Consider the following 84187-nt stretch of genomic DNA (forward strand, 5'->3'; position numbering starts at 1 on the left):
CGTCGAGTTCGACGGCGTACCAGCCATGGCCCGCCTCTGCCCAGAAATCCCGGAACGCGCCGGGGTGTTCGACATCGAGGTGCTGAAAGACGAGGACGTTCATCGGCGCTCCTGAGGTTGGAGGTCGGCAGTGCGTGACGCAGCGTCCGCGCATGTCCGGGAAGTGCATATCATCCGGCCATCCGGCGAAAGGACGTCCTGCGACACCTGCCCGAAAAGCGTTATGAGGTTGATTAACATATTGCCATGCACCCTAAGCAAGGCCTCAGGATACGCAAGCGCAGGATCGCCGCCCCCGGCACCGCGTCCGGCGGAGACCGGCTTTCTTTTCGGTTCGACCGGCGCGTGTCCAGGTCTGCGGCGGCGACAGTTGTCAAACGTAGCGCGACCTTCGCGAGCCATCAGGCAGTCTTTCCAAAAAGCGCTGAGCGGCAGCAATAGCCAGGAACCGGGTGAGTGCAGCATAGGATTTTGAACCATGGTCATCTGTTGCGAGTTCCGGTGGCTTTGCCCCCATCCTGGGCAGTGCTGTCGCGAGGCAGGGGCTTTCGGACGAAAGGTGGTGCGGGGTTGGACGCTCGACTGCGAGACCGCCGCTGAACTGCGGACCGCACGCCAGGTCGTGGCGGGTCACATGGACCTTTTTTCCCGGAACGGAAGTGGCCCAGATCGAGCGCATCGCAAACGGCCATTGCAGGTTGCGATGCGAGACCTGTCATTCCGGAAAAGAAGCCGAAGAAGCAGCTGACCGTGGCTGGCAACTGCAGGGAAGCGATCCGGAAGGCAACCCGAACTACAGGATCTATCGGCACGGCCGTGGGCACAGGCAGCGAGTAGCCCAAGCAAACATGCAGAGCGGTCGCTTTCAATGCACCGCATGCGGGGAGGGCTGGGCCACCGCGCAAAGCAACCTCTATGCCATTCGTATGGAGCTTCCGACTGGACTGAAGGTGGTCAAGCTCGGCTTCTCGCGCGACCCGCAGTCGCGGCTGCGTCACCAGCTCCTGCTTCAACCCGGAATCCAGGCAGAGCTTCTGCAGACCGTCCCGCAACCAACTCGCCATACCGCGCTGTGTTGCGAAAAGGCCCTGCACCGGGCGCTGAAGAAGTCTCATCCCGACGCGATCATCCCACACGCGCACTTCCAGGACTGGCGATCAGTCAAGACCGAGGTCTACGGGATCGAGATCGAGCCGCTCATCCTGAAGCGCCTCAACGAAATCCGTTAAGAAGAGCGGCGCCCGTGCACTTGGTTCCGGGACAGCTCTGCCTGACACCGGAAACTCCGCGGTGGCCCAGCCCCTTCTCCCGGAAGCAAAGCCCGCACGCTATAGTGCGCGGAGGGCCCCGGCGTGCGCCGCCACACCCACATCCCGGACAGCGCCAACTCTTCCCGCCGGATTCATCCCAAGACCCATTCCGGATCGCGCGCCTGTGCCGGGCGCCATGCTCCGTACAGTACGGAGACGCCAATGACCCAACCTTCCTCCCAATCTCCCCTTCCCAAGAAAACTGGCGCGAAGCGCCCGCAGTGGTGGGCCTTCGCCCAGGACTGCATCGCGCGATTGCGCGCAACCGAAACCAACATCGTCGACCTTGAACGATGCGCCGCCGCTGGCAACGCTCTGATGGCGTATGACGGCGGCGACAGCCCGAAACCGCCTGCGCGCCGCGCGGCCTCCGGGATGCAGTCGGCCGCCGTGACCATGGGCCGCGTCAGCAGTGCGTCCCATCTACCACCAGAGGAGTGGCACGCCATCGCGGCAGACGGCGGCGATCCCTTCGCCACCGCGGCGAACGGCACCACCCGCGCCGCAATCCCGCTTCCCCTGCGCGACGTGATCCTCGTCGCGCGCCTCGCCGCAACCTTCCAGAATGCGGAGGGCTGGGAGGCGTGCCTCCAACCCGGAGCGTTGACGGTCGTGGTGGGACTCGAACCCACCCTCTCCCTCGGAAAGTTGCTGACTGGCGACATGCTGCCGAATGGCTGGTCGACCCAAAGCCGGGCGCCTAGGTCCGCGCCGCACCCGGTGCTCCAGCTGCCCGACCGGCCGGTCATGGAAAAGGAACTGGAGCGCTTGCTTCACCATCCGGCGCCAATCCTGCTGCCAGTCGGGCGGCAGGAGCACCTGCCAGCTTCCTTCGGCACCGGCGAGACACGCGCGCGCGTTCTGGTCCTGGAAAAGGTGAATGCCGATATTCTCCTCTTTGCCCTGGGCGTCAGCCACAGCGCGACCGGAAGGATCGATGAGGAAAGCGTGCGGGCAATGTTGCCCGACGACGAGAGCCTGGCCAGTTTGGAGGCGGGAAATCTGGCTATGGCGTGCCGCGCGCCTGCAGCTCAAGGGGTTGCCAAACGGATCTCGTTGATGACCAAGGCGGCGCCCCCCGGCGTGGTCGCGCGAGAGCGCTCCGGCCCAGCGATCATCGACGGCGCTACCCCTGCTCACGAGGCTGTCCGAAACATCGTGGCGGATCTCGCGGCATGGCAGGCTGGCGAATTGGACTGGAGCGAAATGTCACGCTCCCTTCTGATCCATGGCGCCCCAGGCACAGGCAAGACCTATCTTGCCCGGCAGTTGGCTGAGGCGGCCGGCATCGCTCTGGTCGAGGGCAGCTTCGCCGACTGGCAGGCCCGAGGATATCTCGGACATATGCTTGCCGCGATGATCAAGTGCTTCGACGAGGCGGCGGTTAAAGCGCCCTGCGTGCTCTTTGTTGATGAAATCGACGCGGTCGGGTCGAGCTTCGGCGGCGATCAGCGTGGGATGAGCTACCGGGTTCAGGTTGTGAACGGCTTCCTTCAGCAGATCGACCGTCTGGTCCGCACACCGGGCGTGATCCTGATCGGGGCCTGCAACCAGATCAGCAGACTCGATCCTGCGATCACGCGCCCTGGCCGCTTTGACCAGACCGTGCGAATGCCACTACCGTTGATCGCGGACATCAGCCGGATCCTAGGCAAAGTGCTGGCGGACAAGCTGTCCGAAAGCGAGATCGACACCCTGGCCCGCGCCGCAGTCGGCAAGACCCCCGCCGAACTTGATGCCGCATTGCGCGCCGCCACGGCCGTCGTCATCCGACCTGCTGCGCCGGCTACCTCAGGATCGATCAGCCCAACCCGGAACTGCTCCGCCGTATCGCCGTCCACGAAGCCGGTCACGCGCTTGCAGCCGAACTGCTGGTGCCGGGATCTGTCGTAAAACTCAGCCTCTCCGATCGCGACGGCCGGACCGAGCGCCGTTCGACGTTCGCCGAATTTACGGTCGAGGAAATCGAGACCGAACTGCTGATCCTCATGAGCGGTCGCGCAGCCGAGAGGCTGCTGCTGGGCGATATCTCTGGCGGCGCTGGTGGAGATAGGGAAAGCGATCTTGCCTTGGCAACCAGCTTGGTCCTGCAAATGGACCGGGAGCTTGGCCTTGGCTGTAACGGCGACGGCTGGCTGGGGCCCTCCGAGATGCAAAGGCTGACCGAGCAGGAGAAGCAGAGGGTCCGTGCAAAACTGGGGCAGGCGGAACGCAAGGCATATGCACTGCTCGGATCGAGAAAGGACACTCTTGTGAATATCTCGAACGACCTGGTGCAGCGGCGCGAAATGAACGCCTCAGCCCTGGCACAGTGGTTTGAGGGAACGCCGTCCGACGTCGTGTCTCATACGCCGGTGGACACGGCATGGCAGACCCGGCTCGCAAGACCTTGGGCACCCGTAGTCTCTTGGCTCAGCGAAGGTCCACGTGATTCCGCAAAATTCTCTTTGGGAAAATCCGTGCCAAACTTGAGTGCCCGAAAGCAACGGAGGCAAGATCGCCCTCTTGCCCCCGTGGAGAGGGAATTCTCCACAATGTCAGGGCGCAATCCACATATTTCCAAGCAGTTTCCAGACATGACATGTCCCGTCAGGCGCTCGTCATCGACTAAACTTTCAGGACGCCTTCACACAGGACAACCGCCAGAAAGGGAGGGAACACATGTCCAGACGCACCCCCTTTTGGCCGTCAAGGAAGCAACCGCGGCGCGGATATTGGATATGCGCACGAACGAGTTCAGGAACCTCGTCCAAATCGGCGCGCTGCCGCAGCCCATCGACCTCGCTGGGCAGGTGCTGCGGTGGCGGGTGTCTGGCCTGGAAGCCATCCTGACTGGCACCGTTCCCGACGAAAGCTTCGAAAGTTGAAGAAGCTGGAGCTTCCCTATCTGGACACCATCACCGTGAAGGGGCGTACCTACCACTACTTCGGGAAAGGCAAGACAAGGGTACGTCTCAAGGCGGCGCCCGGCAGCGACGCCTTCCTGCGGGCATACTGGCATCTGCGTCGTGGGCAATCGTCTGCGGCGTCCCGGACGACTTGGGACCCACTGATCGCCAGCTGCTACCAGAGCTCGAAGTACAAGCGCCTCAGCAAGGGGACCGCAGCCAACTACAGACGGCATTGCGAAGCGATCCGTGAGAAGAATGGAGCAAGGGATGTACGTTCCTTCCGGCGCAAACACGCAATCGAGGCGCGCGATGCCTTGCAGGATACCTGGTCGAAGGCCAACGAGCGCGTGGCCGTCCTCTCGATCCTCATGCGCCACGCCGTTAACCTCGAATGGATCGACCGCAACCCAATCGTGGATGTCGAGAAGCTGACGGGCGGCGAAAATGAGCCATGGCCCGAGGACAAACTTATGAGCCATGGCCCGAGGACAAACTGCTCGCCTTCGAAGCAGTATGCGAAGAGCACAGCGTCGAACCCATCATCTATGATCTGGCGATCGGCACCGGCCAGAGGCTTGGTGACTGCATCTCGATGAAATGGGACGACTTCGATGGCGAGTATATGAAAGTGGTTCAGGAGAAGACCTCAGCCAAGATCCAAGTGTACTGCCCGACGCGCCTTCAGCGTTTCCTGGAAACCGTTCCCCGGAACGGAACCTATATTCTTGCGAAGAACCGCACTCAGCACATGGGAAAACGTCAGGTGCAGAAAAGGGTTGAGGATATTCGGAAAGCGATCGGCGTTTTGTCGGGCCAAGGCCGCCTGGTGCCGCATGGCTGGCGGTACACGGCGGCGACCCAGCTGGCCGACGCGGGTGTCGACATGCGCGACATCCAGGCCGTAACCGGCCACAAGACACTCTCGATGGTTCAGAAATATACCGCCCAGGCGAACCAAAAAGCAGCCTCCCGAAGGGCCCAGACGGCACGGGAACAGAGCAGAAACGAAACAGGAAAGCGCTAACAAACTGCCAAACTCGCCTGATCAATTGGGCGGCGGCATTACCGCAACAGACATTTTCTCTTTGAAATCAAAATGGTGCGGGTGAAGGGACTCGAACCCCCACGCCTTGCGGCGCCAGAACCTAAATCTGGTGCGTCTACCAGTTCCGCCACACCCGCACAGCAGCACCGAAAAGCCCCGATGCAAACCGCCGCCTTTCGATCCGCGCCCTTCTAGCAAAGCCCCCGGAAGCTGGCGAGCGGAAAAACCGCCCGTAAGGGCCGCTTCGACCCGCGGGCTCCGGCCGTAAGGCTGCCCCGAAGGGAAGCCCTGCGGCTCGCCAAAGGCGCTTTCGCCCGAAAGCCAATGGATTCGCCCGCGCGCCTCTTTCTTCTTGGCGAAAATACCCAATTTCTACCGCCCGAAGGGCGAGCACAGGAAAGCGTGCGCCGCAGGCGCTCTGCCGGATCGGCCTACAGATCGAGGGCGCGGAACACCGCGGGCAAGGCGTCGGGCAGATCCTCGGCGATCAGACCCGGACCGACCCGGCGCGCGGCGTCGGCATGAAGCCAGGCGGCCTCAGCTGCGGCCTCGAACGCCGGGCGGCCCCGGGCCAGCAGGCCGGTCACGAGCCCGGCCAGCACGTCGCCCGATCCCGCCGTCGCGAGCCAGGGCGCGGCACGGTCGTAAAGCGCCGCGTGGATCGCGGCCCGGCCATCCGGGGCCGCGATCGCGGTATCGGCGCCCTTCAACAGCACCACCGCCCCCGACCGCGCGGACGCCGCCCGGACCGCCTCGATCCGCGAAAAGGCAGGGCCGCGCGCGGGGCGCGCCGCGAGCCGCTCGGCGAGATCGGGGAAAAGCCGGGCGAACTCGCCGCCATGGGGCGTCAGAACGCAGTGTCCATGCAGGGCCGCGACGGGCTCGACCGTCTTCGCCAACAGGCGAAGCGCATCGGCGTCGAGCACGGCGGGGCGTCCGCTGGCAAGCGCCGCCGCAAGCAGCGCCGCCTCGCGCGGGCCGGTCCCCATCCCCGGGCCGAGGCACAGCGCCGAGAACCGCGGATCGTCCAGCAAGGCTGTCAGATCCTCCGGGCCATCGACCGCACGCAGCATCACCGCCGTCAGATGGCAGGCGCATTCGAGCTGCGCCGCCCCGGGCGCGGCCAGGGTCACAAGCCCGGCCCCCACCCGCAGCGCCCCGCGCGCCGCCAGACGCGCGGCGCCGGTCCGTCCCGGCCCGCCCGCCAGCACCAGCGCGTGGCCGTGGCTGTATTTATGCCCGCCGATGGCCGCCGCCTTGCCGATGACGCGCCCGGGGGCCTCGGCCAGCGCGACCGCGCCGGGACAGGGCCCGGTCTGGTCGAGCCCGATATCGGCGATGGCGATCCGGCCGCAAAACGCGCTTCCTTCAGCGGTGAACTGGCCGATCCGGGCGCGGTGGAACGTCACGGTCAGCGCCGCCGGCAGCACGCCGCCAAGATCGCGCCCGCTATCGGTGCAAAGCCCGCTTGGCATGTCGACCGCCAGCGTCCGGCCGCCCGCCGCGCGGAAGACGTCCAGCGCAGCGGCGGTTTGCCCCGCAATGGCCCCGATCCCCCGGCAGCAACCGCTGCCGAAAAGCGCATCAACCGCCAGATCGGCATCGCCGGAAGACACCAGCCCGGCCACCGTCTCGTCATCCCAGGGCCGCACCCGGCCCATCGAGGCCCAGCTGTCATGGTTGCGGCGCGCGTCTGGCGGCAGCCGGTCGGGGGCTCCGAACAGGAACAGCTCGATCCGCCAGCCACGCTCGGCCAGCAGGCGGGCCACCACGAAGCCGTCGCCGCCGTTGTTGCCGGGTCCGCACAGCACCAGCGCGGCCTTCGGCCCTGCCTCGAGATCGGGCCATTCGGCCAGGGCCGCCGCGACCACGCCCTCGCCCGCGCGCTCCATCAGCGTCGCGCCATCTGCATCGCCACGCGCCATCGCGTCGGCCTCGATGGCGCGCATTTGGGCAGAGGTCAGAAGCTCGGCCATCGAAACCCTCAAAATTCGTTTCCAAAGCGCTCATTTAGCAGGCATGTCGCCCACTTCCCGGGCAGCGCCCCAAGATTCCATGAACGCCCAACTTGCGCGTCAGCCTAGCCAATTGTGCGCCTCGGGGGAAAGTGGTCTGTCGGGCGTCGAACCATACCAAGAGGGAGTCGCGCGCCGTGAAGAAGATCGAGGCGATCATCAAACCCTTCAAGCTCGACGAGGTCAAAGAGGCGCTGCAGGAAGCCGGCGTTCAGGGTCTTTCGGTGATCGAGGTGAAGGGGTTCGGCCGCCAGAAGGGCCATACCGAGCTGTACCGCGGCGCCGAATATGTCGTCGATTTCCTGCCCAAGGTGAAGATCGAGATCGTCCTTCCCGACGATCAGGTCGAGGCCGCCATCGAGGCCATCGTCAACGCCGCCAAGACCGAGAAGATCGGCGACGGCAAGATCTTCGTCTCGCCTGTCGAGCAGGCGATCCGCATCCGCACCGGCGAGACCGGCGAGGACGCCCTTTAAGACACCCGTAACGCATGCGCCGGGTCCGCCCGGCCAGGACGCGACCAAACCTAAGTACAGAGGGGAAGAAGGTCACATGAGCAAAGACACGGTTCTCAAGACCATCAAGGACGAGGACGTCGAATACGTCGACATCCGCTTTACCGATCCGCGCGGCAAGCTGCAGCACGTGACGGTGATGGCCGACCTGGTGGACGAGGATTTCCTGGACGAAGGCTTCATGTTCGACGGCTCGTCGATCGCCGGCTGGAAGTCGATCGAAGCCTCCGACATGAAGCTGATGCCCGACCCGGACAGCGCCTATATCGACCCGTTCTATGCCGAGAAGACGCTTTGCGTGCATTGCTCGGTGGTCGAGCCCGATACCGGCGAAGCCTATGACCGCGATCCGCGCGGCACCGCCGAGAAGGCCGAAGCCTATCTGAAATCCTCGGGCATCGGCGATGTGGCCTATTTCGGGCCCGAAGCTGAATTCTTCATCTTCGACGACGTGCGCTATGCCGTGACCCCGAACAAGGTCGCCTATGCCATCGACGTCGAGCATGCCGCCTGGAACACCGACACCGAATACGAGTCGGGCAACCTCGGCCACCGTCCGACCTACAAGGGCGGCTACTTCCCGGTGAACCCGTCGGACGAAGGCCAGGACATCCGGTCGGAAATGCTGTCCACGATGAAGCGGATCGGCATGAAGGTCGACAAACACCACCACGAGGTGGCGACCTGCCAGCACGAGCTGGGCATGATCTTCGACAGCCTGAAGAAACAGGCCGACAACCTGCAGAAATACAAGTACGTCATCCACAACGTGGCGCTGGCCTACGGCAAGACGGCGACCTTCATGCCGAAGCCGATGGCGGGCGACAACGGCTCGGGCATGCACTGCAACATGTCGATCTGGAAAGACGGCAAGCCGCTGTTTGCCGGCGACAAATATGCCGATCTGAGCCAGGAAGCGCTGTGGTACATCGGCGGCCTGCTGAAGCACGCCAAGACGCTGAACGCCTTCACCAACCCCTCGACCAACTCCTACAAGCGGCTGATCCCGGGCTTCGAAGCCCCGGTGCTGCGCGCCTATTCGGCCCGCAACCGCTCGGGCTGCATCCGTATCCCGTGGACCGAGTCGCCCAAGGCCAAACGCGTCGAGGCCCGCTTCCCCGATCCGGCGGCGAACCCCTATCTTGCCTTCTCGGCCCTGCTGATGGCCGGTCTCGACGGGATCAAGAACAAGATCGATCCGGGCGAGGCGATGGACAAGAACCTCTACGACCTGCCGCCCGAGGAACTGGAAGGCATTCCCACCGTTTGCGCCTCGCTGCGTGAAGCGCTGGAAAGCCTTGCCAAGGACCACGACTTCCTGCTGGCGGGCGACGTCTTCACCAAGAGCCAGATCGAAGGCTACATGGAGCTCAAGTGGGAAGAGGTTTACGCCTTCGAACACACGCCCCACCCGATGGAATACAAGCTGTACTACAGCTGCTGATCGGGTCCTTCGGACCGAGTTTCGGAAAGGGCGCCTTCGGGCGCCCTTTTTGCGTCCCCTCAGGGATCAGGCCGGGCGTGCCGGATCATAGCCGATCGGATGCGCCTCAAGCGCCGCGCGTTGGGCAGGGCTCAGGCTCTCAATCGCCACGACATAGGTGTGGATCGAGAATACCACCGCCCCGGTTCGCGGCAGCCGGACCAGCATCTGGCGCTCGCTTCGAAGATAGGGGGCGGGACCGGCCACCTTGGCACGCGGCGCGGCCTCGGGGCGGGGCTGGAAGAGCGCGGGGTCGATGTAGAAATGTGCATTGGCCCGCCAGAGCGGCCGCCCGGGCGCAAGCCCCGCACACAGCCGTTCGACCCGGGCGGCCAGCATCCCGTCATATTGCGGCACCGGGCCATGCACCGCGCCCAACGGACGGCCGATCTTTTCGGCCAGCAGCCAGCTTGCCGGAAAGCAGAGAATGGCGCCGGTCAGAACCGGTCCCTCGGGGCCCGGCTGCAGCAGACAGAAATCCTCCTGCACCAACCGCCCCAGCCGGACAAGCGGCGGACCCTCAAGCGGCACCCGCACCCCGTCGGGGCGCAGGACCTCCGCGGCGCCGATGACGGTTCCGGGACGCCGGGCCAGATCGGCCAGCACGAGATCGTAAAGCTCCCAGGCGGCGTCTTCGGCCTCGGGGCGCATCGCATGCACCGCATCGCGATGGGTCGCGATCAGCCGGTCGCGCTCGGCCATCTGGGCGGCATGGGCCTCGTCGCGGATCAGCCAGAGATCCGGATCGAGCGGCTGGATGCCCGGCAGGCGCCGCATCGCGAGCTCGGCCCAAGGGGTGTAGGGAAGCGTTGTCTGAAGGATCGGCACAGCTTGGATCATCGGCCGATCAGAGCCCGCGCCGGGTATCGCGGCAAGCCCTGTCCTTGGGACCCTGGCAAAGCCCGGGGGTGAAAATGAAAAGGGCGCGGCCCGCAGGCCACGCCCCTTCCGAAATGCCGTATCTTCGGGCGCTCAGTCGCGGCCGATCAGCCGCCAGACCGCCGGAACCGCCAGCGCGGCCAGCGCCAGTTTCAGCGCATCGCCCAGCAGGAAGGGCGTCAGGCCCCAGGCCAGGATCGGCTGGTCCCAGCCATAAAGCTGGCCGAGCCAGATCAGCCCCGGCACGTAGAGCACCACGTTGCCGACGAGCATCGCCACGGCCATCCGGCCCATCGAGCGGTCCCAGCCGGCGCGGGCGAAGGTGCCAAGCGCCAGGGTGGCCAGCACGTAGCCGACCAGATAGCCGCCGGTCGAGCCCATCATATAGGTCAGCCCCGACAGCTCGGCCGAGGACCCGGCGAAGACGTCGAAGCCCAGCGCGCCGACACCCATGTAGCCGAGGATGGTGATCAGACCCAGCCGCGGCCCGTAGGCGGCGCCCAGCGTCAGCACCGCGAAGGTGGTCATGGTCATCGGCACCGGGATCATCGGCACCTTGATATGGGCCGCCAGCGCCAGGATCGCGATCCCGGCCACGACCAGAGCCGCGTCCCGCGCCACGCGCAGCGCGCCGTTCCGGGGCATGATGTTGTCGACAAGGACCTTTTCGGTCAGGGCATACGCCATTACGGTCACTCCCGTTGCATCCGTTGCGACCCGTATTGCCCGAGCGTCGCTTCCGGCGCAAGACCCGGCGGGACGCGACGACGGCCCCCGGCTAAGATTCGGGCCGGTATTCGCTTTCCATCGCATAATTCTTGCGCGGGCCATGCACCTCCCAGCGGCTCGACCAGCAGGGCCATGCGGCGAAATCGTAGCGGACGCGGTAAAGATCGGGCGCGCAGTCGTGCCGCGCCTCGGGGCGGTCGCCCGGACCCAGCGCATGAAAGAAGCGACCATCTTCGAAGAAGACCTCGATCCCCGCGGCGCCCGCGCGCCAGAGATAGCGCCGGGTCGCGACCGCCGGGGCCTGACCGGGTAGTTCGAGCCGCCCGGTTTCGTCATAGACAAGCCCCGCATCATCGCGCGCGAAGACCGCCCGGCCCGTCAGCCGCAGCACCTGCCCGCTCAGCCGGTCGTCGATCCGGCGCGTCAGCCGCCAGGCTCCCTCGAAATCCCCAAATTCCGGCACCCTGCCCCCGCTTCTTGCCGCGCCTGAGCGCAGGCGGTATCAGACCGCGAACCCACGTCCAAGCGAAGGCTGCGCCCATGATCCCCCGCTATGCCCGCCCCGAGATGACCGCCATCTGGGACCCCGCCACCAAGTTCCGCATCTGGTACGAGATCGAGGCCCATGCCTGCGATGCCCAGGCTGCGCTGGGGGTGATCCCGAAAGAGAATGCCGAAGCCGTCTGGAAGGCCAAGGACGTGGTCTTCGACGTCGACCGGATCGACGAGATCGAGGCCGTCACCAAGCATGACGTCATCGCCTTCCTGACCCATCTGGCCGAACATGTGGGCTCGGACCAGGCGCGCTTCGTGCATCAGGGCATGACCTCGTCGGACGTGCTCGACACCTGCCTCAACGTCCAGCTGATGCGCGCGGCCGACCTGCTGATCGCGGACATGGACAAGCTGCTGGCCGCGCTCAAGCGCCGCGCCTTCGAACACAAGGATACGGTGCGGATCGGGCGGTCCCACGGCATCCATGCCGAGCCCACCACCATGGGCCTGACCTTCGCCCGCTTCTATGCCGAGATGGAGCGCGGCAAGCGCCGCCTGCTGGCCGCCCGCGAGGAAATCGCGACCGGCGCGATCTCGGGCGCGGTCGGCACCTTCGCCAATATCGACCCCTCGGTCGAAGAGCATGTCTGCAAGCAGATGGGCCTTGTCCCCGAGACGATCTCGACCCAGGTCATTCCGCGCGACCGCCACGCCATGTTCTTCGCGACGCTGGGCGTCATCGCCTCGTCGATCGAGAATGTCGCCATCGAGATCCGCCACATGCAGCGGACCGAGGTGCTGGAGGCCGAGGAGTTCTTCTCGAAGGGCCAGAAAGGCAGCTCGGCGATGCCGCACAAGCGCAACCCGGTCCTGACCGAGAACCTGACGGGGCTCGCGCGGCTGGTGCGCATGACCGTGGTCCCCGCGATGGAGAACGTGGCGCTCTGGCATGAACGCGACATCTCGCACAGCTCGGTCGAGCGCGGTATCGCGCCCGATGCGACCGTGACGCTCGATTTCGCGCTGAACCGGCTTGCGGGCGTGATCGACAAGCTAGTGATCTACCCCGAGAACATGCTGGCCAACATGAACAAGTTCAAAGGGCTGGTGATGTCCCAGCGGGTGCTTCTGGCGCTGACCCAGGCCGGTGTCAGTCGCGAGGATGCCTATCGGCTGGTGCAGCGCAACGCGATGAAGGTCTGGGAACAGGGCAAGGACTTCAAGGAAGAGCTTCTGGCCGATGCCGAGGTCACGGCGGCGCTGAGTCCCGCCGAGATCGAGGAGAAATTCGACCTCGGCTATCACACCAAGCATGTCGACACCCTGTTCAAGCGGGTCTTCGGCGAAAGCTGAGCCCGGCCGCGCGGCGCGTTTCCGGGCGGGAACGCGCCTGCTGATATTTCCGTGAACGCCTGGCCAAGCGATTCGGTGCTATCCTCCCTCCACCTTCAGGAGGGAGATGCACCATGACCACCAGGACGATCCTTGCAGCGGCGGCGCTTGCGCTCGTGCCCGCGCTCGCCTCGGCCGAATGCGGCTGGGAAAAGCGCATCAACGCCAATACCTGCGGCGAAGGGCAGACCTTCGACACGGCCACGGGCACCTGCGTGGACCAGAGCACCAGCTGATCCGGCCCTTGTGCGGCGCCCGGCCGACCCGGTGCGCCGCCCTTTTCTGCGAAACCACCGCAGTTCCGACAAATTTCGCTCACGCTGACGGTCTCCGATAACCCCGGCTTAACACCCGGGGATTAACCCTCTTCCCCAAGAAGACGGAGACCCACGTGCAGAGTTTCGGAGCCCCTATCGCCTCTCCCGGCCTGACATCGCGCCAGAAGGCCGCGATCATCGTTCGCCTTGTGCTGAACGAAGGGATCGACCTTCCGCTGCATTCGCTACCCGCGACAGTGCAGACCGATCTCGCCGACGAGATCGCGAAAATGCGCTATATCGACGGCAACACGCTCCAGGTCGTGATCGAGGAATTCCTGATCGAGCTGGAACAGTTCGGCCTCGCCTTCCCCGGCGGAATCGACGAGGCGATGCGTCTGCTCGGCGATCATCTCAGCCCCGAGGCCGCGGCCGCGATCCGCGCCCGCTTCGGCACCGAACGGGGCGGCGACCCCTGGGCGACGCTGGCCGGGCTCGACCCGACCCGGCTGACCGAGATCCTGCTGGCCGAAAGCCCCGAGGTCGCGGCGGTGGCCCTGTCGAAGCTGCCCAGCCAGATCGCCGCGACGATCCTTGGCAAGATGCCCGGGCCCGAGGCCCGGCGCATCGCCTTCGCGATCTCGCGCACCGCCGAGGTGCCCCCAGCCGCGGTGGTGCGAATCGGCCGCGCCCTCGCCGACCGGATCAATTCCGCCCCCGAACCGGCCTTCGATCTCGCGCCGGAAACCCGGATGGGCGCAATCCTCGACGTGGCGCCCGCCGCCACGCGCGACGACGTTCTGGAAGGCCTGCGCGAAACCGATGCGGAACTGGCCGAAAGGGTCCGTCAGGCGGTCTTCACCTTCGCCGACATTCCCGACCGTCTGGACGAACGCGACGTGCCGGCGCTGACCCGGGCGATCGAACAGGCCAAGCTCATCACCGCGATGGCGGGTGCCGACGGCAAGACCGGACCGGCGGTCGAGTTCATCCTCAACAACATGTCCCAGCGGATGGCCGGCCAGATTCGCGACGAAATCAACGATCGCGGCACCCCCGCCGCCGACGAGACCGAGGCCGCCATGGCCGACGTCATCGCCGCGATCCGCGGCATGGAGGCTGCGGGCGAAATCAAGCTCAGGAAGTCCAGCAAGGCCGCCTGATACCCGGCGGACAAGGCCGAACCGATGGGAGGGGCCAGACCGGCGCTGGCGCCCGGCGGCCCCTGCCCCCCTAGCAGGCCGCTGAAAAAGGTCTCAGCCGCGCCCCTGTCGGCTCGCTCGTCAGGCTCTAACGCGCTGGATTTTCATCAGCTCAACGAGAGAGCTCAAAAATGACGCCCCTTGGCATCGAAAAGGCGATGGTCGGAGTTTCTCAGCAGCCTGCCAGGTCCGGCCAGACGGCATCGCGACCGAGGGCGGTCTTCAGGGACCGGCACGGTCATATGCGCGGATCATGGGTCCAAACACCCAAACACGCTCCGCTCTTTCGGCTTGGCCTGCGAGAGCGCGCCAGAAGGGCTGAACGGCCGCAACCGGCCCTGTGGGACGCCCGGAAAGCTGGGATGTGAATGGTCCGATAGGTCCGATCGCTGAGCCCGCCTTTCGAGGCCGCGCCACGGGGACGGTTTCACAGGACCTCGGCCAGATCTCCTTCCGGCGGGGGGCTGGTCGCCAAGATCGGCCCGTCAGCTCGTCGGGTCCATGAGCGCGGCCCCGGGACGTTGCACCCCGGCAACCGATCTGCAGGATCTGGCCCGAACGGAATGCCATGGCGGAGATGGCCGATGAAATTGACCCGACGGGCCTGCCCTCTGGGCACGGCCTAGACGCCGCGCCCCCGCGACCGATCCAACCGAACCTCCCCGGATGGCTTGACCCCGGGAGACCCGGCAATGAACGAGATCGTCTCTCTGGTCCGCCCTGCCACTCCGACCAACCGCGCCGTCTAGTGCGGCCAAGCCGCGGATCGCGGGCGGCGCAGCCTGCCTCGCCGGTCCCACATCCGACTCGACGATCCGCACGGGCGGCCCCTTCGGGCGACGCAGCAACGTTCCAGGACCGGCGGCCGCCGAAGACCCCGAACCGTCCCGCCTCGCGCACAACCTGGCCGAAAGAGCCGGTGCTTGTGGCAGGGGCGCGGGGCGACTATGTCTGCCAGCGCGGCGGGCCGACCTTGACGGGCGGCGGCATCGGGGCCGCATCAGGCATCGCGGCCCCGGCAAGCGGGCAAAGGCACGAAAGGAAACCGGTCCGATGGGCAAGCGGGACAGGCGCGCACGGCGGCTTGGCGACTGGCTGACGGACCGCGTCGCGCGGCTGCTGATCGGCACGGCGCTGGCCCTGCCCTATGAGCGCCGCGTGCCCTTCGGCGGGTGGGTCACGCGGCGGCTGATCGCGCCCGTTGCGGGCTATCGCGCCCGGGCCGAGGCCAATCTGACGCTGGTCTACCCCGGGATGCCCGCCGACGAGCGGCGTCGCATCGCCGATGCCGTGGCCGACAATGCCGGACGCACCCTGATCGAGAACTACTCGACCCGCGCCTTCCTCGCGCGCATGGCGGAGGCCGAGCCGCAGGGGCCGGGACTCGCGGCGCTCGAGGCAGCCCGCGCGGCCGGGCGCCCCGCGATTCTGGTCACCGGCCATTTCGGCAATTACGAAGCGGCCCGGGCGGCGCTGGTCGCGCGCGGCTACGAGATCGGCGGGCTCTACCGGCCGATGGCGAACCCGTTCTTCAACGCCCATTACGTCCGCACGATGGAGGCCTTCGGCGGCCCGGTCTTTCCGCAGGGACGGCGCGGCACTGCGGGGTTCGTGCGGCATCTGCGCAGCGGCGGAATGCTTGTGCTGCTGACCGACCAGCATGCCCGCCGGGGAGCCGAGCTGCACTTCATGGGCCAGCCTGCACTGACGGCCCTGTCCGCCGCCGAACTTGCGCTGCGCTACGGCGCCGATCTGATCCCCTTCTACGCCACGCGCCGCCCCGACGGGCTGAGCTTCGATATCGAGATCGAGGCCCCGGTGCCGCCCTCGACCCCGCGCGAGATGATGCAGGCGTTGAACGACAGCCTCGAGGCGCGCGTCCGCCGCCACCCCGAGCAATGGTTCTGGATTCATCGCCGCTGGAAGGTCCGCTGACCGCGCCCGCCCTGGGGAAGCGTCAGCCGGAGAGCCTCAGCGCAGGCGCGCTGCCGCCAGGATCTCGCCCGGTCCGGGGCGCTGCAGGATGGCCACGACCGGTTCGTCTCCGGCGGCCTCGATGCTCATCGACAGCGGGTCGGCGCCGTTCCAGCGCGCCACCGGCGTCCAGGCGTCGACGATATTGGTATAGCGCAGCGACTTGCCCGCATTCTCGCCGTGCTCGATATCGACCATCTGCTCGGGCCGGTAGCGCACGATCTGCAGCACCGCATCTTCGCCGAAAGCTTCGGTCGAGACCGCCGACACCGTCACCGTGTCGCCCTGCCGGGCCAGGCTGAGCGAGACCGGGCTTTCGGTCACGGCATGCGCCTCGATCAGATGGGCCAGGTCCATCGGCCGGTAGCCGACCACGTGATCCTCGCCCTCGACCACCATCTGCGGCGTGTAGATCGACCGCTTGCCCGCGGCATGGGCATAGGCCTTCTGGCGCCGGGTGAAGGCCGGATCGGCGAAGACATCCTTCCAGCCGATATAGTCCCAGTAGTCCACATGCAGCGCCAGAGCGATCACGTCGTCGCGCTTGGCCAGCTCGGCCATCAGCGCATCGGCGGGCGGGCAGGATGAACAGCCTTGCGAGGTAAAGAGCTCGACCACCACCGGGCTCGAATCCGACCGGGCGGGACCGGCAAAGGAAACACACCCCGCCAACAGGACCGTAAGGACTGCGCGCATCAGACTCGCCTTGATTTCCCCTTCGCCCGATCTTCGTACCCAAGCGCCCGGACACCTGCCAATCAAGGATTCGGGAGGGGGCCGTGCGGATCGGCCGCGCAGGACCGGAGTTTGGCTGGACATTTCTGTGCACAACGGTATACAAATCTTGCCGCACCCTCTTGATCGCCCCCGGGGGATCGGGCAAGAGCGTGCAGGTAATTTCGTGAACCGCGCGACACCCTGATGGAGAACGATCTTTCATGCCGATCACCGTTGGACAGGACACAGCCAAGACCCGCAAGACGCTGAGCGTCGGACGCGCCAGCTATGCCTATTACTCGATCCCCGCGGCCGAGGCGGCCGGGCTCGGTGATTTCGGGCGTCTTCCCGCCGCGCTGAAGGTGGTGCTTGAGAACCTGCTGCGCTTCGAGGACGGCAAGACCGTCACCGTCGACGACATCAAGGCCTTTTCGGACTGGGCCGCGAATGGCGGCAAGGCCGCCCGCGAGATCGCCTATCGCCCGGCCCGAGTGTTGATGCAGGACTTCACCGGCGTTCCGGCCGTGGTCGACCTGGCCGCGATGCGCGACGGCATTCTGGGCCTTGGCGGCGATGCGCAGAAGATCAACCCGCTGAACCCGGTCGATCTGGTCATCGACCACTCGGTGATGATCGATGAATTCGGCAACCCGCGCGCGTTCCAGATGAATGTCGACCGCGAATACGAACGCAACATCGAACGCTACACCTTCCTCAAATGGGGCCAGAAGGCGTTCAACAACTTCCGCGTGGTGCCGCCCGGCACCGGCATCTGCCACCAGGTGAACCTGGAATACCTGGCCCAGACGGTCTGGACCGATACCGATCAGGACGGCGCCGAAGTGGCCTATCCCGATACGCTCGTTGGCACCGACAGCCACACCACCATGGTCAACGGGCTGGGCGTTCTGGGCTGGGGCGTCGGCGGGATCGAGGCCGAGGCCGCGATGCTGGGCCAGCCGGTCTCGATGCTGATCCCCGAGGTCGTGGGCTTCAAGCTGACCGGCAGCATGGTCGAGGGCACCACCGCCACCGATCTGGTGCTGAAGGTCGTGCAGATGCTGCGCCAGAAGGGCGTCGTCGGCAAGTTCGTCGAATTCTACGGCGAGGGGCTCGATCATCTGCCGCTGGCCGACCGCTCGACCATCGCCAACATGGCGCCCGAATACGGCGCCACCTGCGGCTTCTTCCCGGTCGATGAGGAAACCCTGCGCTATCTGACCCAGACCGGCCGCGACAAGGACCGTATCGCGCTGGTCGAGGCCTATGCCAAGGCCAATGGCATGTGGCGCGATGCCGATTACGACCCGGTCTATACCGACACGCTGCATCTCGACATGGGCACGGTCGTGCCCGCGATCTCGGGGCCGAAACGGCCGCAGGATCACACCCCGCTGACCAATGCCGCGCAGTCCTTCTTCAACGTCGTGTCGGATTATCGCGGCATCGACGAAAGCGAGGAAGCGCGCGACATGCTGGCCGAGGCCCCCGCGCCCGATCTCGATGCCGATCCGCGCAAGAGCGCAAAGGTCGAGGGGCAGGAGTACGAGCTGCGCGACGGCTCGGTGGTGATCGCCTCGATCACCTCCTGCACCAACACCTCGAACCCCTATGTGATGATCGGCGCCGGGCTCGTGGCGCGCAAGGCGCGCGAACTGGGCCTGACCCGCAAGCCCTGGGTCAAGACCTCGCTTGCCCCCGGCTCGCAGGTCGTCAGCGAATATCTCGAGGCGGCCGGGCTGCAGGAAGACCTGGACGCGATCGGCTTCAACCTCGTGGGCTATGGCTGCACCACCTGCATCGGCAATTCGGGGCCGCTGGCCGAGGAGATCTCGAAGGCGATCAACGACAATGACCTGATCGCGACCTCGGTGCTGTCGGGCAACCGCAACTTCGAGGGCCGGATCAGCCCCGATGTGCGCGCCAACTACCTGGCCTCGCCGCCGCTGGTCGTGGCCTATGCCATCGCGGGCGACATGAACATCGACCTGACCCGCGATCCCATCGCCCAGGACAAGGACGGCAAGGACGTCTTCCTGAAGGACATCTGGCCGAACCAGGCCGAAATCGCCGAACTGGTCGAGAAGACCGTGACCCGCGACGCTTTCCAGTCGAAATATGCCGACGTCTTCAAGGGAGACGAGAAATGGCAGGCGGTCGAGACCACCGACAGCGAGACCTATGACTGGCCGGCGAGCTCGACCTATGTCCAGAACCCGCCCTACTTCCAGGGCATGGGCACCGAACCCGGCGAGATCACCGATATCGAGAATGCCCGTCCGCTGGCGATCCTGGGCGACATGGTCACGACCGACCACATCAGCCCTGCCGGGTCGTTCAAGGACACGACGCCTGCCGGCAAGTACCTGATCGAGCGTCAGGTGCCGGTGCGCGAATTCAACTCCTACGGCTCGCGTCGCGGCAACCACGAAGTCATGATGCGCGGCACCTTCGCCAATATCCGGATCCGCAACGAGATGCTCTCGGGCGTCGAGGGCGGCTATACCAAGGGTCCGGACGGTAACGAGACCTCGATCTTCGAGGCGGCGATGGCCTGGCAGGAGAAAGGCGTGCCTCTGGTGGTGATCGGCGGCATCGAATATGGTGCCGGGTCCTCGCGCGACTGGGCGGCCAAGGGCACGGCGCTTCTGGGGGTCAAGGCGGTGATCGCCGAAAGCTTCGAACGCATCCACCGCTCGAATCTGGTGGGAATGGGGGTGATTCCCTTCGAGTTCACCGACGGCGACACCCGCAAGACGCTGGGTCTGACCGGCGAGGAACGCTTCTCGATCAAGGGTCTCGCGGGCGATCTGAAACCGCAGGCCCACGTGCCCTGCACCATCGTCTATGCCGATGGGACCGAAAAGACCGTGACGCTCAAATGCCGGATCGATACCGCCATCGAGAAGGAATATGTCGAGCATGGCGGCGTGCTGCACTACGTTCTGCGCAACCTCGCCAAGGCCGGGTGATCCGCCAAGCCGTTGAAAACAAATCGCCCCGGGCCGAAACCCGGGGCGATGTCATTTTCTGAAACAAAAGTTTTTGTTCTGGCAACCCGGTTCCGCTTTGCGCTGGATCAAGTTTGGACTATGATAAGTCCATATTGAGGACGATTTTTGACAGATATTTCACAAGACCTTTTCAGGGGGGAATTGGGGGACCGTCACAAGACGACAACGGCCTTGATTGCGTGAGACAGGTTGGCGGCTTCGCCGACCGTGGCCACCGCGGCTATTGAGCCGCACCTATTCATCCGACCTGTGCGCTGACGGCCAAACGGCCGTCAGTTCCTGTTGAGGCGCCGGGCTGCGACCTTCGCCCCCGCGCAGGCAGGACACTGCCCCCCTTTCCAGGACAGTCCCCCGGTCAATCTGCGATCCATACGACGATTTCTCCGCGCACGCGAACACCCAAACGCATCGCCGTTCCTTCGTCCACGCCCCGATCGCCGGGCTCTCCCGAATCCAGTCGTCCTTGAGATTGCCAGTGACCTGCTCCCCTCGGAGTCCGCGTTTATGGGTGAACTCTGTTCAGGGTTTGGTCCTCCTTCGACCTTTGGTATCACTCCACGGGGTGAGCCCGTCGAGGCCCGTGTTGGGGGCGGTGACGGTTGTAGTCGTCTCTCCACGCCGTGATCAGGCCGCGGGCATGGCGCAGGTTCCCGCAGGGTCAACCCAATGGGCGCGGAGGCCAGCGTTTCTTTCGTCGGCAACACCGACCACACTGTTCCGTTCATGCGCAAGAACAGCGACCTCTTCGAAGCGCTGCCCAGCCAGTTCCACGATTCCGCCTTCAACGACCGCCTGCACGCCTGCCTGCCGGGCTGCGAGATCGACGTCATCCGCGGTGAAATGTTCACCAAAGGCTAAGGCTCATCCGGACCGGACGAAGCCGGTCGAGGCGTTCGCGGACCTCCTCTGGTTCCCGACGGGTAGCAGGAAGACCGAAGCCTATCTCGGTGTGGCGGCCTTCGCCATGGCCATGCGCCGCTTGAAAAATGATCTAGGCGGCCTCGACGCTTCACGCGGTCTCGCTGTCATCATGCGCTACACACTGCGCCTTCTGACGCTACAACAATTCCCGCGGGCCACGACGCTGCTCTGCGCGATGGAGGTCAGCCGTCGTGCAGACGACAAGATCTGGGGCACGGAACCATTCATACTCGGCCTCTGGGTCGGCAATCGTGTCACGCCGGGCGCTACCGAGGCGTCACACAAGGCTGTCGAGGCCATTCGAAACAACGACCGCAACAAGTCAGGCATTGCATCACCAGCGCAGCTTACGATCTGTCCTTGGTGAGGTTCGGAGAGTGCAGGCGGGCGCGACATAGAGGTCGACAGGATTGCGGGCCGGACATTGATTCACTGCGGCGATAAGCTCGGCAACTGCGGTTTCTCGAATGCCAAATCCAGCGGGTATACGCGACGCTTGCGCCGCTGCTGGCCTTGATGACGCCGACCGGGCCGTTCTAGGGTCCAGACTCATTGAGTTTCACAGCCAGAACAAGACGGTCGCGGCGAGCATGATCGCAGAGAAGAAGGTCTCCGGGCACCGGTCATATCGAGTTGCGACGCGCCGCCAATCCTTCAGGCGGCCGAACATGATCTCGATGCGGTTGCGGCGCTTGTAGCGCCGCTTGTCGTATTTCACGGCCTTCTTGCGGGACTTCCGGCCGGGGATGCAAACCTTTATCCCCTTGTCGTTCAACGCTTCTCTGAACCAATCGGCGTCATAACCTCGATCGGCGAGCAGCCAGCCTGCTTTCGGAAGGTCGCCCAGCAGCGCCGCCGCGCCGGTGTAATCGCTGACCTGACCGGCCGACATGAAGAACCTGATCGGCAGCCCTTTCGCATCGGCAACGGCGTGCAACTTGGTGTTCATGCCACCTTTGGTGCGCCCGCTCTGGCGTCCGCGCCCCCCTTTTTACCCCAAGGCTTGATGCCGTGCGGTGCGCCTTGAGATATGTCGCGTCGATCATGATCGTCTTTTGCTCTGCACTCTCGGCGGCTAGGCCCACCATGATCCTGGCGAAGACCCCATTGTCGCTCCAGCGCTTCCAACGGTTGTAAAGGGTCTTTGCCCGGCCGTATTCCTTTGGTGCGTCGCACCACCGTAACCCATTGCGATTGATGAAGATTATGCCGCTGAGAACGCGACGATCGTCGACGCGGGGCTTGCCATGCCTCTTGGGAAAAAACGGTTTGAGACGCTCCATCTGCGCATCAGTCAGCCAGTAAAGATTGCTCATCGATCAGGTCTCCTTGCGGAGCCTGAATCACGCCAAAAGCCTGAAATCAATGGGTCTGGAGCCTAACAGGTAAGAACCTTCCTTGTGGGGGTGAAAAGACGCAGGCTTCACGTACCAGTGAACATCCAAGCACGAAACCCTTGTGGGCACCCCAAATCTACCGCGCGAAAACTGTCACTAGATCGGCAATAGATTTCCCTGAGCGGGAAAATATTCAGTGATTTCAAGAGCATATGGCGGAGAGACAGGGATTCGAACCCTGGAGACGGTTTCCCGCCTACACACTTTCCAGGCGTGCGCCTTCGACCACTCGGCCACCTCTCCGTGACAGGCTGTCTACCCTCGGCCGGGGGCGCGATGCAAGAGGAGTTTGGCTGCTCTCGCCCCCCCTGCCCCGCGACCCTCCGGCACGGGACCGGGCGGGATCCTGCCGGGCAGGACGCTAGGCGTCCAGAAGTACCGTCACCCGCCGGTTCTGACGGCCCTTCTTCTCGATCTTGCCAAGGCGGACCGGGCCGATCTCGCCGGTGCGGGCGACATGGGTGCCGCCGCAGGGCTGCAGGTCGACCCGGTCCTTGCCCGTGCCGATGCGGACAAGGCGGACACGACCCGTGCCACGCGGCGGGGCCACTGACATCGTCTTCACCAGCCCCGGATCGGCGTCGAGCTCGGCCTCCGTGATCCACTCCTCGCCGACCGGCAGGTCGCGGGCGATCAGCGCGTTCAACGCCGCCTCGAGCGCCTCCCTGTCCTCGGGCGCCTCGGGCATGTCGAAATCGAGCCGCCCCTTGTCGGCGCCGATGGCGCCGCCCGAGACCGGCAGCGGAATGACCACCGACAGCAGATGCAGCGCGGTGTGGACGCGCATATGCCCGTGGCGGCGGTCCCAGTCGAGATGCTGGACGACCTCGGTGCCGACCGGCGGCAGGGTGGCGCCCTCAGGGGCCAGCAACAGCGCCGCTCCTGCCTCGCCCTTGACGGTGTCGGCCACGGTCATCTCGCCGCCTTCCCAGACCAGCCGCCCGGTATCGCCGGGCTGGCCGCCGCCGCGCGGATAGAACAGCGGCGCCGACAGCACCACGCCGCCCTCGGCATGGGCCACGACCGTCGCGGGCGCCTCTCTGAGATAGGGGTCCTTGCGGTAAAGCGGGTCGGTCATCGGGGTCCATCTCCTCCATCGGCGTCGGCGTCGCCGCCGAGATCGGCAAGCGGCTCGGGCTGGGGTTCGGCGCTCTGGCGCGGCAGGAACGGGCCCGGCGATTGCGGCGCGGGCCGTTCGCGCAGGGTTTCGGGGTTTCTCAGCCAGATGTCGCGCTGGGCGAAGGGGATCTCGATGCCTTCCTCCGCAAAGCGGCGGGCAATCTCATGGTTCAGTTCGGTTCGCACAGAAAGCCCGTAGTTGATGTCGCGCAGAATGACCCGAAGCTCGAATTCCAGCGCATCGGCGCCGAAGCCCTGGAACACCACCAGCGGCGCCGGGTTCACCATCACCAGCGGATGGCTTTCGCCGATTTCCATGAGGATCTTCTCGACCTTGCGGGTGTCGCTGCCATAGGCGACGCCGACCTTGAGGATCACCCGCCCGGTCAGGTTCTGCCGGGTCCAGTTCGTCACCTGCCCGGCGATCAGATCGGCATTGGGCACGATCACGTCGGTGCGGTCGAAGGTCTGGATCCGGGTCGAGCGGACCGAGATGTCCTTGACGATCCCCATCACGCCGCCGACCTCGATCCAGTCGCCCTGGCTGACAGGCCGCTCGATCAGCAGGATGATACCCGAGACGAAGTTCTGAACGATGGTCTGAAGCCCGAAGCCGATACCGACAGACAGCGCACCGGCGACGATCGCAAGCGAGCTGAGGTCGATGCCCGCGGTCGTCACCGACACCACCCCGGCCAGGAAGATCCCGACATAGCCCACGCCCGAGATCAGCGCGGTCTGCCCGCCCGGGTCGATCTTTGTCTTCGGCAGCACGGTCGAGCGCAGCATGCCCTGCACCAGCCGGGTCAGCGCGTAGCCCAGGGCGAAGACCACGACGAAGGTCAGGAAGCTCGTCGGCGAGATCCGGGTGCCGCCGATGCTGTAGCCGGCGGTGAAGCGCGCCCAGAGCTCGGTCAGGTCGGCGATGCGCGCGCCCCAGATCAGGGCCAGCACCGGCATGGACAGCAGCACGAGCATCATCCCGATCAGCACCGGGATCAGATCGCCGCCATTCTCGGGGTCCTCGACATCGCGGCCCATCAGGATGGCATAGATATCGGTCACGAAGCGCTGCAGCAGCAGCAGGAAGCCCACCAGCGCCAGCGTCAGGATCGAGGGATAGACGAAGAAATCGCCCGCCTCGGCATAGCCCACCGCCCCCAGGAGCGGTCCGATCAGCCCGGCCCCGATGGCCGCGCGGCCGAAGAAGGCGGCGACGCGGTTGCGATAGGGCCGCTCTTCGGGGCTTTCGGCGCCGTCGGCCCGGGAATGCGCCAGCAGAAGCTGGCCCATCCGCGACAGCATCAGCCCGGCCAGCAGCAGGATCGGAAAGCTCAGGACCGCGACCGCCTCGGCGGGATAGTTCTCGACCTTGGTCACTTCCTGGGCCAGCATCGCCAGCGCCAGGATCAGCCCGATGATCCAGGAATTGAACCGGCCCTCGGCGCGCCGCTCGGGCGGCAGGGTCAGGATGGCGCGGCTGACGCCCAGCTGGGCGAAGACGCGGCCGCCCAGCCAGCCCGCGGTGAAGATCGTGAAGCCGAGGATCGGCAGGATCTGCGCCACCCGCTCGGTGCGAAGCCCCAGCATCGCCGAGGATTTCAGCGCCCCCGCCAGCAGCACGACCCCCAGCGTCGGCACCACGATCTGCCCGAGCGACGCGATGCCGGAAAAGAGCGTCCGCCCCCGGCCCCGGCCGCGCTGGGCCAGAAACACCGACAGCATCTCCATCCAGCGGCGGCCCCGCACCGTCAGGAGGCCGGCCAGGGCCAGAAACAGCAGCGTCACCGGCAGCGCGCTTTGCATGGTCGCGCGCGCATTGGGGTTTTCCCAGTTCGACGACAGCTCGTTGCCGACCTCGACAAGGGTGCCGCGGATCGCGGTCAGACCGGCGGCCCAGTTGACCGGGTTCACTGGCGAGGGGCCCAGTTGCAGCAGCTGATCGGCTTGCCGTTCGCGGATGATCTGGTCGATCTCGCGGATCAGGCCGTCGGCCCGGCTGTAGGCCTCGACCGCCTTCAGGCTCGGGGCCTGCGCCTCGTTCAGCTGCTTGGTCAGCTCGGCGCGGCGCTTGGCGATTTCCTGCGGCTCGGTCTCGCCCTCGGCGGGCGGATCGCCCAGCGCCGAGATCTGGTCGCGCAGGGTCTTGACCCGGGCCGAGTTGATGTTCTGCGCATCGAGAAACCGCGTGCGCCAGTCGACCAGTTCGCCGCGCAGCGTGTCGAAAGCGGCCGTCGAGGCCTTGCCCTCGGCCAGGACCTTCTCGGCGCGCGAGGCGACCTTGTTCCACTCGGCGTAATCGGGGCCCTCCTGCTGGGCCTGGGCCTGGGCCAGCGCCGGTGTGGGGAGTGCGGTCGGCAAAACGGCTGTGGCCAGCACGGCCAGCAGCGCAACAAGGAAACGAAACTTCATCCGGCGAACACCTCCGGCATCGACCGTTTGGGGCTGTCCATCCAGGACGGCACGGGCAGGCCCTTCCCGCGCAGGAAGGCGGGATCGAAGAGCCGCGACTGATAGCGCGTGCCGGAATCGCACAGCATGGTGACAATCCTGTGGCCGGGGCCCATCTCGCGGGCCATCCGCATGGCGCCCGCGACGTTGACCCCCGACGAGCCGCCAAGGCACAGCCCCTCCTGCGCCAGCAGGTCGAACACCACGCCCAGCGCCTCGTCGTCGCCGATGCGGCAGCAGAAATCGGGCGTGAAGCCTTCCAGATTGGCGGTGATCCGGCCCTGCCCGATGCCCTCGGTGATCGAAGAGCCCTCGGAGGTCATCTCGCCCGTGGTGTAAAAGCTGTAAAGCGCCGCCCCATGGGGGTCGGCCAGGCCGATCTTCACGCCCCTGGGCTGCAGCGCCATCGCTGTGCCCGCCAGCGTGCCGCCCGAACCGACCGCGCAGATGAACCCGTCGACCCGGCCGCCGGTCTGGTCCCAGATCTCGGGGCCGGTGCCCTCGGAATGGGCCTGGCGGTTGGCGGTATTGTCGAACTGATTGGCCCAGATCGCGCCATTGGGTTCGGTCTTCGCCAGCGCCTCGGCCAGACGGCCCGAATAGCGCACGTAGTTATCGGGGTCGCGATAGGGTTTCGCGGGCACCTCGACCAGCTCGGCACCGGCCAGGCGCAGCATGTCCTTCTTCTCGCGGCTTTGCGTCTCAGGGATCACGATCACCGTGCGGAACCCCATCGAGGCGCCGACCAGCGCCAGCCCGATGCCGGTATTGCCCGCCGTGCCCTCGACGATGGTGCCGCCCGGCGCCAGAGCGCCGCGCGCCACCGCATCGCGGATGATCCACAAGGCGGCGCGGTCCTTGACCGACTGACCCGGATTGAGGAACTCGGCCTTGCCGAGGATCTCGCAGCCGGTTGCCTCCGATGGCCCTTTCAGGCGCACCAGAGGCGTATTGCCGACCAGATCGGCCAGATCGCTCCGTATCGCCGCCATGTGCGTCTCCCTCTGCCTGCCGGTTTCGCCATTGCTACCGGCGCCCCGGAGGGAACTCAAGCCGGGGGCCGGAAGGCCTCACGGTGACGTGCAAGCCAGAGAAGCGACAGGATGAGCGGGGCATTGCCGATCTCGCCGGTATCGACCAGATCCATCGCCCGCGCAAAAGGCACCACATGGGCACGGATGTCCTCGCCCTCGGCCGGGACCCCGCCCAGACCGCCCGCCTCGGCCCCAAGATCGGCCTCGCCCACGAACGAGTAGATGTATTCGGCCTTCGCGCCCGGCGAGGTGTAATAGCCAAAACAGCGGTGCAGCGCCCCGATCGTCAGCCCCGCCTCTTCGAGCGCCTCGCGGCGCACCGTCTCTTCGGGGGTTTCGCCCGGGTCGATCAGACCGGCGATGGCCTCGACCGACCAGACCTGGCTGTCGCCCCGCGCGTAAGGCCCCGCGCGCACCTGTTCGATCAGCAAGACCGCATCGCGGGCCGGGTCATAGGGCAGCACGGTCGCGGCGTCCCCCGTCAGGAAGGCCGCGCGCACCATCTCGTCGCTCATCCGCCCGTCGAAGCGGGTGTGCCGGAAGGTGTATTCCTCGACCGCGAAGAAATTCGCATAGGGCTGGGCGCGGGCGGTCTCGACGATATCGCCCGGGCCGGTCGGCTTGCGCAGGGTGGCAGGCCCCGGCTGGCGGGCGCGCAGCGTCGAGGCGGCGCGGGCCAGGATCATCCGATAGCGCCGCGCATTCACCTCGGGCGGGCGGTCTGGATAGCCCAGCATCACCTCGCCCGCGGCTTCGGTCACCAGATCGCCCCAGCGCGCGCGCCAGGCCTCGATATCCCAGGCCGCGCCGGGCACGAGCCCCGCGCGGTCATGGGCATAGACCCCGGCCTTGATCGGCCCGTCGGCGGTCTCGACCGTGACCTCCTGACAGTCGAAGCCATAACCGCCCTCGTAATAATCGAGCCGCGCGCGGTCTTCCGCCGTCAGCCCGTCGACCAGCAGCCCCTCGGCCTGCCTGCCGGGCTCGGGCAGGATCAGCGGAAAGCTTTCGCCCTCGGCCAGCCGCACGGCATGATCCGCGAGCCGCGCGGGATGCCTCGTCAGAGTGTCGGCCGGGCGGTCCAGCACCCGCGCCAAAAGCGGCAGATGGCACAGCGTGCCGTAAAAGAACATGCGTTCCATGTTCGCGTCCTTCAGGTCCAGAAATGTGAGACGGCTTCGACTGCCAGCCCGGCCAGAACGCCGCCGACCAGCAGCACGCCCATCGCCGCGGGCGAGGTGAAAAGCTGCAGCCCGTAGTCGGCCGCCAGCCCGATCCAGCCCAAGACCGCCGCAACCGGATCGCCAAAGCGCATCTCGACGGTGCGGGCATAGGCCCGGGCCCCGGCATGGATCAAGAGCGCGTAGAAGACCAGCACCACGGTCGTGCGCAGTCCCGCCGTGACCGCCAGCCCATAGCCCTGCCCCGCGAGCCGGCCCATGACGAACCAGCCCGCCAGCGCCCCCACCGCCGCGTTGACCGTAAAGAAATGGCCCAGATCCATGCCCTCGGGAAAGCTCGGCACCAGCGCGACGGAGGCGGCCCAGGCCAGCCCTCCGTACAGAAGGAATGCGACAAGCTTGGCGGCGGTGGGCATGGATCAGGCGGGCATTCGTCAGGTGGGCCGTGCAACGGTCAGTTGAGTCACGTCGCAGTTTCCGCTCTGGAAGGTGGCCGCGCAAGAGGCGAGGTAGAGGTTCCACATGCGCCGGAACCGCGCGTCGAACCCAAGCCGCGCGACATCGTCCCAGCGCTCGTTGAAGGTCTCGTGCCAGCGCCGGAGCGTCAGCGCATAGCTGTCGCCGAATTCCATCGAGCGCCGGATTTCCAGCCCGGCCGCGCTGGCCTGGGCGCGCAGCACGCCGGGGCTGGGCAGCATGCCGCCCGGGAAGATGTATTTCTGAATGAAATCGACGCCCTTGCGGTAAATCTCGTAGCGGCGCTCCTGCACGGTGATGACCTGCAGCGTCGCCTGCCCGCCGGGCTTGAGGCAGTCGGTCACCTGGCGGAAATAGGTCGGCCAGTATTTCTCGCCCACCGCCTCGAACATCTCGATCGAGGCGATGCCGTCATAGCGCCCGGTCTCGTCGCGGTAATCCTGCAGCTTGATCTCGACGCGGTCGGAAAGCCCGGCCTTGGCGATCCGCGCCACCGCATAGTCGTGCTGTTCGCGGCTGATGGTCAGCCCGGTGACCTTCAGCCCCCGCTGTCCGGCGGCATATTCGGCAAAACCGCCCCAGCCGCAGCCGATCTCCAGCACATGATCGCCCGGCGCCACGCCCATCTGGTCGACCATGGCAGCGTATTTCAGCTCCTGCGCGGCCTCGAGGCTTTCCTGCCCGGTGCGGAACAGCGCCGAGGAATAGGTCATCGTCTCGTCGAGCCAGAGCCCGTAGAAGTCGTTGCCGAGGTCGTAATGGTGCGAGATGTTCTTGCGCGCCTGGGTCTTCGAGTTTCTTTGCAGCCAGAAGCGCAACCGCTCATAGGCGCGGATCAGCCCGAGGCCGGGGAACCCGTCGAAGAGTTCGTCGTTATCCGCATGAACGAGATCCATGAAGGCCATCAGATCGGGCGTGGACCAGCCGCCCTCTACATAGGCTTCGCAAAAGCCCAGATCGCCCTCGCGGATCAGCCGGGCGAAGACATCCGGGTCGTGGATGTCCAGCTCGGCCACCGGGCCCGGAGCGCGCGCCTCGGCGCGAAAGCGCCGCCCGTCGGGCAGCACGAAGTCGAGCCGCCCGTGGCCCATGCGGCCTGCGATGTCGAAAACCTGTGCAAAATAGCGCGGCAGGTCGGCCTGCCCCCTGGTACTCGTCAGGACGGTCATCCTGGCTCCCTCGTTCCCTTATGGATTTTTCTGGTTCTGTCCTGCGATTGTGCAGATCGCGCGCCCCACCGCAACGGCCTAGCCCCCCCGCGCCTCATAGGCCGCCAGCGCGCGGCGGCGCCCGGCCTCGGGCGTGACGGCCGGGGCGGGATAGGCATCGCCCGGCAAAAGCCCCCAGGCGCGCGGCACCGCCTCGAAATAGGCCAGCGCGCGGGGGTCGGGGCTCTGGCGCCCCTCGGCGATCCAGGCATCGCGATAGGCGCCGTCGGGGTCGAATTTCTCGGCCTGTGTGATGGGGTTGAAGATCCGGAAATAGGGCGCGGCATCGGGCCCCGAGCCCGCCACCCATTGCCAGCCCATGGCATTCGAGGCCGGGTCCCAGTCGATCAGATGCTCGGCAAACCAGTCCAGGCCCACCCGCCAATGGATCATCAGGTTCTTGGTCAGCCAGGAGGCCGCGATCATCCGCGCGCGATTGTGCATGGTGCCGGTCACATACATCTCGCGCATCGCGGCATCGACGAAGGGAATGCCGGTCCGGCCCCGCTTCCAGGCCGTGGCCTCGGGACTGTCGCCCTCCGTCGACCAGGCGAAACCGTCCCAGCCCTCGCGCCAGTTCCGCTCGGCGATATGCGGGCTGTGCCACATCAGATGCCAGGCGAATTCGCGCCAGACCAGCTCCTTGAGGAAGGTCTCGGCCCCGGCCTTGCCCGCGTCCATCGCATTGAGCCCGGCATGCCAGCAGGCACGCGCGGAAATCTCGCCGCAGGTCAGATGCGCCGACAGCCCCGAGGTGGCGTCGGCTGCGGGCCAGGCGCGCCGCTCGGCGTAATCGGCGATCTTGCGGGCCGCGAACTCGTCCAGCCGCTCCTGCGCCGCGGCCTCGCCGACCGGGGCGAACCGCGCCAGCACCGCCGCGCCCCGGCGGAGCGCCGCGCCCATCCGCCAGGTCCCGATCTCGTCGGAGGCGGGCCAGGTATCGGGCCGGGGGATCATGCCCGGCGCGGGGGCGGGCTCCGGAACCGCGCGGTCGCGCACCGCCTTCCAGTAAGGCGTGTAGACCTTGTAGAACCCGCCCTGCCCGGTCTCGACCGTCCAGGGCTCGAACAGCAGATGCCCGGCGCAGGACCGCGCCTCGACGCCGTCTTCGGCCAGAGCCGCCTTGACCGCCTTGTCGCGGGCGACCGAGGCCGGGTCATAGGCGCGGCTCCAGACCACGGCGGCGGCTCCGGTCCCGGCAATCACCCCGCGCAGCACGTCAAGCGCGGGACCGCGCCGCAGGATCAGTCGCGAGCCGCGCGCCGACAGCGCCTGCCCCAGGCATGCGACGCCCTCGCCCAGCCGCCATTTCGCCGCCGCGCCCAGCGCCTCGACCGTTTCGTCATGGATGAAAAGCGGCACGACCGGGCGGCCGGACGCAATGGCACCGGCAAGCGCTGCGTTGTCGCCGAGACGGAGGTCGCGGCGGACCCACCAGATCACGGGCACTTGGTCTGACATCCGGTTTCGTCACATTCCTGATCGGACCCCGCGCAGCAGCGCGGGCCGATAGCCCCATGAAGAGGCCCCTGCCCTCGCACGGGCCCTAGAGTTCCGAATCTAGCGCTTCGATCAGGCGGTCAACCTCCTCGGGCAGGGTGTAGTGCAGCAGGCTCAACCGCAGCACCCCCCGCGCCGGGTCGATCCCCATCGCCTCCAGCACCCGGCGCGCGTAGAAATCGCCGCCGCCCGCCAGAATGCCCCGCCCGGCCAACCGCTCGGCCGCCTCGGCCCCCGGCCGGTCGAGCGCGATCGACACGGTCGGCAACCGCGCAGGCCCCGCCTGCACGGGCCCCAGAACGCGCCACTCGGGGCGGGTCGAGAGATAGTCCAGCAAGGGCTCGAGCACGGCGGTTTCCTGCATCCGGATCATGCCCGCGACAATCCCCGCCCGGGCATGCGCATCGCGCCCGCCCCGGACATGGTGGTCGTAAAGCGCGTCGATATAATCCGAGATCCCGGCCACCGCCGCCACCTGGGCATGATCGGGACCGGCCGGATCGAACCGGCGCAACACGTCCTCGGCATTGAACCAATGGCCCTGATTGGGCAGCTGATAGGCCAGCTCGCGGCGGATCAGCATCACGCCCTGATGCGGCCCGTAGGTCTTGTAGGTCGAGAAAAGGTAGATGTCGGCGCCCAGCGCCGGGATGTCGGGCAGCCCGTGCGGGGCGAAGCTGACCCCGTCGACGCAGGTGAAGGCGCCCGCCCGCCGCACCATCGCGGTGATGCGGGCCACGTCGTTGACCTCGCCCAGAATGTTGGAGGCATGCGGGAAGCAGACCAGCCGCACCGTCTCGTCCAGCAAAGGCTCAAGCGCGTCGGGGTCGAGATGCCCGGTCTCGGGATCGACCTTCCATTCCCTGACCTCGATGCCGCGCGCCGCAAGCCGCCGCCAGACGCCCGAATTGGCCTCGTGATCCTGATCGGTAACGACGATGGCCTGGCCCGGCTCGATCCAGGCGCCGAAGGCCTGGGCCAGCACATAGGTATTGGCGCTGGTCGAAGGACCGAAATGCAACTCGTCCCGGCCGACGCCCAGATGTGCGGCCAGCCGGGTGCGGGCCTCGTCCATCTCCTCGCCCGCCCGGCGCGATGCAGGGAAGGCGCCGTAGGGCTGAACCTTGCGCTCCTGGTAAAAGCGGTGCAGGCGCCAGATCACATAGCGACAGGCATAGGATCCGCCGGCATTCTCGCAGAACACCTTGTCGCGCAACTCCTTGTACCGGAAGGCCGGAAACTGGTTGCGAACAAATTCGGTATCAAGCGCAACCATTCCCCACCCGGACGCTGCGTGGCCATTCCAACCTGTCTAATCGGCCAAGTGCGGCCACGCAACGCCTTGAAATCCGGAGACTACACCCTAGCCCCAGCCCGAATCACCCTAATGGGCCTCGGCCTGCAGACCTCGGAAGATGGCAAAGCACATCATCAGCAGCACCAGCGTGAACGGAAGCCCGGTCGAGATCACCATCGCCTGCAGCGCCGACAGCCCGCCGCCGACCAGCAGCACGATGGCCACCGCGCCCTCGAAGGTGCACCAGAACACCCGCTGAGGCAGCGGCGCGTCGATCTTGCCGCCTGCGGTGATGGTGTCGATGACCAGCGAACCCGAATCCGACGAGGTGACGAAGAAGACGATCACCAGCACGATGCCGATCACCGAGGTGACCGAGGCCCAGGGCAGCGCCTCGAGCAAAGCGAACAGCGACATCGGCGGGTTGTAGCTGTCGATCACCTGCGCCTTGACCGCGCTGTTCACCGGGTCGGACAGCACCTGGTCGATGGCCGCGCCGCCGAAGACTGCCATCCACAGCACGCAGACGAGGCTGGGGATCAGCAGCACGCAGACCACGAATTCGCGCACCGTGCGGCCGCGGCTGACCCGGGCGATGAACATGCCGACGAAGGGCGACCAGGAAATCCACCAGGCCCAGTAGAACGCCGTCCAGCCCTGCATGTAATCGGTATCCTCGCGCCCGAACGGGTTCGAGAGCGCCGGCAGATCCTTGACATAGGCCAGCATGCCTTCGCCGAAATCGGCAAGGATGGTGCCGGTCGGCCCGGCCACCAGCACGAAGACCAGCAGCAGAGCGGCCACGACCATGTTGATTTCCGACAGCACCTTCACCCCGCCGTCGAGCCCGCGCAGCACCGAAATCAGCGCGATCGCCGTGATCCCGGTGATCAGGAGGATCTGCACCGTCAGATCCTCGGGCACGCCGAAGACATGGCTGAGCCCGGCATTGGCCTGCTGCGCGCCGAAGCCCAGCGAGGTCGCCAGCCCGAAAAGCGTGGCAAAGACCGCGATGATGTCGATGACATGGCCGGTCCAGCCCCAGATCCGTTCGCCGAAGATCGGGTAGAAGGCCGACCGGATCGTCAGCGGCAGCCCCTTGTTATAGGTGAACAGCGCCAGCGCCAGCGCCACCACCGCATAGATCGCCCAGGGGTGCAGCCCCCAGTGATAGATCGTCGCCGCCAGCCCCATCTCGCGCGCGGCATCGACATTGCCGGGGATCAGGCTGCCATCCTCGGCAAAAGGCGAGGGCGTGCCCAGCGGCTGGGAAATCGCCATGTGATAGACCGGCTCGAGCACCCCGAAGAACATCAGCCCGATGCCCATCCCGGCCGCGAAGAGCATCGCGAACCAGCCCGAATAGCTGTAATCGGGCGTCGCGTCGACGCCGCCGAGCCGGACCCGGCCCACCGGCAGCACGATCAGCGCCAGACAGAACAGCACGAAGACATTCCCCGCGCTGAGGAAGAGCCAGTCGAAGGTCGAGGTCAGGAACGGCCTCAGCCAGCCGAAGACCGCCTCGGCCTGGCCCGGCAAGGCCAACGCGTAGAACACGAAGGCCACGATCGAGAGGCCGGACACCAGAAAGACCGGGTTGTGAATGTCAAAGCCGAACGGACCCAGACTTCCTTCGATATTGTCCTGACCGATCTCATAATCGGTCTCGATCAGGTCCACGTCGCCCTCGGGCGCCGGAATTCCCTGATCGGTCAGGTCCTGGGACGTCTGATCGGTCATGTTTTTCCCTCATGGCTATGGCGGTCGGCTTTGGTCGCGACCTGTTTCTTCTTCGCTTTCTCGTTCGGGGCCGCCGGACCGAAGCCCGGCACGATGGGGCCTAGGGGCGCACCAGCAGGACCGAAGCCTTGGCATGGCTTGCCAGCTTGCCCCCGTGCGACGGGAAGACATGCTCGACCCATCCGGGCACATGGCTCGCCATCACCACCAGATCGGCGCCCGTCTCCTCGAGCGCCCGAACCAGCGCCTCGTCGAGTTCGGCCGCCGGGTCCGGGCTGATCATCAGTCGCGATGACACCCGGTGACCGTGCCGCTCGGCCTCGGCCGCGGCAAAGGCATCGAGCTTTTCGCGATACGCCTCGGGCGATTGCGCGACCTCGCCCGGCTGCGGCGCGGCCACGGCGACATAGGTCACGCCGATGCCGTAATGCCGCGCCAGATCTCCGGCCACCTCACAGGCGCGCGTCAGCCGGTCGGCATGGGCAAGATCGACCGGCACCAGGATCTGCTTGAACATCGTGCCCTCCTTGCAGTTCGTCATATCTTCCTACGGAGCCGCCCGGACGCAGGACCTGCCCCGGATGGGCTGGGACATCTGTCGTGCCAGGACCGGCCGCGCCGGGAACGCCCTTGGAAAGGCGGCGCTTTCTCGCATCGAACCTTAGGACGTTTTCTTCGAAAGACCAAGCGCGGGGATGAAGGCGCCCGCGGGCAGCTTCAGCCACCCTCAAATCCGGCCCCACTTGATTCATTTAATTTCAATGCCTTGAAAGGATTTTCGCGTCGTCATCCCGGACAGGTGACAGCCCCGTCGGCGCTTCACCTCTCAAAGCAAAGGGCGCGGTGTTCGCCCCCGCGCGCCCATCTCCGCTGCTTGCGGCCAGAGCCTGCCCGGCGCCGTTCCGGCTCAGGCCAGTTCACCCCCGCTCCGGCTCAGGCGTTGACGTCGACCACGACGCGCCCCTGCACTTGCCCCTTCAGGATGTCGGCCCCAAGCCCGGGCAGATCCTCCAGCGTCGCGCTGCGGATCATGCCCTTCAGCCGGTCCATCGGCAGGTCCGACGCGATCCGCTGCCAGGCACGCAGCCTGGCCTCGTAGGGCTGCATCACGCTGTCGATGCCCAGGAGGTTGACGCCGCGCAGGATGAAGGGCGTAATCAGCGCGCCCTCGATGGCCGCGCCGCCCGCAAGGCCCACAGCCGCCACCGAGGCGCCGTATCTCATCTGCTTCAGCACCCGGCCCAGCATCGCGCCCGCCACCGGATCGACGCAGCCCGCCCAGATCTCGCTTTCCAAGGGCTTCCGCGTCACCTCGGACAGGTCCTCGCGCGGCACGATCCGGCTGGCCCCGAGATCGCGCAGATAGTCCTCGGACCCGGGGCGGCCGGTGACCGCCGCCACCTCATGGCCCAGATGCGCCAGCACCGCCGTCGCCACCGAGCCCACGCCCCCCGAGGCGCCGGTGACCAGAACTGGGCCATCGCCGGGCTTCAACCCCTGGTCCTCCAGCGCGATCACCGCCAGCATCGCGGCCATGCCTGCCGTGCCGACCGCCATCGCCGTCCGGGTCGACAGCCCGTCGGGCAGCGGCACCAGCCAGTCGGCCTTGACCCGCGCCCGCTGGGCATAGCCGCCCCAATGCACCTCGCCCACGCGCCAGCCGGTCAGCACCACCCGGTCGCCGGGCTTGTAGCGCGGATCGGCGCTTTGCTGGACCACGCCCGCGAAGTCGATGCCCGGCACATGCGGCCAGCTGCGCACCAGCCCGCCGCCCGATCCCAGACAAAGCCCGTCCTTGTAGTTCAGCGTCGAATATTCGACCGCGACCGTGACATCGCCCTCGGGCAGCCGGTCCTCCGACAGATCCTGCACCGCGGCACGGGTCTTGCCCTCCGCATCCTTCTCGACGACCAGCGCTCTGAACATAACTGCTTTCCCTCTTTCCGTCCCCGGGTGTCCCTACCCGATCAGGTCCGGCATCAGAAACAGATCGGTCGGCGCGGTCAACACCCCGGCGGCGGTCAGCATCGCGTGGATCTGGCCGCGGTGATGGGTCTGGTGGTTGAACATGTGAACGACGCAGACCGCGCGCGGCACCACCATCTCGCGCCCCGCGGCCCCCGAATACCAGGCCAGATCGCCCGCAAGACTGGCCTCGGTCAGGCCCTGCGCCCAGCGGCTGATGCGGGCATCGGTGATCTGCCGCTTGGAGCGATATTCCGACCAGTCGGCAACAAAATGGGCGCTGTCGGACAGCCCCACATGGGGCGCCTCCCAGCCGTCGAGCCGCGACATCCAGATGTGATCGGCCCAGAGAAGATGCGCCATCGTGCCCTGGATCGACCCCCAGAAGGCACCGCGCCCGGCCTTGCGGGCGGCCTCGTCCATCCCGGCCACCTCTTCCATCATCGCGCGGTTCTGCCAGCGATTGTATCGTGCCATCAGCCGGCACCAGCCCGCCGTGACCATTGCCTGTCCCATCGGTCCCCGTCCTCTTGCCTGGCCCCCTTTTGGCAGACCCGCGACGCGGAGGCGAGTCCCGCCAATGGTCTTGAGCGGAGCCCGGCGCACCGCTAGCGTGACCTTGCACCCACTCCCAACGCGAGGGACCTCCATGACCGTTCGCCTGATTCTTGCCAGCACCGCGGCCCTGATTGCCGGGTCGGCCGCCTGGGCCACCGACGCCGATCTGCTCGTGTTCGACTATCCCGGCTTCGAGAACGCGGCCTTCCACACCAAGTACAAGGACAAGTACGGGGACAACCCGACCTTCACCTTCTTCGGCGACGAGGAAGAAGCGTTCCAGAAGCTGCGCTCTGGCTTCCGGACCGATGTCAGCCATGTCTGCGCGGGCTCGGTCACGAAATGGGTCGAATCCGGCATTCTCGAACCCTGGGACACCTCGAAAATCCCGGCCTGGGGCGATCTGAACGCCAACCTCAAGGGCACCGACGTGGCCGATACCGGCGCCGAGGTCTATTTCGTGCCGACCGATTTCGGCTCGACCGGGATCGCCTATAACACCGAAGAGGTGCCGGCCGAGGACGTGGCCTCGCTCCAGGTCTTCAAGGACCCGAAATACGAAGGCCGCGTGACCCTGCCCGACAATGTCGACGACACCTTCGCGCTGGCCTATCTGGCGACCGGCACCACCAACTGGACCCATGCGACGGATGCCCAGTTCGACGCGGCCGTCGAATGGCTGCGCGAGGTGCATCCGAACCTGCGCACCTACTGGACCGACCCGGCCGAGCTGGCGCAGCTTCTGGCCTCGGGCGAGGTGCTGGTGTCCTGGGCCTGGAACGAGACCCTGCCCACGATGGCCGAACAGGACTTCCCCATCGGCTTCCAACGCGAGGCCAAGGAGGGCTCGTCGCTCTGGCTGTGCGGCTATGTCGATCTGAAGGACGGCCCCGGTTCGGAGGAGAAAGCCTATGACTTCCTGAACGCCATGCTCGACCCCGCCGCGACCCAGGCGCTTCTGGATGCGGGCTATGGCCAGTCGAACGACAAGGCAATGGCCGAGATCGGCGACGAGGCGCTGACCGCCGTCGGGCTCGGCCCGATCGACGTGCCGGTTTTGGCGCAACTGCCGATGCCGGGCGAGCTGCGCGAAAAGCAGTCGGCGGCCTTCGAGAAGATCAAGGCGGGCTTCTAGGGCCCGGCGCCGCCGAGGCGGAAGCGAAAACCGGGGCGGCGCTCCTGCCGGGGCGCCGCCCTTTCCGTTGACGCGCAGGCCCTGCACCCCGGGCATGGCCGGTGAGCAGCGTTGTCCTGAGGTCCGCCGACCCAGTTCTTTTTTTGCGGATCAGGGCGGCTTGACGTTCCGGATCGCCGCGTGTCGCGAAACACGCGTGTTTCCGCGGCAGACGCACAACGAACAGGCGACCTTCAAAACGAATCGGATTAGTGTTAACAAGACCTTGCGGCCTTGCGTCGCGCGTCGGGCCGCCACAGCTTTGGGGCGCAATTCATGAGGTGACGAGATGACCAGATTTGCCCCGAGCGCCGCCTTCGTCCTTGCCCTTCTTGCCGGTCCCGCAGCCCTTGCCGCGCCGGGTTTCGGGCCGCTGATCGACCCTCCAGGTCTGGTCGAGGCGCAGGCCACGGTCGCGCCGCTTGTACTCGATATCCGCAGCGGCCCCGATGGCGCCGCCCCGGTCTTCGAGGCCGGCCATATCCCCGGCGCGGTCTCGGCGCCCTACGGGCTGTTCCGCGGCCCGGCCGACAATCCGGGCGCGCTGATCCCCGAGGACCGGCTGACCGAGGTGCTGCGCAGTCTCGGCGTGACCCGGGACCGACCCACCGTGGTCGTGCATCAGGGCAGCGACCCGTCCGATTTCGGCGCGGCCGCGCGGGTCTACTGGACGCTGAAATCGAGCGGGGTCAGCCCGCTTGCGATCCTGAATGGCGGCATGACCGCCTGGAGCGCATCCGGCCTGCCGGTCGAGACCGGCCCGGCGCTGCGCCCCGCGCCCAGCGATATCGAGGTGAGCTTCAGTCACGACTGGCTGGCCACCACCGAGGATGTCGAGGCCATCGTCGCGGGCGACGCCCCCGGCGACCTGATCGATGCGCGGCCCCAATCCTTCTGGGCGGGCAATGCCAAGCATCCGGCGGCGACCCGGCCCGGCACCCTGCCGCAATCGCGCTATTTCACCCATTCGGGCTGGTTCGGCAGCGACGCGCCCGCGCTGATCAAGCCCGATCTGGTCCCGGATCTCGCCGCCGCCAACGGCTTTGCCCAGGGCGACCGGCTGGTGTCGTTCTGCAATACCGGGCACTGGGCCGCGACGAACTGGTTCGCGCTCAGCGAACTGGCCGGGATCGAGGGGGTCAGGCTTTACCCCGAGTCGATGGTCGGCTGGACCCGGTCGGGGCATGAGACCGCGAACCTGCCCGGCCCGCTTCGCAATCTGTGGAACCGCGTGACCGGACGCTATTGACCCCATGACCGACAGCAGCCAGACGATGACCGCGTCTTCCCGTATCCTTCCCCGAACCGCCGGTCTCGGCCTCTGCGCACTGGCGGTTCTGACCGTGGCCGCGATGGCCGGGCCGCGCTCGGGCGCGCTGCTGATGATCGGGCTCGGCTTCGGGCTGGTGCTCGAGGGGCTGCGCTTCGGCTTTACCGGCCCCTGGCGGCGGATGATCCTGCAGCGCGACGCCTCAGGGCTGGTGGCGCAGATGGTCTGCCTGGCGCTGGTCGCGACCGCGGCCTTCCCGATGCTGGCCAGCCATCCGGGCGAGCTTGTGGGCGCCCATGCCCCTGTCGGCTTTGCGATGGTCGGCGGCGCCTTCGTCTTCGGCGCCTGCATGCAGATCGTGCTGGGCTGCGGATCGGGCACACTGGTGAATGCCGGATCGGGCAATCTTGTCAGCGCGGTCGCCCTGCCCTTCTTCTGCCTCGGCAGCTTCTTCGGCGCCTATCACCTGGTCTGGTGGACCGAGCTTGGCGCGCTGCCGGTCGCCGCGCTGACCGGCACCGAGGGGCTGGCGCTGACGCTGGTGCTGCTGGCCTCGGTCGCGGGGCTTGCGATGGCGCTGGCCGATCCGGGCAAGCGCGCGATCCCGGCCCGCTACTGGCTGGCGGCGGTGCTGCTGGCCGGGCTGGCGATCCTGCATCTGGCGGTCGCGGGCCAGCCCTGGGGCGTGGTCTACGGTCTGGGGCTGTGGGTCGCGAAGGGCGCGACGGCGCTCGGCGCCGATCTGTCGGGCTCGGCCTTCTGGTCGGCCCCCGGCAATGTCGAGCGGCTGCGCGAAAGCGTGCTGACAGACGTCACCTCGCTGACCGATCTGGGGCTGATCGCGGGGGCCGCTCTGGCCGCGTTCTGGCGCGACGGGCTGACCGGGCGGATCGCCGATCACCCGGCGCGGGCCTGGGTCGCGGTGGTGATCGCGGGGTTCCTCTTGGGCTATTCCTCGCGGCTTGCCTTCGGCTGCAATATCGGCGCCTTCTTCTCGGGGATCTCGACCGGCAGCCTGCATGGCTGGGCCTGGTTCGCGGCCGCCTTCACCGGGTCCTGGTACGGCATCCAGCTTCGCCCCCTGCTGGGGCTCGAGGCGCGCAGATGACCCGGCGCCCGGTCGTTCTGACCCTTCTGGCCGCAGTGGCGGGGTTTCTCGCCATCGACCTCGCGCGGTCCGCCCCGCTTGATCCCTACCTTGCCCCGGCGCTTTTCGCGCTTGGCTCGGGTCAGGCGGCGGGCGGCGCCCATTGCGCGGCCCTGCCCGCGCGCTGACCCCCCTTGAAGCGCGCGCCTCCCCGGCCTATCTTTGGACCGTCCCGCAAGGGACTATGGCGATAAACGCGCCCGTAATAAGCGGATCGGACCCGGGGGCGGTACCCGGCGGCTCCACCAAATATCCCACATTGGCGGGATCCTGGGGCCGAAACAGGATCGACGGACGTCTAAAGGGGTTAGCTTTTGCCCGGTGAGCTACCACCGTTATCGGTGCAAGCATGATAGTTGCCAATGACAACCGTGCTCCGGTGGCGCTGGCTGCGTAAGCAGTCCGCAAAACCAAATCTTAAGCCCTTGCGTCTAGCAACGTAAGGCGGGGTTCGCAGGTACCTGGCAACAGAAACCTGCACTTCCCCCCAGTGTCGAATGATGCATCTCGGGCAAGCCCGCCGCACTACCAGCCGCCGGTGAGCGCCCGCCGCAAAAGCCCCGCCCGGCGCACGACTTCCGCCTCGTCCAGCCCGCCGCCCAAGACGCGGTCGGGTCGGGCCGCGGCTCGCCTCAGGACCCCTTCGGTGCGCCAGGCCGTCCGCGCCGCCGGAACCGCACGCGCCGGAAGCCCGGTTGCACGCGCAGCGGCCAGCCGCGCAAGCCCCGACCGGGCCAGATCGGCAATGGCCTCCGGCCGATCATCCGGCAAGGGCCACCGTCCCCGCGCCAGAAGCGCGGGCACCGCCAGAAACCAGCCCGCAAGCCCCATGGCCAGGCCCAGATCGGCCAGCACCGCCTGCCCGTCTTCGGCGCCCAGTGCCCGGGCGGCCGCCCCCATCAGCCGGCCGGAGGTGGCCGCCAGATGCGCCTCGAGGGCGGCGCCATCGGCGAAGGGCTCGCGATAGGCGTCCCAACGCCGCGCCTCGACCAGCGGCACCAGATCGCGGGCGGCCTCGGGCGACAGCACCTCGGCCAGCGGCGTCGCCACCTCGTGGCGGCGCACTGGGCCGCCGCCCGCGATTTCCTCCAGCGCGTCCAGCCACCATTGCAGCCGCATCTCGGCGATCAGCGGCTCTTCTGTCACCCAGGGCGCGCGCGCCACCTCGACATTGAAGGCATAAAGCGGCAGAAGCCGCGCCCGCGCCGCGACCGGTGCCGCCATCACCGCCAGAAAGCGGTCGGGATCGCCCTTGCGGACGATCTAGGCGCAGGCCTCAAGCGTCATGGCCGCCCGCGTCGTAATCGGGCGCGCCGTCGCGCACCAGTTTCCAGATCACCGCGTCCAGCAGCGCCTCGAACGAGGCATCGACGATATTGGGCGACACCCCCACGGTGGACCAGCGCCGCCCCGCCCCGTCCTCGCTGTCGATGATGACCCGGGTCACGGCCTCGGTGCCGCCATTGGTGATGCGCACCTTGAAATCGACGAGCCGCATGTCGTCGATGAACGCCTGATAGGGCCCCAGATCCTTGGCCAGCGCCCGCCACAGCGCGTTGACCGGCCCGCGATCGTTGCCCTCGGCATCGAGGCTTTCCGACACCGACAGCTTGCGTTCGCCATCGACATCCAGAACCACGACCGCCTCGGACAGGGTCACCACCCGGGCGGGGTCGAGCCGACGCCGTTCGACCGTCACCCGGTAACGCTTGATCCGGAAGAAGGCGGGCAGCCGGTCCAGCACCCGGCGCGCGATCAGCTCGAAGCTCGCCTGCGCGGTGTCGTAGGAATAGCCCTGCCCCTCGCGCGCCTTCACCTCGTCGAGGATCCCGGCCAGCCGGGGGTCGTCCTTCGCCACCTCAAGCCCGGCCTCGGCCAGACGGCGGCGCAGGTTCGACTGCCCGGCCTGGTTCGACATCGGGATGACGCGGCTATTGCCGGTCGCTTGCGGCGCGACATGTTCGTAGGTCGTGGGGTCCTTCAGGATCGCGCTGGCATGCAGCCCCGCCTTGTGCGCGAAAGCCGAGGACCCGACATAGGGCGCGCTTTTCTGCGGCACCCGGTTCAGGATGTCGTCCAGCAGCCGCGAGGCCCGGGTGATCCCCGCCAGCGCCTCGGGCGTGATCCCCGTCTCGAACCGGCTGGCATAGGGCTCTTTCAGCAAGAGCGTCGGGATCAGCGTCGTCAGGTTCGCGTTGCCGCAGCGCTCGCCCAGCCCGTTCAGCGTGCCCTGCACCTGCCGCGCGCCCGCGTCGATGGCCGCAAGACTGCCCGCGACCGCGTTGCCGGTGTCGTCATGGGTGTGAATGCCCAGCCGGTCGCCCGGAATGCCCGCCGCGATCACCTCGGCGGTGATCCGGCCGATCTCGGGCGGCAGGGTGCCGCCATTGGTGTCGCACAGAACGATCCAGCGCGCCCCCGCCTCCAGCGCGGCGCGGCAGCAGTCCAGCGCATAGCCGGGATTGACCTTGAAGCCGTCGAAGAAATGTTCGGCATCGAACAGCGCCTCGCGGCCTTGCGCGACCAGATGGGCGACCGATTTCGCGATATTCTCGATATTCTCGTCCAGCCCGATCCCCAGCGCCGTGGTGACGTGGAAATCGTGGGTCTTGCCGACCAGACAGACGGCCTCGGTGCCCGCGTTCAGAACGCCCGCCAGCACCTCGTCGTTTTCCGCCGACCGCCCGGCCCGCTTGGTCATGCCGAAGGCGGTGAAAGTCGCGCGGGTCTCGGGCCGCGCCTCGAAGAAGGCGCTGTCGGTCGGGTTCGCGCCGGGCCAGCCGCCCTCGATATAGTCGACCCCCAACTCGTCCAGCACATGGGCGATGCGGATCTTCTCGTCGGTCGAGAACTGAACGCCCTGCGTCTGCTGCCCGTCGCGAAGCGTGGTGTCGTAAAGATAGAGGCGGTCTTTCATGCGTCCGCTCCCGCACGGAAAAGAAGGGCAGCGCCCGAGCTTGGGAGGGTGCAGCCATGGTCGGATCGGGGCGAACCGCCGATGCGATCCTGGACGACGCTTCGGTGCGAAACGGTGAAGATGCGCCCTCCCGGGGGGAGGGTCGGGCGCGGCCCGGCGTGCCGCCGGGCGAAACCGCCAAGCCGTTGCGCGCTCATTCCAGCGCCTCCAGCCTGGCCGGATCAAAGCCCGCCCCCGGCACCAGCTCGACACCTGCCTTGCTCATCCGGACCTCGACGCCGGCCCCGATCAGCAGCGCCTTCAGCCGGTCGACCTCTGCGAAATCCTTGCTTTCCATCGCCGCCGCCCGGGCCGTCGCCAACCGCTCGGTCCAGCCGCCAAGAAGCACGTCCGTCACCGCGCGTTCAACGGCAGCGCGGCGTGATGGCCGTTCGGTATCGATGTCTTTGAACCCGAGGAAGCGAAGGGTTGCGAACAAATTCCGGGCCTCGTCGGAGTCCGCTTTGGTCTTGGCGCTGTCCAGACGCTGTCCCATCTCGATTGCCCGATGGAGCGCCTTGGGCGTATTCAGATCGTCGGCGAGGGCCTCGATGACACCTGCGTCGACGCGCCCGGCTATCTCCGCTTCATCCATCGGCGCCACAAGAAGATGCCATTCGAGACGCCGCCATTTCACAAGATGGCCTTTGGCCTCTTTTCGTTTCTGCTCGGTCCAGTCCATCGGCTTTCGATAATGGGTCCCCAGAAACACGAACCGAATGATCTCCCCCACGATACCCTGATCGAGCAGATCCCGCACCGTGAAGAAGTTGCCGAGGCTCTTCGACATCTTCTTGCCCTCGACCTGCAGCATCTCGTTATGCAGCCAGATCGTCGCGAAACCGCCTTCGGGATGGGCGCAGCAGCTTTGCGCGATCTCGTTCTCGTGGTGGGGAAACTGCAGATCGATCCCGCCGCCATGGATGTCGAAGCTCGGCCCCAAAAGCTCATAGGACATGGCCGAGCATTCGATATGCCAGCCCGGCCGCCCGCGGCCCCAGGGGCTATCCCAGCCGGGCAGATCGTCGTCCGAGGGCTTCCACAGCACGAAATCCATCGGGTCTTCCTTGAAGGGCGCGACCTCGACCCGCGCGCCCGCGATCATGTCATCGACCGACCGGCCCGACAGCGCGCCATAATCCTTGTAGGACCGCACCCGGAACAGCACATGGCCCTCGGCGGCATAGGCGTGGTCCTTGGCGATCAGATCCTCGATCATTTCTTTCATCTGCTCGATGAACTCGGTCGCGCGGGGCTCCTGGCTGGGCTTCAACGCCCCAAGTTCTTCCATGTCGGCATGGTACCAGCCGATGGTCTCTTCGGTGCGCTCGCGGATCAGCTCTTCCAGCGGGCGCGGATCACCCGCCTGCTTGCGCGCCAGCGCCGCGGCGTTGATCTTGTCGTCGACATCGGTGAAGTTCCGCACATAGGTGACGTGATCGGCCCCGTAAACATGGCGAAGCAGCCGGTAAAGCACGTCGAAGGCGACCACGGGCCGGGCATTGCCCAGATGCGCACGGTCATAGACCGTGGGGCCGCAGACATACATCCGCACGTTCGCGGGGTCGAGCGGCTCAAGCCTCTGCTTCTGGCGGGTCCGGGTGTTGTAAAGCTGAATGTCGGTCATGCGGTCCAGATCCTTCGCGCGCGTCCCGCGGCGGGTTCTGGCACATATCCTGTCTGAGGGAAATACGACGCCCGGCCCGCCCGAGGGATGTCAGCGGGTAATGCAGCAAATGGGGTTGCGGACGGTCGTCATGCGGGTGTCTTATCAGCGCGGCAGGGTCCTGCCAAGCCTGCGATCCCTGTCCCGACGCCCGGAACCCCGCCCCATGTCCGACCCGACACCTGACCCGACGCCCGACCAGACGCCCGACCAGACGCCTGCCCCGATGACCGAAGACCAGATCCTGGCCTTTTGCGACGGCCTGCCCGGGGCCGCGCGCAGCCAGCCCTTCGGCCCCGGAACCGAAGTCTGGAAGGTCGGCGACAAGATCTTTGCGCTGATGGCGCCGGGGTCGGGCCGGGTCTCGCTGAAATGCGCCGATCCGGGCTTTGCCGAAATGCTGATCTCGGTCGGCCGGGCGGGGAAAGCGCCCTATCTGCCGCGCGGCGGCTGGATCGCGCTCGAAACCGCCAGCCAAGACCCCGAAGAAATGGCCCACCGCCTGCGCGAAAGTTACGACACCGTGCGCGCGAGCCTGCCGCGCCGGGTGCAGGCGACGCTCGACTGACCCCGCCCTCCCCCGCTGAGGCACCCCGCCTCCTTGCCCGCCACGCCGTCCCGGGCCTATCCCGGTCCCGAACAGAGGGGACAGGCCATGAATCACGACGATCTCGCCTATTGGTCGAAACGCGCCGCCGACTGGGCGCAGGCCTATCACGCAGGGCTCCGCGACCGGCCGGTCCGGGGCCAGACCGCCCCCGGCGAAACGGCCGCGAACCTGCCCGCCGCGCCGCCCGAGGCCCCGGAACCGGTCGAGACGATCTTCGCCGATTTCGAGGCGCTGGTGCCGGGCGCGATGACCCACTGGCAGCATCCCCGCTTCTTCGCCTATTTCCCGTCGAACGCCTCGCCCGCCTCGATGCTGGCCGAGCAGCTGGCCAATGCCATGGCCGCGCAATGCATGCTGTGGCAGACCTCGCCCGCCGCGACCGAGATCGAACAGGTGATGGTCGGCTGGCTGCGTCAGGCGCTTGGGCTTTCGGACCGCTTCACCGGCACGATCCATGACAGCGCCACCACCGCGACGCTTTCGGCGGTGCTGACGATGCGCGAACGCGCGCTGGGCTGGGCGGGCAACAGCGAGGGTCTGGCCGGGCAGCCGAGGCTGCGGATCTATGCCAGCGCCCAGACCCACAGCTCGGTCGACAAGGCGGTTCGGATCGCCGGGATCGGGCAGGAGAATCTCGTCAAGGTCGCGACCGATGCCGATTTCGCCATGGACCCGGCCGCGCTCGACGCCGCGATCCGCGCCGATCTCATGGCCGGGCGGGTCCCGGCGGGGGTCATTCTGTGTGTCGGCGCCACCGGCATCGGCGCGACCGACCCCATCGCCGCCTGCGCGGCCGTGGCCCGGGCGCACGGGCTTTATATCCATGTCGATGCCGCCTGGGCCGGCTCGGCGATGATCTGCCCCGAATTCCGGGACCTGTGGGAGGGGATCGAGACGGTCGACTCGCTTGTCTTCAACCCGCACAAGTGGCTGGGCGTCCAGTTCGACTGTTCGGTGCAGTTCCTGGCCGACCCGGCGCCGCAGGTCCGGACCCTGGGCCTGCGCCCCGACTACCTGCAGACGCTCGGCCAGTCGGAGGTGACGGATTTCAACGAATGGACTGTGCCTCTGGGGCGCCGCTTCCGGGCGCTGAAGCTGTGGTTCACGCTGCGCGCCTACGGGCTCGAGGGACTGCGCACTCGGATCAGGAACCATGTCTCCTGGGCGGCCGAGGCGCGCGACTCCATCGCGGCGCTGCCGGGGATCGAGATCGTGACCGAACCGCGCCTGTCGCTGTTCACCTTCGCCCTGAACGACGAAGCCGCCACCGCCGACCTGCTCACGCGGGTCAACGATGACGGCCGTATCTATCTGACCCAGACACGCCACGAGGGACGGCTGGTGATCCGGGTTCAGGTCGGGCCGTTCGACTGCACCCGCGAGGACGTTCTGACGATCCCGCGGGTGCTGGCCGATCTGACCCGGTGACCGGTCAGAACCGGTAGGACACGCGGACCGCCGCGGTGGTCGCGTCGGCGCCCACGCCCGAGCTGCCGAATTCGTCGAAGTCGTGATACAGCACTTCGGCGCCCAGCACCCAGTTCGGGGTCATCTGGTAATCGACGCCGAGACCGACCAGATAGCCGGTTTCGCTGCCGATCGAGGTGTCGGTGGGCGCGATACCCGCGGTCGCGTAGGCCAGGGTACGGCCGAAATCGTAGCCGTACTGGCCCTTGATCCGCCACACCGAGTCGACCTCTTCCGAGCCGAAGTTCAGATCGGGTTCACCATATTCGACCTCGACACCGGCGACGGTCTTGCCGAAGTCCCAGCGATAGCCCGCCATGATGCCAAGGGCATCGCTGTCATCGTCCGGGGCCCCGCTATCGGTCGACACGTCGATATAGCCGTAGCTCAGACCAACATAGGCGCCGCCCCAGTCGCCATCGGGCGCGGCAGCCGGCACGGCGGGCACGATCACGGGTTCGGCCGGAGCCGGGGCATAGCTGCCCGCCATCGCCGGGGCGGCCATCGCCGCGGACAGACCCAATGCGATCGCGGCGGGTGCAAAATAGGATGTCATTGTCTTCTCCTTGCCTCTCGTTTGTTCTCCGCCTCCAGGGAGGAGGGGCGGTGTGTACGATTCTGGTGCGGAACCGGGAGCCATCCCGCACCTCATAACAAAATCCTCATGCCCGCCCCTGAAAAGAGCTAAGCACGGGGATGTGAGCCGTAGCGCCGCCGGTTGCACCGATCCGGCAGATACTGGCCGGTCCTTGCCCCTCGCTGAGCAAAGTCCTGCGCATCTGACGCAAGCGAAACGCCCGCCCCCGTGAAGGGCACCCCGACGGCCGCCCTTCAGCCAGAGAACGCCTCCCTTCCCCAAAAGTTCCCTTTGGCCGCCCGGGCCCGCGGCTTCACCAGCCCGGACCGGCGCCGCGCGGCGCGGATCCTGCTTGAGGCGCGACCCATGTGCGCCGCTCGCCGGATCGAGACGGACCTGGAAATACCTCCCAAGGTGCGTTTCCCGTCGAACGGTCATGACCGGTTCGCGAATGGACGGAGCGTCCAGCCGCTCGAAACACCCCAAGGTGCCGCCGACACATCCGGCGCGACTCAGGCGACCGGAACCCGGATCGAGCGGCATGACAGCGCGCCGGGCAAGCCGATGCCGAACGAACGGACTGGCGCAGAGAACCAACGGTCCGATGCGGAAAGACCGCGCAACCACTCGACGGTCCGGAACCCGGCCCGGACTTGCGTCGGGACCGTGCCGGGATCGACGTTCTTGCTGCCGGTCATGCGCCCGTCCCCGCGGCCCCGGACGACCAGAGCGCGGCCGACTGCGCGCGGGCTCTGACTGCCGTGATCGCCCGCCGCTCTGCGCATCTGCAATGGTTCCCGAGATCGAGAGAGCAAGACAGCCGCGATTCTGCCGACCATGTGTCATTTCGGCAAAGCGCGTCGAGACCGGATCGTAGCAGCAGGTTGCCAGGGCATTCCAACGGCATTGTGACCGGGCATCTGCACCAGGTCTTCTGCCCCCCGGGCCCGCGCAGCCGACGTGCTGGACGTCAGAAAGCTCCGACAGGGTCAGTGAACCCGTGAGCACTTTGCAGAAACGCCATAAGCCATTGAGAAGATGGTGGGTGATAAGAGATTCGAACTCCTGACATCTTCGATGTGAACGAAGCGCTCTACCACTGAGCTAATCACCCGTGGCGCGCTTGTTATCCGTCCGTGCCGAGCTTTGCAAGAGGGTCGGGGCGAAATGGCCAGGGCTTTTTTCGGATACCGCCATTGCCGCCGCCCCACAGGCCTGATGCGAAAAGACGCGCCCTTTGGGGCGCGTCCTGGGTCTTGTCCCGAGGCATCGGTCAGGTCCGCGTCAGTGCGCGACCTGCCCCGCCGCCTCGCCGCCCGAGGCCTTGGCGGCGGCGGCCGCTGCGGCCTCCTCGGCGGCTTCGTCCCATTCGATGGGCTCGGGTTCGCGCACCAAGGCCTGTTTCAGAACCTCGCGGACATGAGAGACGGGGATGATCGTCAGCCCCTCCTTCACGTTGTCGGGGATCTCGCGCAGGTCCTTCTCGTTCTCTTCCGGGATCAGCACCGTCTTGATCCCGCCGCGCAGCGCCGCCAGCAGTTTCTCTTTCAGCCCGCCGATGGCCAGCACATTGCCGCGCAGCGTCACCTCGCCGGTCATCGCGATATCCTTGCGGACCGGGATCTGGGTCAGCACCGAAACGATCGAGGTCACCATCGCCACCCCGGCCGAGGGGCCGTCCTTGGGCGTCGCGCCCTCGGGCACGTGGACGTGGATGTCGATCTTGTCGAAGCGCGGCGGCTTGAAGCCGATCTCGGGCGCGATCGAGCGGACATAGCTCGAGGCGGCGTCGATCGATTCCTTCATCACATCGCCCAGCTTGCCGGTGGTCTTCATCCGGCCCTTGCCCGGCAGCTTGAGCGCCTCGATGGACAGAAGATCGCCCCCGACCGAGGTCCAGGCCAGACCCGTCACGACGCCGATCTGGTCTTCCTTCTCGGCCAGCCCGTAGCGGTACTTCTTGACCCCCAGATAGTCCTCGACGACATCCGGCCCGATAGTGACCTTGTCGGTCTCTTTCTTGATCAGCTTGGTCACGGCCTTCCGGCCCAGCTTGGCGATCTCGCGCTCGAGGTTCCGCACCCCCGCCTCGCGGGTATAGCGGCGGATGATCTCGGTCAGCGCCTCGGGCGTCAGCTCGAATTCCTTGGCCTTCAGCCCGTGGTTCTTCATCTGCTTGGGCACCAGGTGACGTTCGGCGATCTCGCGCTTTTCGTCCTCGGTGTAGCCCGCGAGGCTGATGATCTCCATCCGGTCCAGAAGCGGGCCCGGCATGTTGTAGCTGTTGGCCGTGGTCAGGAACATCACGTTCGAGAGGTCGTATTCGACCTCGAGATAGTGATCGACGAAGGTCGCGTTCTGTTCCGGGTCCAGCACTTCCAGCATGGCCGAGGCCGGGTCGCCACGGAAATCCTGCCCCATCTTGTCGATTTCATCGAGCAGGATCAGCGGGTTGGTGGTCTTGGCCTTCTTCATCGCCTGGATGATCTTGCCGGGCATCGAGCCGATATAGGTCCGGCGGTGGCCGCGGATCTCGGATTCGTCGCGCACGCCGCCCAGGCTGATGCGGATGAATTCGCGTCCCGTCGCCCGCGCGACCGACTTGCCAAGCGAGGTCTTGCCGACGCCAGGCGGGCCGACGAGGCAGAGGATCGGGCCTTTCAGCTTCTGGCTGCGCTGCTGCACCGCCAGATATTCGACGATCCGTTCCTTGACCTTCTCAAGCCCGTAATGGTCGTTGTCCAGAACCTTCTCGGCCGCGGTCAGGTCCTTCTTGACCCGCGATTTCACGCCCCAGGGCAGCGACAGGATCCAGTCGAGATAGTTGCGCACGACCGTCGCCTCGGCCGACATCGGGGACATCGACTTCAGCTTCTTGACCTCGGCCGCGACCTTCTCGGAGGCTTCCTTCGACAGCTTGGTGCCGGCGATCCGTTCTTCCAGCTCGGCGATCTCGTTCTGGCCATCGTCGCCATCGCCCAGCTCGCGCTGGATCGCCTTCATCTGCTCGTTCAGGTAGTATTCGCGCTGGGTGCGCTCCATCTGCGACTTGACGCGGGTCTTGATCTTCTTCTCGACCTGCAGGACCGACATCTCGCCCTGCATCAGGCCATAGACCTTCTCCAGCCGCTCGGCGACGGTCAGCGTTTCCAGAAGCTCCTGCTTCTGCGCGACCTCGACGCCCAGATGGCCCGCGACCAGATCGGCCAGCTTGGCCGGTTCGCGGGTGTCCGCCACCGCCGACAGCGCCTCTTCGGGGATGTTCTTCTTGACCTTGGCATAGCGCTCGAACTCGGCGCCGACCGAGCGCAGCAGCGCCTCGACCACCTCCTCGTCGCCCAGGTCCTCGGACAGCGGCTCGCAACTCGCCTCGAAGAAGGAGGGATTGTCGAGATAGCCGGTGGTGCGCACCCGCGTCTTGCCCTCGACCAGCACCTTGACGGTGCCGTCGGGCAGCTTGAGCAGTTGCAGCACGTTGGCCAGCACGCCGGTCCGGTAGATGCCCTCGGTCGAGGGTTCGTCCACCGCCGGGTCGATCTGTGCCGACAGAAGGATCTGCTTGTCGTCCTGCATCACCTCTTCGAGCGCACGGACGGATTTCTCGCGGCCGACGAAGAGCGGCACGATCATGTGGGGGAAGACCACGATATCGCGCAGCGGAAGGACGGGATAGGAAGAGCTGATATGCTCGGGCATGAGGTATCCTTAGGTTCGCTGGACGGCTACCGGCCCCGATCATCGGCAGCGCATGGCCGTCCCCGGTCTGCTGTCATTATCTGGGGCAATTGGTCGCCAATTCAACATGCCCGCCATGTTCCGGGGTCCAGAATGCCCGCCCGGCGCACCCGGCGCAAGCGCCGAGACGGACCCCGTCCGGGCAAAGCCCCGCCAGGGTAAACCCGCCGTCAACGGCGCGCCCGTCTAGAGCGGGTCGATATCGCCTTCGGCGCGCCCGGCATGGAACTCTGCCTGCCAAGCCGCAAACCGGCCCTCGGCGATAGCCGCGCGCATGCCCGCCATCAGCTCCTGGAAATAATGCAGGTTGTGCCAGGTCAGCAGCATCGACGAGAGGATTTCCTGCGCCCGGAACACATGATGCAGATAGGCGCGCGAATAGTTGCGGCAGGCCGGGCAGGAACAGTGTTCGTCCAGCGGGCGCGGATCGTCGGCATGGCGGGCGTTCTTGATGTTGACGACGCCGCGCCGGGTAAAGGCCTGCCCCGTGCGCCCCGAGCGCGAGGGCAGCACGCAATCCATCATGTCGATGCCGCGCGCGACCGCGCCGACAATGTCGTCGGGCTTGCCGACGCCCATCAGATAGCGCGGCCGGCCCTCGGGCAAAAATCCGGTGGCATAGTCGAGGACGCCGAACATCGCCTCCTGCCCCTCGCCAACCGCGAGCCCGCCCACCGCATAGCCGTCGAAGCCGATGGCCGTCAGCGCCCGGGCCGATTCCTCGCGCAGCTCGCGGGTGACGCCGCCCTGCATGATCCCGAACAGCGCATGGCCCGGACGGTCGCCGAAGGCCGCCTTCGACCGCTCGGCCCAGCGCATCGACAGCCGCATCGCGCGCGCGACCTCGGCCTCCGAGGCCGGGAGCGCCGGGCATTCGTCGAAACACATCACGATGTCGGACCCCAAGAGGCGCTGGATCTCCATGCTGCGCTCGGGGCTCAGCATGTGGGTCGAGCCATCGATATGCGACCGGAAGGCGACCCCGTCCTCCGACATTTTCCTCAGCCCCGACAGGCTCATGACCTGAAAGCCGCCGGAATCGGTGAGGATGGGCTTGTCCCAATGCATGAAGGCGTGCAACCCTCCAAGGCGCGCCACCCGCTCGGCCCCGGGCCGCAGCATCAGGTGATAGGTATTGCCCAGCAGGATGTCGGCGCCGGTCGCCGCCACGCTTTCGGGCAGCATCGCCTTGACCGTGCCGGCGGTGCCGACAGGCATGAAGGCGGGGGTGCGGATCGTGCCGCGCGGGGTTGCGATGGCGCCGGTGCGCGCGGCACCGTCGGTAGCGTGAAGGGTGAAACCGAATGTCGTCATGGACGTTCGCATATCAGCCCGGCGCGGCCGGGGACAGAGGCTCCGGCGCGCCGCTTCAGACGAAAATCTCCGGCCCCGGGACGATGCGCCGCTTGTGCCCCCGGAGCGGGCTTCGCTAACAGGGCGCGACAGGTCCGGCCTCGGGACAGGACACCGGACAGCACTTGGGAAGGAAACGGGCCGCGCGCCCGGCCACCGCACAGGACGATCCGCATGACCGAGCACACCGAACTGGCGCTCCCGGGCTTTCGCCTTGGCTGGGAAGAATGGATCTCGCTGCCCGAGCTGGGGTTGCCCGCGATGAAGGCCAAGGTCGATACCGGGGCCAAGACCTCGGCGCTGCATGCCTTCGACATCGAGCCCTTCGGGCCCGCCTCGCGGCCCAAGGTCCGCTTTGCGGTGCATCCGATCCCCGGGCGCGAGGATCTGTCGATCCCCTGCTCGGCCACCGTCGTCGACCGCCGCGAGGTGACCTCGTCGAACGGCGACTCGGAATGGCGCTATGTCATCGCCGCCGACATCGTGGTGGGCGAGCGGCGCTGGCCGATCGAGCTGACCCTGACCCACCGGGGCGGCATGGCCTACCGGATGCTGCTGGGCCGGCAGGCGCTGGGCGAGGACGTCCTGGTCAGCCCGGTCGATAGTTTCTGCCAGCCGATCCTGTCCTATGACGTCTATCACAGCCAGCGGGTGCGCGAGGTCGCGCCCGCGCGGGTGCTGCGCGTCGCCGTGCTGAGCCGCGAGCCGCACAACTATTCGACCGCGCGGCTGGTGGCCGAGGGCGAGGCGCGCGGCCATGTGGTCGAGGTGATCGACACCGCGCGCTGCTACATGGCGCTCGACGCGCTGGCGCCCGAGGTGCATTACGACGGTGCCCGCCTGCCCCGCTACGACGCGATCATTCCCCGGATCGGCGCCTCGGTCACCGCCTACGGCACCGCCGTGATCCGCCAGTTCGAGACCATCGGCACCTATTGCGTCAACGGATCCGAAGGCATCACGGCCAGCCGCGACAAGCTGCATGCCCATCAGATCCTCGCCCGCCACCGGATCGGCATGCCCACGACCGCCTTTGCCGCCTCGCCCAAGGATACCGGCAACCTGATCTCGCTGGTGGGCGGCGCGCCGCTGATCGTCAAGCTTCTGGAATCGACGCAGGGCAAGGGCGTGGTACTGGCCGAAACCACCAACGCGGCCGAATCGGTGATCTCGGCCTTTCGCGGGCTCAAGGCCTCGTTTCTCGTCCAGCGCTTCATCAAGGAAGCCGCCGGCGAGGACATCCGCTGTCTTGTCGTCGGATCGAAGGTCGTGGCGGCGATGAAACGGACCGGCGCCGAGGGCGATTTCCGGTCGAACCTGCATCAGGGCGGCTATGCGGTGCCGGTCAAGATCACCCCGCAGGAACGCGAGACCGCGGTGCGCGCGGCCCGCGCCTTCAAGCTGAACCTCGCCGGGGTCGACGTTCTGCGCGCCCATGACGGGCCCAAGGTGCTGGAGGTCAATTCCTCGCCCGGGCTCGAGGGAATCGAGAAGGCCTCGGCCAAGAACATCGCGGGCATGCTGTACGACGAGATCGAAAAGCGGGTGCGCCCGCTGCCGGTTCCCAAGGGACGGCGGCGGCGCTGACGCTCAGCGCTCGGTCAGTTTCAGCTCGATCCGGCGGTTCTGGGCGCGCGCCTCGGGGCTGTCGCCCGACGCCACGGGCTGGTACTGGCCGAAGCCCGCCGCCGCCAGCCGGTCGGGCGGAAAGCCCAGATCCTCGGTCATGTAGCGCACCACCGACAGGGCGCGGGCCTGGCTCAGTTCCCAGTTGTCGGCGAAATCGGCCCCCTTCGCCAGCGGCACGTCATCGGTATGGCCGTCGACCCGCAGGATCCAGTCGATATCTGGCGGGATCTCGCCCGCGACCTCGCGCAGGATCGACACCACATTGGCGATCTGCGCCTCGCCATCGTCCGACAGATCCGCCTTGCCGGTCTCGAACAGCACCTCTGACGAAAACACGAAGCGGTCGCCCACGATCCTGACGCCCTCGCGCCCGGCCAGGAGCGTGCGCATCCGCCCGAAGAATTCCGACCGGTAGCCTTCCAGCGTCTTCTTCTCGGCGGCAAGCCGCGCGGCCTCTTCCTCGGCCTTGCGCCGCGCAGCCTCTTCCAGCTCGGCCCGGGCGCGCTGTTCGGACGCCGCCTGCGCCAGCGCCGCGTTCAGCTTGCTGCCCAGCGTCTCGATCTGGACCCGCGCCGCGGCATCGCGATCCTCGGCCGCGTCCAGCAACCCCTGCAACTCGCCCAACTGGCCGCGCAGCGCCGCCATCTGCCGGTTCAGAAGCTCGACCTGCCGCTGGCTTTCGGCCGATTTGGCCTCTTCCTTGTCGAGCGCCTCGTTCGCCACCGCCAGCAACGCCGCGCGCCGGTCGGCCTCGGTCAGCGCGCCTTCGGCCCTGGTCGCGGCCTGATCGCGCGCCTTTTCGGCCGCCGCCAGCAGGGTCAGCGTGTCCTCGGCGCGCTTGCGCGCCTCTTCCAGCGCCAAGCTCATGGCGGTCAATTCATCCTCGGACCCGGCCAGCTTTTCGCGCAGCGCCGCGGCCGCCGCCGCCTCGGCCAGACGGTCCTTTTCGGCCTGCGACAGCGCGGCCTCGGTGCTTTCGACCTCATCCGCCAGCGCCGCGCGCGCCGCTTCGGTTTCGGCGTTCCGGGCGCGCAGATCGGCGATCAGCGCTTCCAGCGCCTCGCGCCGGGCGGCGGCCAGCCGCGCAGCCTCGGTCTGGGCGTCGACTTCCTGCCGGGTCGAGGCCAGTGCCGCCTCCAGCCGGTCGCGGGTGCCCTCAAGCTCGGTCACCTCGCCCGCCAGCGCATCGCCGCGCGCCTGCGCCGCGTCGCGTTCGGTCAAAAGCTGGGCCACACGCGCCTCGACATCGTCGATCCGGATCCGCGCGGCGGCCAGATCGGCCTCGCCCACCGAGACCCGGTCGCGCAGCGTCGCGATCAGCGCCGCCTGCGCCTCGGCATCGGTCCGCGCCGTGCTGAGTGCCGCGCCCAGTTCGCCCACCTGCTCCTCCAGCCCCGAGGCGCGCTGGCGTTCCATGCCCAGCGCATCGGCCAGCGCCGACAGTTCGGCATTCAGCTCGGTCAGTTCGCTTTTCTGCCCGGTGATGGTCTCGCGCAGCATCTCCTGCACCAGCATGAAGATCGACAGCACGAACATCAGGACCAGCAGCAGCGCCGTCATCGCATCGACGAAGCCCGGCCAGATCGTGGCCTGGAACCGTCCGCCGCTGCGCCGGGTCAGGGCCATCTCAGCCCCACCGCTCGTCCCCGGGCGCCAGCCGCGACAGCACCCGACCCAGCGCCGCCAGGTCGCCGCGCAGATCGGTCACCGTCTCCTGCCGCCCGGCCGAAATCTCTTCGAGAATGCGCAGAAGTTGCACGTCGATCGACCGCAGCCGCATCCGCGCCTCGGCATCGGCCAGCGCGCCCTCTTCGCCCATCCGCGCCTCGATGGCGGCGGTGGCGCGGCCCTGCGCATCGGCCACCCGCGACAGCGCGTCCGTCACCGCGCGGGTGTCGTCAAGCTGCCGTTCCATCGCCGCGCCCAGCGTATTGACCGCCTCGGCCAGCGTGCCGACCCGGCTTTCCAGCGCCACCCGCTCGCCCTCGGATTCGGCGAAAAGCGTGTGCAGCCCCTCCATCTGCTCGGCCAGCTGGTCGAGGGTGGCAGCCAGAAGACCGACCTCGGCGCTGACCTCGCCCTCGCCGTCGCCGGACGAGAACCCGAGCCGGGTGATCGACGACAGCCATTCCTCGAGTTCCTGATAGAACCGGTTCTGGCCATGCCCGGCGAACAGCTCGAGCAGCCCCACCACCAGCGAGCCCGCGAGCCCCAGAAGCGACGAGGCGAAGGCCGTGCCCATGCCGCCCAGCTGGCTTTCGAGCCCGGTCATCAGCCGCCCGAACACCTCGACGCCGCCCTCGCCCTCGCGGGGCGCCAGCGACCGGATGGTGTCCACCACCGCAGGAACCACCGTGGCAAGCCCGTAGAAGGTGCCCAGAAGCCCGAGGAAAATCAGAAGGTTGGTCAGATAACGGGTGATGTCGCGCTGTTCCTCGATCCGGGTCGCGACGGAATCCAGGATGGTGCGAGCCGAGCCCGTGTTGATCTGCATCCGCTTGTCGCGGCGCTTGCGCAGCAATGCCGCCAGCGGCGCCAGCAGCCGCGGCGCGCGGGTCAGGTTGTGCCCCGGAATGCCCGAGGCGAAATCCTCGATCCAGCGCACCGAGGCGCCCAGCTGGATCACCTGCAGAAAGCAGGTCGCGACCCCGATCAGAAAGACAAAGAAGATGGCCCCGTTCAGATAGGGGCTGGCCATGAAGACCGGCGCCACCTGAGGGTAGGCCAGATAGGCTCCCGTCGCGAACAGCACGCAGGAACTGGTCATCAACACAACCTGCCGCAGCGGTCTGGAAAACTGCGGCTCGGCCTCGCGGGGAGTCTTGTCCATGGGATTGGGTTCTGGCCCGGTCATTCCTGGGGCAGAGACTAGGCGAAGCCGGGCGGCCCCACAACAATCAATCCGTTTGCAACGCCCTGACCCGCTGGGCGAGCCAGTCGAGATCGGGGTCCGACAGGCCCAGTTCGGCCAGATGCGCCACCGTGTTGAACAGGTACTCGTCGTTCGGTCCCATCCCGCCCCGCGCGCGGGCGATGATGCGCGCCTGTTCCTCCAGCGGCAGCCCGCCGCAATACTGCACGTGATCGGGGTCGATCACATAGGCCACCACTCGCAAGGGCGCGGGCACCGTCCCGTCCGGGCTCGCCTCGGGCGTCACCTCAAGCTCGACCTCGAAATAGGCCGACGAGATCAGTTCGCGCTCGCGCAGCGCGGCCAGCGTCGCGTCCTCGGTCCCCGGCGCGGCCCGCAGCGCCACGCCATGGCAAGAGGCCCCCGGCGCGGCATCCAGCGCCAGCACCAGCCCCGGCTCGGCCTCGGTGCCGCGATGGTGGATCGAGCGCATGCAGAAGCTGCGATGCCAGCCGTCAAGCCGCGCGAGCCGCCGCTCGGCCACCTCGAAGCCCGGCTTCCACAGAAGCGATCCATAGCCGAAAACCCACAAGCCGTCCTGCATCGTCTGGTCCTTTCCCGTCGCCCCCTGTTACCCTCATCGGGGCATGGGACGAAAGGGGGCCCCGGCGATGAGGTTTCTTCTGTCTCTGGCGCTGCTGGCGGCGCTGGTCTGGTCGGGCTACTGGGCGCTGGCCGCGCGCGGGATCGAACGGGGTCTTGCAGCCTGGCTCGATGCCCGCCGCGCCGAGGGCTGGGTGGCCGATGCGGGCCGCATCTCGGTGACCGGCTTCCCCACCCGTTTCGACACCCGTCTCGCGCCTCTGGATCTGGCCGATCCGGCCACCGGGCTCGCCTGGTCGATGCCCGGCTTCGGATTTTCCGCGCGCAGCCACCGGCCGCAACACGTCACCGTCCGCTGGCCCGAGACCCAGCGGATCGCGACACCCGCCGAGCGGATCGAGGTCACCGCCGAAGCGATGACCGGCGCGCTGGCCTTCCGCCCGGGCCTCGCGCTGGAGCTTGCCTCGGCGCGGCTTTCGGTCGGCGCCTTCGGGCTGGTGTCGGATGCGGGCTGGCGCGCCTCGATGGATGGCGCCGAGATCGAGACCGCCGCGCTCGACGACCGCCCCGGCGCCCAACGGCTGCGGCTCAGGGCCAGCGGCATGCGCCCGCCCGAGGGGCTTGTCGCGACGCTCGACCCCGCGGGGCTCCTGCCGCCAGTCTTCGACCGGATCGCGCTCGAGGCCGTGGCGGTCTTCGACGCGCCCTGGGACCGGCACGCGGTCGAGGACCGGCGCCCGCAGCTGCAACAGGTCGAGATCGGACGGCTCGACGCGCAATGGGGCGATCTGGCGCTGAAGGCGGCCGGGCGCTTCGATGTCGATGCCGAGGGCCAGCCCTCGGGAACGATCACGCTGCGGGCCACCAACTGGCGCGAGATGATCGCGCTTGCGCGCGGCTCGGGGCGGCTTTCCGCGCCGCTGGCGGACCGGCTGGACGCGGCGCTGGGACTGCTGGCGGGGCTGTCGGGGCGGCCCGACATGCTGGACGTGCCGCTGCGCCTTGCGCTGGGGCAGGTCTGGCTCGGCCCGGTGCCGCTGGGACCTGCGCCGAATTTGCGGCTGCGCTAGACGGCGCCGGACGCCTCAGCGGCAATAGGACCCGCTGCGATAGCGCGCGGTATCGACATGGATGTGATCCTTGTGGAACCCGTCCGAGCCGGGACCAAGCACCGTGCCGAAGGGACCGCAGGCCGCGCGATGGATGCGTTTCAGGATCTTGCCCTGCGAGGCGTCGTTCCAGCCCCGGGCCACCGTCATCGACACGCCGTTGCGCAAGGTCACCGCGCCGATATCGACGGCATGGCCGCGCCCGTGTTCGGACACCTTGGCGCCCTTCTGGTTGTTGCGCGGACGGCAGGCGTAATGGGCAAAGACCTTCAGCGAGGCAACGCCCCCGCCCAGACGGCCCACGGCGGGCTTGATGCCGTCGCTGACCCAGACCCGCAGCGCGCGGGCGGTGTCGCAATCGATGGTGGCGGCCTGGCTGAGCGCCACGCCGTCGACCGCCGTCACCCGCACCGGCCGGTCGACCCCGCAGCCCGCGATCCGGCCGGGGATCGGCGCGATCATCTGGCCGGTGATCGCCGGATCGCCGCAGACGACACCGCCGCGCGGGGTCAGGATGGCCGAGGGTTGGGTGCGGATGCCCGCCGCCGACAGCGACGCCACCTGATAGGGCGTTCTCGGACGCGGCTCTGGCCGGGCGGACCGCTCGAGGGTCATATCGGCCGTGACCTCGCGCACGCGGACGGGCGCCCCCGCGACGGTCGGCCGGGGATGCGGGCGCAGCGCAAGGCCCGGGCCGGCCACAGGCGCGGCCCCGGCACCCGGCGGTGCGGCATCGTCCTCGGGACGCATCTGCGGCCGGGCCGCCAGAAGGGCGGCCACCGGCGCCTCGGCCGGGACGACCGTCTGGCTGGCAACCGGGCGCGGCTTCGGGCGCGGTGCACTGTCGAGCGTGGCGGCGCTTCCCGTTCCGGCGATCAGAACCAGCGCAAGACCGAGGCCCGCCCGCCGCATCAGCTGCGAGCCTTGGTGCCGCGGCCGAAATCGGGCGCGTCGGTATCCTGCCCGGCCTCGATGATGCCGCGGCGGATGGCGCGCGTCCGGGTGAAATAGTCGAACAGCTCGTCGCCCTGCCCGGTCCGGATCGCCCGTTGCAGCGCGAACAGTTCTTCGGTGAAGCGGCCGAGGATTTCCAGCGTCGCTTCCTTGTTGGTCAGGAACACATCGCGCCACATGGTCGGGTCCGAGGCCGCGATCCGGGTGAAATCGCGAAAGCCCGCGGCCGAATACTTGATGACCTCGCTGTCGGTCACCCGGCGCAGGTCGTCGGCGACGCCCACCATGGTATAGGCGATGAGGTGCGGCACATGCGAGGTCACCGCCAGCACCAGATCGTGGTGGTCGGGGTCCATTTCCTCGACATTGGCGCCCATGCCTTCCCAGAGCCGCTTCAGCCGCTCGGTCGCGGCGGGGTCTGTGCCGGGCACCGGCACGATCAGGCTCCAGCGATTGTCGAACAGTTCGGCAAAGCCCGAGCGCGGCCCCGAATGCTCGGTCCCGGCCAGCGGGTGCGCGGGGATGAAGTGAACCCCCTCGGGCACATGCGGCGCGACCGCCTCGATCACCGAACGCTTGACAGACCCCACGTCGGTCAAGGTGGCACCGGGCGCCAGATGCGGCGCGATCTCGGCCGCAACCGCGCCCATCGCGCCAACCGGCACCGCGAGAACCACCAGATCGGCGCCGTCGACCGCCTCGGCCGCAGTCTCGACCACGCGGTCGACCAGCCCGATCTCGGCGGCAACGGCGCGGGTTTCGGCCGAGCGGGCGGTGCCGACGATCTCGCCCGCCAGCCCCGCCCGGCGCATCGCCAACGCCATCGAGCCCGCGATCAGGCCCAGCCCGATCAGCGCGACCCGATCGTAGATGGGGCTCACCGAGCCCCCTCCTTGAAGGCCCGCACGGCATGGGCCACCCGGCGGCAGGCCGCCTCGTCGCCCACGGTGATGCGCAGCGCATGGGGCAGCTTGTAGCCCCCGACCCGGCGCACGATCAGCCCCTGCGACTTGAGATAGGCATCGCAGGCCTCGGCCTCGGCCGCGTCGGCAAAGCGCGGCAGCACGAAGTTGGCGAAGGTCGGATCGGTTGGTACGCCCGCCTCGGTCAGCGCCCCGGCCAGCCAGGCCGCAAGCCGGGTGTTCTCGGCCCGGCAGCGCGTCACGAACGCCTGATCGCGCACCGCCGCCTCGGCGGTCTCAAGCTGCGCCTGGCCGAGGTTGAAGGGGCTGCGGACCCGGTTCAGCACACCGATCACCTCGGGCGCGGCATAGGCCCAGCCGACCCGCAGCCCGCCAAGGCCGTAGATCTTCGAGAAGGTCCGGGTCATCACCACGTTATGGTGCCGGTCGACCAGCGCACGGCCGCCATCGAAGCCCTCGACATATTCGGCATAGGCCGCGTCAAGCACCAGCACCACGCGCTCGGGCAGGTTTTCGGCCAGCCGCCGGGTCTCGGCCTCGGGGATCATGGTGCCGGTGGGATTGCCCGGATTGGCCAGGAACACGATCCGGGTCCGGTCGGTCACCCCGGCAAGGATCGCGTCGACATCGACGGTGCGCTCGACCTCGTCGACCTCGACCGGGGTCGCCCCCGCCGCCAGCGCCGAGATCCGGTACATGGCAAAGCCGTGCCGGGTATGGATCACCTCGTCGCCGGGACCGGCATAGGCCTGACACAGAAAGGCGATGATCTCGTCCGAGCCGACACCGCAGATCACCCGCTCGGGGTCGAGATCGTGCTGTTCGCCGATGGCGGCGCGCAGCTCGGCATGGTCGGTCGAGGGATAGCGATGCAGGCTGTGCACGCAGCGCGAGAAGGCGGCTTTCGTCTTCTCGGAGGTGCCGAACGGGTTCTCGTTCGACGACAGCTTGACGACATCGCTCATCCCCTCGATCTTCGACTGCCCGCCCTGGTAAAGGGCGATCTCGAGAATTCCGGGTTGGGGGGGGATCCTGGTCATTTTCGTTGTCTCCTTGGCGCGCATCCGTAGCCCACGGCCGGGGCCAAGGCCAGCACGAAAAGCCCCCGCCCGGGCCGTTCGGCGGACCGCGTGACCGGCGTGGCCGCGCCGTCCCGGCTCAGTGCTTCTTGGCGCGCGCCGAGAGCCAGTCCATCGCCGCCAGCAGCACGCCCGACAGCACGAAAACCATATGGATCAGCACCAGCCAGAACAGTTCTGTATTGCCATAGACCGCATCGGCCTTGGCCTGCCCGATCTCCATGAAGCGTTTCAGCAGGTGAATCCCGGAAATCGCCACGATCGAGGCGATCAGCTTCATCTTGAGGCCCGAGAAATCGACCGTGCCCATCCAGTCGGGCCGGTCGTTATGGGCGCCGATATCCAGCTTCGAGACGAAATTCTCGTAGCCCGAGAACAGCACGATCAGCAGCAGGTTGGCCGCCAGCGTCAGGTCGATCAGCGTCAGCACCGCCAGGATCGCGGTCTCGCTGGACATGGTCAGCACCTGTGGCGCGTAATAGGCGATCTCGCGCATGAAGACGACGACCAGCATCGCCAGCGACACCACAAGGCCCAGATACATCGGCGCCATCAGCCAGCGCGACGCGAAAAGCCCGCGTTCGAAAGCCTGCTCGACGGAAGGTTTTTCGGCCATGATCGGAACTCCCAGGGACCCTCTGCGCGCGGCCCATAGCGCGCCGCCCGGATTCGGGCAAGCGGGCGAACCGGCGCGGCGACAGGTGTGCCGCCGGACGGGCGCCCGAGACCGCAGCGCCGGCAATGGAAAGGGCCCGCCCTGCGCGCAGCAGGACGGGCCCCAGATCTTGCGTGTCGGCGCGGAACCTTAGTTCTGCGCGTAGAATTCGATGACGAGGTGGGGTTCCATCACCACCGGATAGGGCACATCGCCCAGCCCCGGGATCCGCACGAAGGTGGCGGTCATCTTGGAATGGTCGGCCTCGATGTAGTCGGGCACGTCGCGCTCGGACAGCTGGGTCGCTTCGAGCAGCGCGGCCATCTGCTTGGACTTCTCGCGGACCTCGACCACGTCGCCTTCCTTGACCCGGTAGGACGGGATGTTGACGCGCTGGCCGTTCACCGTCACGTGGCCGTGGTTCACGAACTGGCGGGCGGCGAAGATGGTCGGCACGAACTTGGCGCGGTAGACGACGGTGTCCAGACGGCGTTCCAGCAGACCGACCAGCAGCTCGCCGGTGTCACCGCGCTGACGCTCGGCCTCGGCGAAGATGCGGCGGAACTGTTTCTCGGTCATGTCGCCGTAGTAGCCTTTCAGCTTCTGCTTGGCGCGCAGCTGGATACCGAAGTCGGACAGCTTGCCCTTGCGGCGCTGGCCGTGCTGGCCGGGGCCGTATTCGCGGCGGTTGACCGGGGACTTGGCGCGGCCCCAGATGTTTTCGCCCATGCGGCGGTCGATCTTGTACTTGGCAGACGTGCGTTTGGTCACGGCTGATCTCCTTCAAACGGGCGCCGCCCGACGGGCGGCAATGAAGGGCGTTGTCCTCTGGACCCGTTCCGGAACGGCCCGAACCCTGACAGGCATCCCCTTGCGGGGGCCACCAACACCAATGAAAATCCCGGCCGCGAGAGGCCGGAATGGCGCGCTTATACAGGGGCGGCCGCCGCTGTCAAGCGCCCAGCGCCCGGATCGCCGCCTCGGCCGCCATCATCCCCATCCGCCGGAAGCTCTGGTCGCCGCGCGCCGCCGCATGGGGCGAGACCAGCGCATTCGGCAGCATGAAAAGCGGGTCCGAGGGCCGCGCCGGTTCGGTCTCGAACACATCGAGCCCGATGCCGCCCAGCCGGGGCGCGGCCGCCACCAGCGCCGCCTCGTCGACGACGCCGCCCCGCCCGGTATTGATCAGGATCGCCCCCTCAGGGAGTACCGCCAGCTCGGCCGCGCCGATCAGCCCGCGCGTGCCCTCGTTCAGCGGCAGATGCAGGCTGAGGATCTGCGCGGCGGGCAGTGCCGCCCGCAGATCGCGCACCACCGGCACGCCCGCGTCTTCGGCGCTCAGCCGCCGGTGCCACAGCGTGACCTCGATCCCGAAGGCCTGCGCCAGCTGCGCGACCCGCTGGCCGATCGGCCCGAAGCCCGCGATCAGCATCCGCCGGCCCGAAAGCTCGACCGGCGCCAGCTGCTCGACGCCGGCAAAGCCCGCCCGCGCGACCCGGTCCATCGCCACCGCCTGCCGCGCCAGCGCCAGAAGCAGCATCATCGTATGCTCGGCCACCGCATTGGCATTGGCCCCGGGGGTGTTGAAGACCGGAATCCCCCGGCCTTCTGCCTCGGCCACCGGGATGTTGTCGGTGCCGACCCCGTGCTTGCAGATCGCCTGCAGCGCGGGCGCCCCGGCGATCATCGCGGGGCTCAGCCGGAGGGTGCGCACGATCCAGGCGCGCGCGGCCGCCAGCCCGGCGGCGGGGTCGCTGTCCTGCCAGCCGCAGGATACACTCAGCCCCGCCGAGGCCAGCAGCGCCAGCGCGTCGGGATGGATCGGTTCGGTCACATGCACATCGGCCATCGAGGCCCTATGCGCCGCCGCCGCGCCGAATGCAATCGCCCCGGCCCCGAGCCGCGCTATAGTCGGGCCATGAGCGTTCTGAGTGTCACCGAGCAAGGGCTGTACTGCCCCGCGGGCGATTTTTACATCGACCCCTGGGCGCCGGTCGACCGGGCGCTGATCACCCATGGTCATTCCGACCATGCCCGCCCCGGCCACCGCCGCTATCTGGCAACCGACACCGCCGCCCCGGTGATCCGCCACCGGCTGGGCGCCATCGCGCTCGACACGATCCGCTACGCCGAGACCCGCCGGATCGGCGCGGCGATGGTCTCGTTCCACCCGGCGGGCCATGTGCCGGGCTCGGCCCAGATCCGGGTCGAGGTGGCGGGCGAGGTCTGGGTCGTCTCGGGCGATTACAAGCCCGAGCCCGACGGGCTGTCCGAGCCGTTCGAGCCGGTACCCTGCCATACCTTCATCAGCGAATGCACCTTCGGGCTGCCGGTCTTCCGCTGGCGCCCGCAAGCGCAGGTGATGGCCGAGATCCGCGACTGGTGGGCGGAAAACGCAGCTCAGGGCCGGGCCAGCCTTCTGGGCGCCTATGCGCTTGGCAAGGCGCAGCGGCTGCTGGTGGGGCTTGGCGACAGCGGGGAACCGATCCTGACCCATGGCGCCATCGAGGCCACCTGCCGGGTGATGCGCGCGCAAGGTATCGCCCTGCCCGACACGGTGCCGGTCACGCCCGAGACCGATCCGCGCGCCCATCCCGGCGCGCTGGTGCTGGCCCCGCCCTCGGCCCTTGGCAGCACCTGGGCGCGGCGCTTCGGTCAGGCCTCGACCGGGCTTGCCTCGGGCTGGATGGCGCTGCGCGGCGTGCGGCGGCGGCGCGCGGCCGACCGGGGCTTCGTGCTGTCCGATCATGCCGACTGGGACGGGCTCAACGCCGCGATCCGCGCGACGGGGGCCGAGCGGGTTCTGGTCACCCATGGCTATACCGGCCCGTTCCGGCGCTGGTTGGCCGAGCGGGGCTATGACGCGGGCATCGTCGCCACCGCCTGGGAGGGCGAAACGACCGAGGGCGACGCGGAATGAAGCGCTTCGCCGCCCTCTATACCGCTCTTGACCGGACCACCCGCACCACCGCCAAGGTCGAGGCACTCGCCGCCTATCTGGCCGAGGCGCCCGAGCCCGACCGGCTCTGGACAGTGGCGCTTCTGTCGGGACGCCGCCCGCGCCGGGCGGTGACCGCGACGCGGCTGCGGGAATGGGCGGCCGAACGGGCGGGGCTGCCGCTTTGGCTGTTCGAGGACTGCTATCCGGTGGTGGGCGATCTGGCCGAAACCATCGCGCTGGTCCTGCCCCCGCCCGCGCAGGACAGCGACCTCAGCCTGTCGGCCCGGATGACCGACATCCTTGCCATGGCCGCGATGGACGAGCCCGCCCGCAAGGCCGCGATCCTGGACGCCTGGGACAGCCTCGGCGGGACCGAACGGTTCCTCTACACCAAACTGCTGACCGGCGGGTTTCGCGTCGGCGTCAGCCAGACCCTGATGACCCGCGCGCTGGCCCGCGCCACCGGGCAGGACGAGGCCGAGCTGGCGCACCGGCTGATGGGCGACTGGACCCCCGCAACGACAAGCTGGCAGGCCCTGATCGAGGCGCCCGACCCGGCGGCGGCGCTGTCGCGCCCCTATCCCTTCTACCTGGCCTATCAGATCGAGGGCCCGCCCGAGGCGTTGGGCGTGCCCGCCGACTGGATCGCCGAATACAAGTGGGACGGCATCCGCGGCCAGCTGATCGCACGCGGCGGGGTGCATTTCCTGTGGTCGCGCGGCGAGGACCTGATCACGGACCGCTTCCCCGAACTGGCCGTCGCCCGCGATTTCCTGCCCCTTGGCACCGTGCTCGACGGCGAGATCCTGGCCTGGAAGGATGGCCGTCCCCTGCCCTTCGCTGCGCTCCAGACCCGGATCGGGCGGAAGACCGTGTCGAAACGGCTGCTGGCCGAGACCCCGGCCGCGTTTCTTGCCTATGACCTGCTGGAAGACGGCGGCACCGATATCCGCACCTGCCCGCTGGCCGAACGCCGCACGCGGCTGGAAGAGATCATCGCAGGGGTGCCGCCCGGCGGGCCGCTGCGCCTGTCCCCGGTTCTACCCTTCGACGACTGGCAGGATCTCGCCCGGACCCGGGGCGCGGCTCGTGCGGCCGAGGCCGAAGGCGTGATGCTGAAACGCGCGGACGCGCCCTATCTGGCCGGGCGCCGGAAAGGCGACTGGTGGAAATGGAAGCTCGACCCGCTAACCGTCGATGCAGTGATGATCTATGCCCAGGCGGGGCACGGGCGGCGCGCGACGCTTTACACTGATTTCACCTTCGCGGTCTGGGACGGCGAGGCGCTGGTGCCGGTGACCAAGGCCTATTCCGGGCTGACCGATGCCGAATTCCGCGAAATCACCGCCTGGGTGCGCAGGAATACCCTGCAACGCTTCGGCCCGGTGCGGCAGGTTACGCCCGAACTGGTCTTCGAGATCGCCTTCGAGGGCATCCGGGCCAGCCCCCGGCACAAGTCGGGCCTTGCCCTGCGCTTTCCCCGGATGGCGCGCTGGCGGCGCGACAAGCCCGCGGCCGAGGCCAATACGCTGGACGATCTGAAGGCCCTGCTGGAGGCGCCGGACCCGGACGCAGGCTCTGAAGGACAGCCCGGCGCTTGAACCGCCGCCCCCCGGCACTCTATCTCTGGATCGAGACAACAAATGAGGATCGCCCATGCGCATCGCCCCGCCCACCCCCGTCTTCGACGCCAATGCCAGCGCCGGCGGCGCGCTGGGCGATCTGCCGGAATGGGATCTGTCCGATCTCTACGCCGCGCCCGACGCCCCTGAAATCGCCCGCGACATGGACTGGCTTGAACAGGAATGCACAGCCTTCGCGACCGATTACGAGGGCAAGCTGGCCGGGCTCGACGCCGCCGGGATGCTGGCCTGCGTCAATCGCTACGAGGCCATCGACCGCGTGGCCGGGCGGATCATGTCCTTTGCGGGGCTGCGCTATTACCAGAACACCATGGATGCGGGCCGCGCCAAGTTCCTGTCGGATTGCCAGGACCGGATCACCGCCGCGACGACGCCGCTTGTCTTCTTCTCGCTCGAATTCAACCGGATCGACGACAGCGCCTATGAGGCCGTGATCACGGCCGACCCGGCCCTTGCCCGCTACAAGCCCGTTTTCGACCGGATGCGGGCGATGCGGCCCTATCAGCTGTCGGACGAACTGGAAAAATTCCTGCACGACCAGTCGGTGGTGGGCGCGAGCGCCTGGAACAAGCTGTTCGACGAAACCGTCGCCGGGCTGGGCTTCGAGGTCGGCGACGAGGCGCTGGGGATCGAGGGTACGCTGAACCTGCTGACCGATCCCGACCGCACGAAACGCGAGGCGGCGGCGCGCGCGCTGGCCGAGGTCTTCGGCGCCAATATCAAGCTCTTTGCCCGGGTGCATAACACGCTGGCCAAGGAGAAGGAGATCGAGAACCGCTGGCGCAAGATGCCGACGCCCCAGACCGGGCGGCACCTGTCGAACCATGTCGAACCCGAAGTGGTCGAGGCGCTGCGCAATGCCGTGGTCGCGGCCTATCCCAAGCTCTCGCACCGCTATTACGCGCTGAAGGCGAAATGGCTGGGGCTCGACAAGCTGCAGGTCTGGGACCGCAACGCGCCGCTGCCGATCGAGGACCCCAAGACCGTCGGCTGGGACGCCGCCAAGGCCACCGTGATGGAGGCCTATTCCGAATTCTCGCCGAAGATGGCCGAGATCGCGCAGCCCTTCTTCGACAAGGGCTGGATCGATGCGGGCGTCAAGCCCGGCAAGGCCCCCGGCGCCTTCGCCCATCCGACCGTGACCGACGTCCACCCCTATGTGATGCTGAACTATCTGGGCAAGCCGCGCGACGTGATGACGCTGGCGCATGAGCTGGGGCACGGCGTCCATCAGGTGCTGGCCGCCGGTCAGGGCGAGCTGCTGGCCTCGACGCCGCTGACGCTGGCCGAGACGGCATCGGTCTTCGGCGAGATGCTCACCTTCCGCAAGCTGCTGGCGGGCGCCACGACTCCGGCGCAGAAAAAGACGCTGCTGGCGGGCAAGGTCGAGGACATGATCAACACGGTCGTGCGCCAGATCGCCTTCTACGATTTCGAATGCAAGCTGCACGAGGCGCGGCGCGGCGGCGAACTGATGCCCGAGGACATCAACGAGATCTGGATGAGCGTGCAGGGCGAAAGCCTTGGGCCCGTCTTCGAGTTCATGCCGGGCTACGAGACCTTCTGGGCCTATGTCCCGCACTTCGTCCATTCGCCCTTCTACGTCTATGCCTATGCCTTTGGCGACGGGCTGGTGAACGCGCTTTACGCGGTCTACGAGGAAAGCGGTCCGGGATTCCAGGACAAGTATTTCGACATGCTGAAGGCGGGCGGGTCCAAGCACCACAAGGAGCTGCTGGCGCCCTTCGGGCTCGATGCCTCGGACCCGGCCTTCTGGGACAAGGGCCTGTCGATGATCTCGGGCTTCATCGACGAGCTGGAGGCGATGGAGGACTGATCCCCCGCCGCACTGCCGGGCGGCGCAATCTCTGCGCCACCCGGCCCGATCAAGCCCTGGACCGGCTTATTTCCAGTCGGTCCAAGGGAAGGGCTTGGCTTCGCTCGTCACCGTCAGGTAGCGCGCGGCAATCGCCATCCAGTTGGCCAGCTTGTCGCCGAATTCGGCGATCCTCTCGCTCTCTTCCTTGGCAAAGAGAAGCCAGCCGAATTGCAGCACGGCCGCGATGATCAGGATCATCTGCGCGGCATAGAAGAGGGCCAGCATCAACAGCATCCAGCCCCCCCGGATCAGCGCGGGACGGTAGCCCGTTTCCTGGGCGCCCGATGCCCGCGCGCCGTCGTTGAGCGTCGAGTTGGTATCGGTCATAGGTCCAGCCTCCGCTGCGACCGCATTCCCGGGATACCCCACGCATCCCGTCTCAGAACACGATCACATCCTCGAAATGGCGAGGCAGGTCCGCCGCTGCAACCCCCACGATGTCCTTGTTCAGATCGACGGCAAGCGCGCGCTCAAGCGGGCCCTCGATCCGGTTGCGCAATTCGCCCAGCATCTGCGGCGGCGCGGTCATCACGAAGCGGTCGTAATCCCCCCGCGCCCACACCTCGGCCGTGACGCTCAGCACGTCCGTCGCGAAACTTTCGCGGTTCTGGGTCCGGGGGCTTGTGGTCGGCTCCAGCGCGTGGCGCCCGGCCGCCGGTCCGCCCTGGTCGCGGCCGCGCCCGTCGGCATATTCGATTTCGCGCGTCTTCTGGAAATGGCTGACCTCCCTCAGCCCCTTGCCGGGACCCAGATTGACCAGCAGTCGGGCCTCGCGCTCGTTGGCGACGAGAACCAGTGTCTTGAACGGTTTCATGGCCTCCCCTCCCTTGCCGTAGACATCCTTACAACAAGACAGGCGCGGCGGTTGTTCCGTCAAGCGGAGAACGGGGCCCTGCCCCGCCCGCTCAGCCCGGGCTCATGCCGCGCATCTTCTCGGACCTGCGGCGCAGGATTTCGACCGCGGTCAGCAGCCCGATCGAGATCACCACGAGGATCGTCGCGACCGCGAGGATGGTCGGGCTGATCTGCTCGCGCAGGCCGGTGAACATCTGCCAGGGCAGCGTCTGCTGGTTGGCCGAGCCGACGAACAGCACCACCACCACCTCGTCGAAGGAGGTGATGAAGGCGAAAAGCCCGCCCGAGACGACGCCCGGCAGGATCAGCGGCATCTGCACCTTGAAGAAGGTCGTGACCGGGTTCGCGCCAAGGCTGGCCGAGGCGCGCGTCAGCGACTTGTCGAAGCCCACCAGCGTCGCGGTCACGGTGATGATGACGAAGGGAATGCCCAGCGCCGCATGGGCCAGCACCACGCCCAGATACGTGCCCTGCAGCCCGATCCGGGAATAGAAGAAATACATCCCCGCCGCCGAGATGATCAGCGGCACGATCATCGGAGAGATCATGATCGCCATGATCGCCCGCCGGAACGGCACATGCTCCTGACTGAGCCCGACCGCCGCCAGCGTCCCGAGCCCGACCGCCAGAAGCGTGGCGGCGGGCGCGATCTTGACCGAGTTCCACAGCGCATGCTGCCAGGCATTGCTGGTGAAGAACTCCTGGTAGTGCTTGAGCGAATAGCCCTCGGGGTCGAGCGCCAGCATCTTCGGCGTGAAGGTGAAGAAATTCTCGGCGTTGAAGCTGAGCGGGATGATCACGAGGATCGGCGCGATCAGGAAGAAGAAGATCAGCCCGCAGATCGCGTAGAAGGCATAATGCCAGATCCGCTGTCCGGTCGTGGCATAGGGGGGAAGGTCCATTTGCGACATCTGCGTTACCCCAGGCTCACGTTGTCGATGCCCACGAGCTTGTCATAGGCCCAGTAAAGGATCAGCACGACCGCCAGCAGGATCGAGCCCAGAGCGGCCGCGAGGCCCCAGTTGAGCGAGCTGGAGATATGATAGGCGATCCGGTTCGAGATGAAGGTGCCCGAGGTGCCGCCGACCAGTTCCGGCGTGATGTAATAGCCGATGGCCAGGATGAAGACGAGGATGCAGCCCGCGCCGATCCCCGGCACCGATTGCGGGAAGTAAACCCGCCAGAACGCGGTCCAGTTGGTGGCACCAAGGCTCTTTGCGGCCCGCACGTAGGAGGGCGGGATGGTCTTCATCACCGAGTAAAGCGGCAGGATCATGAAGGGCAGCAGGATATGCGTCATCGCGATGATGGTGCCGGTCTGGTTGTTGATCAGGATCAGCCGCCCGCTGTTCGACACGATCCCCAGCCAGACGAGGATGTCGTTGATCACGCCCTGCTGCTGCAGCAACACCTTCCAGGCCGAGGTCCTGACCAGAAGCGAGGTCCAGAACGGCAAGAGCACAAGGATCATCAGCAGGTTCGAGGTCCTGAGCGGCAGGTTCGACAGCAGATAGGCGATCGGATAGCCCAGAAGCACGCAGGACCCCATGATCATCAGGCTCATGAACAGCGTCCGCTCGAACAGCATGATGTAGATCTGCCGGTCCTCGGGCTGGGCCGCGACCCCGTCCGGCGTCAGTTGCAGATCGACGGCGTTCAGGAAATAGCCCGGCGTATAGGCAGACGAGAAGGTCTTGATGGTGCCCCAGACCCCCGGATCGCCCCAGTCCTTGTCGGCCTCGAGATAGAGATCGGCAAGGTTGACCGTCTCGAACCCCTCGACCGCGTCATGGGCGGCATCCAGCATCGCCTCGGCCTCGGGGCCGAGCTGGGCGATGGCGCCCGGTCCGACGTGCAGAAGATCGCGGTAAAGCGCCAGATAGACCGGCGCCCAGGGATCCTCGGCGGCCGGATCGTCGCCATCCTCGACCTGCGCGATGCGGGCGAATTCGCCATAGGCGCTGGCGGTCTCGGGCAGCACGTCCGCCACTCCGTCGCGCAGCCGGAACAGCGGCTGGGCCTGGGTGAACTTGCGCCGCGCGGCCTTGGCGGCCTCGCCCGCCGCGGTCCAGGCCCGGTATTCGGCGACCCAGTCCGGGTCGGCCATCAGCGCGATCCAGGTGGCGGGCTCTTCCCAGGCGGGATCGACGGCGGCGAACTGGTCGCGATAGGTCTCGCCGAAATCATCGACCCGGCGGCCCGCCTTGCGGAACAGCGACGAAACCCCGGTATATTCATAGTTCAGCCGCGTCCCCAGCCGGGTGTGCAGCTTGCGCTCGCTGGCGGCGGTCAGGTCGTAGGTGAAGGCCGCCAGCACCGCCTCGGAGGGCATGGTGCCGCTGTCGGGGTCGTAATCCTGGATCGCACGGGCGGTGCGCGGCAGGGTCTCGGCCACGATCTGGTTCTCGACCGACCGGAACAGCATGTCGGCGATGGGCGCGATGAAGGTCACGAGGATGAAGATCAGCAGCGGCGCGATCAGCATCAGCGCGCGCAGCTTCTGTGCCCTCAGCGCGCGGCGCAGGCTGCGCTTGAGCGGCAGGCCGTCGGCGGCCAGGACCGGGCCCGTGTCCGTGCCTGCGGGGGCGGTGGCAGTTTCCGTCATGCCACGCCCTCGACCAGAACGATGTCGCTGAAGGCGGTGGCGTGGCGGATGCGCGCGACCTCCTGGTATTCGGGCGAATGGAAGGCGCGTTTCGCGGTTTCGAAATCGGGGAACTCGATCACCACATGGCGGTCCTTCATCGGGCCTTCGGGCGCTTCCGAGGCGCCGCCGCGGACGATGAACCGCCCGCCGAAGCCTTCGAGAATCGGCGTGTCGCGGTCGACATACTCGCGGTAGGCCTCCGGATCGGTCACGGTGATATGGGCGATGATATACCCCTTGGGCATCTCGCGCGTCCCCCTGGTCTTGTGCTGGGGCCGAGGCGCGCGCCGCCTGGGGCGCGCGCCGTGGCCGGGATGTCGGGGGCGGCGCGCCTCCCGAAGGGCACGCCGCCTTGCGGTCTTAGCGGGCGAGCCAGGCCTGGAACTTGGCCTCGACGTCGTCCTGGTTGTCGGCCCACCATTCGATGTTGTTCACCAGATAGTTCTTCTGGTTCGCGGGGTTGGTGGGCATGAACGGCGCCATCTCGATGCCCAGCTCGGCATGGGTCGACACCAGCGGCTGCGACGAGGCGCGCGACGGGCCGTAGGAGATATACTTGGCCTGATCGGCCAGGCGCTGGGTGTCGGTCGCGAAATGCAGGAAGTGCATCACCCGGTTCAGCCGGTCCTCGGGCAGATCGGCGGGGATGATCCAGCCGTCATAGTCGAAGACCTGCCAGTCCCACAGCATCTTCACGGGTTGCTTCTGTTCCACGATCAGGCTGAACAGGCGGCCATTGTAGGTCGAGCCCATGACCACCTCGCCATCGGCCAGGCGCTGGGGCGTTTCGGCGCCGGCCGACCACCAGATCACGTCATCCTTGATGGTGTCGAGCTTGGCCAGCGCGCGGTCGACGCCCTCGGGCGTGTCGAGCACATCGTAAAGGTCGTCCTTCTCGACGCCGTCGCACAGCAACGCCCATTCGAGGTTCTTCTTCGGGCGCTTTTCGAGGCTGCGCTTGCCCGGGAAGGTCTCTGTATCGAACAGCGCGCAGAGCCCCTCGGGCTCCTTGCCGTTCCAGGCCGCGACATCGGTACGGTAGCCGAAGGTGGTCGAGAACACGATCTGCGGCACGAAACAGTCATTGATGACGCTGTCGCCGAAATCCTTGGTCGCCGGGGTGCCGTCGGGCGCGGCCGCCAGCATCTCGTCAAGATCCACTTCCATCGCCAGGCCCTCGTCGCAGAGCCGCTGGCTGTCGGGGCCCTCGACATCGACCAGATCCCAGGTGATGTTGCCCGCCTCGTTCATGGCGCGCAGCTTGGCCACCGCCTCGTTCGAGCTTTCGTCCCAGGTGAAGCCGGTGCCGGTCATCTCGGCATAGGGCTCGGAATAGGCCTTCTGCTGGCTGGTTTGGTAGGCGCCGCCCCAGGAGACGACAGTGAGGCCGTCGGCACAGCCCTCGCAGGGCGGCAGGTCCTCGGCAAGGGCAAACCCGGCGGGCAGTGCCGCCAGAGCGGTTGCGGAAAGAAGATGTCGGATCGTCATTGCGATCTCCCTGCTGACTTGGCCCGGATCCGTGTTGCTCCGGCCATCGCCCCCGGGCGAGGCGCGACCGGAAGCTGTCAGGGCGCGTCCAGCGCGCGGCAATCCTCGGGCAGCCAGCCGATCTCGATATGTTCGCCGGGCCTCAGCCGACGCTGGTCGGGGGCGTTGCGGGTCTTGATGACAAAATCGTCGTTGCCCGCGACCCGAAGCCGGGTCCGGTAAATGTCGCCCATATAGATGAATTCCAGCACCTCGGCATGGATCAGATGCGCCCCGGGCGCGAGCCGGCGCTTGTCGATCTCGACCCGCTCGGGCCGGATCGAGACCAGCGTGCGGTCGCCGCGGTTCCTGACGTTGACCGGGATCGCGTCGATCACCTCGCCATCGTCCAGCTCGACCAGCGCGGTGCCGTTGATCTCCTTGACGCGGCCAAGCAGCGTGTTGTTCTCGCCGATGAACTGGGCGACGAAACTGTTCACGGGCTTTTCGTAAAGCTCGTCGGGCCGGGCCAGCTGCTGGATGCGGCCGTCGTTGAAGACCGCGACCCGGTCGGACATGGTCAGCGCCTCGGTCTGGTCATGGGTCACATAGACCGTGGTGATCCCCAGATTATGCGCGAGCCGCGTGATCTCGAACTGCATGTGCTCACGCAGCTGCTTGTCGAGCGCGCCCAGCGGCTCGTCCATCAGGACCAGCTCGGGCTCGAAGACCAGCGCGCGCGCCAGCGCGATCCGCTGTTGCTGACCGCCCGACAGCTGCGCCGGGCGGCGGCCGCCGAAGGCGCCCATCTGCACCATCTCCAGCGCCCGCTGCACCTTCGCCTCGCGGTCCGCGCGGCCGATCTTGCGCACCTCCAGCGGGAAGGCCAGGTTCTCGGCCACCGTCATGTGCGGGAAAAGCGCGTAGTTCTGGAACACCATGCCGATCCCGCGCTTGTGCGGCGGGATGTTGTTGATCGGCTTGCCGTCCAGAAGGATGTCGCCATGGGTCGCGGTCTCGAACCCGGCCAGCATCATCAGACAGGTGGTCTTGCCCGACCCCGAGGGCCCGAGCATGGTCAGGAACTCGCCCTTGCCGATGGAGAGATTGAGGTCTTTGACGACGAGAGTTTCCCCGTCATAGCTCTTCTGCACGCGGTCGAAGACCACGAAACCGTCGCTTGTTCCGGTCAACCGGTATCCCCTGTCTTCTGGCGCCCCCTTTTTGGGGCCGCTCTTCTTGTCGGCTCTGCGTCCGTTGCCCAAAAAGGTATCATCTGAACCCGTAAGTGCAACGCAGAACTTGAAGGCTGCGTGAAACGATCCGGCCCGTCCCCATCCCGACCGCGTCCGCAGGCCCCCCGGCCAAGGCCGACGGACCCCTTTCTCTTAGCCGAGCCCCGCGAGCCCACCATCCCCGCCCTGACGCCCGGCCGCGGGGGCGCTGACATCTGCCGCATCTTTGGGCAGATGTGGCCGTCGCTGCCCGGCGGCCGGGCAGCCGATGCGCCGCTGAGAGGTCGCACCTCGGCGACGGCCGCCCCGCGCGCGGGCCTTTCCCCAAAAAGGCTGCGATCTGGCAAGGCAGGTCGGAACGGCGGGCAGCAACCCGGGCGTCCCTATTCCCTGGACAATAGCGTCACGCCGTCGGGATCGACCCGGAAGGTCAGACTGCACGCCCCCGAGGCCCCGACGCGTCCGCAGGCACTGCCATGCACTTCGACGCGCAGCACCCCCGGGCTTGGCACCTCGAACCCGTACATCGTATCGCCGTAGATCGGACGATAGCCCCCGCCCGCAACCCCCAGGTAGATCTGCTGCGAACAGCCGCCCGAGCCGCAATACATCGAGCTCGCGCTCGAACACCGGACCGCTCCGAAATCGACGGCAAGATCCATGGGCGCGACGCCGTCGATATCGACCGGCCGGGCCATCGGCTGCTCTAGCGTGACGGTGCCGCCGATGTCGGCGCAATCGCGCTGCACCTGCGCCAGCGCGGCCCCGGCGGGGTCCGCCACGGGCGCAGGCAGCGGCATCGGGCAGACCGACAGCGCATGGTCGATGGCCTGGGACGACCCCCGCAGCGAGCCCTGAAGCGTCAGTCCCGCAGCGCCCCCCTCGAAGTCCAGCGCGAAGCGGCTGCCCCGGCGCAGCGGTTCCGCGATGGCCTCGATGCCCTGCCGGGTCTCGCCAGCGAAGAAGAGATCGTCATGGCCCTCCTGTCGCTGGAACGCGGCAAAGGAGATGACGCGCCCATCGACAGTCAGCATCGCATCGGTCAGCCCGGACCGCGTGAGCGTGCGGGAGACGACATAAAGATCGATCGGCTGCCCGGCGCGGCATCCGAAAAGGATGCAGGAGCTTTCGCCCCAGGGGTGATCCTCGCAGACCACGGCACCGTCGAACTCGCCGCCGGTGCCGGTCAGCGGCATCCACATCTGGGCCTCGACCGAGGCCGCGTGCAGCAGGCCTGCCGCCAGAAGGATCAGAAACCGCCTCATGCCGCCCGACTTCCTTGCGCCGCCAAAGCCTAGGGGGCGGGGTGCGGCGGATCAAGTGCGCGGGTGCGCCCGGGGATCATGCCGACGGGCCGTCCTCGCGGCGGCGTGGCGCAGATCGCGGTCCGGACGACACCGGGCGAGGTCCGAGCCGAGCGGAACCACCGGAACGGCCCGGTCGGGATCGGCATATTGCCCGGGGACCGTGAGGCGCCAAAGCGTGAACCCCCTGCGGTCAGGCTGTGCCGATGCCCGGCTGCGCATCGGGGGACTGGCGGGGGGGAGGATTACTGACAAACGCAGGTCCAAGCCTTTGATCTTGCCTGGACTATGGTGCGGTCGAGATACAGCGAAATAGGTGTGCTATGGGTTGCTCTGGGCGCTGGGACTCCATAAAATAACAATACCTTAGCCCATAAATTCTGTCAGCGGCGATCAGCAAAAAGCAGGGAAGCGCGATGCAGACTGGGGGACTGGCTGGGGGACTGACCGGAGGACCGAATGGCAAACCTCACGACGCGGGGCATCAAGGCAGCGTGTGCCGGGAAACATGACGATGGAAGCGGGCTCAGGCTTGTGAAGGCATCGCCCACTTCCGGAAAGTGGGTCTTCCGATACAGCCATCTCGGCAAGCGGCGGGAAATGGGCCTCGGGTCCTGGCCGGAAGTCGGGTTGGCGACCGCTCGAAAAGAGCGCGATAGATGGGCGGCTGAACTGCGCTCCGGCAAAGACCCCATCGACCTCCGCGACGCGCTGCGGCGCGCCGAAAGGGAGGCACGCGACAAACACGACCCTACCTTCGCCGAACTCGCCCAAATGGTCTTTGAGGCCAAGAAAGCTGAACTTCGTGGCGACGGCGACCGCGGCAGATGGTTCTCGCCGTTGCGCGTTCACGTGATCCCGAAGATCGGACGGATTTGCATATCGCAATTGACGGCTCAGGACATCCGCGATGCGATGTCTTCGATCTGGCAAACCAAACCCCCAACCGCGGAGAAGGCCTGGCAGAGGACGCGCCTCGTTCTCCGGGAAGGGAAGCTGATGGGGTTCGAGTGCGATCCATTTACAGCGGACGCCGCGCAGCGCCTGCTCGGAACCGTGTCGCACACCACCCAGCATATCCACGCGACGCCTTGGCAGGACATGCCTGCGCTATATGCCCGGCTAGATAGCGGATCGCCCGCCCATGAGTGCCTGCGTTTCATGATGCTCACCTTGGTCAGGTACATGGGCTGCGCCGGAGCACGGGCGAACGAGGTCGATGGCGATGTCTGGACGGTCCCGGCCGAACGGGTGAAAGGTCAAGAGGGACGCGCAAAGGACTTTCGCGTGCCCCTGCCGGTCACCGCCCGCAAGATCGTTGACGACGGAAAAGAAGTTTGGGGCGATCTGCTATTCCCCGGCCGCTCAGGGGCCCCAATTACGTCACGCGCGATTGAAAAAGCGCTGGATTCCATCGGCGAGGCAGGACGCCCACATGGGTTTCGTGCCAGTTTTCGCACTTGGGTCCAGGACACCGATGCCTGCGACTACGACGTCGCCGAGACGATACTCGGCCATACGGTCGGCAACCGCGTCGAGCGGACCTATGCTCGATCCGATCTATTGGAACGCAGACGCCCAGTCATGGATTCGTGGGAACGGCATGTGACCGGCTGCGCAGACAATGTCGTCAAGATCAAAGCCGGTTGATTGCGCTTCGCCACCGGTCCGGCGGGACGCGGCGCACGGCCGCCCTCCCCGCGCAAACTGACCAGGGACGCTCGCTGCCGATAGCAGACGTTCGTGTTGAGGGCGGTCAAGAACCGCAGGCACCCCTAACAGGCCGCTGAAAAACTCCCACATCGACGCCGTTGGAGGAACATGATTCACCGACACCACGGCATAGGTGGAGATGGCAATGCGTGGATCGGACGAGGCGACGGGATCGCTGTTCAGCTACGTCGACCTTGAGGAGCGCGTCCCGGCACGGCCTCCGCTGCGCAAGATCCGGGCTGTCGTCAACGATGCGCTCCGGTCGCTGGATAGCGATTTCGACCGCCTGTATGCTGGGGATGGCCGCCCCTCGATCGCGCCGGAACGGCTGATCCGAGCCAGCCTGCTGCAGATCCTCTACTCGATCCGATCCGAGCGGCAGCTCATGGAGCAGATGGATTACAATCTGCTTTTCCGCTGGTTCGTGGGCTTGGGCATCAACGATGCGGTCTGGGTCCCGACCGTGTTCACGAAGAACCGCGACCGGCTGCTGACAACGGAGATGTCGCGCAAGATCATGGCAGCGATCCTGGCGCATCGCGAGGTGGCGCCGCTGCTGTCAGACGATCACTTCTCGGTCGATGGCACCCTGGTGAAGGCCTGGGCGTCGGTGAAGAGCTTCCAGCCGAGGGAAAGGGCGACGTCTGTCGGAGGCGAGGATCCGGGCGGTCCGCCGGACACCAGCGTGTCGACAGCATCCCCCATGACCAAGCCACCGCCGAGCCTGACCAGATGCCCCGTCCCACACGCCGCGACCGCAACGCCGAAGTCGACTTCCGTGACGAGCGGCGTTCCAACGCGACCCATGCCTCGACGACCGATCCGGAGGCGCGGCTGTTCAAGAAGTCACCCGGCACCGGAGCGATGCTGTGCTTCATGGGGCATAGCCTGATGGAGAACCGCTCGGGCCTCATCGTGCAGGCCGAGCTGACGCGTGCCGACGGCCGCGCCGAACGAAAGGCCGCGATCGACATGCTTCACCGCCATTCGCCCGGATCGACCCGGCGCATGACGCTGACGGCAGACCGCGGCTACGACAGCGCGGACTTCGTCGCCGAGCTGCGCCAGATGGTCGTCACGCCGCATGTCGCCCGGAAGTCCCGGCACTCCGCCATCGACGGCCGAACCACCCGGCACCCCGGCTATGCCAAGTCGCAGCGGCGCCGGAAGAAGATCGAGGAACCCTTCGGCTGGGTGAAGACGGTCGGCGGCATGGCCCAGACCCTCTATCGCGGCATCGAGAGGGTTCGAGCCCGCTTCACTTGGCGATGGCGGCCTGCAACCTCGCGAGGCTGCCGAAACTTCTCGCAGCCTGAGCCGGAAAGCCCCCACTCGGAATGCGCGCCTCGCACAAAAGGCGGCACCGAGCCCTGCTCGAGGGAAACCGTTCCGCGCAGCAGACTTTTTCAGCGGCCTGCTAAGGCTGCCGGTCGAACCCGATGTGCCTTAGGCGGCGCCTCTAACTGTGGCTTCTCGGACCGAAAATCAACTAAAAATTTAGCAGAACTCGTTCCTGATCATGGCAATCCTGCCTCAGGTTGGGCCAAGAAGGTGTCTGCAACACATAGGAATACTCATCATGCCTATCTATCTCAACGCGATAGCATTGCAATTCTATAAGGGCATCGGCCCCGAGATACAGTATGTTGCACCGTTCTCCGAGATGAATTTCTTTATAGGAGCCAACAACTCTGGCAAGTCAATCATCCTTAACTTCATCAGTCAACATCTTCCCTTCCGTGAAGGCGCCGCAACGTCGAACTCTGTGAGCTCAAATGCAGATATCTATCGGGGATCAACTACAGGTAACTATATGGCGGCTGTTGGAGTGCCCACTGCCGTCACGATTTCTCATTTAGAAAGAGAGTTATTGAAAGCTCCCATTCGCCAAACCAATCACCTGGAGACGGCCAAAGCGATCATGCGTCGCCTGTGCCTTCATGATCATCTATGGATTACGCCGAGCAACCGTAACTACGCAGGTGATTTCCTGCACCAACCAGACATCGAAGACGCGGCCACTTGGGTGAATGAACAAGCTTGGTATGAATTATGGCGCGCCATTACTGGGCAAGATGGCGGCGGTTTAAAAAGATATTGGATTCCGGAAACACTGACCACTATCGGAAAGTTTATTGACGCAAGCCTTCCAGAAAGCATGTTGATACCGGCCAAGCGACAACTTGGCACGAAAGATGAGGCATTTGATGACCTCACCGGAAAGGGGCTCATTAATCATCTTGCAGAGCTGCAAAATCCTGACCACCATGAAAGAGAAAGGAGAAAGACCTTCGATCATATCAATGAGTTTATTCGTGAGGTCACAGGCAAACCGGACGCTGAGCTGGAGGTGCCAAGCGGAAGACAGCACCTCTTGGTCCACATGGATAACAAGGTGCTCCCCCTTTCTTCGCTAGGTACTGGCATTCACGAGGTGATCTTGATCGCAGCGTTTTGCACGATCCACCAGGAACGGATAATGTGCATCGAAGAACCGGAGATACATCTACACCCCGTCTTGCAGCGCAAGTTGGTCAGGTATCTCAAGGAGCACACGACCAACCAATACTTCATTGCGACGCACTCTGCGGCCTTTATCGACACGCCAGGAGCATCGGTGTTTCACGTACACAACGATGGCAGCCAGACCTACATCAAAAGCGCCATCCTAAAGTCGGATCAGCGCCGCGTAGTCGATGAACTCGGATACCGTGCATCGGATATCGTTCAGGCCAACGCCGTCGTTTGGGTTGAGGGGCCATCAGATCGCATTTACATCCGTCATTGGTTGCAAGACATAGCGCCGGAAATGATCGAGGGCATACACTACAGCATCCTGTTCTACGGTGGAGGTTTGATCAAACACCTCAGCGCGGATGACGATGCGGTAGATGCCTTTATCAGGCTGCGGCAACTAAACCGAAATCTCGCTATTGTGATTGACAGCGATAAGAGCAGCCCAAAGGCTCCGCTTAAGCCTGCTGCCCAGCGTCTTCTGGATGAGATGAGGGACAGCGAGTGTGTCGTGTGGATAACGAAAGGCCGGGAAATCGAAAACTACGTGGACCCGGCTGTGCTACAGGACGCCTTTAAAGCCTGTCATCCGACCATTTATCGGAACCCGGACAAGGTCGGCCAATATGATCACGCATTCTATTTTGTCAGAAAAAATGTGAGAAAGCCTGAGGACAAGGTTTACACCAAGGGAGACAAAGTCGGCGCGGCTTTGCGCGTGTGTGAGAAGCCCGCCGACTTAAGCATGCTCGATTTGAAAGCCCGTATCGGAGAGTTGGCTGCGATGATCCGCCGCGCGAACGGTGTGTCCTGAATGATCCGCCCTTCCAAGGCGGCGCGCAGACTGGCGGCTAGGTGCGCTTCGCGGTCGGTCGTCCAGAGCGCCCCGAACGGCCGTTCCCCGCCCAGACCTTCGAGATCCGGCCGACTCGGCGTTGCGCCGCGGCGAAGATCTGGTTCGGGGAGGCTCGGCCGATGTCTGGGAGCGGGGCCGAATGCCGGGGCCCCGCCCCCACCGACCTCGTCGCTTCTCTGCCGATAGCCGACGTTGAGCGCCCTGCGCCTGCCGCCTCCTGAATCAAGAAAGTGGCCATTCATCGTGGGTTGCAGTGCGCCCTGAAGGGGCCAAGGTCCCGCCATCGATACCGTTACGTCATTCGCAAGCCAAATAGATTAAATGGACATATCACACTCTGACGTCCAGCGGATTGGTGATTGCAATGTGGATCATCTGGAAATCCGAGCTTTCAAATTCAATCCCAAGATCCAAGTTAATTTTGTCCTCAGGTATTGTCAGAATCGTCCCCTCGGCAGTTTCGACAAAATTCCGGAGATCAGCCGTTTCTCTTTCCCGCTGCGCTAGTAGCTCTGTCGTGTTGTATCCCGCGCCGGAGCCAGCAACCGCAATGGCGGCAGCGTTTTCATAATCCTCAATTCGAACCGAGCCTCCCGAATGGCGCACGATCAAATCGTTGCCATCCTTTTCAAAACTGAAGTCAGTATCGTCGGTCTGGATCACCAGTTCCGCACCTTGGGACACACGAACCACATCGTTCCCCGAGCCGGCCCCGACACGCAATCCAACCGTGCCACCCCCAATCGAGATAACATCATCGCCCGTCCCCCCGTCTATTGAGATGACCTCTTGAACGGAGACTGAAATGGTGTCATTGCCGGACCCGCCGAGGACATCGGAAGAATAGCTCGTCGTGGCCATTCTCATCCTGTCCTCGAGGTTCTCGGGCCGAGTGTATTCAATTCCGCCTAGCATGAGTGATCCATTGACAAGATTGTGTAGGACCGACATGCCGATGGTTGCATCGACAGCGATCACATCATTGCCGTCTTCTGCATAAATGCCCGAGACGACACCACCCTGTAGCGAAATGGCGTCTGCGCCTTTACCCGCGTAAACATTTTGGATAGAAGCGGCCTGAATGGCTATGGCATCGTTGCCGCCGCCTGTATAAATACTGGCAGCGCGCCGCGCCTGTATGGCCACGGCATCGTTGCTTTCGCTCGCCGCAACGTACCGTGGATAGCTGGAGCCGTCCGATCTCACAGAGAATTCGTAACCTGCGCCTCGCTCTGTATAGACGCTGTAAACGGAGTCCGCCTTGATCGCGATTGCGTCATGACCACCGCCAGTGGAAATACTCTCGGCTGTGTTGGCCTGAATTGACAGGACGTTGCCGCCGCCTCCAAGGTAGATGGATTCCGCCTTTCCGGTTGTGAAGATGCTGACGGCATTGCTTTCGCCACTGGAAAACAGAAAAATGATCCGCTGACCCTCCGACAAGGGCCCTGACCCCAGCCTTTGCAGGGCTATGGACATTTTTTCGGCGCGGGCGTTCAGCCGAATGACCTCGCGTTGCGTGGCTTCCCGTCGGCTTTGGTCGGCGGCTGTCCCAGGCCGGGATTCTGACAACTCTGCCACGGCGTCGAGCTTTGATCTTCGCAAACTGCTTTCAGCATTGAAGATAGCGTTGATGTCATAGCGGCTTGTTTCACCTGACTGGTCTACGGTTGCCCCGTCAGATTGCTCGGTGGCCTCCCATGCGGCAGCCTGTGCGCCCGACGATCCGGCCTGAGCGGTCAACAAGGAAAGTGCCATTTGCGCACCAGATGTGTTGTTGGAAATCATCGACATAGCAAAATCCCCCCGGGAAATGGTCAAATCCTCTTCGGCGACAATTTTCGAAAGTCGTGAACTTTTCCTTAACACTGTCGGCCTGAATTATTCGCCTTTTAGGCTTTTACGCGTTCCTTCACGACATCTGATTGACCGAGGCGGCTGTGAATCAGCCAAATTCTAAAATCCGGACCTTGCGGAACTATCCGCGGGGGATGAGGCCGCCACGGCACTTGAACCTGCGCGCAGCGTTATAAGAGCGGAGGGAGCAGGCGATAGTCCGGGGGGTGTCCCTTAAGCAAGCAGAAACCCTTGAAATGGAAGAGAAACTGGTCGGGGCCTTCGCTGTGGAAGCGTAGGGCAGTCAGCGCCGATTGAATATGATCAGGCCGTTGGAGAGCCCATTCGCTTCACGGATCATTCAGAAACGCCTCTGCATGGAATAAGTGGTGTTCTTGTTCCCGGACCACTCGGCAAAACGCCCGACTTCCGGTCCTATGGCCCCAAATCTCTGCGGCGCCGCGAAGGTCCGCTCTTCGGATTCTGGGGCGATACACGGCGTCAGTCCCGAACGTCCGATGTCCGCCCTTCACGCCCCGCACACCCGCCTGGCCAGCGCGACCAGATCCCCGCTCGTCCGGGCTGCCAGGATCGCCCCTACCGCCGCAGCGCCCGCACCACCCCGATAGCTGCGGCCCCACCGAAATAGAACGTCACGATCCGCAGCTGCAGGTCCAGCAGGTCGGCAGACAGCGCGTCGGTGGCGTCGAGGCCCAGAACCTTGTCCCAGATCAGCAGCTTGGCGTTGTAGAGGATGAACGGCGCCGCCCAGG

Annotated in this window: 70 protein-coding genes, 3 tRNA genes, 1 other RNA gene and 2 pseudogenes; 29 read left to right on the plus strand and 47 right to left on the minus strand. The window is 66.5% G+C overall.

The genetic code is table 11. The features are described from left to right. Positions 1-659 precede the first annotated feature (659 nt). From BYZ73_RS22430 to BYZ73_RS23860, 5 genes are all read left to right on the plus strand, one after another. Positions 660-1229 carry a hypothetical protein gene (locus BYZ73_RS22430; RefSeq protein WP_146746314.1) on the plus strand — a complete coding sequence of 190 codons (570 nt, stop codon included), beginning with the start codon at positions 660-662 and terminating at the stop codon, positions 1227-1229. A 243-nt stretch (positions 1230-1472) separates the two neighbouring features. Further along, a complete protein-coding gene (locus BYZ73_RS15445; protein ID WP_112316630.1) occupies positions 1473-3203 on the plus strand; it encodes an AAA family ATPase in 1731 nt (576 codons plus the stop codon). Continuing rightward, a complete protein-coding gene (locus tag BYZ73_RS15450; RefSeq protein WP_170120301.1) occupies positions 3185-4177 on the plus strand; it encodes a M41 family metallopeptidase in 993 nt (330 codons plus the stop codon). The genes BYZ73_RS15445 and BYZ73_RS15450 overlap by 19 nt, the downstream gene beginning before the upstream one ends. Next, positions 4174-4797, plus strand: a complete 624-nt coding sequence (locus BYZ73_RS23855) for a hypothetical protein (RefSeq protein WP_245943181.1) — start codon at positions 4174-4176, stop codon at positions 4795-4797. Before BYZ73_RS15450 ends, BYZ73_RS23855 begins: the two co-directional genes overlap by 4 nt. After that, complete coding sequence (locus tag BYZ73_RS23860; RefSeq protein ID WP_245943182.1) at positions 4794-5225, plus strand: tyrosine-type recombinase/integrase; 432 nt, start codon at positions 4794-4796, stop codon at positions 5223-5225. The genes BYZ73_RS23855 and BYZ73_RS23860 overlap by 4 nt, the downstream gene beginning before the upstream one ends. Positions 5226-5298: 73 nt before the next feature. Here the strand turns inward: BYZ73_RS23860 and BYZ73_RS15460 are convergent. Together BYZ73_RS15460 and BYZ73_RS15465 are read right to left on the minus strand one after the other, a co-directional pair. Further along, a tRNA-Leu gene (locus BYZ73_RS15460) sits at positions 5299-5383 on the minus strand. 294 nt (positions 5384-5677) lie between these two features. Next, positions 5678-7222: an NAD(P)H-hydrate dehydratase gene (locus tag BYZ73_RS15465; protein WP_112316631.1), complete on the minus strand. Its 1545-nt coding sequence runs from the start codon at positions 7220-7222 to the stop codon at positions 5678-5680. A gap of 176 nt (positions 7223-7398) precedes the next feature. Between BYZ73_RS15465 and BYZ73_RS15470 the strand changes: the two genes are divergently transcribed. Together BYZ73_RS15470 and glnA are read left to right on the plus strand one after the other, a co-directional pair. After that, the gene (locus BYZ73_RS15470; protein ID WP_075785018.1) at positions 7399-7737 is read left to right on the plus strand and encodes a P-II family nitrogen regulator; all 339 of its coding nucleotides are present in this window, start codon (positions 7399-7401) and stop codon (positions 7735-7737) included. 76 nt (positions 7738-7813) lie between these two features. Then, the gene (glnA, locus tag BYZ73_RS15475; RefSeq protein ID WP_108025052.1) at positions 7814-9220 is read left to right on the plus strand and encodes a type I glutamate--ammonia ligase; all 1407 of its coding nucleotides are present in this window, start codon (positions 7814-7816) and stop codon (positions 9218-9220) included. 66 nt (positions 9221-9286) lie between these two features. Here glnA and BYZ73_RS15480 read toward each other — a convergent pair whose 3' ends face one another. The 3 genes from BYZ73_RS15480 to BYZ73_RS15490 all read right to left on the minus strand — a co-directional run bounded on the left by BYZ73_RS15480 (position 9287) and on the right by BYZ73_RS15490 (position 11330). After that, the gene (locus BYZ73_RS15480) at positions 9287-10099 is read right to left on the minus strand and encodes a heme-dependent oxidative N-demethylase family protein (protein ID WP_112316632.1); all 813 of its coding nucleotides are present in this window, start codon (positions 10097-10099) and stop codon (positions 9287-9289) included. 132 nt (positions 10100-10231) lie between these two features. After that, the gene (locus tag BYZ73_RS15485; RefSeq protein ID WP_237399888.1) at positions 10232-10783 is read right to left on the minus strand and encodes a biotin transporter BioY; all 552 of its coding nucleotides are present in this window, start codon (positions 10781-10783) and stop codon (positions 10232-10234) included. A 133-nt stretch (positions 10784-10916) separates the two neighbouring features. Then, positions 10917-11330 carry a DUF6314 family protein gene (locus BYZ73_RS15490; RefSeq protein ID WP_112316633.1) on the minus strand — a complete coding sequence of 138 codons (414 nt, stop codon included), beginning with the start codon at positions 11328-11330 and terminating at the stop codon, positions 10917-10919. Between the two features lie 77 nt (positions 11331-11407). Here BYZ73_RS15490 and purB point away from each other — a divergent pair, with 77 nt between their 5' ends. The 4 genes from purB to BYZ73_RS15505 all read left to right on the plus strand — a co-directional run bounded on the left by purB (position 11408) and on the right by BYZ73_RS15505 (position 16148). Continuing rightward, a complete protein-coding gene (purB, locus tag BYZ73_RS15495) occupies positions 11408-12715 on the plus strand; it encodes an adenylosuccinate lyase (protein ID WP_112316634.1) in 1308 nt (435 codons plus the stop codon). A gap of 113 nt (positions 12716-12828) precedes the next feature. Further along, entirely contained in the window at positions 12829-12990 is a 162-nt protein-coding gene (locus tag BYZ73_RS22815) for a hypothetical protein (RefSeq protein WP_165828132.1), read from the plus strand. A 155-nt stretch (positions 12991-13145) separates the two neighbouring features. Further along, positions 13146-14174: a flagellar motor switch protein FliG gene (locus BYZ73_RS15500; protein WP_112316635.1), complete on the plus strand. Its 1029-nt coding sequence runs from the start codon at positions 13146-13148 to the stop codon at positions 14172-14174. 1092 nt (positions 14175-15266) lie between these two features. Continuing rightward, positions 15267-16148 carry a lysophospholipid acyltransferase family protein gene (locus tag BYZ73_RS15505; protein ID WP_112316636.1) on the plus strand — a complete coding sequence of 294 codons (882 nt, stop codon included), beginning with the start codon at positions 15267-15269 and terminating at the stop codon, positions 16146-16148. Between the two features lie 36 nt (positions 16149-16184). Here BYZ73_RS15505 and BYZ73_RS15510 read toward each other — a convergent pair whose 3' ends face one another. Further along, entirely contained in the window at positions 16185-16883 is a 699-nt protein-coding gene (locus tag BYZ73_RS15510) for a DUF1223 domain-containing protein (protein WP_112316637.1), read from the minus strand. A gap of 242 nt (positions 16884-17125) precedes the next feature. Between BYZ73_RS15510 and acnA the strand changes: the two genes are divergently transcribed. Then, the gene (gene acnA, locus BYZ73_RS15515) at positions 17126-19876 is read left to right on the plus strand and encodes an aconitate hydratase AcnA (protein ID WP_112316638.1); all 2751 of its coding nucleotides are present in this window, start codon (positions 17126-17128) and stop codon (positions 19874-19876) included. A 544-nt stretch (positions 19877-20420) separates the two neighbouring features. On the opposite strand, the pseudogene BYZ73_RS24180 reads toward acnA, so the two are convergent. After that, positions 20421-20567, minus strand: a pseudogene (locus BYZ73_RS24180) (integrase core domain-containing protein); the annotation flags it as partial. Between the two features lie 17 nt (positions 20568-20584). Here BYZ73_RS24180 and BYZ73_RS15520 point away from each other — a divergent pair. Both BYZ73_RS15520 and BYZ73_RS15525 read left to right on the plus strand, forming a co-directional pair. Next, the gene (locus BYZ73_RS15520) at positions 20585-20776 is read left to right on the plus strand and encodes a BREX system Lon protease-like protein BrxL (protein ID WP_245943184.1); all 192 of its coding nucleotides are present in this window, start codon (positions 20585-20587) and stop codon (positions 20774-20776) included. Further along, complete coding sequence (locus tag BYZ73_RS15525; protein WP_220086849.1) at positions 20754-21206, plus strand: hypothetical protein; 453 nt, start codon at positions 20754-20756, stop codon at positions 21204-21206. The genes BYZ73_RS15520 and BYZ73_RS15525 overlap by 23 nt, the downstream gene beginning before the upstream one ends. 192 nt (positions 21207-21398) lie before the next feature. Here BYZ73_RS15525 and BYZ73_RS15530 read toward each other — a convergent pair. From BYZ73_RS15530 to BYZ73_RS15595, 14 genes are all read right to left on the minus strand, one after another. Further along, a protein-coding gene (locus tag BYZ73_RS15530) for an IS5 family transposase (protein ID WP_108025035.1) occupies positions 21399-22155 on the minus strand; the annotation gives its coding sequence in 2 pieces (ribosomal slippage) (positions 21399-21831 and positions 21830-22155; 759 coding nt in all). Between the two features lie 234 nt (positions 22156-22389). Then, positions 22390-22479, minus strand: a tRNA-Ser gene (locus BYZ73_RS15535). A 118-nt stretch (positions 22480-22597) separates the two neighbouring features. Next, on the minus strand, positions 22598-23314 hold the full coding sequence (locus BYZ73_RS15540) for an alanyl-tRNA editing protein (protein WP_112316639.1): 717 nt from the start codon (positions 23312-23314) through the stop codon (positions 22598-22600). Continuing rightward, positions 23311-25767, minus strand: a complete 2457-nt coding sequence (locus tag BYZ73_RS15545; RefSeq protein WP_108025031.1) for a DUF3772 domain-containing protein — start codon at positions 25765-25767, stop codon at positions 23311-23313. Before BYZ73_RS15545 ends, BYZ73_RS15540 begins: the two co-directional genes overlap by 4 nt. After that, entirely contained in the window at positions 25764-26798 is a 1035-nt protein-coding gene (locus tag BYZ73_RS15550; protein ID WP_112316640.1) for a cysteine synthase A, read from the minus strand. Before BYZ73_RS15550 ends, BYZ73_RS15545 begins: the two co-directional genes overlap by 4 nt. Positions 26799-26854: 56 nt before the next feature. Next, positions 26855-27982, minus strand: a complete 1128-nt coding sequence (locus BYZ73_RS15555) for an NUDIX domain-containing protein (RefSeq protein WP_112316641.1) — start codon at positions 27980-27982, stop codon at positions 26855-26857. Between the two features lie 11 nt (positions 27983-27993). Then, a complete protein-coding gene (locus BYZ73_RS15560) occupies positions 27994-28437 on the minus strand; it encodes a TrgA family protein (protein WP_112316642.1) in 444 nt (147 codons plus the stop codon). A gap of 18 nt (positions 28438-28455) precedes the next feature. After that, positions 28456-29667, minus strand: a complete 1212-nt coding sequence (locus BYZ73_RS15565) for an SAM-dependent methyltransferase (protein ID WP_108025024.1) — start codon at positions 29665-29667, stop codon at positions 28456-28458. 78 nt (positions 29668-29745) lie between these two features. After that, a complete protein-coding gene (locus BYZ73_RS15570) occupies positions 29746-31167 on the minus strand; it encodes a cryptochrome/photolyase family protein (protein ID WP_112316643.1) in 1422 nt (473 codons plus the stop codon). An 85-nt stretch (positions 31168-31252) separates the two neighbouring features. Continuing rightward, positions 31253-32482, minus strand: a complete 1230-nt coding sequence (locus tag BYZ73_RS15575) for an aminotransferase class V-fold PLP-dependent enzyme (RefSeq protein ID WP_112316644.1) — start codon at positions 32480-32482, stop codon at positions 31253-31255. Between the two features lie 108 nt (positions 32483-32590). Further along, positions 32591-34243, minus strand: a complete 1653-nt coding sequence (locus BYZ73_RS15580) for a BCCT family transporter (protein ID WP_112316645.1) — start codon at positions 34241-34243, stop codon at positions 32591-32593. Between the two features lie 100 nt (positions 34244-34343). After that, on the minus strand, positions 34344-34760 hold the full coding sequence (locus BYZ73_RS15585; RefSeq protein ID WP_112316646.1) for a universal stress protein: 417 nt from the start codon (positions 34758-34760) through the stop codon (positions 34344-34346). A 416-nt stretch (positions 34761-35176) separates the two neighbouring features. Beyond that, positions 35177-36169: an MDR family oxidoreductase gene (locus BYZ73_RS15590; RefSeq protein WP_112316647.1), complete on the minus strand. Its 993-nt coding sequence runs from the start codon at positions 36167-36169 to the stop codon at positions 35177-35179. 33 nt (positions 36170-36202) lie between these two features. Next, positions 36203-36724, minus strand: coding sequence for a DinB family protein (locus BYZ73_RS15595; RefSeq protein ID WP_245943190.1), 522 nt, complete (start codon positions 36722-36724; stop codon positions 36203-36205). Positions 36725-36857: 133 nt separating this feature from the next. On the opposite strand from BYZ73_RS15595, the gene BYZ73_RS15600 reads away from it, so the two are divergent. The 5 genes from BYZ73_RS15600 (at position 36858) to ssrA (ending at position 40839) form a co-directional block, all read left to right on the plus strand. Continuing rightward, a complete protein-coding gene (locus tag BYZ73_RS15600) occupies positions 36858-37901 on the plus strand; it encodes an ABC transporter substrate-binding protein (protein WP_112316648.1) in 1044 nt (347 codons plus the stop codon). Positions 37902-38229: 328 nt separating this feature from the next. After that, positions 38230-39189, plus strand: a complete 960-nt coding sequence (locus BYZ73_RS15605) for a sulfurtransferase (protein ID WP_112316649.1) — start codon at positions 38230-38232, stop codon at positions 39187-39189. A gap of 4 nt (positions 39190-39193) precedes the next feature. Continuing rightward, positions 39194-40318 carry a YeeE/YedE thiosulfate transporter family protein gene (locus BYZ73_RS15610; RefSeq protein WP_112316650.1) on the plus strand — a complete coding sequence of 375 codons (1125 nt, stop codon included), beginning with the start codon at positions 39194-39196 and terminating at the stop codon, positions 40316-40318. Beyond that, positions 40315-40485, plus strand: a complete 171-nt coding sequence (locus BYZ73_RS22820) for a hypothetical protein (RefSeq protein ID WP_181498075.1) — start codon at positions 40315-40317, stop codon at positions 40483-40485. Before BYZ73_RS15610 ends, BYZ73_RS22820 begins: the two co-directional genes overlap by 4 nt. 2 nt (positions 40486-40487) lie before the next feature. Then, positions 40488-40839: a transfer-messenger RNA gene (gene ssrA, locus BYZ73_RS15615) on the plus strand. 43 nt (positions 40840-40882) lie between these two features. Here ssrA and BYZ73_RS15620 read toward each other — a convergent pair. From BYZ73_RS15620 to cysS, 3 genes are all read right to left on the minus strand, one after another. Beyond that, on the minus strand, positions 40883-41620 hold the full coding sequence (locus tag BYZ73_RS15620; RefSeq protein ID WP_245943192.1) for a squalene/phytoene synthase family protein: 738 nt from the start codon (positions 41618-41620) through the stop codon (positions 40883-40885). A 13-nt stretch (positions 41621-41633) separates the two neighbouring features. Then, positions 41634-43274 (minus strand): citramalate synthase, encoded by a 1641-nt coding sequence (cimA, locus tag BYZ73_RS15625; protein ID WP_112316651.1) that lies wholly within the window; start codon positions 43272-43274, stop codon positions 41634-41636. Positions 43275-43467: 193 nt separating this feature from the next. Next, positions 43468-44940 (minus strand): cysteine--tRNA ligase, encoded by a 1473-nt coding sequence (cysS, locus tag BYZ73_RS15630; RefSeq protein WP_112316652.1) that lies wholly within the window; start codon positions 44938-44940, stop codon positions 43468-43470. A 205-nt stretch (positions 44941-45145) separates the two neighbouring features. Here cysS and BYZ73_RS15635 point away from each other — a divergent pair, with 205 nt between their 5' ends. After that, positions 45146-45547 (plus strand): MmcQ/YjbR family DNA-binding protein, encoded by a 402-nt coding sequence (locus BYZ73_RS15635; protein ID WP_181498076.1) that lies wholly within the window; start codon positions 45146-45148, stop codon positions 45545-45547. An 87-nt stretch (positions 45548-45634) separates the two neighbouring features. Next, the gene (locus tag BYZ73_RS15640; RefSeq protein WP_112316653.1) at positions 45635-47017 is read left to right on the plus strand and encodes a pyridoxal phosphate-dependent decarboxylase family protein; all 1383 of its coding nucleotides are present in this window, start codon (positions 45635-45637) and stop codon (positions 47015-47017) included. A gap of 4 nt (positions 47018-47021) precedes the next feature. Here BYZ73_RS15640 and BYZ73_RS15645 read toward each other — a convergent pair whose 3' ends face one another. The 5 genes from BYZ73_RS15645 to tgt form a co-directional block, all read right to left on the minus strand. Next, complete coding sequence (locus tag BYZ73_RS15645) at positions 47022-47612, minus strand: outer membrane protein (RefSeq protein WP_108024994.1); 591 nt, start codon at positions 47610-47612, stop codon at positions 47022-47024. A 533-nt stretch (positions 47613-48145) separates the two neighbouring features. Beyond that, positions 48146-48331, minus strand: coding sequence for a hypothetical protein (locus tag BYZ73_RS22435; protein ID WP_146746315.1), 186 nt, complete (start codon positions 48329-48331; stop codon positions 48146-48148). Positions 48332-48672: 341 nt separating this feature from the next. Next, positions 48673-48747: transfer RNA gene (locus tag BYZ73_RS15650), tRNA-Val, on the minus strand. A 170-nt stretch (positions 48748-48917) separates the two neighbouring features. Next, a complete protein-coding gene (gene lon / locus BYZ73_RS15655) occupies positions 48918-51329 on the minus strand; it encodes an endopeptidase La (RefSeq protein WP_112316654.1) in 2412 nt (803 codons plus the stop codon). A gap of 225 nt (positions 51330-51554) precedes the next feature. Next, the gene (tgt, locus tag BYZ73_RS15660; protein WP_112316655.1) at positions 51555-52682 is read right to left on the minus strand and encodes a tRNA guanosine(34) transglycosylase Tgt; all 1128 of its coding nucleotides are present in this window, start codon (positions 52680-52682) and stop codon (positions 51555-51557) included. A 213-nt stretch (positions 52683-52895) separates the two neighbouring features. On the opposite strand from tgt, the gene rimK reads away from it, so the two are divergent. Beyond that, the gene (gene rimK / locus BYZ73_RS15665) at positions 52896-54308 is read left to right on the plus strand and encodes a 30S ribosomal protein S6--L-glutamate ligase (protein WP_112316656.1); all 1413 of its coding nucleotides are present in this window, start codon (positions 52896-52898) and stop codon (positions 54306-54308) included. Positions 54309-54311: 3 nt separating this feature from the next. Here the strand turns inward: rimK and BYZ73_RS15670 are convergent, their stop codons facing one another. From BYZ73_RS15670 to BYZ73_RS15680, 3 genes are all read right to left on the minus strand, one after another. Continuing rightward, positions 54312-55976, minus strand: a complete 1665-nt coding sequence (locus BYZ73_RS15670) for a peptidoglycan -binding protein (RefSeq protein WP_112316657.1) — start codon at positions 55974-55976, stop codon at positions 54312-54314. Position 55977: 1 nt separating this feature from the next. Next, entirely contained in the window at positions 55978-57180 is a 1203-nt protein-coding gene (locus BYZ73_RS15675) for a biopolymer transporter ExbB (RefSeq protein ID WP_108024984.1), read from the minus strand. A 67-nt stretch (positions 57181-57247) separates the two neighbouring features. Next, complete coding sequence (locus tag BYZ73_RS15680) at positions 57248-57805, minus strand: gamma-glutamylcyclotransferase (RefSeq protein ID WP_112316658.1); 558 nt, start codon at positions 57803-57805, stop codon at positions 57248-57250. 67 nt (positions 57806-57872) lie between these two features. Between BYZ73_RS15680 and BYZ73_RS15685 the strand changes: the two genes are divergently transcribed. Beyond that, a complete protein-coding gene (locus tag BYZ73_RS15685; RefSeq protein ID WP_181498077.1) occupies positions 57873-58874 on the plus strand; it encodes a DUF2125 domain-containing protein in 1002 nt (333 codons plus the stop codon). Positions 58875-58889: 15 nt separating this feature from the next. Here the strand turns inward: BYZ73_RS15685 and BYZ73_RS15690 are convergent, their stop codons facing one another. The 6 genes from BYZ73_RS15690 to BYZ73_RS15715 all read right to left on the minus strand — a co-directional run bounded on the left by BYZ73_RS15690 (position 58890) and on the right by BYZ73_RS15715 (position 64373). Further along, positions 58890-59825 (minus strand): extensin-like domain-containing protein, encoded by a 936-nt coding sequence (locus tag BYZ73_RS15690; protein ID WP_112316660.1) that lies wholly within the window; start codon positions 59823-59825, stop codon positions 58890-58892. After that, complete coding sequence (locus tag BYZ73_RS15695; RefSeq protein WP_112316661.1) at positions 59825-60748, minus strand: prephenate/arogenate dehydrogenase family protein; 924 nt, start codon at positions 60746-60748, stop codon at positions 59825-59827. The genes BYZ73_RS15690 and BYZ73_RS15695 overlap by 1 nt, the downstream gene beginning before the upstream one ends. Beyond that, on the minus strand, positions 60745-61830 hold the full coding sequence (hisC, locus tag BYZ73_RS15700; RefSeq protein WP_112316662.1) for a histidinol-phosphate transaminase: 1086 nt from the start codon (positions 61828-61830) through the stop codon (positions 60745-60747). The genes BYZ73_RS15695 and hisC overlap by 4 nt, the downstream gene beginning before the upstream one ends. Positions 61831-61948: 118 nt before the next feature. After that, the gene (locus tag BYZ73_RS15705; protein WP_108024972.1) at positions 61949-62485 is read right to left on the minus strand and encodes a TIGR00645 family protein; all 537 of its coding nucleotides are present in this window, start codon (positions 62483-62485) and stop codon (positions 61949-61951) included. Positions 62486-62674: 189 nt separating this feature from the next. Beyond that, positions 62675-63295, minus strand: coding sequence for a 30S ribosomal protein S4 (gene rpsD / locus BYZ73_RS15710; RefSeq protein ID WP_108024970.1), 621 nt, complete (start codon positions 63293-63295; stop codon positions 62675-62677). Between the two features lie 181 nt (positions 63296-63476). Continuing rightward, the gene (locus BYZ73_RS15715; protein WP_181498078.1) at positions 63477-64373 is read right to left on the minus strand and encodes an NAD(P)-dependent oxidoreductase; all 897 of its coding nucleotides are present in this window, start codon (positions 64371-64373) and stop codon (positions 63477-63479) included. Between the two features lie 69 nt (positions 64374-64442). Between BYZ73_RS15715 and BYZ73_RS15720 the strand changes: the two genes are divergently transcribed. From BYZ73_RS15720 to BYZ73_RS15730, 3 genes are read left to right on the plus strand one after another with little or no spacing between them, the layout of a single operon-like run. Further along, positions 64443-65444, plus strand: a complete 1002-nt coding sequence (locus BYZ73_RS15720) for a ligase-associated DNA damage response exonuclease (RefSeq protein WP_112316664.1) — start codon at positions 64443-64445, stop codon at positions 65442-65444. Then, positions 65441-67066 carry an ATP-dependent DNA ligase gene (locus BYZ73_RS15725; RefSeq protein ID WP_112316665.1) on the plus strand — a complete coding sequence of 542 codons (1626 nt, stop codon included), beginning with the start codon at positions 65441-65443 and terminating at the stop codon, positions 67064-67066. Before BYZ73_RS15720 ends, BYZ73_RS15725 begins: the two co-directional genes overlap by 4 nt. Before the next feature lie 55 nt (positions 67067-67121). Then, positions 67122-68945: a M3 family oligoendopeptidase gene (locus BYZ73_RS15730; protein ID WP_112316666.1), complete on the plus strand. Its 1824-nt coding sequence runs from the start codon at positions 67122-67124 to the stop codon at positions 68943-68945. 66 nt (positions 68946-69011) lie between these two features. On the opposite strand, the gene BYZ73_RS15735 is transcribed toward BYZ73_RS15730, so the two are convergent. The 8 genes from BYZ73_RS15735 to BYZ73_RS15770 all read right to left on the minus strand — a co-directional run bounded on the left by BYZ73_RS15735 (position 69012) and on the right by BYZ73_RS15770 (position 76456). Continuing rightward, complete coding sequence (locus tag BYZ73_RS15735) at positions 69012-69314, minus strand: DUF4389 domain-containing protein (protein ID WP_108024960.1); 303 nt, start codon at positions 69312-69314, stop codon at positions 69012-69014. A gap of 52 nt (positions 69315-69366) precedes the next feature. Further along, positions 69367-69801, minus strand: coding sequence for a baeRF12 domain-containing protein (locus BYZ73_RS15740; protein ID WP_112316667.1), 435 nt, complete (start codon positions 69799-69801; stop codon positions 69367-69369). Positions 69802-69892: 91 nt separating this feature from the next. Next, on the minus strand, positions 69893-70744 hold the full coding sequence (locus BYZ73_RS15745) for an ABC transporter permease (protein WP_112316668.1): 852 nt from the start codon (positions 70742-70744) through the stop codon (positions 69893-69895). Positions 70745-70758: 14 nt separating this feature from the next. Next, positions 70759-72447 (minus strand): ABC transporter permease, encoded by a 1689-nt coding sequence (locus BYZ73_RS15750; protein WP_112316669.1) that lies wholly within the window; start codon positions 72445-72447, stop codon positions 70759-70761. After that, positions 72444-72734 (minus strand): DUF1330 domain-containing protein, encoded by a 291-nt coding sequence (locus BYZ73_RS15755; protein ID WP_075786964.1) that lies wholly within the window; start codon positions 72732-72734, stop codon positions 72444-72446. Before BYZ73_RS15755 ends, BYZ73_RS15750 begins: the two co-directional genes overlap by 4 nt. Positions 72735-72849: 115 nt before the next feature. Beyond that, positions 72850-73977 (minus strand): extracellular solute-binding protein, encoded by a 1128-nt coding sequence (locus BYZ73_RS15760; RefSeq protein ID WP_112316670.1) that lies wholly within the window; start codon positions 73975-73977, stop codon positions 72850-72852. A gap of 77 nt (positions 73978-74054) precedes the next feature. Next, positions 74055-75149, minus strand: a complete 1095-nt coding sequence (locus BYZ73_RS15765) for an ABC transporter ATP-binding protein (protein ID WP_112316671.1) — start codon at positions 75147-75149, stop codon at positions 74055-74057. Positions 75150-75574: 425 nt separating this feature from the next. Then, entirely contained in the window at positions 75575-76456 is an 882-nt protein-coding gene (locus tag BYZ73_RS15770) for a hypothetical protein (protein ID WP_112316672.1), read from the minus strand. A 498-nt stretch (positions 76457-76954) separates the two neighbouring features. On the opposite strand from BYZ73_RS15770, the gene BYZ73_RS15775 reads away from it, so the two are divergent. The 3 genes and pseudogenes from BYZ73_RS15775 (at position 76955) to BYZ73_RS15785 (ending at position 81536) form a co-directional block, all read left to right on the plus strand. Continuing rightward, positions 76955-78145, plus strand: coding sequence for a tyrosine-type recombinase/integrase (locus BYZ73_RS15775; protein WP_112316673.1), 1191 nt, complete (start codon positions 76955-76957; stop codon positions 78143-78145). A 208-nt stretch (positions 78146-78353) separates the two neighbouring features. Next, positions 78354-79524, plus strand: a pseudogene (locus tag BYZ73_RS15780) (IS5 family transposase). Between the two features lie 263 nt (positions 79525-79787). Continuing rightward, a complete protein-coding gene (locus BYZ73_RS15785; RefSeq protein WP_181498079.1) occupies positions 79788-81536 on the plus strand; it encodes an AAA family ATPase in 1749 nt (582 codons plus the stop codon). A 372-nt stretch (positions 81537-81908) separates the two neighbouring features. On the opposite strand, the gene BYZ73_RS15790 is transcribed toward BYZ73_RS15785, so the two are convergent. Next, complete coding sequence (locus tag BYZ73_RS15790; protein WP_146746316.1) at positions 81909-83372, minus strand: calcium-binding protein; 1464 nt, start codon at positions 83370-83372, stop codon at positions 81909-81911. Positions 83373-84187 lie beyond the last annotated feature (815 nt).

It is taken from the genome of Rhodovulum viride, from assembly GCF_003265965.1.
Classification (GTDB): domain Bacteria; phylum Pseudomonadota; class Alphaproteobacteria; order Rhodobacterales; family Rhodobacteraceae; genus Rhodovulum; species Rhodovulum kholense.

Coding starts and splice junctions, on each gene's coding strand:
- BYZ73_RS15445 (WP_112316630.1), top strand. CDS start 1,473: ATGACCCAACCTTCCTCCCAATCTCCCCTTCCCAAGAAAACTGGCGCG.
- BYZ73_RS23860 (WP_245943182.1), top strand. CDS start 4,794: ATGAAATGGGACGACTTCGATGGCGAGTATATGAAAGTGGTTCAGGAG.
- BYZ73_RS15465 (WP_112316631.1), bottom strand. CDS start 7,222: ATGGCCGAGCTTCTGACCTCTGCCCAAATGCGCGCCATCGAGGCCGAC.
- glnA (WP_108025052.1), top strand. CDS start 7,814: ATGAGCAAAGACACGGTTCTCAAGACCATCAAGGACGAGGACGTCGAA.
- BYZ73_RS15480 (WP_112316632.1), bottom strand. CDS start 10,099: ATGATCCAAGCTGTGCCGATCCTTCAGACAACGCTTCCCTACACCCCT.
- BYZ73_RS15485 (WP_237399888.1), bottom strand. CDS start 10,783: ATGCCCCGGAACGGCGCGCTGCGCGTGGCGCGGGACGCGGCTCTGGTC.
- purB (WP_112316634.1), top strand. CDS start 11,408: ATGATCCCCCGCTATGCCCGCCCCGAGATGACCGCCATCTGGGACCCC.
- BYZ73_RS22815 (WP_165828132.1), top strand. CDS start 12,829: ATGACCACCAGGACGATCCTTGCAGCGGCGGCGCTTGCGCTCGTGCCC.
- BYZ73_RS15505 (WP_112316636.1), top strand. CDS start 15,267: ATGGGCAAGCGGGACAGGCGCGCACGGCGGCTTGGCGACTGGCTGACG.
- BYZ73_RS15510 (WP_112316637.1), bottom strand. CDS start 16,883: ATGCGCGCAGTCCTTACGGTCCTGTTGGCGGGGTGTGTTTCCTTTGCC.
- acnA (WP_112316638.1), top strand. CDS start 17,126: ATGCCGATCACCGTTGGACAGGACACAGCCAAGACCCGCAAGACGCTG.
- BYZ73_RS15520 (WP_245943184.1), top strand. CDS start 20,585: ATGGGCGCGGAGGCCAGCGTTTCTTTCGTCGGCAACACCGACCACACT.
- BYZ73_RS15540 (WP_112316639.1), bottom strand. CDS start 23,314: ATGACCGACCCGCTTTACCGCAAGGACCCCTATCTCAGAGAGGCGCCC.
- BYZ73_RS15545 (WP_108025031.1), bottom strand. CDS start 25,767: ATGAAGTTTCGTTTCCTTGTTGCGCTGCTGGCCGTGCTGGCCACAGCC.
- BYZ73_RS15550 (WP_112316640.1), bottom strand. CDS start 26,798: ATGGCGGCGATACGGAGCGATCTGGCCGATCTGGTCGGCAATACGCCT.
- BYZ73_RS15555 (WP_112316641.1), bottom strand. CDS start 27,982: ATGGAACGCATGTTCTTTTACGGCACGCTGTGCCATCTGCCGCTTTTG.
- BYZ73_RS15560 (WP_112316642.1), bottom strand. CDS start 28,437: ATGCCCACCGCCGCCAAGCTTGTCGCATTCCTTCTGTACGGAGGGCTG.
- BYZ73_RS15565 (WP_108025024.1), bottom strand. CDS start 29,667: ATGACCGTCCTGACGAGTACCAGGGGGCAGGCCGACCTGCCGCGCTAT.
- BYZ73_RS15570 (WP_112316643.1), bottom strand. CDS start 31,167: ATGTCAGACCAAGTGCCCGTGATCTGGTGGGTCCGCCGCGACCTCCGT.
- BYZ73_RS15575 (WP_112316644.1), bottom strand. CDS start 32,482: ATGGTTGCGCTTGATACCGAATTTGTTCGCAACCAGTTTCCGGCCTTC.
- BYZ73_RS15580 (WP_112316645.1), bottom strand. CDS start 34,243: ATGACCGATCAGACGTCCCAGGACCTGACCGATCAGGGAATTCCGGCG.
- BYZ73_RS15585 (WP_112316646.1), bottom strand. CDS start 34,760: ATGTTCAAGCAGATCCTGGTGCCGGTCGATCTTGCCCATGCCGACCGG.
- BYZ73_RS15590 (WP_112316647.1), bottom strand. CDS start 36,169: ATGTTCAGAGCGCTGGTCGTCGAGAAGGATGCGGAGGGCAAGACCCGT.
- BYZ73_RS15595 (WP_245943190.1), bottom strand. CDS start 36,724: ATGGGACAGGCAATGGTCACGGCGGGCTGGTGCCGGCTGATGGCACGA.
- BYZ73_RS15600 (WP_112316648.1), top strand. CDS start 36,858: ATGACCGTTCGCCTGATTCTTGCCAGCACCGCGGCCCTGATTGCCGGG.
- BYZ73_RS15605 (WP_112316649.1), top strand. CDS start 38,230: ATGACCAGATTTGCCCCGAGCGCCGCCTTCGTCCTTGCCCTTCTTGCC.
- BYZ73_RS15610 (WP_112316650.1), top strand. CDS start 39,194: ATGACCGACAGCAGCCAGACGATGACCGCGTCTTCCCGTATCCTTCCC.
- BYZ73_RS22820 (WP_181498075.1), top strand. CDS start 40,315: ATGACCCGGCGCCCGGTCGTTCTGACCCTTCTGGCCGCAGTGGCGGGG.
- cimA (WP_112316651.1), bottom strand. CDS start 43,274: ATGAAAGACCGCCTCTATCTTTACGACACCACGCTTCGCGACGGGCAG.
- cysS (WP_112316652.1), bottom strand. CDS start 44,940: ATGACCGACATTCAGCTTTACAACACCCGGACCCGCCAGAAGCAGAGG.
- BYZ73_RS15635 (WP_181498076.1), top strand. CDS start 45,146: ATGTCCGACCCGACACCTGACCCGACGCCCGACCAGACGCCCGACCAG.
- BYZ73_RS15640 (WP_112316653.1), top strand. CDS start 45,635: ATGAATCACGACGATCTCGCCTATTGGTCGAAACGCGCCGCCGACTGG.
- BYZ73_RS15645 (WP_108024994.1), bottom strand. CDS start 47,612: ATGACATCCTATTTTGCACCCGCCGCGATCGCATTGGGTCTGTCCGCG.
- BYZ73_RS22435 (WP_146746315.1), bottom strand. CDS start 48,331: ATGACCGGCAGCAAGAACGTCGATCCCGGCACGGTCCCGACGCAAGTC.
- lon (WP_112316654.1), bottom strand. CDS start 51,329: ATGCCCGAGCATATCAGCTCTTCCTATCCCGTCCTTCCGCTGCGCGAT.
- tgt (WP_112316655.1), bottom strand. CDS start 52,682: ATGACGACATTCGGTTTCACCCTTCACGCTACCGACGGTGCCGCGCGC.
- rimK (WP_112316656.1), top strand. CDS start 52,896: ATGACCGAGCACACCGAACTGGCGCTCCCGGGCTTTCGCCTTGGCTGG.
- BYZ73_RS15670 (WP_112316657.1), bottom strand. CDS start 55,976: ATGGCCCTGACCCGGCGCAGCGGCGGACGGTTCCAGGCCACGATCTGG.
- BYZ73_RS15675 (WP_108024984.1), bottom strand. CDS start 57,180: ATGGACAAGACTCCCCGCGAGGCCGAGCCGCAGTTTTCCAGACCGCTG.
- BYZ73_RS15680 (WP_112316658.1), bottom strand. CDS start 57,805: ATGCAGGACGGCTTGTGGGTTTTCGGCTATGGATCGCTTCTGTGGAAG.
- BYZ73_RS15685 (WP_181498077.1), top strand. CDS start 57,873: ATGAGGTTTCTTCTGTCTCTGGCGCTGCTGGCGGCGCTGGTCTGGTCG.
- BYZ73_RS15690 (WP_112316660.1), bottom strand. CDS start 59,825: ATGCGGCGGGCGGGCCTCGGTCTTGCGCTGGTTCTGATCGCCGGAACG.
- hisC (WP_112316662.1), bottom strand. CDS start 61,830: ATGACCAGGATCCCCCCCCAACCCGGAATTCTCGAGATCGCCCTTTAC.
- BYZ73_RS15705 (WP_108024972.1), bottom strand. CDS start 62,485: ATGGCCGAAAAACCTTCCGTCGAGCAGGCTTTCGAACGCGGGCTTTTC.
- BYZ73_RS15715 (WP_181498078.1), bottom strand. CDS start 64,373: ATGGCCGATGTGCATGTGACCGAACCGATCCATCCCGACGCGCTGGCG.
- BYZ73_RS15720 (WP_112316664.1), top strand. CDS start 64,443: ATGAGCGTTCTGAGTGTCACCGAGCAAGGGCTGTACTGCCCCGCGGGC.
- BYZ73_RS15725 (WP_112316665.1), top strand. CDS start 65,441: ATGAAGCGCTTCGCCGCCCTCTATACCGCTCTTGACCGGACCACCCGC.
- BYZ73_RS15730 (WP_112316666.1), top strand. CDS start 67,122: ATGCGCATCGCCCCGCCCACCCCCGTCTTCGACGCCAATGCCAGCGCC.
- BYZ73_RS15735 (WP_108024960.1), bottom strand. CDS start 69,314: ATGACCGATACCAACTCGACGCTCAACGACGGCGCGCGGGCATCGGGC.
- BYZ73_RS15740 (WP_112316667.1), bottom strand. CDS start 69,801: ATGAAACCGTTCAAGACACTGGTTCTCGTCGCCAACGAGCGCGAGGCC.
- BYZ73_RS15745 (WP_112316668.1), bottom strand. CDS start 70,744: ATGGACCTTCCCCCCTATGCCACGACCGGACAGCGGATCTGGCATTAT.
- BYZ73_RS15750 (WP_112316669.1), bottom strand. CDS start 72,447: ATGACGGAAACTGCCACCGCCCCCGCAGGCACGGACACGGGCCCGGTC.
- BYZ73_RS15755 (WP_075786964.1), bottom strand. CDS start 72,734: ATGCCCAAGGGGTATATCATCGCCCATATCACCGTGACCGATCCGGAG.
- BYZ73_RS15760 (WP_112316670.1), bottom strand. CDS start 73,977: ATGACGATCCGACATCTTCTTTCCGCAACCGCTCTGGCGGCACTGCCC.
- BYZ73_RS15770 (WP_112316672.1), bottom strand. CDS start 76,456: ATGAGGCGGTTTCTGATCCTTCTGGCGGCAGGCCTGCTGCACGCGGCC.
- BYZ73_RS15775 (WP_112316673.1), top strand. CDS start 76,955: ATGGCAAACCTCACGACGCGGGGCATCAAGGCAGCGTGTGCCGGGAAA.
- BYZ73_RS15785 (WP_181498079.1), top strand. CDS start 79,788: ATGCCTATCTATCTCAACGCGATAGCATTGCAATTCTATAAGGGCATC.
- BYZ73_RS15790 (WP_146746316.1), bottom strand. CDS start 83,372: ATGTCGATGATTTCCAACAACACATCTGGTGCGCAAATGGCACTTTCC.